The sequence below is a fragment of the uncultured Sneathiella sp. genome, assembly GCF_963976355.1.
GTDB lineage: Bacteria > Pseudomonadota > Alphaproteobacteria > Sneathiellales > Sneathiellaceae > Sneathiella.
In genome coordinates this window covers 1-114,944 of sequence record NZ_CAXBKA010000006.1, presented here as the reverse complement: position 1 = coordinate 114,944, position 114,944 = coordinate 1, and the positions used below count along the sequence as shown (strand labels likewise).

111 protein-coding genes, 1 tRNA gene, 1 other RNA gene, 1 pseudogene and 1 riboswitch (1 of these 115 running past the window's edge) are annotated in these 114,944 nt (G+C 51.6%); of the genes and pseudogenes, 47 read left to right on the top strand and 67 right to left on the bottom strand.

The genetic code is table 11. From position 1 onward, the window contains the following. From AAC599_RS14505 to AAC599_RS14490, 4 genes are all read left to right on the top strand, one after another. Positions 1–1,050, top strand: partial view of an MFS transporter gene (locus tag AAC599_RS14505; protein ID WP_340151117.1) — the 3' portion only. It extends 117 nt beyond the left edge of the window; only the last 1,050 of its 1,167 coding nucleotides appear in the window; its start codon lies beyond the left edge, outside the window; it ends in the stop codon at positions 1,048–1,050. A gap of 76 nt (positions 1,051–1,126) precedes the next feature. Beyond that, positions 1,127–2,269, top strand: coding sequence for a CaiB/BaiF CoA-transferase family protein (locus AAC599_RS14500; protein WP_340151116.1), 1,143 nt, complete (start codon positions 1,127–1,129; stop codon positions 2,267–2,269). Positions 2,270–2,379: 110 nt separating this feature from the next. Further along, positions 2,380–5,610 (top strand): hypothetical protein, encoded by a 3,231-nt coding sequence (locus AAC599_RS14495; protein WP_340151115.1) that lies wholly within the window; start codon positions 2,380–2,382, stop codon positions 5,608–5,610. A gap of 19 nt (positions 5,611–5,629) precedes the next feature. Further along, a complete protein-coding gene (locus tag AAC599_RS14490) occupies positions 5,630–6,001 on the top strand; it encodes a DUF4870 domain-containing protein (protein ID WP_340151114.1) in 372 nt (123 codons plus the stop codon). A 24-nt stretch (positions 6,002–6,025) separates the two neighbouring features. Here the strand turns inward: AAC599_RS14490 and AAC599_RS14485 are convergent, their stop codons facing one another. Then, a complete protein-coding gene (locus AAC599_RS14485; protein ID WP_340151113.1) occupies positions 6,026–6,247 on the bottom strand; it encodes a biotin/lipoyl-binding carrier protein in 222 nt (73 codons plus the stop codon). Between the two features lie 116 nt (positions 6,248–6,363). Next, on the bottom strand, positions 6,364–8,184 hold the full coding sequence (gene typA / locus AAC599_RS14480) for a translational GTPase TypA (RefSeq protein ID WP_340151112.1): 1,821 nt from the start codon (positions 8,182–8,184) through the stop codon (positions 6,364–6,366). Between the two features lie 244 nt (positions 8,185–8,428). On the opposite strand from typA, the gene AAC599_RS14475 reads away from it, so the two are divergent. Beyond that, complete coding sequence (locus tag AAC599_RS14475) at positions 8,429–9,601, top strand: M20 aminoacylase family protein (RefSeq protein WP_340151111.1); 1,173 nt, start codon at positions 8,429–8,431, stop codon at positions 9,599–9,601. Positions 9,602–9,644: 43 nt separating this feature from the next. Further along, positions 9,645–10,436, top strand: coding sequence for an enoyl-CoA hydratase (locus tag AAC599_RS14470; RefSeq protein ID WP_340151110.1), 792 nt, complete (start codon positions 9,645–9,647; stop codon positions 10,434–10,436). A gap of 24 nt (positions 10,437–10,460) precedes the next feature. Here AAC599_RS14470 and dgcA read toward each other — a convergent pair whose 3' ends face one another. From dgcA to AAC599_RS14450, 4 genes are all read right to left on the bottom strand, one after another. After that, positions 10,461–11,447 (bottom strand): N-acetyl-D-Glu racemase DgcA, encoded by a 987-nt coding sequence (dgcA, locus tag AAC599_RS14465; protein ID WP_340151109.1) that lies wholly within the window; start codon positions 11,445–11,447, stop codon positions 10,461–10,463. Beyond that, on the bottom strand, positions 11,444–12,445 hold the full coding sequence (gene dgcN / locus AAC599_RS14460) for an N-acetyltransferase DgcN (protein ID WP_340151108.1): 1,002 nt from the start codon (positions 12,443–12,445) through the stop codon (positions 11,444–11,446). Before dgcN ends, dgcA begins: the two co-directional genes overlap by 4 nt. A gap of 35 nt (positions 12,446–12,480) precedes the next feature. Continuing rightward, positions 12,481–13,071, bottom strand: a complete 591-nt coding sequence (locus AAC599_RS14455) for a gamma carbonic anhydrase family protein (RefSeq protein ID WP_340151107.1) — start codon at positions 13,069–13,071, stop codon at positions 12,481–12,483. Positions 13,072–13,145: 74 nt separating this feature from the next. Beyond that, positions 13,146–14,933, bottom strand: coding sequence for a bifunctional diguanylate cyclase/phosphodiesterase (locus AAC599_RS14450; RefSeq protein ID WP_340151106.1), 1,788 nt, complete (start codon positions 14,931–14,933; stop codon positions 13,146–13,148). 270 nt (positions 14,934–15,203) lie between these two features. Here AAC599_RS14450 and AAC599_RS14445 point away from each other — a divergent pair. Continuing rightward, positions 15,204–15,947 (top strand): annotated as a pseudogene (locus tag AAC599_RS14445) (3-keto-5-aminohexanoate cleavage protein); the annotation flags it as partial. A 6-nt stretch (positions 15,948–15,953) separates the two neighbouring features. Here the strand turns inward: AAC599_RS14445 and AAC599_RS14440 are convergent. Beyond that, a complete protein-coding gene (locus AAC599_RS14440; RefSeq protein ID WP_340151105.1) occupies positions 15,954–16,328 on the bottom strand; it encodes a cytochrome c family protein in 375 nt (124 codons plus the stop codon). A 202-nt stretch (positions 16,329–16,530) separates the two neighbouring features. Here AAC599_RS14440 and AAC599_RS14435 point away from each other — a divergent pair, with 202 nt between their 5' ends. Both AAC599_RS14435 and AAC599_RS14430 read left to right on the top strand, forming a co-directional pair. Further along, positions 16,531–17,304, top strand: coding sequence for a hypothetical protein (locus tag AAC599_RS14435; RefSeq protein WP_340151104.1), 774 nt, complete (start codon positions 16,531–16,533; stop codon positions 17,302–17,304). Between the two features lie 62 nt (positions 17,305–17,366). After that, positions 17,367–18,497, top strand: coding sequence for a DUF2336 domain-containing protein (locus tag AAC599_RS14430; RefSeq protein WP_340151103.1), 1,131 nt, complete (start codon positions 17,367–17,369; stop codon positions 18,495–18,497). A 60-nt stretch (positions 18,498–18,557) separates the two neighbouring features. Here the strand turns inward: AAC599_RS14430 and AAC599_RS14425 are convergent, their stop codons facing one another. After that, entirely contained in the window at positions 18,558–19,043 is a 486-nt protein-coding gene (locus tag AAC599_RS14425) for a thioesterase family protein (protein WP_340151102.1), read from the bottom strand. A 105-nt stretch (positions 19,044–19,148) separates the two neighbouring features. Between AAC599_RS14425 and AAC599_RS14420 the strand changes: the two genes are divergently transcribed. Further along, on the top strand, positions 19,149–20,546 hold the full coding sequence (locus tag AAC599_RS14420; RefSeq protein ID WP_340151101.1) for an FAD-linked oxidase C-terminal domain-containing protein: 1,398 nt from the start codon (positions 19,149–19,151) through the stop codon (positions 20,544–20,546). A gap of 39 nt (positions 20,547–20,585) precedes the next feature. Beyond that, positions 20,586–21,302, top strand: a complete 717-nt coding sequence (locus AAC599_RS14415; protein WP_340151100.1) for an HAD family hydrolase — start codon at positions 20,586–20,588, stop codon at positions 21,300–21,302. A gap of 10 nt (positions 21,303–21,312) precedes the next feature. Here the strand turns inward: AAC599_RS14415 and AAC599_RS14410 are convergent, their stop codons facing one another. Then, entirely contained in the window at positions 21,313–22,119 is an 807-nt protein-coding gene (locus AAC599_RS14410) for a pentapeptide repeat-containing protein (RefSeq protein ID WP_340151099.1), read from the bottom strand. Between the two features lie 186 nt (positions 22,120–22,305). On the opposite strand from AAC599_RS14410, the gene AAC599_RS14405 reads away from it, so the two are divergent. Further along, complete coding sequence (locus AAC599_RS14405) at positions 22,306–22,947, top strand: HAD-IA family hydrolase (protein WP_340151098.1); 642 nt, start codon at positions 22,306–22,308, stop codon at positions 22,945–22,947. Positions 22,948–22,962: 15 nt separating this feature from the next. Here AAC599_RS14405 and AAC599_RS14400 read toward each other — a convergent pair whose 3' ends face one another. Next, entirely contained in the window at positions 22,963–25,209 is a 2,247-nt protein-coding gene (locus AAC599_RS14400) for an adenylate/guanylate cyclase domain-containing protein (RefSeq protein WP_340151097.1), read from the bottom strand. Between the two features lie 275 nt (positions 25,210–25,484). Between AAC599_RS14400 and AAC599_RS14395 the strand changes: the two genes are divergently transcribed. Further along, positions 25,485–29,594 (top strand): Calx-beta domain-containing protein, encoded by a 4,110-nt coding sequence (locus AAC599_RS14395; RefSeq protein WP_340151096.1) that lies wholly within the window; start codon positions 25,485–25,487, stop codon positions 29,592–29,594. On the opposite strand, the gene AAC599_RS14390 is transcribed toward AAC599_RS14395, so the two are convergent. The 17 genes from AAC599_RS14390 to AAC599_RS14310 form a co-directional block, all read right to left on the bottom strand. Continuing rightward, positions 29,591–30,454: an adenylate/guanylate cyclase domain-containing protein gene (locus AAC599_RS14390; RefSeq protein ID WP_340151095.1), complete on the bottom strand. Its 864-nt coding sequence runs from the start codon at positions 30,452–30,454 to the stop codon at positions 29,591–29,593. The genes AAC599_RS14395 and AAC599_RS14390 overlap by 4 nt on opposite strands. Positions 30,455–30,487: 33 nt before the next feature. Further along, positions 30,488–30,781 carry a hypothetical protein gene (locus AAC599_RS14385; RefSeq protein ID WP_340151094.1) on the bottom strand — a complete coding sequence of 98 codons (294 nt, stop codon included), beginning with the start codon at positions 30,779–30,781 and terminating at the stop codon, positions 30,488–30,490. Positions 30,782–30,853: 72 nt separating this feature from the next. Beyond that, complete coding sequence (locus AAC599_RS14380; protein WP_340151093.1) at positions 30,854–31,732, bottom strand: haloalkane dehalogenase; 879 nt, start codon at positions 31,730–31,732, stop codon at positions 30,854–30,856. A gap of 140 nt (positions 31,733–31,872) precedes the next feature. Then, positions 31,873–32,031, bottom strand: coding sequence for a hypothetical protein (locus AAC599_RS14375; protein ID WP_340151092.1), 159 nt, complete (start codon positions 32,029–32,031; stop codon positions 31,873–31,875). 112 nt (positions 32,032–32,143) lie between these two features. Beyond that, positions 32,144–32,356: a DUF4169 family protein gene (locus AAC599_RS14370; protein WP_340151091.1), complete on the bottom strand. Its 213-nt coding sequence runs from the start codon at positions 32,354–32,356 to the stop codon at positions 32,144–32,146. 62 nt (positions 32,357–32,418) lie between these two features. After that, positions 32,419–32,697, bottom strand: coding sequence for a ribbon-helix-helix domain-containing protein (locus AAC599_RS14365; RefSeq protein WP_340151090.1), 279 nt, complete (start codon positions 32,695–32,697; stop codon positions 32,419–32,421). Continuing rightward, complete coding sequence (locus AAC599_RS14360) at positions 32,681–34,309, bottom strand: fumarate hydratase (RefSeq protein ID WP_340151089.1); 1,629 nt, start codon at positions 34,307–34,309, stop codon at positions 32,681–32,683. Before AAC599_RS14360 ends, AAC599_RS14365 begins: the two co-directional genes overlap by 17 nt. A 52-nt stretch (positions 34,310–34,361) precedes the next feature. Next, on the bottom strand, positions 34,362–34,847 hold the full coding sequence (locus tag AAC599_RS14355) for a ClpXP protease specificity-enhancing factor SspB (RefSeq protein ID WP_340151088.1): 486 nt from the start codon (positions 34,845–34,847) through the stop codon (positions 34,362–34,364). Between the two features lie 41 nt (positions 34,848–34,888). After that, positions 34,889–35,224, bottom strand: a transfer-messenger RNA (tmRNA) gene (gene ssrA, locus AAC599_RS14350). A gap of 15 nt (positions 35,225–35,239) precedes the next feature. Beyond that, positions 35,240–35,761: a dihydrofolate reductase gene (locus tag AAC599_RS14345; RefSeq protein WP_340151087.1), complete on the bottom strand. Its 522-nt coding sequence runs from the start codon at positions 35,759–35,761 to the stop codon at positions 35,240–35,242. A gap of 6 nt (positions 35,762–35,767) precedes the next feature. Next, entirely contained in the window at positions 35,768–36,562 is a 795-nt protein-coding gene (locus AAC599_RS14340; RefSeq protein ID WP_340151086.1) for a thymidylate synthase, read from the bottom strand. A gap of 86 nt (positions 36,563–36,648) precedes the next feature. Beyond that, entirely contained in the window at positions 36,649–36,975 is a 327-nt protein-coding gene (locus tag AAC599_RS14335) for a DUF1491 family protein (RefSeq protein WP_340151260.1), read from the bottom strand. 26 nt (positions 36,976–37,001) lie between these two features. Further along, positions 37,002–37,199, bottom strand: a complete 198-nt coding sequence (locus AAC599_RS14330; RefSeq protein WP_340151085.1) for a hypothetical protein — start codon at positions 37,197–37,199, stop codon at positions 37,002–37,004. Then, entirely contained in the window at positions 37,196–37,768 is a 573-nt protein-coding gene (locus tag AAC599_RS14325) for a DNA-3-methyladenine glycosylase I (protein ID WP_340151084.1), read from the bottom strand. Before AAC599_RS14325 ends, AAC599_RS14330 begins: the two co-directional genes overlap by 4 nt. 3 nt (positions 37,769–37,771) lie before the next feature. Continuing rightward, entirely contained in the window at positions 37,772–38,506 is a 735-nt protein-coding gene (locus AAC599_RS14320) for an MBL fold metallo-hydrolase (protein ID WP_340151083.1), read from the bottom strand. Positions 38,507–38,521: 15 nt separating this feature from the next. Beyond that, the gene (locus tag AAC599_RS14315) at positions 38,522–38,893 is read right to left on the bottom strand and encodes a VOC family protein (protein ID WP_340151082.1); all 372 of its coding nucleotides are present in this window, start codon (positions 38,891–38,893) and stop codon (positions 38,522–38,524) included. A 79-nt stretch (positions 38,894–38,972) separates the two neighbouring features. Next, complete coding sequence (locus tag AAC599_RS14310; protein WP_340151081.1) at positions 38,973–39,863, bottom strand: hypothetical protein; 891 nt, start codon at positions 39,861–39,863, stop codon at positions 38,973–38,975. 134 nt (positions 39,864–39,997) lie between these two features. Between AAC599_RS14310 and pyrC the strand changes: the two genes are divergently transcribed. Then, complete coding sequence (gene pyrC, locus AAC599_RS14305) at positions 39,998–41,095, top strand: dihydroorotase (protein WP_340151080.1); 1,098 nt, start codon at positions 39,998–40,000, stop codon at positions 41,093–41,095. 17 nt (positions 41,096–41,112) lie between these two features. Here the strand turns inward: pyrC and AAC599_RS14300 are convergent, their stop codons facing one another. Next, on the bottom strand, positions 41,113–43,014 hold the full coding sequence (locus tag AAC599_RS14300; RefSeq protein ID WP_340151079.1) for a PAS domain-containing methyl-accepting chemotaxis protein: 1,902 nt from the start codon (positions 43,012–43,014) through the stop codon (positions 41,113–41,115). A gap of 428 nt (positions 43,015–43,442) precedes the next feature. Then, positions 43,443–43,706, bottom strand: a complete 264-nt coding sequence (locus tag AAC599_RS14295) for an aspartate-semialdehyde dehydrogenase (RefSeq protein ID WP_340151078.1) — start codon at positions 43,704–43,706, stop codon at positions 43,443–43,445. A 169-nt stretch (positions 43,707–43,875) separates the two neighbouring features. On the opposite strand from AAC599_RS14295, the gene AAC599_RS14290 reads away from it, so the two are divergent. Then, positions 43,876–44,865: an MDR family oxidoreductase gene (locus tag AAC599_RS14290; protein ID WP_340151077.1), complete on the top strand. Its 990-nt coding sequence runs from the start codon at positions 43,876–43,878 to the stop codon at positions 44,863–44,865. A gap of 1 nt (position 44,866) precedes the next feature. Here AAC599_RS14290 and cysQ read toward each other — a convergent pair whose 3' ends face one another. Both cysQ and AAC599_RS14280 read right to left on the bottom strand, forming a co-directional pair. Further along, positions 44,867–45,646, bottom strand: coding sequence for a 3'(2'),5'-bisphosphate nucleotidase CysQ (gene cysQ, locus AAC599_RS14285; RefSeq protein ID WP_340151076.1), 780 nt, complete (start codon positions 45,644–45,646; stop codon positions 44,867–44,869). Positions 45,647–45,746: 100 nt separating this feature from the next. Continuing rightward, complete coding sequence (locus tag AAC599_RS14280) at positions 45,747–46,799, bottom strand: acyltransferase (protein ID WP_340151075.1); 1,053 nt, start codon at positions 46,797–46,799, stop codon at positions 45,747–45,749. A 126-nt stretch (positions 46,800–46,925) separates the two neighbouring features. Between AAC599_RS14280 and AAC599_RS14275 the strand changes: the two genes are divergently transcribed. Beyond that, on the top strand, positions 46,926–47,792 hold the full coding sequence (locus AAC599_RS14275; protein WP_340151074.1) for a formate dehydrogenase accessory sulfurtransferase FdhD: 867 nt from the start codon (positions 46,926–46,928) through the stop codon (positions 47,790–47,792). Then, positions 47,789–48,406, top strand: coding sequence for a molybdenum cofactor guanylyltransferase MobA (gene mobA / locus AAC599_RS14270; RefSeq protein WP_340151073.1), 618 nt, complete (start codon positions 47,789–47,791; stop codon positions 48,404–48,406). The genes AAC599_RS14275 and mobA overlap by 4 nt, the downstream gene beginning before the upstream one ends. Positions 48,407–48,410: 4 nt before the next feature. Here mobA and AAC599_RS14265 read toward each other — a convergent pair whose 3' ends face one another. Together AAC599_RS14265 and AAC599_RS14260 are read right to left on the bottom strand one after the other, a co-directional pair. Then, positions 48,411–49,274 carry an EamA family transporter gene (locus AAC599_RS14265; protein ID WP_340151072.1) on the bottom strand — a complete coding sequence of 288 codons (864 nt, stop codon included), beginning with the start codon at positions 49,272–49,274 and terminating at the stop codon, positions 48,411–48,413. Between the two features lie 170 nt (positions 49,275–49,444). Beyond that, positions 49,445–50,323 carry a LysR family transcriptional regulator gene (locus AAC599_RS14260; RefSeq protein ID WP_340151259.1) on the bottom strand — a complete coding sequence of 293 codons (879 nt, stop codon included), beginning with the start codon at positions 50,321–50,323 and terminating at the stop codon, positions 49,445–49,447. A gap of 132 nt (positions 50,324–50,455) precedes the next feature. On the opposite strand from AAC599_RS14260, the gene AAC599_RS14255 reads away from it, so the two are divergent. From AAC599_RS14255 to AAC599_RS14235, 5 genes are all read left to right on the top strand, one after another. Continuing rightward, a complete protein-coding gene (locus AAC599_RS14255) occupies positions 50,456–51,949 on the top strand; it encodes a CoA-acylating methylmalonate-semialdehyde dehydrogenase (RefSeq protein ID WP_340151071.1) in 1,494 nt (497 codons plus the stop codon). Positions 51,950–52,007: 58 nt separating this feature from the next. After that, positions 52,008–52,895, top strand: coding sequence for a 3-hydroxyisobutyrate dehydrogenase (mmsB, locus tag AAC599_RS14250; RefSeq protein WP_340151070.1), 888 nt, complete (start codon positions 52,008–52,010; stop codon positions 52,893–52,895). After that, the gene (locus AAC599_RS14245) at positions 52,892–53,689 is read left to right on the top strand and encodes an alpha/beta hydrolase (protein WP_340151069.1); all 798 of its coding nucleotides are present in this window, start codon (positions 52,892–52,894) and stop codon (positions 53,687–53,689) included. The genes mmsB and AAC599_RS14245 overlap by 4 nt, the downstream gene beginning before the upstream one ends. Before the next feature lie 66 nt (positions 53,690–53,755). After that, positions 53,756–54,673 (top strand): DMT family transporter, encoded by a 918-nt coding sequence (locus AAC599_RS14240; RefSeq protein WP_340151068.1) that lies wholly within the window; start codon positions 53,756–53,758, stop codon positions 54,671–54,673. A 2-nt stretch (positions 54,674–54,675) separates the two neighbouring features. Next, entirely contained in the window at positions 54,676–55,416 is a 741-nt protein-coding gene (locus AAC599_RS14235; protein ID WP_340151067.1) for an enoyl-CoA hydratase/isomerase family protein, read from the top strand. Positions 55,417–55,445: 29 nt separating this feature from the next. Here the strand turns inward: AAC599_RS14235 and AAC599_RS14230 are convergent, their stop codons facing one another. From AAC599_RS14230 to AAC599_RS14215, 4 genes are read right to left on the bottom strand one after another with little or no spacing between them, the layout of a single operon-like run. After that, entirely contained in the window at positions 55,446–56,159 is a 714-nt protein-coding gene (locus AAC599_RS14230) for a type 1 glutamine amidotransferase (RefSeq protein ID WP_340151066.1), read from the bottom strand. A 1-nt stretch (position 56,160) separates the two neighbouring features. After that, positions 56,161–58,899, bottom strand: coding sequence for a formate dehydrogenase subunit alpha (gene fdhF / locus AAC599_RS14225; RefSeq protein WP_340151065.1), 2,739 nt, complete (start codon positions 58,897–58,899; stop codon positions 56,161–56,163). Further along, positions 58,896–60,605, bottom strand: a complete 1,710-nt coding sequence (locus AAC599_RS14220; protein ID WP_340151064.1) for an NAD(P)H-dependent oxidoreductase subunit E — start codon at positions 60,603–60,605, stop codon at positions 58,896–58,898. The genes fdhF and AAC599_RS14220 overlap by 4 nt, the downstream gene beginning before the upstream one ends. Positions 60,606–60,637: 32 nt before the next feature. Beyond that, positions 60,638–60,826, bottom strand: a complete 189-nt coding sequence (locus AAC599_RS14215) for a DUF3553 domain-containing protein (RefSeq protein ID WP_340151063.1) — start codon at positions 60,824–60,826, stop codon at positions 60,638–60,640. A 120-nt stretch (positions 60,827–60,946) separates the two neighbouring features. Here AAC599_RS14215 and AAC599_RS14210 point away from each other — a divergent pair, with 120 nt between their 5' ends. The 6 genes from AAC599_RS14210 (at position 60,947) to AAC599_RS14185 (ending at position 67,374) form a co-directional block, all read left to right on the top strand. Then, positions 60,947–61,585 carry a histidine phosphotransferase family protein gene (locus tag AAC599_RS14210; RefSeq protein WP_340151062.1) on the top strand — a complete coding sequence of 213 codons (639 nt, stop codon included), beginning with the start codon at positions 60,947–60,949 and terminating at the stop codon, positions 61,583–61,585. Positions 61,586–61,798: 213 nt separating this feature from the next. Further along, positions 61,799–64,543 (top strand): chemotaxis protein CheW, encoded by a 2,745-nt coding sequence (locus AAC599_RS14205; RefSeq protein WP_340151061.1) that lies wholly within the window; start codon positions 61,799–61,801, stop codon positions 64,541–64,543. Beyond that, a complete protein-coding gene (locus tag AAC599_RS14200) occupies positions 64,540–64,995 on the top strand; it encodes a chemotaxis protein CheW (RefSeq protein WP_340151060.1) in 456 nt (151 codons plus the stop codon). Before AAC599_RS14205 ends, AAC599_RS14200 begins: the two co-directional genes overlap by 4 nt. A 16-nt stretch (positions 64,996–65,011) precedes the next feature. Then, positions 65,012–65,377: a response regulator gene (locus tag AAC599_RS14195; RefSeq protein ID WP_293960576.1), complete on the top strand. Its 366-nt coding sequence runs from the start codon at positions 65,012–65,014 to the stop codon at positions 65,375–65,377. Next, entirely contained in the window at positions 65,378–66,541 is a 1,164-nt protein-coding gene (locus AAC599_RS14190) for a chemotaxis response regulator protein-glutamate methylesterase (RefSeq protein ID WP_340151059.1), read from the top strand. Then, positions 66,538–67,374 carry a protein-glutamate O-methyltransferase gene (locus AAC599_RS14185; RefSeq protein ID WP_340151058.1) on the top strand — a complete coding sequence of 279 codons (837 nt, stop codon included), beginning with the start codon at positions 66,538–66,540 and terminating at the stop codon, positions 67,372–67,374. Before AAC599_RS14190 ends, AAC599_RS14185 begins: the two co-directional genes overlap by 4 nt. A gap of 105 nt (positions 67,375–67,479) precedes the next feature. Here AAC599_RS14185 and AAC599_RS14180 read toward each other — a convergent pair whose 3' ends face one another. Next, positions 67,480–68,181, bottom strand: a complete 702-nt coding sequence (locus AAC599_RS14180; protein WP_293960570.1) for a response regulator transcription factor — start codon at positions 68,179–68,181, stop codon at positions 67,480–67,482. Positions 68,182–68,367: 186 nt separating this feature from the next. On the opposite strand from AAC599_RS14180, the gene fliI reads away from it, so the two are divergent. The 3 genes from fliI (at position 68,368) to AAC599_RS14165 (ending at position 71,085) form a co-directional block, all read left to right on the top strand. After that, entirely contained in the window at positions 68,368–69,699 is a 1,332-nt protein-coding gene (gene fliI, locus AAC599_RS14175) for a flagellar protein export ATPase FliI (protein ID WP_340151057.1), read from the top strand. Between the two features lie 33 nt (positions 69,700–69,732). Further along, positions 69,733–70,155, top strand: coding sequence for a hypothetical protein (locus AAC599_RS14170; protein ID WP_340151056.1), 423 nt, complete (start codon positions 69,733–69,735; stop codon positions 70,153–70,155). 108 nt (positions 70,156–70,263) lie between these two features. Further along, a complete protein-coding gene (locus tag AAC599_RS14165; protein ID WP_340151055.1) occupies positions 70,264–71,085 on the top strand; it encodes an isocitrate lyase/phosphoenolpyruvate mutase family protein in 822 nt (273 codons plus the stop codon). A 16-nt stretch (positions 71,086–71,101) separates the two neighbouring features. On the opposite strand, the gene AAC599_RS14160 is transcribed toward AAC599_RS14165, so the two are convergent. After that, a complete protein-coding gene (locus AAC599_RS14160; RefSeq protein WP_340151054.1) occupies positions 71,102–72,007 on the bottom strand; it encodes a rhodanese-related sulfurtransferase in 906 nt (301 codons plus the stop codon). A gap of 136 nt (positions 72,008–72,143) precedes the next feature. Here AAC599_RS14160 and AAC599_RS14155 point away from each other — a divergent pair, with 136 nt between their 5' ends. Beyond that, positions 72,144–72,497: an MmcQ/YjbR family DNA-binding protein gene (locus AAC599_RS14155; RefSeq protein WP_340151053.1), complete on the top strand. Its 354-nt coding sequence runs from the start codon at positions 72,144–72,146 to the stop codon at positions 72,495–72,497. Here the strand turns inward: AAC599_RS14155 and AAC599_RS14150 are convergent. The 14 genes from AAC599_RS14150 to AAC599_RS14085 form a co-directional block, all read right to left on the bottom strand. After that, on the bottom strand, positions 72,481–74,295 hold the full coding sequence (locus AAC599_RS14150; protein ID WP_340151052.1) for a hypothetical protein: 1,815 nt from the start codon (positions 74,293–74,295) through the stop codon (positions 72,481–72,483). The two genes, AAC599_RS14155 and AAC599_RS14150, sit on opposite strands and share 17 nt — an antisense overlap. 17 nt (positions 74,296–74,312) lie before the next feature. After that, positions 74,313–75,122, bottom strand: a complete 810-nt coding sequence (locus AAC599_RS14145; protein WP_340151051.1) for a MinD/ParA family protein — start codon at positions 75,120–75,122, stop codon at positions 74,313–74,315. Next, complete coding sequence (locus AAC599_RS14140; RefSeq protein WP_340151050.1) at positions 75,119–76,234, bottom strand: hypothetical protein; 1,116 nt, start codon at positions 76,232–76,234, stop codon at positions 75,119–75,121. Before AAC599_RS14140 ends, AAC599_RS14145 begins: the two co-directional genes overlap by 4 nt. Before the next feature lie 11 nt (positions 76,235–76,245). Beyond that, entirely contained in the window at positions 76,246–78,360 is a 2,115-nt protein-coding gene (gene flhA, locus AAC599_RS14135; protein ID WP_340151049.1) for a flagellar biosynthesis protein FlhA, read from the bottom strand. A 44-nt stretch (positions 78,361–78,404) separates the two neighbouring features. Continuing rightward, the gene (locus AAC599_RS14130; protein WP_340151048.1) at positions 78,405–79,775 is read right to left on the bottom strand and encodes a sigma-54 dependent transcriptional regulator; all 1,371 of its coding nucleotides are present in this window, start codon (positions 79,773–79,775) and stop codon (positions 78,405–78,407) included. 20 nt (positions 79,776–79,795) lie between these two features. Continuing rightward, positions 79,796–80,572 (bottom strand): MotA/TolQ/ExbB proton channel family protein, encoded by a 777-nt coding sequence (locus tag AAC599_RS14125; RefSeq protein WP_340151047.1) that lies wholly within the window; start codon positions 80,570–80,572, stop codon positions 79,796–79,798. 15 nt (positions 80,573–80,587) lie between these two features. Continuing rightward, on the bottom strand, positions 80,588–80,977 hold the full coding sequence (fliN, locus tag AAC599_RS14120; protein WP_340151046.1) for a flagellar motor switch protein FliN: 390 nt from the start codon (positions 80,975–80,977) through the stop codon (positions 80,588–80,590). A gap of 11 nt (positions 80,978–80,988) precedes the next feature. Further along, on the bottom strand, positions 80,989–81,675 hold the full coding sequence (locus AAC599_RS14115; RefSeq protein WP_340151045.1) for a FliH/SctL family protein: 687 nt from the start codon (positions 81,673–81,675) through the stop codon (positions 80,989–80,991). Between the two features lie 13 nt (positions 81,676–81,688). Then, complete coding sequence (fliG, locus tag AAC599_RS14110) at positions 81,689–82,702, bottom strand: flagellar motor switch protein FliG (protein WP_340151044.1); 1,014 nt, start codon at positions 82,700–82,702, stop codon at positions 81,689–81,691. A 14-nt stretch (positions 82,703–82,716) separates the two neighbouring features. Then, positions 82,717–84,399, bottom strand: a complete 1,683-nt coding sequence (fliF, locus tag AAC599_RS14105) for a flagellar basal-body MS-ring/collar protein FliF (protein WP_340151043.1) — start codon at positions 84,397–84,399, stop codon at positions 82,717–82,719. 246 nt (positions 84,400–84,645) lie between these two features. Further along, entirely contained in the window at positions 84,646–84,945 is a 300-nt protein-coding gene (locus AAC599_RS14100; protein ID WP_340151042.1) for a DUF1153 domain-containing protein, read from the bottom strand. Positions 84,946–85,095: 150 nt separating this feature from the next. Then, positions 85,096–86,418, bottom strand: coding sequence for a flagellar hook protein FlgE (flgE, locus tag AAC599_RS14095; protein WP_340151041.1), 1,323 nt, complete (start codon positions 86,416–86,418; stop codon positions 85,096–85,098). A gap of 62 nt (positions 86,419–86,480) precedes the next feature. Further along, positions 86,481–87,173: a flagellar hook capping FlgD N-terminal domain-containing protein gene (locus AAC599_RS14090; RefSeq protein WP_340151040.1), complete on the bottom strand. Its 693-nt coding sequence runs from the start codon at positions 87,171–87,173 to the stop codon at positions 86,481–86,483. A gap of 38 nt (positions 87,174–87,211) precedes the next feature. After that, a complete protein-coding gene (locus tag AAC599_RS14085) occupies positions 87,212–88,741 on the bottom strand; it encodes a flagellar hook-length control protein FliK (RefSeq protein WP_340151039.1) in 1,530 nt (509 codons plus the stop codon). A gap of 552 nt (positions 88,742–89,293) precedes the next feature. Between AAC599_RS14085 and flgK the strand changes: the two genes are divergently transcribed. The 4 genes from flgK to AAC599_RS14065 all read left to right on the top strand — a co-directional run bounded on the left by flgK (position 89,294) and on the right by AAC599_RS14065 (position 93,745). Continuing rightward, positions 89,294–91,390 carry a flagellar hook-associated protein FlgK gene (gene flgK, locus AAC599_RS14080; RefSeq protein WP_340151038.1) on the top strand — a complete coding sequence of 699 codons (2,097 nt, stop codon included), beginning with the start codon at positions 89,294–89,296 and terminating at the stop codon, positions 91,388–91,390. A gap of 9 nt (positions 91,391–91,399) precedes the next feature. Further along, the gene (locus tag AAC599_RS14075; RefSeq protein ID WP_340151037.1) at positions 91,400–92,359 is read left to right on the top strand and encodes a flagellin; all 960 of its coding nucleotides are present in this window, start codon (positions 91,400–91,402) and stop codon (positions 92,357–92,359) included. A 60-nt stretch (positions 92,360–92,419) separates the two neighbouring features. Further along, positions 92,420–93,568, top strand: a complete 1,149-nt coding sequence (gene mnmA / locus AAC599_RS14070) for a tRNA 2-thiouridine(34) synthase MnmA (RefSeq protein WP_340151258.1) — start codon at positions 92,420–92,422, stop codon at positions 93,566–93,568. Between the two features lie 100 nt (positions 93,569–93,668). Beyond that, positions 93,669–93,745: transfer RNA gene (locus AAC599_RS14065), tRNA-Met, on the top strand. A 104-nt stretch (positions 93,746–93,849) separates the two neighbouring features. Here AAC599_RS14065 and AAC599_RS14060 read toward each other — a convergent pair. After that, complete coding sequence (locus AAC599_RS14060; RefSeq protein WP_340151036.1) at positions 93,850–94,164, bottom strand: putative quinol monooxygenase; 315 nt, start codon at positions 94,162–94,164, stop codon at positions 93,850–93,852. 118 nt (positions 94,165–94,282) lie between these two features. Here AAC599_RS14060 and AAC599_RS14055 point away from each other — a divergent pair, with 118 nt between their 5' ends. Beyond that, positions 94,283–94,639, top strand: a complete 357-nt coding sequence (locus AAC599_RS14055; protein ID WP_340151035.1) for a hypothetical protein — start codon at positions 94,283–94,285, stop codon at positions 94,637–94,639. On the opposite strand, the gene AAC599_RS14050 is transcribed toward AAC599_RS14055, so the two are convergent. The 4 genes from AAC599_RS14050 to AAC599_RS14035 all read right to left on the bottom strand — a co-directional run bounded on the left by AAC599_RS14050 (position 94,636) and on the right by AAC599_RS14035 (position 97,944). Next, on the bottom strand, positions 94,636–95,166 hold the full coding sequence (locus AAC599_RS14050; RefSeq protein ID WP_340151034.1) for a hypothetical protein: 531 nt from the start codon (positions 95,164–95,166) through the stop codon (positions 94,636–94,638). The genes AAC599_RS14055 and AAC599_RS14050 overlap by 4 nt on opposite strands. A 90-nt stretch (positions 95,167–95,256) precedes the next feature. Next, positions 95,257–95,742 carry a VOC family protein gene (locus AAC599_RS14045; RefSeq protein ID WP_340151033.1) on the bottom strand — a complete coding sequence of 162 codons (486 nt, stop codon included), beginning with the start codon at positions 95,740–95,742 and terminating at the stop codon, positions 95,257–95,259. Between the two features lie 89 nt (positions 95,743–95,831). Continuing rightward, positions 95,832–97,385 (bottom strand): benzoate-CoA ligase family protein, encoded by a 1,554-nt coding sequence (locus tag AAC599_RS14040; RefSeq protein ID WP_340151032.1) that lies wholly within the window; start codon positions 97,383–97,385, stop codon positions 95,832–95,834. Positions 97,386–97,482: 97 nt separating this feature from the next. Beyond that, positions 97,483–97,944 carry a flavodoxin domain-containing protein gene (locus AAC599_RS14035; protein WP_340151031.1) on the bottom strand — a complete coding sequence of 154 codons (462 nt, stop codon included), beginning with the start codon at positions 97,942–97,944 and terminating at the stop codon, positions 97,483–97,485. Positions 97,945–98,041: 97 nt separating this feature from the next. On the opposite strand from AAC599_RS14035, the gene AAC599_RS14030 reads away from it, so the two are divergent. The 3 genes from AAC599_RS14030 to boxB all read left to right on the top strand — a co-directional run bounded on the left by AAC599_RS14030 (position 98,042) and on the right by boxB (position 102,086). Continuing rightward, positions 98,042–98,947, top strand: coding sequence for a helix-turn-helix transcriptional regulator (locus tag AAC599_RS14030; protein ID WP_340151030.1), 906 nt, complete (start codon positions 98,042–98,044; stop codon positions 98,945–98,947). 69 nt (positions 98,948–99,016) lie between these two features. Next, complete coding sequence (boxC, locus tag AAC599_RS14025; RefSeq protein ID WP_340151029.1) at positions 99,017–100,660, top strand: 2,3-epoxybenzoyl-CoA dihydrolase; 1,644 nt, start codon at positions 99,017–99,019, stop codon at positions 100,658–100,660. 1 nt (position 100,661) lies between these two features. Then, positions 100,662–102,086 (top strand): benzoyl-CoA 2,3-epoxidase subunit BoxB, encoded by a 1,425-nt coding sequence (gene boxB, locus AAC599_RS14020; protein WP_340151028.1) that lies wholly within the window; start codon positions 100,662–100,664, stop codon positions 102,084–102,086. Positions 102,087–102,106: 20 nt separating this feature from the next. On the opposite strand, the gene AAC599_RS14015 is transcribed toward boxB, so the two are convergent. Next, on the bottom strand, positions 102,107–102,418 hold the full coding sequence (locus tag AAC599_RS14015; protein ID WP_340151027.1) for a cupin domain-containing protein: 312 nt from the start codon (positions 102,416–102,418) through the stop codon (positions 102,107–102,109). An 83-nt stretch (positions 102,419–102,501) separates the two neighbouring features. Continuing rightward, positions 102,502–103,143, bottom strand: a complete 642-nt coding sequence (locus AAC599_RS14010) for a glutathione S-transferase family protein (RefSeq protein WP_340151026.1) — start codon at positions 103,141–103,143, stop codon at positions 102,502–102,504. Between the two features lie 165 nt (positions 103,144–103,308). On the opposite strand from AAC599_RS14010, the gene speD reads away from it, so the two are divergent. Continuing rightward, positions 103,309–103,731, top strand: a complete 423-nt coding sequence (speD, locus tag AAC599_RS14005; protein WP_340151025.1) for an adenosylmethionine decarboxylase — start codon at positions 103,309–103,311, stop codon at positions 103,729–103,731. Beyond that, positions 103,731–104,582, top strand: a complete 852-nt coding sequence (speE, locus tag AAC599_RS14000) for a polyamine aminopropyltransferase (protein ID WP_340151257.1) — start codon at positions 103,731–103,733, stop codon at positions 104,580–104,582. Before speD ends, speE begins: the two co-directional genes overlap by 1 nt. Before the next feature lie 4 nt (positions 104,583–104,586). Here the strand turns inward: speE and AAC599_RS13995 are convergent, their stop codons facing one another. Further along, on the bottom strand, positions 104,587–106,059 hold the full coding sequence (locus AAC599_RS13995; protein WP_340151024.1) for an L-serine ammonia-lyase: 1,473 nt from the start codon (positions 106,057–106,059) through the stop codon (positions 104,587–104,589). Positions 106,060–106,208: 149 nt separating this feature from the next. Beyond that, positions 106,209–106,295: riboswitch (glycine riboswitch) on the bottom strand. An 87-nt stretch (positions 106,296–106,382) separates the two neighbouring features. Next, entirely contained in the window at positions 106,383–106,733 is a 351-nt protein-coding gene (locus AAC599_RS13990) for a hypothetical protein (RefSeq protein WP_340151023.1), read from the bottom strand. 509 nt (positions 106,734–107,242) lie between these two features. On the opposite strand from AAC599_RS13990, the gene AAC599_RS13985 reads away from it, so the two are divergent. Next, positions 107,243–108,214, top strand: coding sequence for a nitronate monooxygenase family protein (locus tag AAC599_RS13985; RefSeq protein ID WP_340151022.1), 972 nt, complete (start codon positions 107,243–107,245; stop codon positions 108,212–108,214). Positions 108,215–108,300: 86 nt separating this feature from the next. Here the strand turns inward: AAC599_RS13985 and AAC599_RS13980 are convergent, their stop codons facing one another. Next, positions 108,301–108,492 (bottom strand): (2Fe-2S)-binding protein, encoded by a 192-nt coding sequence (locus tag AAC599_RS13980; protein WP_293960500.1) that lies wholly within the window; start codon positions 108,490–108,492, stop codon positions 108,301–108,303. Positions 108,493–108,610: 118 nt separating this feature from the next. Continuing rightward, positions 108,611–109,078, bottom strand: a complete 468-nt coding sequence (bfr, locus tag AAC599_RS13975; RefSeq protein WP_340151021.1) for a bacterioferritin — start codon at positions 109,076–109,078, stop codon at positions 108,611–108,613. 103 nt (positions 109,079–109,181) lie between these two features. Between bfr and AAC599_RS13970 the strand changes: the two genes are divergently transcribed. Further along, the gene (locus tag AAC599_RS13970) at positions 109,182–109,661 is read left to right on the top strand and encodes a MaoC/PaaZ C-terminal domain-containing protein (RefSeq protein WP_340151020.1); all 480 of its coding nucleotides are present in this window, start codon (positions 109,182–109,184) and stop codon (positions 109,659–109,661) included. Between the two features lie 2 nt (positions 109,662–109,663). Here AAC599_RS13970 and AAC599_RS13965 read toward each other — a convergent pair whose 3' ends face one another. Beyond that, a complete protein-coding gene (locus tag AAC599_RS13965; protein WP_340151019.1) occupies positions 109,664–110,122 on the bottom strand; it encodes a PaaI family thioesterase in 459 nt (152 codons plus the stop codon). Then, positions 110,112–111,323: an acyl-CoA dehydrogenase family protein gene (locus AAC599_RS13960; protein WP_340151018.1), complete on the bottom strand. Its 1,212-nt coding sequence runs from the start codon at positions 111,321–111,323 to the stop codon at positions 110,112–110,114. Before AAC599_RS13960 ends, AAC599_RS13965 begins: the two co-directional genes overlap by 11 nt. Before the next feature lie 111 nt (positions 111,324–111,434). Here AAC599_RS13960 and AAC599_RS13955 point away from each other — a divergent pair, with 111 nt between their 5' ends. From AAC599_RS13955 to AAC599_RS13945, 3 genes are all read left to right on the top strand, one after another. Next, the gene (locus tag AAC599_RS13955; protein WP_340151017.1) at positions 111,435–112,322 is read left to right on the top strand and encodes a LysR family transcriptional regulator; all 888 of its coding nucleotides are present in this window, start codon (positions 111,435–111,437) and stop codon (positions 112,320–112,322) included. Between the two features lie 56 nt (positions 112,323–112,378). Then, positions 112,379–113,128: a 16S rRNA (cytidine(1402)-2'-O)-methyltransferase gene (rsmI, locus tag AAC599_RS13950; RefSeq protein WP_340151016.1), complete on the top strand. Its 750-nt coding sequence runs from the start codon at positions 112,379–112,381 to the stop codon at positions 113,126–113,128. 113 nt (positions 113,129–113,241) lie between these two features. Further along, entirely contained in the window at positions 113,242–113,673 is a 432-nt protein-coding gene (locus AAC599_RS13945) for a CBS domain-containing protein (protein ID WP_340151015.1), read from the top strand. 6 nt (positions 113,674–113,679) lie between these two features. Here the strand turns inward: AAC599_RS13945 and AAC599_RS13940 are convergent, their stop codons facing one another. Beyond that, positions 113,680–114,588 (bottom strand): patatin-like phospholipase family protein, encoded by a 909-nt coding sequence (locus tag AAC599_RS13940; RefSeq protein WP_340151014.1) that lies wholly within the window; start codon positions 114,586–114,588, stop codon positions 113,680–113,682. Positions 114,589–114,944 lie beyond the last annotated feature (356 nt).

Genomic DNA, 114,944 nt, shown 5'->3' with positions numbered 1-114,944 from the left:
AAGGGACTTACGTCGGAAGAAATTGGCATTGTCCTCTCATCACCGATCTGGGCAAAGATTGTTTTTACGCCGATGATTGCGGCGCTTGCGGATTATTCCGGTCGTCGGCGGGCACCGTTGGTTATCATGTCGGCAATCTGCCTTGGACTATTTCAGTTTTACTTTCTCGCAGATGGTTTCTGGCAGATACTGATCCTTTCTGTCTCGATCGGGATATTTTTCTCATCCTTCACGGCGCTGGGCGACAATCTCGTACTAACGCTCTCGCGGACACAAAAAATCGATTATCCGCGAATTCGCCTGTGGGGCTCGATATCCTTTATTGTCGCGGCTTTCTGGGGCGGGCAATTGCTGTCTGGGCGCAGTGCTGACTTTATCCCGCTGATGTTGTCAACGGCGTTTCTCCTCCTCTTCCTGTGCTGTCTTATGTTGCCTGAAGTCCGCATAACGCGAACTGAAAGAGGGCGGAAAGGCCTCCGCCGGCTTTTGAAGAGCTTTGATTTCATGGCCTTTCTGATCATGGCCGGGCTCATTCAAGGCAGCCATGCTATTCTTTATTCATCGGGAACCCTGCAGTGGCAAAAACAGGGTCTTGATGACACAGTGATCGGGCTCCTCTGGGCTGAAGGTGTCATTGTCGAGATCATCCTGTTTGCCGTTGCGCGGCATGTGTTCTCGTCTTTTACGCCATTGCGGCTTCTCGTTATTGGCGGTTTCGCGGGTTTGTTAAGATGGATCGTGATGGGGTTCGCTCCGGACTTGTCGGTTCTCATAGTCATACAAACCCTGCATGGTGTGACCTTTGCGGCAACACACCTCGGCGCCATGCGGTTTATTACGGAGAAACTACCTGTAGAAATTTCCGCCCGGGCACAGGGGCTCTATTCAGCTGTCTCCCTCGGGCTCATCATGGGCGGAGGATTATTTGCATCCGGCTATCTTTATGAAGCTCTCGCCAGTGGAGCGTATTTCTTTATGGCGGGCTTTTGCGTGGTGGCGTTACTGATAAGTCTCCATTTGCGGTTGTCGGCGGAAAAGTTGTTGTATTAGGGGATGACAGCTCAAGTCCGAACAGTTTAGATTGTGCAAAACATTCTGGGCCTGAAATAAAGAAAAGGAAAAGAAAATGGGACCGTTAGCCGGATATAAAATCGTTGAAATGGGTGGCATCGGACCGGGACCGATGTGTGCGATGCTGCTCGCCGACCTGGGTGCCGATATCGTGCGTATTGATCGCCTGGCCGATCCGGGGCTCGGCAGTATGCCAAGCTCCCGCAACAGCTTGCTGATGCGCAGCCGCCGGTCCATCTCTGTGGATACAAAGTCCGAAGCGGGGCGCGAAGTCGTTCTCAAGCTGATTGAACAGGCGGATGGTCTGATTGAGGGCTTTCGCCCGGGTGTGATGGAACGAATGGGCCTCGGGCCGGACGAAGCCCTCGCGCGCAATCCGAAGCTGGTGTATGGGCGGATGACGGGCTGGGGCCAGGAAGGTCCGATGGCACAGGCGGCAGGTCATGATATCAACTATATAGCGCTGTCCGGCGTCCTTCACGCCATTGGCCGGAAGGGCGAAGCGCCGGTTCCGCCGCTCAATCTTGTTGGCGATTTTGGCGGTGGCGCGCTTTATCTGGCACTTGGTATTGTCTGTGGCATCCTTGAGGCCCAGAAATCGGGCAAGGGACAGGTCGTCGATACGGCAATGGTTGATGGCGCCGCCTCCCTTATGACCATGTTCTACGGGCTGATGGCCGCCGGGAACTGGAAAGATGAACGCGGAGTCAATATTCTGGATACCGGCACGCATTATTACGATGTCTATGAAACGGCGGACGGCAAATATATATCCCTCGGTTCGATCGAGAAAAAGTTTTATCAGGAGCTTCTGGAGCGGACTGGTCTGGACAAGGAAGACCTGCCCCCGCAACTGGAGCCGAAAAGCTGGCCTGTTATCAAGGCGCGCCTGACGGAGGTTTTCAAGTCCAAAACCCGTGATGAATGGGACGAAGTCATGCTGGGCACGGATGTCTGTTATGCCCCGGTCCTGTCCATCATGGAAGCGACGCAGCATCCGCATAACACACACCGGCAAACCTTTGTCGAATATGATGGTATCATCCAGCCTGCACCGGCGCCCCGGTTCAGCCGCACGGAAGCATCAATCCAAAGCCCGCCCTGCCTGCCCGGTGAGCATACGACGAAGGCCATGCGTGACTGGGGTATTGATGAGGCATCCATAGAGGAATTGCGCTCCGCTGGGGTGATCAAGTAACCGTTCTTACAAGGATTTCTGTCGTTCAGAGGCCGTCTGTATGATCAGAAACCTTGACGTAGCAGAGGATTTGCGGAACCCTTCTGTCAGAATTTAGTAGGAGAGGGGTGATGTTGCAAAAACATCAGAATGTGCAAACACGCAGCGATGAAAATCTGTCGGCGCCAAATTCTGTGTCTGAACCGCAGAAAACGGTGAAAAATAAAGGGTTTTCGGGCTCTGCATGGCTTTTTGCGATCGGGGTTCTGTTAACCATTGGCTGGCTGATTGCCGTTGGCGGCTATGTTTATACAAGAATCGGCTGGCCTGATATTTTGCAGGTCGCGCCGTTCGGGCTTGGTGTTCTGCTTATTGGTGCTTTTGCACCCCTCACATTCCTGTGGCTGCTGCTGGGTTATTTTCATCGTGGACATGAAGCACGATTGAAAGGGAATGCGCTCGACCAGCTCATGATGAATCTCGGTTATCCCGGGCCGCAGGCCGAGGCCCGGGTTGCCAGCCTGACCGCCGCGCTTGAGCGTCAGTCGCGAGAACTGCAGGACGCAACAGACAAGGCTGCAAGCCGTATTGAGGATGCGTCTGGCCGTCTGGAAAAGCAAGGTGATGATGCCAAGACAGCGACAGATGGCTTGTTGCAGACGTCAGACAGGCTGAAAAGCGATCTCGAAGCGCGTGAGCAGCAGATTGGCGCGTTAATTGAGAAAATTAATGAGCAGGGAACGCGGCTTAACGATGCTGTCGCCCTGCAAACGAACAGCTTGAACAATGCAGCGAGCGAGACAGAGACGCGCAGTGAAGCGGTTCAAAACGCCCTCTCAGCTCAGATTTCCGCCTTGGAGAATGCTGTTCGCACGGCGGATGAGAAATCCCAGGTTATCGCGAAAATCCTCGCGGAAACGAGTGAGAAGATATTCTCCAACGCCTCAGAGACACTTAATAAAACAAATGAGGCGCGGGATGCTCTTAGTGCTCAGATTATAAGCCTTGAAGATGCCGCAGACCAGTTGCGTCAGAAACTTGATGATGGTGCGGCGAAGCTCGGCGAACGCGGTCAGGAGATTGCCGACATATCCCGCAACTCTTCAAGCGAGCTCTCCAAAACAGCCGATGTTCTGCTGCAAAGCACCACAGATCTGAGTATTGCAAGTGATGAGGGGGTGACCCGGCTGAATGCCCTGCGCAACACATTGATGACCAGTATCTCTGAAGTTGACACGGCGCTTGAACAGCTTGAAAGCCGTGAAGATGGCCTGCTGCAGGTGGCGAAAGATGCTGAAACCGGTGCGCGCAGTTCAGCGGAGCAGTTGCGCCAAAACACAGAAGATCTTGCCGTCAAGACCAGTGAGATGACGGAGAAGATGCTTCTGGGCAGTCTGAAGCTGAAAGACGAGACTGTCGCGCTAGATGAAGTCCTCAAAACAACCGGCAACAGCTTGCTGGCAATAGACCAGAGCCTGCGTCAGGGGCGCGAACTGCTGGATGCCGCCGGCGAGAAATCACTGCGCAATGCAGACCAGTTGGGTGAAAAACTGGCGAGCCATGCGGCATCTCTCAATAAGGCTTCTGAAACAACGGGTGCACGGACGACTTTGATACAGGAGCAGCTTCGGAACCAGATTTCCGTGCTGGAGCAGGCATCCGAGCAAATACTGGAGATGTCGCGGGAGATCGGTTCTCGCCTCGAAAAAGATGTCCTCCTGTTGACCGATGCCAGCACGGATACGAACAGCCGGATTACGGAAGTCGGAACAAACCTTCAGCGTCAGGCGGAGGATCTCAAGCTTACTTCCGATGCGGTCACAAACCGGATGCGGGAAGCTGGTGAAGAATTGCGGCGTGAAGGGTCGGATATCGAAGTCAGTGCCGACAAAGCTTCCCGAACACTTGCTTCCGCAAGCGAAGCTTTGGCGAAACAGCAAAAGGAAATCGGGACTTCAGCCGATCATTCAAAAAGCAAGCTAGCGGCGGCGATCGAGGAAACCATCCGATATCATCAGGATTTTATGGCGACAGCGGAGCGAGCCACGCTGCAGGCACGGCAATCCGGTGAAGCGGCGCATTCTCAAACGGCGGAACTCGCCAAAACCGCAGAACGGGCCTCTGCCGAACTTCGCGCTATGGGCGATCAGGCCACTGATCATATCCAGCAACTGAATATGGCTGCCTCGAAGGCGGAAAGTCAGGGAACCAGACTTGCGGACGTGACAAGATCAACGCTCTCCAACATTAGCGAGGCAAGCGGTTCCGCCAAGGTGCATATGAAGGAACTAGCTGATATTTCGGTTCGGGCTAAAGATCATGCGGAAGCAATGGAGGAAATCCTCCAACAGGAAACCCAGGCACTGGCCGAGATTGCCCGCCAGTTAACGGAGCAGGTGGAGACGGTTGAGAAAACTCTCTCCGAAAGGTCTTACATGTTGGACGAGTCCGTCGACCATGCATCAGAGGCGACCGACCGGTTCCACAAGCGGTCCGTTGAGTTGGCACGGGCCAGCGAGTTGATGATAAAGGGCATTCAGTATGCCGACCGGGCTCTGGCAAAGCATAAACTGGAAATAGACGACGCGCGTCGCCACATCCATGAGGATCTTGATCGCGTGACGGTGAAAATTTCCGAAGCCAGCAAACAGGTCAAGGAGACGGGATCGGACGCCGCAGAATTATTCCAGGGTCAGGCGGAGGATCTGATCCGGTTTACCGCTAAAGCCCATGATAGTGCCCGCTTGCTTGGTGAGCAGTTTGAAAGCCAGCATCAGCGGCTGACGCTGTCTGTAAAGCAGGTTGAGGAAACGCTGAGTCATTCGGCCGGTATCCTTAAGGATGAGAGTGAAGCGTTCATGCGCGCTGCCGAGAAAGCTGCGGAAGATGCTCTTATGTCCGGCAACAAGATCGAGAAGCAGACAGCAAATCTCTCAGCGGCAGCAACACGGGCGAAGCAGGAAGCCGAGACGCTATCGCAGAGAAAAGACAAGATTCGGAATGAGCAATTCATGAAGTCGACGACGTTCATCATGGAAAACCTCAATTCTCTGACAATCGATTTAAGCAGGATTATGGACAGCAGCCTTTCCGAAGAGCTGTGGCGGCGATATCGCAAAGGGGAAAAGGGGATTTTTACGCGGAAGCTGCTTAAATCACGGGATGCGGAAAAAATCCGCTCGCGGTATCGCGATGATGGTGATTTCCGTCGTTTTGCGGACCAGTATGTATCTGAATTCCGTGAGATCATGACCGAGGCAGCTTCTGTTGACCATTCCGAATTATTGTCAGATGCCTTTATCACTGCGGATGTCGGCAAGGTTTATCTATTGCTGCAAGAAGCGCTGGACGGCATAGAGTAAGGCTCCTCAGGAGAGAAAAATGAATGATGTAACCACAAACAATGCAGAAGAAAATGCCCGGATGAACGGCGCCGGAAAAATGGCGCAGATCATCTATTTCATTTATCTGGCGGGACTTATCATTCCAGTTGCGCATTTGGTCGGGGTCGTGATGGCCTATATCAACAAGGGAGATGGTGCCCCCTGGGTAGAGACCCATTTTAGATATCAGATCCGCAGTTTTTGGATGTTGCTGCTTTATTTCGTGGTTGGGTCACTGCTGACTTTCGTCGGTATCGGCTTTCTGATTATCCTGGCGGCCTATATCTGGTTCATCGTTCGCTGTGCGAAGGGTTTGAAGCTCCATGCGCGCGAGGAAGGCATCCCTGACCCCGCGACATGGCTCTGGTAAAATTTTTATGAAGTAAAAGAGGTTTCAGGTTTCAATCTTCGCGATGACCTGACCCTCCGACACTGAGTCACCTTCGCCCACAAGAATTTCCGTCACCTTACCGTCTTCCGGTGCGCCAACGGGGATTTCCATTTTCATGCTTTCGAGAATGACGACATCGTCATCCTCTTCCAGTTCCTGCCCGACTGTGGCCGGAATTTTCCAGACTGTCCCCGTTACCTCGGCTATTACATCGATCAGCGCCATTTTATCCTCTCTTGCTTATTATTGTTCTCAGGGTGAGGCTATGTTTCCACAAGACGTCCACGATCACCACCCTTATTTTTAAAGGGTGATCACAACAGTCGAATGTTGACGGACTGTCAGCTCGCGATTTTCTCGCGAGACGCTTTTTTCCGCTCATGCGGGTCAAGGTGCCGCTTGCGAAGGCGGATATGGTTTGGCGTTACTTCGACCAACTCGTCATCGTCAATGTAGGCGATGGCCTGTTCAAGGCTCAACTTTCGCGGGGTTGTGAGACGAACTGCCTCGTCGGTGCCCGATGCCCGTATGTTGGTTAGCTGCTTGGCTTTTAGTGCGTTTACTTCAAGGTCGTTTGGCCGGTTATGCTCACCGAGAATCATGCCTTCATAGACATCGATGCCGCTGCCAATGAAGAAGAAGCCGCGTGCCTCCAGATTCCAAAGCGCAAATGCAACCGACTTGCCCGTGGAGTTGGAAATCAGAACGCCATTGCGGCGACCCGGGATATCGCCTTTATGTGGGACATATGAATGAAAAATCCGGTTCATGATACCGGTTCCGCGGGTATCTGTAAGGAACTCGCCATGATATCCGATCAGCCCACGGGTCGGGCAGAGGAAGGTAATTCTTGTTTTCCCGCCACCGGAGGGGCGCATATCGGTCATTGAGCCTTTGCGAAGGGCAATTTTTTCAACAACGACGCCGGAGAACTCATCATCCACATCCACGACGACCTCTTCAAGAGGTTCAAGCGTTTCGCCATTTTCGCCCTCGCGGAACAATACCTTGGGGCGACTTATCGAAAGTTCAAAACCTTCGCGGCGCATGGTTTCAATCAGAACACCAAGTTGCAACTCACCACGACCGGAGACGATATAGGCGTCTGCATCGGCACTGTCCTCAACCCGAATGGAGACATTCCCCTCGATTTCTTTCATCAGGCGTGCGCGGATGACCCGGCTTTGTACCTTGTCCCCATCGCGACCCGCCAAGGGCGACGAATTAATGGCAAAGGTCATCGAGATTGTCGGTGGATCAATCGGTTGCGCATCGAGCGGTTCTGTCTCTTCCGGTGTGCCGAGTGTATCGGCAACGGTCGTCTTAACGAGGCCAGCCACAGAGACGATGTCACCAGCACGGGCTTCTGAGATGGTTTCTCTTTCAAGCCCGCGGAACGCCATGATCTTGCTGGCGCGCGCATCTTCGATCTTGCCACCCTTGCGGCTCAGCCCCTTGATCGGATCATTCGTTTTGAGGACACCGCTTTCCACGCGCCCGGTGAGCAGGCGGCCGAGGTAGGGGTTGCTTTCAATCGTCGTGACCAGCATTCGGAACGGGGCTTCATCATCCACCTTCGGTGCGCTGACATGGCTGACGATGAGATCGAACAGCGGATGAAGGTTTTCTTTTGGCTCGGACAGATCCGTAACGGCCCAGCCTTCCTTTGCTGATGCATAGAGCACAGGAAAGTCCAGCTGCTCCTCGTTGGCATCGAGCGCGACCAGAAGATCGAAACATTCATCAAGAACCTGATCCGGGCGGCCATCGGGCCGGTCCGCCTTGTTGATCACAATGATCGGTTTGAGGCCAAGGCCAAGCGCCTTCTGTGTCACGAATTTGGTCTGTGGCATCGGACCTTCAGCAGCATCAACCAGAACAACCACGCCATCAACCATACTGAGGATACGTTCCACCTCACCGCCGAAGTCGGCATGGCCCGGTGTATCAACGATGTTAAGGCGATACCCTTCCCATTCGACGGAAGTGCATTTCGCCAAAATCGTGATGCCGCGCTCGCGTTCTAGGTCGTTACTGTCCATGGCCCGTTCAGCCACTTTCTGATTGTCCCGGAACGTGCCGCTCTGCTTCAAGAGGCCATCCACAAGTGTAGTCTTCCCATGATCAACATGGGCGATGATCGCAACGTTCCGAATTTCCATGGTATATATACTTTGTCTTTTTAAAAAGCGGGCGCAGTATAGCGCCGATCCCACGAATGGCAAGTTATGCTTTCGCACTTGCACACAAGCCCTCTCATATAATGGGTAAATATTAAAATAAAAGAACAAATTTGATTAAGATGCGGGGAGTTTTGGATATTCTGATCATCGTGCTTGATATTGCCATTCTCGATAAAGAATGGCACGATATGGCCAACTAAAATCCAAGAATGAAGAGTCGGGAATGCCTGTTTATAACCGGATCGCAGAAACCCATAATGATATGCAGGCTTGGCGACATGACCTCCACCGCCATCCTGAACTTTGCTACGAAGAACGGCGTACCGCCGCGATCGTCGCAGAGAAATTGCGAAGCTGGGGGATCGAGGTGCATGAAGGTATTGGTGTCACTGGAGTGGTGGGCGTTTTGAGAGGCCGGGGGGCAAGCACGAAGTCAATCGGGATTCGGGCGGATATGGATGCCTTGCCGTTGCAGGAAATGAATAATTTCGCCCATAAATCGACCATTGACGGCAAAATGCATGCCTGTGGACATGACGGCCATACGGCAATTCTGTTGGGGGCGGCACAGTATTTGTCGGAAACCCGGAATTTTGATGGCACCGTACATTTTATTTTCCAGCCTGCAGAAGAAGGCGGCGGCGGTGGAGACGCAATGGTGAAAGACGGCCTGTTTGATCGCTTTCCCTGTGATGGCGTATACGGTCTTCATAATCAGCCCGGAATGCCGCGCGGCACATTCAATGTCCGGACCGGCCCGATTATGGCCTCCGCCGATACAGCGGTGATGAAGATACGGGGGAAAGGCGGACATGCTGCCTATCCACATTTGACGAACGATCCGATCGCGGCCGGCGTGCAGCTCTATACGGCGCTTCAAACCATTGTCGCGCGCAATATCGGCCCGGTCGACAATGCCGTTGTCAGCGTCACCATTTTTGAAGCAGGCAGCGGCATTAACATAATTCCGCAAGAGGCGCAGTTGAGCGCGTCCATCCGGGCAATGACAGCAGAAACCCGGGATTACATAGAAAACCGTATTCGGGAGATATGCGCCGGTGTTGCAGCAACTCACGGGGTTGAAATTGATCTCGACTATCAGCGCCGGTATCCGAGCGTCGTGAATCACGAGAAGGAAACTGCGATTGTCGCCCGCGCCGCCTCTGATATTGTCGGACCGGAAAATATGGATATGGAAACACCTATTCGCATGGGGAGCGAAGATTTTGCCTTCATGCTGGAGGCCTGTCCCGGATGTTATTTCTTCCTTGGTACAAAAGATGAGACGCATTTTCAGGCGGTTCATCATCCCGAGTTTGATTTTAACGATGAGGTCTTGTCAATCGGCGCCAGTATTTGGGCGCGGCTGGTTGAACAACAGCTGCCGCGCAGCTAACGTATAACTATCTCTCAGATAAACTTAAAAAAGGAAAATAATGATGTCTGATGTCCTTCTTGAAACAATTGAAGACGGTGTTGCCACCCTTACCATGAACCGGCCGGAGGCGCGGAATGCCTTTACGCGGGAGATGATCTCCGGGATGAGTGAGAAGTTGACCCGTCTTGCGAAAGATAACGCCGTGCGTGTTGTTGTGCTGACCGGTGCCGGCGGGGCATTTTGCTCAGGCGGAGACGTCAAGAGCTTCGCGGCGAATGCGGGTGCGAAAGTCAATCTCAATGAAAAAATCCAGGATTTGCGGGAAAGGTCAGAGGTAAGTCGCCTGCTTCATGAAATGCCAAAGCCGACACTTGCTGTTATTCCGGGACCGGCGGCCGGGGCCGGATTTTCTCTAGCAATGGCTTGCGATATGCGGATTGCGGCTGATGATGCAAAGATAACAACAGCATTTTCGAAAGTCGGACTATCCGGCGATTTCGGTGGCTCCTACTTCCTGACGAAGCTGCTCGGCGAGGCAAAAGCGAAGGAGTTGTATTTCACAGCCGATGTCGTTTTGGGTAAGGAGGCTGAAAAGATCGGCATGGTCAACAAATCGGTTCCGGCTGACGAGCTTCCTGCCGCCGCTGCGGAAATGGCTAAACGGTTGGCGAGCCTGCCTACTATTGCCGTCGGCTATATGAAAAAGAATATCAATACGGCATCGGAAGGCACGTTGAGCGATGTTCTGGACTGGGAAGCGAACCAGATGATCCGGTCATTCGAAACCGAAGACCATAAGGGTGCCGCCGTGGCCTTCGTTGAAAAGCGAGCGCCGGAATTCAAAGGCCGGTAAACCGGTGCGGGGATAGCGATGCTGCTATCCCCATAGTTCCTGGCTTGGTGGATGCATTACGCTGCCGTCAAAACGGATGCCATGTTCTCTGTCTTTTTCAAGCAGAAGAGGTCCATCCAGATCAACAAAGCGCGCGAATGATCCAAGCAGCATGGCCGGGGCCATGGCAAGGCTAGTGCCCAGCATGCAGCCAACCATGACGCCAAGACCGAATTCACGCGCAGCTTCGGCCAGCAAGAGTGCTTCCGTCAAACCACCCGTTTTGTCGAGCTTGATGTTGATATAGTCATATAGCTCCGCCACATCGTCGAGCGTTGCGGTATCATGCGCACTTTCATCGGCACAGATTGGAACAGGTCTGTCCATATCACCAAGAACGGAATCCTCTCCGGCAGGGAGGGGCTGTTCAATGAGTTCGATACCCAGATCCGCCATTTTAGGGCAATATTCACGCATCATGTCCGCGGTCCAGGCCTCATTGGCATCGACAATCAGGCGTGTTTTTGGCGCGGCCTTTCTGACGGCAGCTACACGCTCAACATCACCGGCTCCGGCGAGTTTGAGCTTCATCAGGGGGCGATGGCTTTGCGCTTTCGCGGCTTCGCCCATTTTCTCAGGCGTATCCAGTGAGAGGGTATAGGCGGTAATTGTCGGCCCAGGTGCGGGTATCCCCGCGAGTTTCGCAATTGTTTTGCCGCTTTTTTTTGCTTCCAGGTCCCAAAGGGCGCAATCGATTGCATTGCGGGCGGCGCCGGAAGGCATAACGGTGAGCAACCCTTCCCGGGTAAGCCCGTCGTTAATATAGTCGCGGATTGAGGTTACCTGTCCAAGAACGGAGCGGATACTCTCATCATAATGTGCATAAGGGACACATTCGCCGCGTCCCGTAATGCCGTTCTCGGTGATTTCGACAACAACCACTTCCGCTGCTGTTTTTGCTCCGCGGCTGATCCTGAAGCTACCCCGGATCGGCCAGCTTTCAAAGCGGGCCGAAATTTTCCGTCTGCTCATGACAGGTTATCAATGATCGCCGCTGTACCGTCCTTGAAAGGATCGACAGTCGGCAAGCCGTATTCCTTTTCAATGCTGGCTAGATATTCCAGTCTTTCTGCTTCTTTCAGGCCGGATGTGTTAATCGCAATGCCGACAAATTTTGCATCCTGGTTTGTCAGCTTTGCATGGACAAGGTTGAGCTCCATACAGGCCTTCAGATCGGGCAGGGGGTGATGGGGCAGGCCGCGCATATGGGTGCGGGTCGGTTCATGACACAGGACAAGCGCATCGGCCTGTGCACCATGAAGCAAACCAAGGCTGACACCGGCATAAGAAGCATGAAACAGGGATCCCTGTCCCTCGATAATATCCCAGTGATCAGGGTCATTTTCCGGGGAAAGTTCCTCGACCGCGCCGGAGATGAAATCGGCCACCACGGCGTCAATCGATGTGCCGGTCCCGGCAATGAAAATACCGGTCTGGCCCGTTGCGCGGAAATCCGCCTTCATACCCCGCTTGAGCATTTCTTTCTCAATGGCAAGCGCCGTATACATCTTGCCAACCGAGCAGTCTGTTCCAACGGCAAGCAGGCGCTTGCCGCTACGCGGTGTTCCCTTGCCGGTCGGGGTACTATGGGTCGGATGGCGCACATCGAACAGGCTGCGATTATTCCGTTCAGCAGCCGCCTTAATTTCCGGAATGCTCCCCAACCGGATATGCAGACCACTCGCGACATCCATACCAGCGTCCAGCGCTTCGACGATGACGGAGATCCAGTGATCGGGGAGGAAGCCACCGGAATTCACGATGCCTACGATCAGCGTTTTTGCGCCGTTCGCAACGCCTTCTGCGATCGTCATATCCTTGATGCCGAGATCGGCCACACAGCCAGGCAGTTTTATTTGCCCGATACACCAGTCCGGACGCCAGTCAACAATTCCCTTTGCGGTCTTTGCGGCCAGTTGATCACTCACGTCACCAAGGAACATGAGATAGGGGTTTTGCATTTCCGTCATAGCATCTCTCAATTCAATAAATACCAACTCGCCCTTCAAGTTTGATTCTCAAGGGCTGCCTGTTCTTTTTGGAGTTTGTCGATTTCCGCCTGCACTTCCTTCAGGCTCTGTTCGGACGCCCATTCCCGATGTTGATCCTTTGAATAGGCGAGCGCATTCCGATAATACAGGAAAGCGTTTAACCGGCAACGGGCATAATTATTCTGTGTCCTGACGACTCTGCCGGGTGTTCCCATGACGATGGAATTATCCGGAATAACCGTTCCTTCCTTCAGGAAACTGTGACCTGCAACGATGCAGTTATTGCCAATGATGCAGTCATCCATAATTGTCGTATTGATGCCGATCAGGCAGTTATCACCGATTGTACAGCCATGTATTGTACAGTGGTGCGTGATGGAACAGTGGGATCCGATATACGTCCCCGTTGAGGAGCCGATATGGATCATGACGAAATCCTGAATATTGGTATATTCGCCGATAACCACCTCTTCCAGTTCCGACCGAATGACGGTGTATGGCCAGAGGGACGCACCTTTATGGATATTCACCTTGCCATAGATGAGGGCTGTGGGATGAAGATAGGCGGCATTACTGATGGTGACATCCGGACCAAATTCTGACATTCGTAGCTCCCTTGATTTTCAGGCATTTTCAAGGATATAAGCCGTCGCGTCAAACGGATGTTGTCGTGAAACTGTTAAATCAGGTCTTGCTTCCAAGGTTGCGACTCGACCCAGTCTCCGAAGGTCGTGATGTCGATCGGACGGCTCATGAAATAGCCTTGCGCTACATCACAACCGAGACTGTTGAGCATTTCCCATGTTTCCGCGTCTTCCACGCCTTCGGCGACTACCGAAAGACCAAGGTTGCCAGCCAGATCCAACAATGTCCGGACGATCACTTCATCGTCCGCGACCCTCGTCATATTGAATACGAAGCTCTTGTCGATCTTAATTTCATCGACGGGAAGTTTGCGCAAATAGCCAAGGGACGTATAGCCGGTTCCAAAATCGTCAATCGAGAGGCGGGTCCCCAACTCATGTAGACGGGTGACAATTTCCTTTGCACGATAGACGTCTGAGATAATGGCGCTTTCCGTAATCTCCAGCTTAAGCAAGGCTGCCGGGAAATCAGTTTCTTCGAGCAATTGCGCGACCATGTCCGGAAAGGTTGGATCATGCAGAATGAGAGCGGAAATATTGACGGAAACACATATTTTACGGCCTTCCGCCAACCACAGGCTACCCTGTTTGACAGCGGCTTTCATCACCCATTCAGTAAGCGCCTGAATTGAGCCAGACCCCTCGGCAAGAGGAATAAAGCTGTCCGGAAAAAGTAGGCCTTGCTTCGGATGCTGCCAGCGAACCAGGGCTTCCACACCAATCAGTTCCTGATCCTTCATCCGGAGCATAGGCTGAAAATGCAGGAGCAGTTGATTATCCGCGATCGCTTCGGGAAGATCCTGTGCGAGACGAAGCTGCTGCCGCCTCTCGATATCATCCTCATGCGTATAGACGACAAAGGGAACCTTGTCCCGCTTCGCCGCGTAAAGTGCGGATATGGATTTGTGTAATAAGCCGTCTGCGGTGTCGTGATCGTCGAGTTGTGCAAGCCCCATCGTCGCATTCACATCCGTTTTTTGCCCGTCGATTAATATGGGTTCGCGAATTTCTCGCATCAGCTCTGTTGCGAACTTCTCATGCGTTATCGTCGTAAGATCCCGGTCAACTGCTAGAAGTGCAAATTCATCATCCCCCAGCCGGCCAACAATCGAGTTATGTGGGGCGAATTTGAAAAGGCGTCCTGCAATGGTTTTCAGAACCTTGTCACCAAAGTCATGGCCCCGACTCTCGTTCAACTCCTTGAAGCTGTTCAGGTCGAGAATGATCAACGATATAGGCTTTTTGGCCTCATGTGCCTTCGCAATAATCTTGGCCATCCGAACCCGGAACTTGCTGCGGCCTGGCAAGGCCGTCAGCGGATCTTCCTCGACCAGTGACGAGAGTTCCATCTCCAGTATTGTCGAGCGATTGTTCAACTTGCAGAGCCGGTCGGCATTAAAAAGAGCGGTTTCCATCCGTTCCGCCGTGAGTTCACTGCTCGCAATGTTTTCCGATGCGCCCTGACGAAGAAAATTCAGGGAACCATCAATGACGATGACGGGCAGAAAGGGCGGCTTGCTTGAGACATTTTGCAGAATTTCCTGATACGCAGCATTGCCACGTGTTCCGTCAAGAATAATGCAATTATATACGCCCGCTGCGATATCTTTTGAGACGGAGTCACTGTAATCCGCTTCGCGCGCGAGAACAGGTATACTGATGTCGCGGCAGAAGTTATGAATGCGATCCCCTGTCTCTATGACCAAGAGGCGCAGTTTGCTGTAGTTCAGGCGCAGGACATGCGGTTGCGTTAACGCAGAACGATCGACACCGACCTGATTCGGGCTTGAAGGTTGATGGGAAGCCAAACCTCTTGTATTCACTGGACTATTCTCTGCCGAATTGTGTTTTTTACAACGGTGCCTGCCGTGTAAACTATTGCCACGTAAATAATGTATAAAGACAGGATGTAAAGAAGGTCTTAATTTTTATAAAATGTTATCGTCCTTTGCATTTGTACAACGCAGGAGGCCCGGTGCTCAATAACCAGAATTAAAAGAAAAGGCATATAAAAGATGGAACAACAGTCTGAATTGACTCCCGTTATCATTGCGGTCGTACCCAACGGCGCGTAAAAAACCTGGCACGATCATCCCGCCTTGCCGATTTCTCCATCAGAGCTGGCGGCGGAGGCTAAGACTCGCGTGGCGGAAAGGGCCTCCATGATCCATTTGCATGTTCGCGATAAAGAGGGCGCGCATACTTTGGATGTTGGGCGTTATCGGGACGCTATTTCTGCAATCAGGGATGAGGTGGGAGACGATATCGTTATCCAGGTTACCAGTGAGGCAGTTGGGATTTATAACGCAGATCAGCAGATAGAGATGGTTGTTGAATTACAGCCGGAAGCAGTGTCTCTTGCTATTCGGGAAATTGTTCCGGAAGGCGGGGAAGAGAAGGCGGCTGCGTTTTTCTCCGAAATGCAGGCGCGTCATATTGTGCCGCAATTCATCCTATACTCGCTAGGAGATTTGCACCGTTGTGACGCTTTAATACGAGATGAGATTATTCCTTTTCCGAATCCTTTTCTACAGCTTGTTCTTGGTCGATACACCGCCGGCCAGCAGTCTCATCCGCGCGACCTTATTCCGTTTGTGGAAGCGCTCGATCCGATGAGGCATTGGTCGGTTTGCGCTTTTGGCCCGCTCGAACACGCCTCTGCAAGTTGCGCACTTGCTATGGGCGGTCACGTAAGAGTTGGATTTGAGAATAATATGATGCTGAAGTCCGGCAAGGGCGCCGCGAATAATGCTGAATTGGTACGGCAGGCCCGGGAGGTTGCAGAGGCCATAGGCCGCCCATTGGCAACCGCCAACGATCTCAGGCGGATGTTCTAATCCAGTCTATTTGAAAGTTTTCAGATAGGCGATCAAATTCTCTCGATCGCTTTCTTTTTTAAGACCGACGAAAGACATTTTTGTGCCTTTGACATATGCTTTCGGCTTCTTCAGATAATCGTCGAGAGTCGCTTCATCCCAGGTAATGCCGGAATCCATCATGGCTTTTGAATATTTATAATCTTCAACGTGCCCTGCCTTGGCGCCGACAATGCCGAACAGATTTGGGCCAACTTTATTTTTCGCACCTTGCTCGATGGTGTGGCAGGCCTTGCATTTCTTAAAAACTTTTTCACCTTTTGCCGCATCTCCGTCCGCAAGTGCAGACGTGGCTATGAATGACAATGCTAGCGATAATCCAAGAGTTGTCAGATTCTTCATTTTCTTAACTTTCTATTTCGCTCGTGTGCAAGTTCTCGTTCATTGTCAGCCGGGATACCACAGCCGACCCTGCAAAAACAGGGACATAGTGTCGCGCCTTATATGGCTTGCAAACACATTCCATCACCTTCCCGTGAGAGACTATATCTCTGCCTGGTATGTTATTTATATAATTCAAGGTAGCGGGAATCGAGAGAATTGAATGAAAACAACGGCTAAGTTTATGCAGGATGACAGCATACCGATGATAGAAACACTGGCGCAGTTACGGCAGGTGTTGAGAAGTCTCCCTCCCGATCAGTTGGAACGGATGAGTGCGGCCGCGGATGAAATACTGGAATGTTATCGCGTCCTCAAAAAAGGGGGCGCGAATATTGTTGGTGAAATTCTTCGCGGTGAGGGCACCTTTTATGAGTGGGATCATTATCCCGAAGGCGATATCTATGACAATGAAACCCATGCTCAATACTATTATCATGCGCATCGGGAGGGGGAGCATGGCCATTTCCACACCTTTCTCCGCAAGAAGGGAATGAAAGCGGACGTCACGCCTGTTCCATATGATGGGGATGCAGATTGGCCGACAGCGGAGGATGAGGTTATCTGCCACCTGATTGCCATTTCGATGGATGGCTCAGGCTTTCCAATAGGCCTGTTTACAACCAATCGCTGGGTTACCGGAGAGAATTGGTATGACAAGGCGGATGTTATTGAAATGCTGGACGGCTTCGTGATTGACCATAGCACGCCATCTTGGCCTGTTAATCGCTGGTTGAGCGCAATGCTGGTACTGTTTCGCCCACAGATTGAACAATTAATCATCGCACGGGATGCAAAAGTGGCGGAATGGCAGGCTGCCAATCCGGATAAGGATGTTTTTGAAGAGCAGGAACTGGAGGTTACAAGCACGCTTGATATCCAGGTTGAGGATCAGATCAGGGCAATAAAAGAAGTGATGCAAGGGCGCCCAGATTAAAGAAATATTAATATAATTTGGCGACATTGGAGCTTCCAAACAACTTAAATACTGGAGCCATCGTGTCTAATAACGGTTCTTTAAGCCCAGCGGACGTAGAGCGATTGCTGACGGACAGGTCGGCTTCGGCGCGTGCAGAAACAGTCGAGAAAATTGCCGGGGGCATAACGGGTGCGGGTTTTAGCGAAACCGAACGTCGTGAAGCTGAAGAAATTTTCCGCATCCTGGTGAACGATGCCGAGGTTCTTGTCCGGCAGACACTTGCAGAAACCCTGAAGTCAGTTCCCGATCTTCCCCACGATATCGCCAAGTCCCTTGCCAGCGATATCGCGGATGTGGCAACACCGATGCTAAGCTTTTCGGCGGCTCTGACTGACGATGACTTGTTTGAAATCATCAGCTCGAAATCGGATATTCATCAAATGGCGGTGGCCAGCCGGAGTGTGGTTTCCGAAGCGGTTTCGGACAAGCTTGCCGAGAGTGGATCTGAGGACGTGGTCGCAACCCTGATGCAGAATCAGGGCGCGGAAATTTCCGAAACGACCTATGAAAAAGTCCTGGATCAGTATGGCGACAGCGAGAAAATCAAGGAACCCATGGCGCACAGGGCGACATTACCGATTACGGTTACGGAACGGCTGGTCACGATGGTTTCGGACAAACTTCGGGATCATTTGGTTCGGCATCATGATATGTCACCGGGCTTGGCCACTGATCTGATTCTGGAGAGCCGCGAAAAAACGATGATCGGTTTTATAAAGGATGGCGCCAGTCACGCCGATCTTGTACGACTTATTGATCAGCTTCATGCCAATGGCCGCTTGACGCCGACAATTATTTTGCGTGCGCTCTGCATGGGTGACGTTGATTTCTTTGAAACGGCGATGGCGAAATATTCCAATATCGCCGTGGCGAACGTTCATATTCTGGTGAATGATGCCGGAGGGAACGGCCTGAAGCAGCTCTGTGAAAAGTCGAATATTCCGGGCGGACTTCAGGAAATAATGAAAGTCGGGCTTGAAGTGGCGAATGAGCTTGATTTCGATGGTACGCCGGGCGATCGAGAACGTTACCGCAATCAGGTTATTGAACGAGTGCTTACTCATTTTCAGGACAGTTTCGACGGCGAGAATGTCGATTATCTCATCGGCAAGCTTGGCCATAGCGCGTCAGCGGACAGCAAGGCTGCCTGAACCGACAAATTCACAACCATTCATTTAATGAAAACGCCGCCTCAACCGGGCGGCATTTTTTCACTTCTTTCTGCGGATGCCGATAACAGCGCCGGCCTGTTTGGGAATTGGCGCATCTGCAAACTCCTCTTTGTGTTGCTGGAGTCTCGATTGCAGGAAGTCAGGCATGGGTGTGGCACTTGGCCCCGCTTTATTCAGATGCATGATCATCTGTTCCGATGTTGCCGCGAGGAAGCGTCTCTCTTGATGTCGCATCTCGAGGAAGAGATGCATTCGCTTTTCATCACAATCCAGAACCCGCACATATATATCTAGCAAGTCTCCCTCATGCACTTCCTGAACATAGGTAACATGGGTTTCCAGCACATATACGGTGCAATTGGAGGAATCACGATATTCGCGGGTCAGTCCGATATCATCGAGAAAAACATCCAGAGACTGATCGAATATCAGCACATAGTAGGCGACATTCATATGCTTGTTGTAATCAATCCATTCCGACAATACCGGTTGTTGATGCAATAACGTAAGAGTGCGTTCGTTCATCACTATTCCTGTGTTTTTCTTCTTTTCGCCAGATGATAGACTATATACTACTGGTAAAGGGAGGGGCTGACTACCCCGGTCAGCTATGCGGGTGAGGGAGATGAGATGACGGAACAACATCCTGGAATGGATCAGGCTATTCACGAGTTGAAAGAGCTTTTGGGAACGCGTTGCTCGACCGCCGCGGCTGTACGGGAGCAGCATGGCAAGGATGAGAGTTGGCACTTTCCCAAAGCGCCTGATGCCGTCTGTTTCGCGGGGAGTACGGAAGAAGTCTCCGAGATTGTCAAAATCTGTGCAGCCCATAAGGTGCCGATTATTCCATTTGCCGCGGGGACGTCGCTTGAAGGACATGTGAACGCAGTCTCGGGCGGAATCTCCATCGACCTTAATGAAATGAACGAAATCCTGCGGGTGAGCACGGAGGATTTGGATTGCTCGGTTCAACCAGGCGTGCGGCGTAAACAACTCAATGAGTATTTACGTGATACAGGCCTGTTTTTCCCCATCGATCCCGGAGCGGATGCTTCTATCGGCGGTATGGCGTCAACACGTGCATCCGGCACGAATGCCGTGCGATATGGGACCATTCGGGAGAATATCCTTAGTCTCAAGGTTGTTTTACCGGACGGACGGATTATCTCGACGGGCCATCGGGCGAAGAAAAGCGCCGCTGGATATGACTTGACCAAGTTGTATATCGGATCGGAAGGAACGCTTGGCATCATCACCGAGATTACGCTTCGTCTTTACGGCATTCCCGAGGCGATATCGGCTGCCACTGTATCTTTCCCGGATATTGAAGGGGCGATACAAAGTGTCATCCTGACCATACAGAGCGGTATTCCGGTTGCCCGAATAGAATTGCTGGACGACGTGCAGGTTGATGCCGTGAATCGCTACTCCAATCTTGACCTGCCGGTACAGCCGACACTTTTCCTCGAGTTTCATGGCAGTGATGCTTACGTCAAGGAACAGGCGGAGAAGGTGAGCGAGATATGTTCGGAGTTCGGGGCTGAAGGCTTTAAATGGACCACGCAGGTGGAAGAGCGCACAAAGCTCTGGCAGGCCCGCCACGATGCGGCCTATGCCGCCATGGCGCTCCGAAACGGGGCGCAAATATGGGCAACCGATGTCTGTGTTCCCATTTCACGCCTTGCGGATTGCATTCTGGAAACCAAGAAGGACCTTGCAGATAGTTTCCTGATTGCGCCTTTGGTCGGGCATGTCGGCGATGGCAATTTTCATTTGTCCTTCGTGATCAAGAAGGAGAACCCGGAAGAGCTTGAGGAGGCAGAGCGTCTAAATGGACGATTAATTGAGCGGGCGCTTTCCATGGATGGTACCTGTACCGGCGAGCATGGTGTTGGGATTGGGAAGATCAAATATATGTACCGTGAGCACGGCGATGCGATTGACGTGATGGCGGCTCTCAAACAGGCGCTCGATCCGGATAATATTATGAACCCCGGCAAGATTATTCCCGCAAAGGCGGCGGAATGAAGTGGATGGCAAGTATTGGTTAGTTGAAGGTGTTTGGATGTGTCGTTAGCAGGGCATGGTGCTGTATTGTCTGCGATCGGTTTTGATGCCGATGATACACTTTGGCAGAACGAGTATTTTTTCCGAATGACAGAGGAAAAATTTGCAGCGTTGCTGAGTGATTATGCCGAGAGTGGTCATATTACGGAGAGATTGCTGGAAGCGGAACGACGAAATCTTCAGTTTTATGGTTATGGAATTAAAGGCTTTACCCTTTCCATGATTGAGACCGCCATCGAGGTCACGGATGATAATGTTCCCGCCACTATCCTGCATGATATCCTGCGGGCTGGCCGCGAGATGCTACGCCATCCCGTCGAAACATTGCCACATGTGCGTAAGACGCTGATGGAGCTCTGCGGGCGGTATCGGCTCATCCTCATCACGAAGGGCGACCTGTTCGATCAGGAGCGCAAGCTTGCGCAATCGGGATTGGGTGAGTTGTTCGATGACGTTCAGATTGTCAGCGAGAAAACGACAGAGACCTATCAGCGGATTTTCAATACCGCAGGCAGGGATGCTTCAACCAGTATGATGGTGGGCAATTCGCTAAAAAGTGATGTCATTCCGGCGATAGAGGCGGGTAGTTTCGGTGTTCATGTCCCGCATGATCTGACATGGGTTCATGAGCATGCGGATGTCCCGATTCATGCGCCGCGCTATCACAGTATTGAGCATCTTGGCGAATTGCCGGATTTGATCGCGAGGCTTAGATAACTTTCGTCAACTACTCGCGGCATGGCTTGAGCTTTAGATTGTCGGGAAGAACTGTCTCCGCGCTTCCACAGGCCCCTTCCAGTTGTTCTTGCTCCAATCCCTTAGCGCTTTCAAGATTTGCACCGGATAAGTTTGCTCCCCAGAACGTTGCGTTGGAGAGCCGCGCCCCTGTCATGTCCGCCTTCACAAGGATAGCCCGATAGAAATTTGCATGGCTCAAATTGGCCTTCTGCAGATGGGCATCCGTCAGATCGGCGCGCGTGAAGTTGGTTTCATCCAGCTCAGTATTGGTCATGATAGCGCCGGACATATTCGCCCGCTTAAAGTTCGTTTCTGATACCTTCGCACCACTGAAATCAGCATTTTTCAAGTTGGCGCGTTTGAAATAGGCTTTACGGATATCCGCATTCCGGAAGTTGCCGCCTTCGACATTGGCGCTGTCAAAATCGGCCCCCCGCAAATTGGCACGACGGAAATTTGCCCCTGACATCACGGCCTTTTCCATATCCGCATCCTGCAAAATGGCATTTTCAAGATCAGCCGATACAAGTGTCGATTTTTCAAGATCGGAGCGACGCATGTCGGCGCCTGAGAGGTCCGCACTGCTGAGGTCAATCTGTTTCAGCATGGAATCGCGCAGATTTGCTTTTTTCATCGCTGCGCCCTTCATGTCTTTATATTGCAATTCAACACCGCGTAAATCGCAATCAGGGCAGTTCCCGCTTTTATTCAGTTTATTCAAATCATTGGATTCATAGGCGTTTGCGGCGGTGATGGCCGTAAACATGAACAAGGCGGTGGCAATTGACAATCTCATACGGAGGCTCCGAAAAACTGCAAAAAATATTTATCTTTGTCTATAAACTAACTCTCATAGCAACGAATTCAATCGCTGTTGATGTTTGACAGGATATAGTCCGCCTGTCACTATTTAGTAAAAGTAAGAAAAATATACTGTGTGGCGACGCATATCCAGTCATCTTGCAAATAAAGGTAATATCAAATGATAAAAGCCGTTCTATGGGATTTCGGCGGTGTTCTCACGACGAGTCCGTTCGAGGCCTTTACCCGGTTTGAAATGGAACACGGCCTGCCTGCGAATTTTATCCGGAAGATCAATTCTACCGATCCCGATACCAATGCCTGGGCGCAGTTCGAGCGAAGTGCGGTTACCCTTGATGAGTTTGATAAACTTTTTGAAGGCGAGAGCGGGAACCTCGGCCATCCAATTCCCGGCACTGAGATAATCAAACTTCTGGCCGGAGACATTCGTCCCAACATGGTCAATGCATTGAAGCTGTGCGGTGAGAAATATATTTGTACCTGCCTGACAAATAATGTTGCGGCCGGAAATGGTCCCGGTATGACCAGGGATGCCGCCGCTCAGGCAGAAGTTGAGGCAGTGATGAGACTGTTTAAGCAGGTTATCGAGTCTAGCAAGATTGGCCTTCGCAAGCCGGATCCGCGTATTTATGAATATGCCTGTGAGCAGATGGGCGTTAACCCGGAGGAGGTCGTGTATCTAGATGATCTTGGTATCAATCTCAAGCCGGCAGCCGCAATGGGCATGAGAACGATCAAGGTTGTTAGTGAGGAACAGGCCCTGCGCGACCTCTCGGCGGCGGCGAACATTTCTTTTTCCTGAACGAGCCAGAAGTCACTATTTCTTCTCGGCCCGGAAGACACCGTCCCAGTTCTCAGGGGGCGGGGACGTTCTGAAGCGGCGAATACGATCCTGATATAGTTTGACAAATTTTTCGAGTCGGGGATTCAACCCGGCGATATGGACAAGTTTTTTCTCTGCGCTATCCCATTCGCGCTCAAGGTACAGCTTGAGAAATGCCTCTATAGCGTCTTTGGCATCAATAAACTCAGCCTTTTGTGCATGCTTCTCATCCCCCAGAAGCCCGAAAATTTTGACGGCTTCTTCTTTTCCCTTCACGGCGATCAGGTCGAGTTCGATCATCGCATAGTCCGGAATTGACTGTGCGGTACTCTCGCCCATGATGATACTGAAGCCATATTCCTTGGTTTGCCCTTCAAGTCGAGAGGCGAGATTAACCGGATCACCGAGAACGGAATAGTCGAAGCGCTGTTCTGACCCTAGATTTCCAACGATACAAACGCCGGTATTCAGGCCAATGCCTACCCGTAGCGCCTTAAAAGGACGACCTTCCGTGGCGGCTTCCGCTTCCAGCTCCTTGTTCAATGCCGCAAGGCGGGTGATCATTTTTAAGGCCGCGTCGGCGCTATCCTTTGGGTGCAGCGGATTATCAAGCGGGGCGTTCCAGAAGGCCATAATGGAATCACCCATATATTTGTCGATGGTGCCCTGATGCGCAAGAATCTCTCCCGTCATCGGCGTCAGGAAACGGTTGATAAGATGGGTCAGTCCTTGCGGGTTATGCTTGTACCCTTCCGAAATAACCGTGAATTCCCGCACGTCGCAGAACATGAACGTCATTTCCCGCTCTTCACCGCCTAAAACCAGGCTATCGGGCGAGGCCGATAATCGCTTGACGAGTTCCGGTGAGAGATAGTGGGCAAAAGCCGTTCGAATGCGTGTACGTTCCTGCTCGGTGCCCCGATAATTTGAATACACCATTGTAATGTAGACGAGTATCGATACCGCCAGTGTATAGCTGACATCAATAAGGACGGAATTATAGACAAAGAAATATATGGAGGAACCGATAGCTGTTACTGAGATAAAAACCAGCAATCCAAGAGTGGTTCGCGCGCCTGCGAGCGGCACCAGTATAATTAGCGCCAGTCCCGTAAACAATGTGCCTATCCATTCAAAAATAGCAATGAACTCAGGCCGGAAAAGATAGGACTGCGTCCATACATTCTCCAGCAACTGCAGATGCATTTCGACTCCCGGAAGATTGGACGTAAGCGGGGATGCCCGTAAATCCTTGAGGCCGGCGGCGGACGTACCGACTAGGACCAGTTTGCCTTCAAAGGCCTTGTCGTCGATCGCGCCATTGATGACATCAAGTGCCGAAACATAGAGTGACGGTTCATACTCCGCATATTTAACCCAGACGCGCCCGCGCGTATCTGTCGGAATGAGTGTTCCGGCAACCTTAAATCCGACAATACCGTTTTCGTTGGTCTGGATAATAACGTTACGGCCTGTTGCTACTCGCAGCATATCCAACGCCAGCGAGGGTATGATCTTTCCATTGATCTGATTGGCCAGAGGAATGCGCCGGACAATACCATCGAAATCCTGATCCAGACTGATCATGCCGCGCCCGGCGGCAGCTTCATCCAGCTTGTCGATATTGCCGATCAGGGCGGGATAGTTTTTCAAAAATTTTTTAGGGTCCTGCCCAAGCATGGCAAAGGACGGTATTCGGTCGAGCCCCAGATTGTTTGCGCCATCACTCTCTGGGCTTACGGATATCCCGAGGACCACTCTGCTGTCGCCAATTTCGCTCGCAAATTCATCATCGAAGGACGGCAGGCTCGCAAGTTGCTCTTTTACCTCTGGCGGAAGCCTGGATATATTTTGGGCGATTTCCGTGGGCGACAATCGATCCGATTCGGCAAAAAGCATATCAAACCCGATGACGGCGGCGCCGCTTTTAGTCGCATTTTTCACAAGTTTTGCGAGATATGTGCGGGGCCAGGGCCATTGGCCAAGGTTCAAAAGGCTGTTTTCGTCTATGTCGATAACGGCGACGGGCCGCGGGTATTGTACCTCCCGTGGTTGGGACTGCTGGTATACGTCAAATATCCGGTCTCGGAAATTTGACAGGAAAGGCGGGTCAGAAATCTGCAGAAACAGGGCCGCCATAAGCAACATGAAGGCGGGAATCCGTCCCCCACGGGCAAAGGAGAGCCATCTTATGATACCGTTCTTTTTTTCCGTTTTTTGTGCTGCTGTGGTTTCTGCCATGCAGGGATTGACCTTTTTCTCAGATCGTTAAACAAGTATATCGCACATTCATTCAAATAGTTGGATTAACTATGTTTATGAAAAATTTTATGAAATTTGTCCAAAATGTGGCATACTTTAATTACAAAAAATACATTACTTTCTTGCTCGCCCGATAAGTACTTTTAAGCAATAGTTTGGGCAACTTTTTTTATGAAGATTATTTGATCGCCGAGTGTAGCGGAAGAATAAATTCTGACTATGCGGGGGTCTTTTTTGCTGTTGGGGTATGAGAGATGAAACAGGGTTTTTCAGTAAACCTCGACGCCAAGCCGCTTGCCGAATATCAGGCGCCTGATCACGGGGCAGTGCAAATTGGTGACGAGATCAAACCGCTTGTTGCGGACTTTGGTCGGGATGGCGTCGATCTGACCCTGACGGACGATACTGGCGGCCATATCATAATTCACGATTATTTTGCATCCGGGCCGGGTGCCGATCTTCTAACTGTGGGCGGTGCGCGGATACCGGCGGATCTGGTGAGCAAGCTGGCAGGCCCTGGCCCGATGGCACAGTCTTCTGGAACGCAAAGCGACGCGGTAGGGCCTATCGGGGAAGTAACGGCATTGGCTGGCACCGTTACCACGCGTCATGCAGACGGAACTAGTGAAGAACTGGTCGAAGGGGCGACGGTTTTCCGGGGAGATGTTATTGAGACTGCAACCGGCTCATCCTTTACCATCGTATTTGTGGATGAGACACAGTTTACGATGGGAGAAAACGGGCGGGCGGTTCTCGATGAAATGATATATAATCCGTCAGCGGGAAGCGGGACATTTGGCATTTCCCTTCTCCAGGGTGTGTTCTCCCTCGTTAGCGGACAGATTGCCAAGGATGACCCGGAGAATGTCGACGTGCGGACTCCTGTCGGGACGATTGGCATCCGCGGTACAAGCTGGTCGGGTAATGTAAAGAGTATTGGCGAAGAATCAATTTTCACGCTTTTTACCGGTGCGATTGTGATTACGAACGAGGCGGGCTCTCAGGTTCTGGATGTTGCCAATCAATCCGTTGTCGTAACGAGCTTTTCCACCTTGCCAAGTGTGCCTTTTATCCTGACAGGGGAACAGCTTTTCAATATTTATGGCGAAGCGCTGCGACTGGTTAATCCCGACTGGTTTAATGAAGAGGATGATTTCAATCCTGATGAGATCAATCCGGAGGCAGGTGGTCGCCGGTCGCAATCAGGTGGCGGGGCAGGCTTCCAGCAGTTCAGTGAAGGTACCATCGACGGCGGGTTATCGATTGGTGACCTGCTGAAAGCTGGTGGGTTACTGGATGGAACCGATCTCAGGTTGCGTGATTTAAGCGAAGATGACGAGATTGTCGGGCTTGGGCCGCAGACAAGTTTAAGCGTTGTTTCTGTCGTGGATCCGGAATCCGGAAATCTCAGCAGTTTTGAAATTGTCATAACGTTGAACGAACCAACCGACCTTCCTGTAACGATTACATATGAGATCAGGGGTGGGTCCGCTACTCAAGCGGATTCGGGTCTTCCGGGCGACGTGGATTTCGTCAGTAACGGGGACGGGACCATTGTGATACCGCCCGGTTCGACCCAAGCCGTCTTCACCGTTGAAGTGATTGATGATGATGTCATTGAAAACCTGGAGTTTTTCATTGTTGCGCTGACAGGGGCGGAAAATGCGGACATTGATGTCTCATCCGGACAGGCGCTTGTCGTGATTGCGGATGACGATATCGGCATTATCACGCTCTCTGACGTAACCGTTGGCGGCACGCCTGTCGGGGGAGGAGAAATTACTGTCGGGGAGGATGCTGGCGTTCTTTCCTTCGTTCTGACACTTGATAAAGCGGTGGCGCCGGGTGTCAGGGTTAGCGTCGATTACGCAATCACCGGCAGCACGACAGCAGGCAGCGACTATGTCGTGGATGGCCTGCAAAGAGTAACGTTCGATGGCGGAGAAACCGGGCTTGCGCCGGGTTCAACTGTAACTGTTAATATCCCGATTGTTGATGACAATCAGTTTGAAGGGACGGAAACCCTGACGCTTACACTGGTCGGGGCGTCAAGCAATGCGGTTATCGATGGAGCAGATAATTCTGTCACACTGACGATCGAAGACAATGACGATCCGGTGATCGTTGATGAGGGCACTCCGGCGAACCTGATTGAAGCTGCCGATGGGGACAGCATCGAGGGCGCTGCCATCGGTATCGGCGGGGGCAGCGGGGAGATCGCGTCTGTTACTTTTGACGCTACGCAACCGGACTTTGATGCTGCGAACCTGGCGTCCCAGGGCAATCCAATTGCCTTAAGCGGGCTTGGCACTAATGTTGTTGTCGGGATGGCTGGCGGAGAGGCAGTATTTACTGTCTCGCTGAATACGGACGGCACATATGATGTCATACTGGATGGTCCGATTGATCATTTGGACGGCGCAGGCGGCAATCTCTCAACCCTTGCCTTTACTCTCGCGATATCTGTGCTCGATGTGAACAGTTCATCGGCCTCCGGCGCGCTGACAATTGAAATTGAAGATAGCACACCGACATTGGGGGCTGCTCAGGCGATAAGTGTAGACGAAGATGATTTGCCGGACGGGAGTGATCTGACGCCCGAAGCAACCAGCGCCGGCGGCGTGGCGGACATAGATTTCGGACTTGATGGAGCGGGTACAGTCGCGCTTGATATTAGTGAATTGCCGGAAATTACCTCTGGTGGCGATCCTGTTTTCTATGAGGTTACCACGCTTGCAAACGGCGTCACCCAGCAGGTTGCAGCAACAGCCTTTCCTGAGGGTGGGGCGCCGCGTTCGGTTTTCGTCCTCCAATTCGGACCGACAGGATCGGGCGATGATTATGGATATACACTCACTCTGAACGATATTGTTGATCACACAGGTGATGGGCAAGATGCGATCGATCTTACCTTTGGCTATGATGTCGTGGATCAGGACGGCTCGAGCGTCAGCGGGTCCTTCGTCGCCTCGATAGTGGATGATGTTCCGATCGCGAGCCCGGATGCGGTAGACTTACCCGCACCGACATTGCCAAGCTATAATCTTGTTTTTGTCCTTGATACGTCGGGGTCGATGAATCTTGCCGTTCCGGGAAGTCTGCAAACTCGCATTCAGGTTTTGCGGGAAGCAGTCAGTAATGTGCTTTCGGAATATAATCAGGTCTCTAGCAATCTGAATATTTCTATTATCGCCTTTGCCGCCGCGTCGTCGTTAGTGTTTCAGGGAGACTCCGTGGCGGCCGCTCAGGATTTTATCAATAATCCGGTCAACCTGATTCCGAACGGATCAACAAACTACGCCGCAGCCATCGAAGAATCGCGAAGTGCTCTCGAGTCACATCTTTCCAATCCGTTGCTTTCAGGGCACACATCAAACGTTTACTTTATCTCGGATGGTGAGCCGAGTGTAACTCTTGAAGTGCCGACGGCGGGGGGCAATGAGTGGCAACAGTTTGTCGACAGTAATGATATCGAAGTTGTCGCTGTCGGTCTGGGTAACGGTATCAGCACAATTGAGCTTGCCAAGGTTGAAAATGCCGGTGATGCGCCGACGGTGGTTGTCGATCCTGGTGATCTGGAGACAGTCCTCGTTGATACGGTTCCGGTTGTCGAGACGGACAACGTGGTCAGTTCGGGATCAGTTGATAGTCTTGGCGCGGATGGCGGGACACTAACCTCACTGATCTATAATGGCTTTGAGTATGATATTCCACAGAATGGAGATCCGCTTATCGTCGAAACGATACTCGGCGGGATGCTCTCCATTGATGCAGAAGGCAATTATACGTATACGGCCCCCTCTCAGGCGGACCCCGGCGAGATGGAGAGTTTCGAGTATGTTCTGACCGATGGGGATAATGATACAAGCAGCGCAATTCTGTCCTTTACTTTTGTCGAAGTCGGCAATGGCGCGTTCACTGCATTTTCGGCCTTTGCTCCGGCGGGGAGTTCCTTTGCGGGCAATGACGAAAATCTCGTACTCTTTGGAACGAGCGCTGGCGAGACTATTGTCGGCCAAGGCGGTGACGATATTCTGCAAGGTAACGGCGGGGATGATACGCTGACCGGCGGGCAGGGCGCCGATATATATGTTTTTACGGGTGCGGATAGCGGGGACGTCACCATTACTGACTTTGTCCCGTCGGAAGATGTGATCAATCTCGACCAGATATTTGATGATTTAGGTATTCTCGCGGAAGATCGCGGGGACGGGGATGCGTGGCAGTTGATGGAAGCTGGTGGTCGACCAACTCTGACATTGCTTGTTGCCAATGGGCCCACCATTACGATCGATAATTATGTAAATCCGGATGTGCAAGCGATGGAGGATATCGCGGCACGGATCGTCGTCGATGAATCCTAGGGACGGGGTTTGTACCCGCGTGCTTTAAGCTCGTTTATCTTCCGTTCTTCCCATTCTTTTCCGTGATGCGGTCCTCTAAAAATCATGATTCCTTGTATTATCAAGGAAACAGCAAAACCTGCCGCGGGCCAGAGAAACCACCAATAATCAGGCGAAGTCGCCATATTTATGATGAAAAGTAAGAGTGTAATCGCCCCGAAAGCAGTGGCCCGCCTGTTGAAGGCCGCTTGTCGTTTGACATAGCCACGAATTTTCCTGTCGTCTTCGGTCTCTTCCTGTGAAGCGTCTTCGGAACTTAGGTCGGAATCGGTTGCGTTTTTATAGACATCCGGCATTTCGGTCAGCATGAGCGAATAAACAGGAACTGGATCAGCGATATTCTTGACAGTTTTATTTCCAAGGAATTCAAAATGCTTTGGCAGTTTGTTCTTTACCTGATCAAAAACAGAGCCGGATATGCAGATACCACCAACAGGCGCCAGGGCTTCCAGCCTTGCGGCGACATTAACTCCTTCACCGAAAATATCGTCGCCCTCAATCAGGACATCTCCCAGATTGATGCCGATGCGGTAGAGCATCTGGTCTGCGGGAGATAAGGATAGGTTATCCTCGTTTATCCTGTTCTGAACCTCAACAGCGCATTGCACGGCATTTACTACGCTCGAAAATTCACAAACAAGTCCATCGCCGGTCATATTAACAATTCGCCCATTGTACCGGGTGATAAAGTCGCTAAAAATCTCCCGCGCGGCTTTCAACCTGCTGAGCGTTTCCCCCTCATCCTTGTTCATGAGACGGCTGTAGCCTGCGACGTCCGCGCAAAGTATCGTTGTGAGTTTCCTGTCGGTTCCGGAGTTCATAGGGTTATCTCCAGCTCAATTCAGGCGGGGTACTTAGTGGTCAGACGCAGAGGCAAATTTATTCTCAAGGCCTGTCGAAAATGAGAGACCTTCCGGGGTTAGAACAATCTTGTCTTCCCAGTTCTCTTTTACAAGGCCTTTACGACAGAGCGCCACCCATACGGATTTGTTGTTCAGTCCGCTGGCATCGCGGCTTGCGACGACATACTCTCCGACATGCGTGTGATTCCCATGTGCGTGGGGGAGGCGGGTAATACGAACGTCACCAGCATTGCCCTCCGGAGTTGAGCTGTCCGGATCGCGCGCCAATATCTGCAAAAGGGTCAATGTTTTGCTTTGCAAAGCGTTCAGTTTAATCCGTTTTCCGACCACGATATTGTCTGCCCTGTACTGACTAAATTATATTTTTGCGAGAAATTCCGCGATTGCCTGACCAATCTCATCTGGACTGTCTTCCTGTATGAAATGCAGCCCATTGACGGTTACTTCGGTCTGATTGGGCCATGTTCGACAGAATTCGCGCTGAGGGCCGACCAGAATTGATCCGGGGTCGGCGTTCACAAATAGTTTGGGCAAATCCGATTTGCTGAGCCAGTTGGAATAATCATCCACTATCTTGACAACGTCATCGGGCTCCCCGGCGATGGGAATCTGCCTCGGCCAGGTCAGGGTCGGTCTCCTGTCTTCCCCGGCATTTCGAAATGGGCGGGTATATTCGCGCTGCTCTTCTTCTTCCAATGTCCGAATGATGGAAGTTGGCAGCACTCTTTCAACGAAGATATTTTTCTCAAGGACGAGCTCTTCGCCGGCCGGGCTACGAAAGGCCTGAAAAATGTTCCGCGCGGCCTCTGGCCAATTGTCCCAGCTCGGGATTGGCTGAACGATCGCCTCCATATAAGCGATGCTTTTTATTGCCGATTGGTTCTGGTACGCCCAGTCAAAGCCCAGAGCCGATCCCCAGTCATGAACGATCAGTGTCACGTTCCTGTCGACCATCAGATAGGCAAGCAGATCATGGAGGAATGAACGGTGTTCTTTAAACGTATAGCTGTCCGGGCCGCTTTCCGGTAGTTTTTCGGAATCTCCCATACCAATCAGGTCCGGGGCAATCAGGCGTCCGCGCCCTTCCAGATGTGGCATAATATTACGCCACAAATAGGATGAGGTCGGATTCCCGTGCAGGAACACGATTGGGTCTCCCTCGCCCTCTTCGATATAAGACATTTTAAGACCCCGGATTGTCGCCGATTTCTTCTTATATCTGGCTGCTATCGTCATGTTATGCCGGTCTCCCTGATTGCTTCCTGAATGAGATGGAGCAATAAAGCATGGCCGGATAATAACGCGAGAGAGCAAATCTGCGCAACAAAAGAAGTCGCGTTTTGAATGGGGTGGGTTGAGCGAAGCGTTACAAAGAATCAGGAGAGGGGGAGGCGGATTTTTTCCTGATAGGATGTTACAACCTTTTTAATGTCTTCTACCGTCAGTCCATCACGTTTAAGGACCGCGAGCATAATCGGATCGGACAAGAGGTCCTTCAACGCAGGCTCGGGATATTTCTGCACAACGGTTTCCATTTTTACCTCCTTTTGCCCTGCCTTTGCCGAGCGCGACCTTTAAGTAGAAGAAGGTTGAGTCATTTCTATGACATTAATTTGTTTTTCTTAAACTGAATGTGTGAAGAAAGTGCTAATTTTTGGGCGAAGGGGTTTCTTCGTCATCTCGGGCAGGCGACAGCTTTTTCTGATCAAGTTCAGATTTTCCGCGCTGTAACTGGCTTTTATCCTGCTTTTTCTGCAGAGAGGTTCTGCCAAAGCGCACGCGATTGTTGCGCGCCAGCTCTTCAGCTTTTTTGCGGCCCTGCTTTTTTCGAAACTGATTCAGGTTGACAACATCACCCATATCGCCGTTGCCCTAAGTTGATTGGTTGCTTGTCTTCTATATAGGGTCGCAATGAGCAGTTCTCAAAGGGATATTTTGGGATTCGGTGCCGGTTCAGTCTCTTTTTCAAGAAGTTCTTCCAGCACATAAAGACGGATTGCGCTGGACAGGTTACCGCTTCGCATCGCGTCTATTTCCGTCAGTAACTCATTGATGCTCAAACACTGACGCCTGGCACTCGCCCGGATCAGATCCCAGAACTTCTGCTCTAGTGAAACGCTGGTGCGGTGGCCTGCGATGCTGACCGAATGCTTAACAAGCCGTGCGGGCGGTTCCGCTGAAAGATCAGGCGGTGGCACCATCTTTTTTCCGGGCAAAGAAATCATTTCCTTTATCATCCATAACGATAAAGGCAGGGAAGTCCTCCACCTCGATCCGCCAGATTGCCTCCATGCCAAATTCTTCAAAAGCCTGAACTTCAACCTTCTTTATATTGTTTTGTGCAAGAATAGCAGCTGGGCCGCCGATGGAGCCAAGGTAAAACCCGCCGTGCTTATTACAGGCATCGACAACGACCTTGCTGCGGTTGCCTTTTGCGAGCATGACCATACTACCTCCTTCCGCCATAAACTGGTCGACATAACCGTCCATTCGACCTGCTGTGGTGGGGCCGAATGAACCGGATGCATATCCTTCCGGTGTTTTGGCGGGGCCGGCATAGTAGATGATATGATCCTTGAAATACTGAGGAAGCCCTTCGCCGTTCTCCAGTAGTTCCCGTAATTTTCTGTGGGCTAGATCGCGCGCGACAATGATCGTTCCGCTCAGGCTCAGCCGTGTTTTGATCGGATATTGAGAAAGTTTGGCCAATATGTCTTTCATCGGTGCGTTGAGGTCGATTCTGACAACATTGCTGTTCAGGTCCGCATCCGTCACCTCGGGAAGGTATTTTGCCGGATTCGTCTCTAACTGCTCGATAAAGACGCCGTCTTTGGTGATCTTTCCCTTCACCTGCCGGTCGGCAGAACAGGATACACCAATTCCGATAGGAACGCTGGCGCCATGGCGCGGCATCCGGATCACCCTTACATCGTGGCAGAAATACTTTCCGCCGAATTGAGCGCCTATGCCAATTTTTTGCGATATTTTGAGAATTTTCTGTTCCATCTCAAGGTCGCGGAATGCGCGGCCATGTTCGTTACCGCTTGTCGGCAGTTCGTCATAATATTTCGTTGAGGCAAGCTTGACCGTTTTCATCGTATCCTCAGCAGAGGTGCCGCCGATCACAACCGCGAGATGGTAAGGCGGGCAGGCTGCTGTGCCCAACGACATCATCATCTCCTCGATAGAGGGGACGAGGCGGTCTGGTGTCAGGACACTCGGCACAGCCTGATGCAAGAAGGTCTTGTTGGCAGAACCGCCTCCCTTGGCGACAAAAAGAAATTCGTATTCGTTGCCATTTGTCGCATAAAGATCAATCTGGGCCGGGAGGTTCGTGCCGGTATTTTTCTCCTCAAACATACTGATGGGCGCCAGCTGTGAGTAGCGCAAGTTTGTTTCGGTGTATGTCTCGAAAACTCCGCGGGAGAGTTGCTCCTTGTCTGTTCCGTCCGTCCAGACATATTGCCCTTTCTTGCCCATGATGATCGCGGTTCCGGTATCCTGGCATCCGGGCAGAACCATCCCGGCCGCTATATTGGCGTTTTTCAGGAGCTCGGTGGCCACGAACTTGTCGTTTTCGGACGCCTCTTCATCTTTCAGAATATTCGCGAGCTGCTCCAGATGCTTTGGGCGCAGAAGATGCGCCACATCATGCATTGCGGTTGCCGCCAGCAAGCTCAGGGCCTCTGGCTCGACTTTCAGAACCTCTTTACCATCAACATTTATTGTCGATACATGATCAGACGTCAGTTTACGGTAGGGCGTGTTGTCTTTTCCAAGGGAGAAGACTTCCTGATAATGAAATTCGGGCATGGACAGGCTTTCATTCTTTGAACGAAACAGGGAAATTTGACAGGTAACTTAGCTATTTTTTGCGAAAGGCATCAAGGGTAATTATTTCACCCTGCTTTTCCTGCGGCTGCCCCGTTTCCTCCGAAGCCTCTTCCATGGCTTTTTCGTCGCTGTCATCGGTCGCTGGTGCGGCCTCCGCCTCTGCCAGAGTTGTTGAAAATTGCAGGCCAAACTGGACTGACGGGTCGGCAAATGCGGTCAGGGCATCAAATGGAATTCTGAGCGTTTCCCGTTTATGATTGAAGCTGAGATCAACAGTGAAATAGTCCGGCTCCACCACGATGTCCCAGAACTGATGCTGGAGGACAATCGTCATTTCGTCCTTATAGCGTTCCGCGAGGTGACTGGGTACAGAGACGCCGGGGAAGCGCGTTTTGAAGGTGATATAGAAGTGCTGGTCACCGGGCAGGCCATATTCGGAAGCATGACGTAGCGCGTTACGGACAACATCCATAAGTGCCGTTTCAACCATTTTTTTATAATTGATTTCGTCATCCATATGCTGAATAGTCCCCGCCTCCAACTCGCTAAGCAAAAATAAGTGAAGGGGCTTCTGTTGCCAGGTGCCCCTCCGAACCCCGTGTAGTGCTATTAAGCAGCTACGGCAAATGCTTCGTCATTATCGTTAGCATTTATAGATTTGACCCCGTTATACGGTGGTATCATGCCGGGCAAAAATTACATCTTTACTGCGCGCGTCGAACCTATTTCGCCCCCATCAGAAAGACAGCCAGTCAGATGTCTATTGCTATCTTTATGGTGGAGGCGCCGGGTACCGCCCCCGGGTCCGCAACGGTTATTCCATGCAACGTTTATCGCCATAGTTGGTTTCCCAACATCCGTAATATAATTCTTTTGGTTTGAATTTGAAAGGGGGCAGTGCGCCTAAATTTAAAATCTCTGCTCCCGTTCGAGTACAATAAAGCTGTGATCAAACATGTCTTTTTCCGATTTTGAATGGAATTCATTCGAAATTTCCCGCCATTTTTCGGGATCGAATTCAGGAAAAAAAGTATCCCCGTCAATGGTTGCATGGACCCTTGTCAGGTAAATTCTATCAAGTTGATCAAGGCAGAGGCGGAAGATCTCCGCGCCACCGATGACGACGACTTCACGGGCATTCATTTGTTTGGCCGCTTCATTACCGATCTCAAAGGCTGATTCAAGGGTATGGGTGACAATTACACCTTCCGCCTTGAAATCCGGATCACGGGTTATGACAATGCTGGTCCGGCCGGGCAATGGTCCCGGAAGCGACTCAAATGTCTTTCTACCCATGATAATCGGTTTCCCCATGGTTGTTTTCTTGAACCATTTCAGGTCATTCGAAAGGCGCCAAGGAAGATCGTTGTCAATGCCGATAACCTGATTCTCGGATACCGCGACAATGGCCGAGAGGATAGCCTTCGTCATTCTGGCCTAGACCGCGACTTTTGCCGGAATATGTGCCGCGGCTTCATAATCGCTAAGCTCAAAATCGTCGAAGGTGAAGTCAAAAATATCCTTAATGTCCGGGTTTATTCTCATAGATGGAAGCTTGCCGGGTATGCGGGCCAGTTGAGTATCGGCCTGCTCCAGATGATTGGCGTACAGATGCGTGTCCCCGAAACTGTGGATAAATTCGCCGGGCTCCAGATCGCATACTTGCGCAATCATCATTGTCAGCAGGGCGTAGGAAGCAATATTGAAAGGAACGCCCAGGAAGACATCTGCGCTCCTCTGGTATAGCTGGCAGGAGAGTTTGCCTTCAGCAACATAAAACTGGAACAGGCAGTGGCAAGGAGGGAGAGCCATATTATCAACCTCCGCAGGGTTCCATGCGCTGACAATAAGCCGTCTGGAATTTGGGTTTGTCTTGATCTGTGTGATAAGATTGGAAATCTGATCAATGGTCTGGCCATTTCCGGCTGGCCATGATCGCCACTGGGAGCCATATACTGGCCCAAGCTCGCCATTTTCATCCGCCCATTCGTCCCAGATCCGAACGCCGTTTTCCTGCAGATAACGGACATTCGTGTCCCCGGCCAGAAACCACAAAAGCTCATGAATGATGGATTTCAGATGCAGTTTCTTTGTGGTCAACATCGGAAAGCCCTTCGCCAGACCGAACCGCATCTGATGGCCGAAAATGCTGTAGGTTCCGACCCCGGTTCGGTCCGCCTTGAAAGTGCCCGTCTGACGCACGGTACGAAGAAGATCGAGATATTGCTGCATCCGGTGAAACCCTGGAAACGATAAAAAAGACATAGATAAGATAAAGCAAACTGGCCCTGATTGTCAGTAGTCAATCCAGGTAATTTTCATTCTATCTTTTCGTCAAGGAATGTACGCCCCTCCCGATCCTCAATTTCCAGGACCCAGAGATCCGGATCATTCTTGATCTGGCGAGTGATATAGGAATCGGCGCTTTCTTCATCCACCCAGTCCGGGCCGGTTCCCTTTAGCCACATACGCGCGCCATCTTCAAAATTCATGGCGGGCGATAACACCATGCAGCCTGATCCCAACCGGTTGATCTTAATGAGGACAGAACCCGCTGTAGCATCACCGCGCCGGGCAACCATCACCGGGACATTCCAGGCGGCGCATTTTCGAATATGAGCTTTGACCCAGAGTTCTGCTTTCAGACGAGGTTCCAGCGGCTTGTCCTTTCTTAGTCAGCGTTCTGCATTTCGGAAATTAGTATTTCATCGCGAAGGCGCAGCAGGCGGTTTCTGCCCGTCAAATCCCATTTCTCCTCGCATTGGCGGGCGGCCTCTTCAAGGATGTCACATGCTTTCGCGCCGTACTTTTCCATGTAATGCGCCGCAACGCGACCAGTCAGATCATGTATTTCGCGAATTTCTCTCATTTCGCCAATAATTTGACTTCCCGATGGCGGGGACAGCCGACAATGTGATCATTGACCATACCGACCGCCTGCATAAAGGCGTATACGATGGTCGGTCCGACAAATTTGAAACCACGCTTCTTCAAATCCTTCGAGATTGCCTGGCTGAGTTCTGTCTCTGCTGGAACATGAGCCATGGACGCCCGGTCATTTTGCAAGGGCTTTCCATCAAGATAGTCCCAGAGGAGGCGCGAAAACCCGTTTTCCTTTTCCTCAATCTCCAGAAAAAGCTGTGCGCCTTTAATGGTGCCGAGGATCTTGGCCCGGTTGCGGATTATTCCACTGTCTTGCATTAGGGATTCCACTTTTTTGTCGTCATATCGCGCAATGAGTTCCGGGTTGAAATTGTCGAATGCGGCATGGAAATTGTCACGTTTGCGCAAGATAGTGATCCATGACAGGCCGGCCTGAAAGCCGTCTAGAATCAGCTTTTCATAAAGGGCGCGGCCGTCATATTCCGGCACGCCCCATTCTTCATCATGATAAGCTTTATAGAAGGAGTCGTCTCCATACCAAGTACAGCCACTCATTCCTTATCCTTTCCTATCATGTGCCTTCAGCCATTCTTCTATCAGTACGGTAAAGCGGGTGCCATCGAAACTGCCAAAATGTCCGCCATGAACTATGTGCGGAGATAAACCATGGAGCCGGAGCATGGAGGCGTAATAGTCATCAAGATTGGAATGATACACATCCTCGACGAGCGGTCCGTCATATATCGTGTCACCTGAGAAAAGGATCCCGGTTGCTTCTTCATAAAGCGCAATCCCGCCTGGTGAGTGGCCAGGCAGATGAAAGACCTCGAACCACCGGTCGCCGAGATCGACAATATCTCCATCCGCAAGAAAATGCATCACTGGCGCGGCGCGAACGGCGTAAAGATCTGATCGATACGGCTCGGGTGGGAGGCTGTCGAATATATCATCCGTCGCATAATCCTCGGCAAGGGTATTTGCTCGCGTTGGATGCGCAATGATATCTGCTTCCAGGCGGTGAGCTGCCCGATCGTCAAACTCGTGATGGCAGCCGATATGATCGAAATGGCTGTGGCTGGCGATTGCGGTCAAGGGTCTCTCGGTCACCAAAGAGACATGCTCACGCAAGCTGACAACCCCCATGCCGCTATCAATGAGCGCATCCTGGTCGCGCCCGCGGATATGCCATATATTGCAGCGATAAAAAGGTTTGATATGGGGTTCGTCAATCAGGGTTATGTCATCCCCGACTTTTTGAACCCGATACCAGTTATGTGCAGCGATGCGAATCATTACCCCCCTATAAGCCTACTCCGGATTAAAACAGACAGCTTCAATCCTATTGCCGTCCGGATCAAGCACAAATGCAGCGTAATAATTCTCTTCATACTCGCGCTTGCCTGGCCCACCGTTATCTGTACCGCCGCTGGTAATTGCCGCTGCGTGAAACGCATGAATGGAATTCCGATCAGGCGCGCGAAAGGCGCAATGAAATCCCTTCGCATGACCGATATCCTTATGCTCGATCAACCAGAAAAAAGGATCTTCCCGCGACGGACCATAGGCAATGGTCTCACCATAATCAGCAACCATCTTGAACCCGATGGCTGACAAGACCGCATCATAAAAATTCTTGGATTTCTCCCGGTCCGTAATTCCGATAGATACATGATCAAGCATTTCTCTCCCCCTGTCGCAAATGTTCATGTTTTGTTCTATTTTTATAGTCCGGAATGTCTGGTAATGCAAGGGGCACTCTCTAGTGTTTTTCCACTATCGGCAGATTGATATACTCAGGCTGGATCAGCTTGACACCTTCCGGTTTCAGCATCGCAGGATCTTCCGGTAAATTCTCGAGACGAACCAACGCGATGCCTTGGCCGTTGGCAAAAGACCGGACTACCGCAATCTCGCGGCCATCCAGCGTGATCGCTTCCCCTGGCTCAAGAGACCCGTCAAAGAGAACGCGGAGCAACCGCTTTTTTATTTTTGCGCGATGCTTTGTCCGGGCGGTCAGTTCCTGGCCCACATAGCAGCCTTTATTGAAGCTGACGCCGTTGAGTTCCTCGAAATTTGCTTCAAGCAAGAAGTTCTTCTCCGGAATAATATCCTGTCCACCTTCTGGTATTCCCAGATGGAGTCGATGGGCTTCATAGCTAGCCTCGTCTTTTTCAGTCGCTGCGGGGATGGCCTCCGAGGCATTAAAATCCGATGCTGTGATTATACGAACACCAAGGTTCGCATTTCGAGGGTCAACGAGATATAGATCATCCCCGCTTTGGATAACGGCCCCTGCTTTCGCCGGCAAATTTGCCGTTTTATGCGCGCCGTCTCCGTAAAGGGCGAATACCTGATTCGCCGTTTCAGTCAAGGTGACGTCGGAGCGGAGCTTGTAAAGAGTCAGACGACGGATCAGGTCACCCTTGCGCTCTGTCGTGCAATCGATCAGAAAAGTTTCCCCCTGTTTTATAATGATGAAATCATGCAGGAACTTTCCCTGTGCCGTCAGTAATGCCGCATAAAGGCATTGCGACTCATTCACTAATTTCATGTCGTTGGTTATCAGATTTTGCAGGAAATCCCACACATCTTTGCCGGTCAGGGCAAGGATTGTCCGGTTTTTCAAGGCTGTGATATTCAAATTCGACATGAAATCAAGTCCCGTCCATGGGGTGCGATTATTACCTATGCCAGAGTTAAGCTACGACTGTGCCCTTGGCAAGAGCCAGACGGCGTATTAAGAAGAATTGCGTGAAACAACTTTCAGATTAAATGGAAAACCCGATGGGTCAGCAAAACGGTGACGAGGCAGTATCATCAAACAGGGCAGGGCGATCTCCGCTGACCTTGCGGCGTCCTGATGACTGGCACACGCATTTACGCAGCGGCGATATGCTCAAAGCTGTAGCGCCTTACACAGCGCGGCAGTTCGCCCGCGCGATTGTCATGCCTAATCTGGTGCCGCCTGTTACAACAATTGCCGCAGCAGAGGAATACAGGTTACAGATTCTTAAAGCCTTGCCACCGGATGCCGATTTTACACCTTTAATGACATGTTACCTGACTGACAGTATCGTGGCAGAAGAAGTAGAAAAAGGCCATCAGGAAGGTGTTTTCACGGCAGCTAAATTATACCCTCAGAATGCAACAACAAATTCCAGCCATGGCGTCACCGATATTCGCCATATTTATCCCGTTCTGGAGAGAATGCAGCGCGCGGGCATGCCGCTTCTGATCCATGGAGAGGTGACAGACCACGACGTCGACATTTTCGATCGGGAGGCAGTCTTCATCGAGCGGATACTTGTTGGTCTGCTGAAGGATTTTCCGGGGTTGAAGCTGGTGTTTGAGCATATTACAACCGCCGAGGCAGCCGCCTTCGTTGTCGAGAGCGGACCCAATGTCGCAGGGACAATAACGCCACATCATCTGACGTTTAATCGCAACGCCATTTTCAAAGGCGGTATTCGGCCGCATTTTTATTGTCTGCCCGTTGCCAAGCGGGAAAAGCATCGGCTGGCGTTGCGGAAGGCGGCAACCTCCGGATCGGCGAAGTTTTTTCTTGGTACGGATACGGCACCGCATGAAGCGCGTGACAAGGAAACAGCATGTGGCTGCGCGGGGTTGTTTAATGCACCTTATGCCATGGAAAGCTATGCGACGGTCTTCGAGGAGGAAGGCGCCCTTGATCAATTAGAGATGTTTGCCTCAGTGGCCGGCCCAAATTTCTATGGGTTACCGTTGAATGAAGAACGGATAACACTGGAGCCGGTTGAGACCGTGGTTCCGGACCATATTGCTATTCCGTCTGGAAAACTTGTTTCCTTCCATGCCGGAGAAACGCTGAAATGGCGGTTTAAAGCGGGCAGCAATGCGGCTTAGCACTGCTGCCCGAAAACTCAGGCTTGTGCGATAGACCGATAGAGGTCCACGCCTTCCTGTGCGTAGGTATTTGCGTCTTCAACGGCATGAGAAATGGAGCTGAGGTTCTCATTGATATCCTCAACTGCCATCGCCGCAGATTGCATGCTCACGGTAATTTCTTTTGTCGTGGCCGTCTGTTCTTCAACCGCGCCGGCAACCGCGGCGACGCTTGCTTCCACAGCGACGATCGCCGTTTTGATGCTGTTCAGGTTGTTTACGACGTTTTCACTGATTGACTGCATGCCATTGATTTCGGAAGAAATCTGATCAGTGGCACTTCCCACCTGATTGGCGAGCGACTTGACCTCGGCAGCGACGACGGCAAAACCCTTACCTGCCTCTCCCGCGCGGGCCGATTCAATGGTGGCATTCAGGGCCAGCAGGTTAATCTGACCTGCGATGTCCTGAATGACCTCAATGATGTTGGTCATTGCCTGTGCGGCCTTGCTCAATTCTTTGGTGGAAAGATCGGCATTGCCGACTTCGCCGTTTGCCTTGTCCACCTCATCCTTAGATGAGTTCATGCTGCGGGCAATTTCATAGGCGGAGGATTGAAACTCCTCTGCTGCGGCTGCCACAGACTGCACTGTTTGCAGGGCCTGTCCGGATGCGGATGCGGCAGACGTGGCCTTTTGGTTTGCATCGCGAACGGAAACCAGGATTTTCTCAAGGTTTTCATCCACAACCTTCCCAACCCGGGCGGCTTCATTACGGGCCAAGACCTGTTCAGTGATGTCAGTTGCTATTTTTACGACTTTAATTGGTTTGCCGCTTGGATCGAATATGGGGTTATAGGACGCCTGTATCCAGATTTCCCTGCCGCCTTTTGCGATGCGCTTGTATTCGGCCGCCTGAAATTCGCCACGTCCAAGTGCATTCCAGAAGTCCTGGTATTCCTTGCTGCTGGCAAATGCGGGATCTACAAACTTGCGATGATGTTCCCCGCGGATTTCCTCAATCCGGTATCCCAAGGCGTCCAGAAAGTTCTGGTTGGCGTCAATGATGGTACCGTCAAGATTGAAGGAAATGACGGCCTGCGATTTACTGATAGCATCAATCTGTCCTTGATAGCTGGCATTCTGTAAAATGCGCGCGGTAATGTCCGTTGCTATTTTTACGACTTTAATTGGTTTGCCGTTCGGATCGAAGATGGGATTATAGGAGGCCTGTATCCAGACTTCTTTGCCGCCTTTTGCGATGCGCTTGTATTCGGCCGCTTGAAACTCGCCGCGTCCAAGTGCATTCCAGAAGTCCTGATACTCCTTGCTGCTGGCAAATGCGGGGTCCACGAATTTGCGGTGATGTTCCCCCTGAATTTCCTCAATCTGGTATCCCATGACATCCAGAAAGTTCTGGTTGGCGTCAATGATGGTGCCGTCGAGATTGAAGGAAATAACGGCTTGCGATTTATTCATCGCATCAATCTGCCCTTGATAGCTCACAGTCTGTATGGTGCGCGCCGTGATATCAGTTGCAAATTTGACGATCTTTGTCACTTCTCCCGTTTTACCAAAAATGGGATTGTAGGATGCCTGTATCCAGACCTCTTTACCGCCTTTGCCGAGACGCTTGTATTCGGCTGACTGGAATTCCCCGCGTCCGAGCGCATTCCAGAACTCCTGATACTCGTTACTGCTGGCGAAAACGGAATCCACGAACATACGGTGATGTGCTCCGCGTATTTCGTCGATCTGATATCCCATGGCATCCAAGAATGACTGGTTGGCATCAAGGATGGTTCCGTCAGTCTTGAATTGAATAATAGCTTGCGATTTGTTCAGAGCGGCAAACATCGCGTCCATCTCACGAACGTTGTAGCCGCTTTTGTTGCTGCCGATCGTATCTTTGGAACTACGACCGTTCATAAAATCAAACATGGCTGGGCCTCCATATTACATACGAAAGAACAGATAGGCTTCTATCTGTTCCCTAAACCCAAAAATTACTTCTTGGTGGAGGTATTAAGCTTAATATTCTCTAAAAAATGGTTAATTTTATGTACTTTGACTTAATTTGTACTTTAAATTTTGTCTTTTTTTCTATTTCAATGAAATTTCATAGGGTGAATTATGATTTTTAATATAACTATAGTGTAGTATTAAATGAGTAATTATAAACATTAGTAGAATTTATTGTTTTATTGGTTTAGTATATATAATGGCCGGCCATTATTATGAAATGTGGAAATGAAGGTAAATATGTCCGTGCGACATATATTGTCGGCAGTTTATGGGGATAAGCTCGATCTCAAATGTTCAAGGCCGACGAAAGACGATGCTCAGAGTCGGAAAGCGTCAGATAAATGTTAGTGCAGTTTAAACTGACTATCGGTAAAGTGAACTTCGTTAGGATAGATAAGCTTATTGGATGCATAGCGAACCGAGTGTAATCGGCCATCCAATTCCTTCTCCCAAAAATCAAGGAATTTCTGAAGGGCCGGGTATTTGGGATCCAGATCATAGTCCTGCCAGATATATGTCTGCAGAAATTCCGGGTAGTCGGGAAGGTGGTAAAGTATTTCGGCAGTTGTCAGGACATAACCGTTCAGCTTTTTCTCCATTTCAAACATATGCAACTCCAGTTCCAGTAACGCGACATGGGAAGCCTCGAATGCTTACGTAATTAATTGTAAAATATATACATTAAAAAACAATTGCTTATATAAGTTTGTGGTTCATTTGTGCCGTTGAACAGGCTATAACACGAGGAACAGCGATCAATAAAAAAAGGAAAAGGTGATGGGCGATACCTTCAGGGCATTGGTGATTGAAGATCAGGACGGGAAGCAAAAGGCGGTATTCAAAGATCTCACCGTCGCCGACCTGCCGGACGAAGACGTGCTCGTGGAAATATCATACTCGACTCTCAATTATAAGGACGGGCTTGCCGTTTCCGGCAAAGGCATTGCGCGCCGGTTACCGATGGTTGGCGGAGTTGATCTTGCGGGAACCGTGCTGGAGAGTGCCTCGAGTGAATTCAAGCCGGGCGATAAGGTCATCGTCAATGGTTACGGGCTGTCGGAGTTGTATTGGGGTGGCTATAGCCAGAAGCAAAAGCTCAAATCCGAATGGCTGATTAAACTGCCGGATGCCTTTACCATGCAGGAAGCAATGGCAATCGGCACAGCAGGGTATACGTCGATGCTTTGCGTACTCGCCCTTGAAAAGGCGGGAGTGACGCCCGATAAGGGTGATATTCTGGTGACGGGCGCGGCCGGTGGAGTTGGCTCCGTTGCAATCGCGCTTCTTTCCAAGCTCGGCTATCGGGTCATCGCATCAAGTGGGCGCGAGGAAACCCATGATTATCTGAAAAAGCTTGGCGCGGCTGAAGTTATCAGCCGGGAAGAAACGATCGGGAAAGGTCGCCCGTTTGACAAGGAGCGCTGGGCTGGCGCCGTTGACTGTGTTGGCAGCAGTATCCTTGCCGCGGTGATTGCACAGATCAAATATGGCGGCGCGGTTGCGGCCTGCGGGCTTGCAGGCGGTAACGATCTGCCGACGTCGGTCCTGCCATTTATTCTCCGCGGTGTATCCCTTCTTGGTGTCGACAGCGTCATGGCGCCACGGGAAAAGCGGGAGGAAGCCTGGGCCAGACTCGCCAAGGATCTCGATAAATCATTGTTTGAGGATATGATCCGTGTTGAGCCGATGAGCAACCTGCCCACTCTTGCCGGGGACATTCTCAAAGGTCAGGTAAAGGGACGCGTGGTTATCGACGTCAACGCGTGATCTAAGTTATTGAGAGACGGCCCTTGGCAATAAAGTAGGGATTGTCATGGCCGTCTTTGCCATAGGTCAATGGCGTACCGTCGATTGTTTCGACACTGCCGCCTGCGGCTTCCAGAATTGCCTGACCTGCGCCGATGTCCCATTCCATTGTACGCCCGAAGCGTGGATAAAGATCGGCCTTTCCCTCCGCGACAAGACAGAGCTTAAGGGAAGAGCCGGCGGAAATAAGCTCTTTCACGTCGAACTTTGAAATATACTCATCTGTTTCCGGTGTCCGGTGAGAGCGACTGGCGACCACCGTAATGCCGTCAACCGGCGCTTCGCGTGTGTGTATGGCGATTGCAGGCTGATCCGCAATTTGCCGCCAGACTTTTCCGGGACCTTCTGCAAAATAAGTCTCATTCTTTGCCGGGATATGAATGACCCCCATGGTCGGGCGACCCTGTTCCACGAGGGCGATATTCACAGTGAATTCCCCGCGCTTGTGAACAAACTCCTTGGTCCCGTCCAGTGGATCGACGAGCCAGAAAATACCGCCCGACAAATCAGGAACCTTGCCGGCGGCTTCACTTTCTTCGGCCAAGATGGGAATGTCTGGCGTTAACGCCTTGAGCCCGTCGATAATGATTTTTTCCGCCTCCACATCCGCTTCGGTCACAGGAGAGGCATCCGATTTGGTCTTTACGTCAAAATCCTGATGATAAATCGTCAGGATTTTATCGCCTGCCTCTCGTGCTATTTTTGTGATTGCTTGTGTGAGAGTTGGGCGATCGAGAGGCATCTGGCATTCCTGGACTGTCGTCTGTTACTCCGACGTAACATATCGATAACCGCCGGATTGTCACCCTTGAAAGAGTACAGACGGCAATTTTTTACAGGCGTTAGAATTCTTTATTTCTGAGGCGGCGGGTTCGGCGTGTAAGGTCAATCGCAGGTTTTTCGATAAATGTCCATGAGAGGTATGCGCAAATAAGGACGAGCGGAAGAGTGTACAGTATATTGAGAAACGGATTGGTGATACCAAACGAGGCGATGAGCTGCTGCAGGGGAAAAGCATAGATGTAGACACCGTAGGAATAATCCCCCACCTTGTTATATTCCCTGATTAATCCCCGCGGTAAATAGGCAACGAGAAAAACGGCATATGCAAGCGCTACCATAAAGAACTCGCGGAAAAAAGGGGTTCCGTGAAACGCGATGGCTAGCAAAATAAGTGCCCCTCCGATCATCCAGTTAAGCCGAAGGGTCTGGCGCCAAACATAGAAAATGATGCCGATCATAAATGGAAAAGCGAGCTTTGCGAGGGCGACAAGCCGCTGTTGTGGTTCGTAATAAATAACCAGACCATAGACGGCAACGAAAACGAGACAGACAAGAAACATCAGCCGCGGGTTCTTCAGCGCCCCGACAATACCGAACACGACAACCGACATGTAGCAAACAAGTTCATGGCTGAGAGTCCAGAGCGGGATGTTGACGACGCCTCCGGCGGGATTGCTTTTAAACACACCTGGCAGAGACTGATCGAGCGAAAACAGTGTAAAATTACGCAAAATATATTCCGGTGCCGCGCGCCAAAGGGCTTCGTATGGTGCGGTGGTAACAAGCGGGGCAAGTATGAAGACCGTTAGTAACAGAGCAATGAGCAGACCAGGAAAGATACGCAAAACTCTCGCTAGCCAAAATCTCTTGATATTGGGGTTTCGGTCAAAACTCCGGGCGATCAGATAGCCGGAGATCGCGAAGAAAATCGAAACACAGACAATTCCGAGATCTATTCCATTCAGGACGTTGACGAACGGCTGCTGCTTGATATCGCCGGTGGAGACCGGCCAGGCATGAGAGACGAGAACACCGAATGCCGCCAGTATCCGGATGAGGTTCAGGTTGTTGTCACGCCCCTGTTCTATGTCGGCAAGAGTGCCTGATCTCATGCATTCTTCTCCAACTACCGTAGAAAAGACTTTATTGCCACAAATGACAGATTGATCCATGGCTGTTAAACTGCAAATTTAGCATGATTTGGACTACAAGGGAATGCGAGGGGTTTGCGGTCTCTGATGAAAGAATTTTCTATTACACCCGACCCAAAGGCGGCTGCCTTAAGTGAAGTGCTCGACGGTTTAGATCAGAACGGTCAGCCGATTAGTTTGCCAGTCGTGGTCGAGAAGCCCCTGACCCTTTTCCTGAATGGTCAGGAAATCGTGACCATGATGACAATCGGGGATTATCCGGATTATCTCGCGCTCGGATATTTGCTGAATCAGAATATGCTGCGGCCGGATGTTCAGGTGACGGGGATCGATTTTGACGATGATCTTGGCGTTGTCGTCGTGCGGACGGATCGGGAAACGGATTTCGAAGACAAGCTGAAGAAGAAAACCCAGACATCAGGCTGTGCGCAAGGGACCGTGTTTGGTGATGTCATGGAAAAATTCGAGGGTATCCGCCTTGACCCGGACGCGACTTTAAAAACCTCCTGGATTTATGGGCTGTCCCGCAAGATTAACCAGCAGCCGTCGCTGTATCTGGAGGCGGGTGCGATACATGGCTGTGTTTTATGCGAGGAAGACCGCCCCCTTATTTATATGGAAGATGTGGGGCGGCATAATGCTATCGATAAAATCGCCGGCTATATGTGGCGTCATGGCCTGTCGTCCGTCGGCAAGATTTTTTATACGACGGGGAGGTTGACGTCGGAGATGGTGATCAAGACAGCACAGATGCAGATACCCATTGTCATCTCCCGTTCGGGTTTTACGGCATGGGGCGTCGAGCTGGCGCGTCAGGTAAACATGACCCTGGTCGGACGGGCCAAGGGCAAGCGATTTGTTTGCCTTTCCGGTGCTGAAAGGCTGGTCTTCGATATTGATCCGGCATCGGTGCCCGAAGAGTCCTCAAAGCATCAGCGCAAGGCTGCACAATGAATGAAGCGGTAACAAAATTTCCCTGCCTTCTGCTTGCGGGAGGGCAATCGCGCCGCATGGGCGGGGGTACCAAATTTCTGCAGGAACTCAGCGGGCAAACTCTTCTTGAACGCATCGTCAAGACGCTTCGCCCGCAAGTCGGTGAAATGGTACTGAACATGAACGCGGATACCCCGAGGGATGCACTGCCTGACCTTCCTGTGTTGAAGGACAGTGTCAGCGGCTTTGCCGGCCCGCTCGCGGGCATATTGACGGGACTGGAGTATTTCGGCGCAAAAGGCGGGACTGCCAGTCATATGCTCAGCGTGCCGACTGATGCGCCTTTCATTCCGGGCAATTTGGTTGAACGCCTGTCGGAAGGACTAGAGGGCGATAAAATAACCATCGTCATGGCTCACTCTGTCGGACGGGTGCATCCTGTTATCGCATTATGGCCAATTTCCCTCGCAGCGGATTTACGCAAGGCATTGACGGAGGAAAACCTGCGAAAAATTCTGGTGTTCGCGGATCGATACAATCGCGTTGAAGTTGAATGGACGGAAGATGAAGGCGATCCCTTCTTCAATGTCAACCGCCCCGAAGATCTGGAGGCCGCCCGTCAAAGGTTGCTCTGATGGTTTAGTCAGTCCCGCGTGCTCTTGTTGGCATATTGATCAAGGCGACCCCCAGAATGGCAACGACGACCCCAAGCGCGACGACGAAAGACAACTGCTCACCAAAAATGATCATGCCGAGGATAACACCGATACCCATCCTCAAATAGCTCTGGCTGGCGGCGTTCATCGACCCCAAAGTGTTGATCAGGCGAAAATAGAGCAGCAAGGCGACCGCAGTTCCGAAAATGCCCAATATGATAACGGCCGCAAGGGACGTCAGCGATGGCGATAATGTCCAAGGCTGATCGACGATAAGACTTGCGGGCACCAGCACGCAGGTGGCGGCAATCATTACACCGGCGGCTGTCACGGTAGAGGGTAGGGCGGCGAACCTTTTCCCGATAATGGCGGCGTAGCCATAAAACATGGCACTCAGAAGCAAGGCTAGCTGCGCAATAACTTGCTGGCCGAGACTCTGCAAGGCGTCGATGCCGATGATCAAAATGACCCCGGCGAGGCCCGTGAACGCCCCAATGATTTTCCGGCGACTGACGGCTTCATGTTTGGTCACCAGCCAGGTCAGCAGGAAGACAAAAATGGGCGATGTGGAGTTCAGCACCGCCGCAAGGCCACTTTCGACATATTGCTGCCCCCAGGCAACCAGCATCCACGCACCAAAGCTGTTGAAGAAGGACTGGATCACAAAGTTCTTCCAGTTTTCCTTGTCCATTGGCAACCTGTAACCTTGCCGCCAGATAACGATCAGTAATACGCATGCCGCAACTGCAACCCGGATTGCAACCAACGTCGTCGGTGGAAGGGTCTCAAGCCCAATACGAATAAACAGGTAGGACGATCCCCAGAGGCTCGCCAGCAAAAGGAGCAAGAGATATTCTTTGGGCCGATTGATGTGCTGTACGGAAATGGTTGTTGCCTTTGCTCGGGAAACCCTAGAAATGATGCAGCATAACCGCAGGGTCTTTTTTATTGCTTCGTTGGTGGTCGAACTGTCACAGGATGCAGCAACAGGCTGTTGCAGGAAAGTGAATACTTTCTTCAGGGCTCGCCAAGAAGCTTTTTACGCTGTCGCTGAACAACATCGATTAAAAACTGACTGACCGCCTTGATGCGGGCCAAGTCATGGATATCTTCGGGTGTATTGAGCCAGTATGTTCTTTTAATCTCTACCTCTTCCGGCAGAAGACAGACGAGATCGGGATAGTCGTCCGCGACGAAGCAATGCAGGATGCTGAGACCGGCGCCAGCCAGGGCCGCCTGAAACTGAAGAACGATACTGGAGCTTTTCAGCGTGACATTCGGATTGGCAATAATATCGGAAAGATACAATAGCTGTGGGTCGGGCACTAACTCGTCGATATAGGAGATGAAATTGTGATCTTTCAGATCATTTATTGACAAAATCGGGGTATGTGCTGCGAGATACTCCCGGCTGGCATAAAGGCGCAAATGATAATCTGTCAGCTTACGGGAAATGAGACGGCCAGATTTTGGGCGCGCCAGAGTAATTGAGAGATCCGCTTCCCGTTTTGACAGGCTGACAAATCGATCATTGGCGACAAATTCCAGCTCGATCTCCGGATGGAGCTGTCGAAATGCGGCGAGCTCCATGGCAAGAAACTGACTACCGAACCCCTCCGGGACCCCAAGACGGACCGTCCCGGTCAGGGTCTGGTTCTCGCCGCCGACAGAATCCTGTATTGCGGCCGACGCGCTTTCCATTGCCTCTGCCTGCGGGAGCAACCGTTCCCCTGCCTGAGTGAGAACAAATCCCCGAGGGGTGGCTTCAAACAACTTCGCATCGAGTTTCTCCTCGAGCGCAAGAACGCGGCGGCTGACTGTGGTATGATCAACCTTTAACGCTTTAGCCACTTCCGTCAGACGTCCTTTCCGGCTAAGCTCCAGAAAGAAACGGATATCGTTCCAATCAAAAATAACAATTACCGTATGTGCAAATATACACAGGGAATGTGCATTCTTATATAATTACTTTGCATTTTTACCTATGTACAGTTCAGCCAGCAAGAATCTTTTTTGGGAGTAGGCCAAATGACAGAGCAATTAAAACATTATATCGGCGGACAGTATGTTTCCGGTAAATCCGGGCGTTTCAGCCCTGTGTATAATCCGAGCACGGGGGAGAGAAAAGCGGATGTTCCGCTGGCGACCGAAGCTGAAGTAGGCGAGGCAATTGCCAACAGCCTCGCAGCATTCCCGGAATGGGCAGACACATCCCCGATTACGCGTGCACGGGTGATGTTCAAGTTCAAGCAGCTGGTTGAAGATAATATCGAAGATCTGGCCGCACTGCTTTCGAGTGAGCATGGCAAGGTTCATTCCGATGCGAAGGGCTCGATTATTCGCGGCCTTGAGGTTGTCGAGTTTGCCTGTGGCATTCCGCATTTATTGAAAGGTGAGTTTTCGGACAACGTCTCTTCCGGTATTGACATGTATTCCATGCGCAAACCGCTCGGTGTTGTCGCCGGTATTACACCTTTTAATTTTCCGGCCATGGTCCCCATGTGGATGTTCGCCGTCGCAATTGCCTGCGGCAACACATTTATTCTGAAACCGTCGGAGAAGGACCCCTCTCTTCCTATGCGGCTTGCAGAATTGATGCTCGAAGCAGGTGCACCAAAAGGTGTTCTTAATGTCGTAAATGGTGACAAACTTGCTGTGGATACCATTCTCGACGATCCGCGTATCAAGGCGGTAAGCTTCGTTGGCTCCACGCCAATCGCGAAATATGTATACTCCCGCGCGGCTGCGGCGGGAAAACGGGTTCAGGCTATGGGCGGCGCCAAAAATCATATGCTTGTCATGCCGGATGCAGATATGGATAAGGCCGTAGATGCGCTGATTGGTGCGGGATATGGCTCAGCGGGTGAACGCTGCATGGCCATCTCTGTTGCGGTTGCCGTCGGCGATGCCGGTGATGAACTTGTTGAGCGGTTGGCACCTCAGGTGCGCGGCCTGAAAGTCGGTCCAAGTGCTGCCGATGGTGATATGGGACCGCTGGTGACCAAAGAGCATCTGGAAAAAGTAAAAGGCTATGTGGACCTCGGCATCAAGGAAGGGGCTGATCTGGTTGTTGACGGCCGCGACCTGACACTGCAGGGATATGAAAACGGCTTCTATATGGGCGGCTGTTTGTTTGACAATGTTGAAACAGACATGCGGATATATAAAGAGGAAATCTTTGGTCCGGTTCTTTCTGTTGTCCGCGCACCGACATTCAATGATGCCATTGAAATGGTTGACAAACATGAATTCGGTAATGGTACATCAATTTTCACTCGTAATGGTGATGTTGCCCGGGCTTTCTCCAATAATGTCGAGATTGGTATGGTTGGTGTAAATGTCCCGATACCGGTTCCGCTGGCCTTCCATAGTTTCGGCGGGTGGAAAAATTCCGCCTTTGGAGATCACAATCAGCATGGGCCTGAAGGTGTGCGCTTTTATACCAAGGTAAAGACGGTTACTTCCCGCTGGCCCGACAGCATCAAGGCGGGCGCTGAGTTCATTATGCCAACACATAAATAAAATTCAATATTAGCTCCGACACATCGGTGTCGGAGTATTAAATTTCGGGGAGTTTACTATGGCCAGAATTGGTTTTGTGGGTGTCGGAAACATGGGCGGGCCGATGGCCCTTAACCTCTTGAATGCCGGGCATTCAGTGAAGGTTTTTGATCTGTCGGCGGATGCCGTGGCAACCTGTGTGGCAAAAGGCGCGGAAGCGGCAGAATCCGCTACTGATGCCGCTAAGAATGTAGGCATTGTTGTCAGTATGCTGCCGAAGGGAGATCACGTCCGATCGGTTTATCTGGGTGACGATGGATTGTTGTCTGCTGCTGATCCGGGAACGCTTTTCATCGATTGCTCAACAATTGATGTGGCGACGGCCCGGGATGTCGAAAAGGCTGCTGCGGCAGCTGGTATGAGTATGGTCGATGCACCTGTGAGCGGCGGTGTCGGTGGTGCTGCCGCAGGAACATTGACGTTTATGGTCGGTGGCGGCAAAGGCGCTTTTGAAGCGGCCAAACCAATCCTGGAGGCAATGGGTGCAAATATTGTTCATACAGGTGGCCCTGGTAATGGACAAGCGGCCAAGATCTGTAACAACATGATCCTTGGTATTTCCATGATTGGCGTGTGCGAGGCTTTCGTGCTGGCTGAAAAGCTCGGATTGGAACATCAGACGATGTTCGATATTGTGTCTACTGCTTCCGGCCAATGCTGGTCTTTGACGAGCTATTGCCCTGTCCCCGGGCCGGTTCCGGCGAGCCCGGCGAACAACGGATACAAGCCCGGATTCTCTGCGCAGAACATGCTGAAGGATTTGCATCTCAGCCAGGATGCAGCGAACGGCTTCGGCGCTTCTACTGAGCTTGGAAAGGCGGCGATGGAAATGTATGAATCCTATGTCGGTGGCGAGGGAGAAAAGGCGGATTTCTCTGGCATCGTGAATATGATCCGGAAAAAGTGACTCTGACAGCCGTCGACGAGATTGTTACGATTTCGGGCGTGCGGATTGAAACTCGTATTATAGGAGATTTCGATCCGCAAAAGCCCGTTCTCATATTTTTGCATGAAGGTCTCGGCTGTGTAGCGCTCTGGCGAGATTTTCCTGAGCGGCTATGTGAGAGACTTGGCCTCTCAGGGCTGGTTTATAGCCGGGCCGGGTACGGGGGATCGGACCCTTGTGAACTGCCCCGACCGTTGGACTATATGGAGTGCGAAGCTAAGCGCACTCTCCCGCATCTGATTGAACATTTCGGCATCTCGCGATTTTGCCTTGTCGGCCATTCTGACGGTGCGTCTATTGCTTTGATATATTCAGGGCTGACCAGTTTGCCTGCGCCGGAAGCTATGATCGTAATGGCGCCGCATGTGTTTTGTGAAGACATTTCAATTAGAGGAATAGAGACGGCCCAGCGTCTTTATGAGGCAGGCGATTTACGGGTAAAGCTGGAAAAATTCCATGGAAGTAATACAGAATGCGCTTTTTATGGTTGGCATGATGCCTGGCTCAATCCACGGTTCAGGGATTGGAACATTGAAAAGTTTCTTCCCGGGATAGCTGCTCCGGCACTCGCGATACAAGGTCTGAGCGATAACTTCGGAACAGTTGCACAGATCGAATCCATCGAGAATGCGGTCGCGGGACCATTCGAGAAGTTTTTTCTCAGCGATTGCGGTCATAATCCGTGGCAGGAAAAACCGCAGGATGTGCTGCTTCGAATAGAAACATTCATTGCTCGTCATCTACAGTCAAAATGATCTGAAATATATAGTGTCAGCGGAATATTGCTTGCGATCCTGGGCTAATTGATCGACTAATATTCTATGGGTATTCAAATCTCCGACAATATGCGCGGAGCGGCATTCATGACGATAAGTGTGGCCGCTTTTGTCGTTAACGATACAACAATGAAACTGCTTGCTGATCACCTCAGCATTTTCCAGGCTATCTTTCTACGCGGTATCTTCACGAGCCTGCTGCTGGCTGTATTTTGCCTTTACAAGGGGAATCTTCTCTATCGTATTCCCAAGGGAGATCGGGGTCTCGTCTGTCTTCGATTGATCGGAGAAGTCGGCGGCGCGGTCTTTTATCTCTCCGCTCTGTTCCATATGCCCATTGCCAACGCGACGGCTATCTTACAGGCGCTCCCGCTTGCGGTAACATTGGCGGCGGCAATTTTCCTCTCCGAAGCTGTTGGGTGGCGACGTTATCTGGCCATTACGGCGGGGTTTATTGGCGTTTTGATGATTGTGCGTCCCGGGTCGGACGGGTTCAATGAGTTCTCAATCTACGCCATCATCGCAGTGTTTTTCGTAGTACTGCGGGATTTGTCGACCCGGCGGTTGTCAGTGGGCGTGCCGTCGCTCTTCGTCTCCTTACTGACATCGATTTCAGTCATGGTTGTCGGGGCGGTGCTGTCAATGACAATGGAATGGCGACCGGTTACGGTCGAAGCTGGTGGACTGCTCGCCATGGCGGCCTTCTTTGTTATTTTCGGTTATCTGTTCAGTATCATGGCCATGCGCGTCGGAGATATCAGCTTCACCTCTCCGTTTAGGTATACAATCCTGATCTGGGCCATCCTGCTGGGTTTTATCGTCTTTGGCGATATTCCGGATCAATGGACAATCTTTGGCAGTATTATTATTGTCGGAAGTGGAGTTTATACATTCTACCGGGAGAGGAACCTGTTTCGTCAGGCAAACAGGAAGCCGGACATTGATGCCATGGAAGAGGGGTAGCGATGGAAGAACTTGTCAAGCGCCGGGATGTTGACGGCATTTCGATCTTGAGCTTTAATCGTCCAAAAGCGCTGAATGCCCTCAGCCCATCTCTTTTTGTAGAATTACATGAACATGTTAAAGCTCTTGCCAGTCAAACCGATGAAATAGGGTGCGTTATCCTGAAGGGAGAGGGGCGTTCCTTTTCCGCAGGAAATGACCTGAAGGCAATGCAGGCTGGAGAAGAGGCGCCGCATCCCCGATTTCAGGCTGAAACCATCGAAATGATCGAGAATCTGCCGCAGCCGGTCATTGCGGAGGTTGCCGGCCATTGTTACACCGGTGCGCTAGAGTTGGTTCTCGCGTGCGATTTAATGATTTGCGGCGAAAGTGCAAAGTTTGCAGACACGCATGGAAAATGGGCGTTAACGCCGCTCTGGGGGATGAGCCAGCGGCTTCCGCGCCGGATAGGGGTGCTGAACGCCAAGGAAATGATGTTTACTGGACGGGTCGTGTCCGGGGCTGAAGCGTTTGAAATCGGGCTTGTGAATAAATGCGTACCGGATAGCCTGCTGTCGGAAGAGGCCTTAAAGATGGCCCGCGATATTACAGCAAACTCCTGGTATACATTGCGGGCAGACAAGATGCTGGTGAACAAGGGGCAGGACTACGGTCTGAAAGATGGATTGCAGTTTGAATGCGAGAACAGTCCTGGCCGTGCAAAAGGCGATGACGAACGTCTTTCAGCTTTCAAAAAAGGGTAACATCGGACGAACAGTCTTCGGTGCGCGTTTTAGAGTCGACGGTCTCCTTTAAGAATTTCCGCAATCCAGAGCCCGTATTGCTGCTGGTCATTTGACGCTGCAAGAGAGGCAAGTCCGTCATCCGCCGCCTCCACGGAGAGCTGAACCCCGCGGCGTTGATTGATCAGATCGACGAGAAAGGGCAGGGTATGTTCCGGGTGTGGCTGGAGCGAAAAGCAGGTCGGAGAATATTTCAGACCCGCATGCAGACAAAAATCAGATGTCAGCCACACGTCCGTATTTTTTGGCGGGGTGATGACCTGATCCTGATGAAAAGCCAGCAGATTTGCCTCCGAATTATTTGCAATATCCGCATATGTAACGCGTCCGACGCACCAGCCGCCGGAGAATTTTTCAACCTTTCCGCCCATGGCTTGCGCCATGATCTGATGGCCGAAACATACCCCTACAGTTGGCTGGCCACTTGCGACTAATTTACGGATAAAAACTTCCAGCGGCTTTATCCAGTCGAAATCTTCATAGACACCATGTTTGGAGCCGGTGATAACCCATGCGTCACATTCCAGCGGGTGCTTTGGTAGCTTTCCTTTAATAGCGGGATAAACAACATAGTCAAACGGCTCTTGCTTAAAGAGGTCCATGAACATTTCCGGATACTCACCATATTTTACGCCGAGCGACCCACCAAGACGCCCTGTCTGGATTATCCCGACAGTGGTTTTCCTCTCCAGATCAGCGGACATTTCAGGCGGATTTCCTTTCGACACTGACAGCGCAGAATTTAACTTCCGCGATTTTGCCGAAAGGGTCAAGCGCATCATTCGTTAGGAGGTTAACGGCCGCTTCCGCATAGCAGAAAGGGATAAAAATCATGCCATTCTGCACGCCGCCATCCGCGCGGACACGAATATCTATTTCGCCGCGGCGCGAGCGTACAGTCACAATATCACCAGGTTTCGCATCCAACTGCTCCATCATGCTTGGGGCCATGTGAACGATCGGTTCGGGTTCCACCGCATCGAGTACTTCTGAACGACGCGTCATTGAACCTGTATGCCAATGTTCCAGCAGGCGGCCCGTGGTCAGAACGATCGGATAGTCTCTGTCCGGAACCTCGTCCGGGGAGATCAGGCTTGCCGGTACGAATTTACCTAGGCCATTCGCGGTCGGGAATCTCTCGGTGAAGATCAGCGGTTGACCGGGGTCTTCAGGACTTTCACATGGATAGATTACTGAGTTTTGTGCTTCCAGCCTGTCCCAACTTAAACCCCGGATACTGTCCATGACCTGAGTCATTTCCGTAAAGACATCTTTTGGGTGGCTATAATGCCAGTCAAGCCCTAGGCGCCGTGCAATTTCCTGTATGATCCAGAGGTCCTGCCGCGCATCTCCCGGCATGGGAACAGCAACTCTGCCCATCTGCACCTGGCGATTGGTGTTTGTCACGGTGCCATCCTTCTCCGGCCATGCGGAGGCCGGCAGGACTACATCCGCATAAGCTGCTGTCTCCGTCAGGAACAGGTCCTGCACGACGAGATGGTCAAGCATCGAGAGGGCTTCGCGTGCATGTGTGACGTTGGGGTCCGACATTGCCGGATTCTCACCCATGATATACATTGCATTGATGCTCCCCCGGTGTATCGCCTCGGTGATCTCGACGACGGTCAGGCCTTTCTCGGGCTGTATCTCGGCACCCCAGAATTTCTCAAACTTCGTCCGGATGACAGGATCTTCAACAGACTGATAATCGGGCAGAAACATGGGAATCAATGCCACATCCGAGGCGCCCTGAACATTATTCTGTCCACGCAAGGGATGCAGGCCCGTACCGGGACGTCCGACCTGGCCGGTCATTAGGGAGAGGCTGATCAGACAGCGCGAATTATCTGTGCCATGTACATGTTGGCTTATTCCCATTCCCCAGAATATAATTGCTGCTTTCGCCTTGGCGAAAACATGAGCCACCTCGCGGATCATCGCGGGATCAATGCCCGTTGTCTCGGCCATGGCTTCGGGGCTGAAGCCGACCAGATGTGCTTTCAGTTCTTCAAAATTTTCGGTGTGGTCGCGAATATAGCTTTCATCGGTCAGCCCGTCTTCGATTATAACATGCATGATGGAGTTGAGAAGGGCGACATCCGTTCCCGGCTTTTCCTGCAGCATATAAGTGGCATGTCGTGACAGGGACTGTCCGCGTGGGTCGATGACAATCAGCTTACTGCCTTTTTTAATCGCATTCTTGAAGAACGTTGCGGCGACAGGATGGTTGACCGTGGGGTTGGATCCGATGACCATGATGACGTCCGCATTCTCCGCCTCGTTAAACGGGGCCGAGACAGCGCCGGAGCCGACAGTTTCCAGCAAGGCGGCGACTGAGGACGCATGACAGAGCCGGGTGCAATGATCGACATTGTTCGTTCCGAAGCCAGTGCGGACTAGTTTCTGGAAGAGGTAAGCTTCCTCGTTTGACCCCTTGGCGGAACCGAAGCCGGCCAAAGCGTTACCGCCTTTGGTATCTCTGACTTTTATCAATCCGCTTGCCGCAACCTCTAACGCCTCATCCCAGCTTGCTTCACGAAAATGAGTGAAGGGATTTGCCGGGTCAAGATCGGCGACATCCGCCTTGGCGATACCCTCCTTGCGGATAAGCGGTACTGTCAGGCGCTCCGGGTTATGAATATAATCAAAGCCAAAGCGGCCCTTGATGCAAAGCCGTTCCTCATTGGCGGGGCCATCACGCCCATCGGCAAAGAGGATTTTGTTGTCACGCACCTTGAATGTCAGTTGACAGCCGACACCGCAGAACGGGCATATGCTGTCAACTTCACGATCGATACGGTGATCCCCGACAACAGATTTTTCGAGCAAGGCACCTGTGGGGCAGGCCTGCACGCATTCACCGCAGCCAACGCATGTGCTGTCCCCCATAGGATCATCGAAATCGAAGACGATCTTGGAATGGACGCCACGACCGGCCATACCGATCACATCGTTTACCTGGACATCGCGACAGGCACGGACACAAAGATTGCAGTTGATGCAGGCATCGAGATTGACGGCCATGGCCGGATGGGAGAGATCATTCGTCGGCATCTCACGCGGAATAAACCGGCTATCCGATATATCTTGCTGATCCGCCATTTTCCAGAAATGACTCTCCGAATCATAGGATGTTTCGCGGTCAGGCTGATCCGCGATCAGGAGCTCCATGACCATCTTGCGTGACTTCTCGGCGCGCTTCGTCGCGGTGTGCACCTTCATGCCTTCGGTCGGCTTACGAATGCAACTGGCGGCCAGAACGCGCTCGCCCTCGATTTCGACCATGCAGGCCCGGCAGTTCCCGTCTGCCGCAAAACCGATACGGTCCGCGTGACAAAGATGAGGGATCAACGTACCTTCGCGTTTGGCGATATCCCAGATGGATTGTCCGGCCTCTGCCGTGACCATCTTGCCGTCCAGCTCGAAAGCGACGTGATCGCTCATTGCACCTCCTCCGGAAAATGTTTGAGGATTGACATCAGTCCGTTTGGAGCGGCCTGTCCAAGTCCGCAGATAGAGGCATCGCGCATGACGGCGCTCAACTCTTCCAGCAGGCCTGAATCCCATTCATCATTCTGCATTATTTTCAGCGCCTTTTCCGTGCCGGCACGGCAGGGCGTGCATTGTCCGCAGCTTTCATCCTCGAAAAAGCGCATCAAATTCCGGGCGACCATTTTGAGGTCGTCCTGATCTGAAATCACAATGACAGCCGCGGAGCCGATAAAACAGCCGTGCTTCTCCAAAGTACCAAAATCAAGCGGAATATCCGCCATGGATGCAGGCAGTAAACCACCTGATGCGCCGCCGGGAAGATACGCCCGGAATTTATGCCCCGGCTTCATGCCGCCGCCATATTCTTCAATCAGTTCCGCGGCCGTAATTCCGGCGGGTGTAATATAAACTCCCGGTTTGTTGACATGACCGGAGAGGGAAAAACTTCGAAACCCTTTACTGCCATTGCGCCCGCCTTCCTTGAACCAGTTAGCGCCTTTGCGAATAATATACGGTAACCAGTAAAGGGTTTCCACGTTATTTATGAGAGTCGGGCGTCCGAACAAGCCGACATGAGCCGGGAAAGGGGGCTTGTGTCGGGGCAGCGCGCGTTTGCCTTCGATGCTTTCCAGCATTGCGCTTTCCTCGCCGCAGATATAGGCGCCAGCGCCGCGCCGCAAATATATCGCTTTCCCACCATTGAGGTTTTCTTCAGACAGGACTCCGATACAATCTGTCAGAATCTTTGCGGTTTCAGGATATTCGTCCCGCAGGAAAATATAAATCGCCTCGGCCTCGACTATTTCTGCGGCGATAAGCATTCCTTCCAGAAACTGAAAGGGATTGCTGTTCATAAAATACCGGTCCTTGAACGTACCGGGTTCACTCTCGTCCGCATTTACGGCCATATAACGCGGCCCCGGAACGGACAGAACGGAATTGAGCTTCATGGCATGCGGGAAACCAGCGCCCCCAAGACCTCGATGGCCGCTATCACCTAATATCTCGATTATGTTAGAGGCCGTCAGTTTTCCGCTGCGAAGACTTTCGATGGTTGTGAAGCCTTCCGCACCTTTATAATTTTCAAATGTATTGAATGAAGGAATATCAAGCGGTGCATTCCGCTTCTCGTCTTCCAATGCGGTATCGACAGTCTCCTGCGTTGCATTGCCGACATAGCGGTCTTTTATGCGCACTACGGGGGCTTTTTCACAGCGACCCATGCAGGCGCCATGGGTAACGCGGACATTGGCGCCGTATTTAACCGCAAGCGTACTTTTCAGGGCCATCGATCCCACCATTTCGCAAGTTAGGCTGTCGCAGACCTTGATTGTCAGAGCCGCAGGCGTTGTGTCACTTTCCTTGACAACAGTGAAGTTGTGATAAAAGGTTGCGACCTCATATACTTCAGTCAAGGCAAGACGCATTTCATCCGCTAGTGCCGTCAGATGAGCCTCAGACAGATATCCATAGGTATCCTGGATTAAATGCAGATGTTCAATCAATAAGTCGGGCTGCCGAGAACGACGCCCGAGAAGCGCCGCAACTTCGCGGGCGGCAACCGGGTCAACCTGACGGCCCTTTTTTTGATAGCGCGCTTTCCGCCCACCTTTACCGGGCGCCTTTGGAACGGCAAATGTCGACTTTCCTGTTGTCAATTCTGGGTTCCTCCGGAGTTAAATATTTCTGCTTAATTGCCGTATATGTCGTCATCATTTACGACGATTAATTCAACGACACTTGCAATGATTAATTGCTTGCCAGCATGTTCAAAATTTACCGTGACACGATCCGCAACAGAAGACTGAACCTGACCGATACCCCAGCACGGTTGCTGTGGATGACGAACATATTGACCTGGTGAAAACTGGGCTAGCATGATTTTTCTCTTAACATGTCAGACTGGATTGTTGCATATTCACTTTAGCAAATTGTCGTGCAGGCGACAAAGGTTGTTCCTTTTTGTAATGTTCTGAATGTATTGGATTCCGGTGATAATATGATTGATCTGAAACTCGCGTCTTTAATGAGTTCCAAACTCTGCCATGATGTCATCGGCCCAATTGGCGCCATTTGCAATGGCACCGAGCTCGTTGCAGATGATGGCAATGAGGATATGCGGGCAGAAGCCCTCAAGCTGATAAGTGAAAGCGCGGGTGAGGCCTCGGCCCGGCTTCAATTCTACAGGCTTGCATTTGGTCTCGCCGGCAGTATGGGGCAGGATATTTCATTGCGAGACGCCCGCAATCTCAGCCGTGACCTCATGTCTTTCGGAAAAGTCAAGCTTGACTGGCCGGATGAGGCTGGCAGCATAGAAATGCTACCAAAAGATGTAGTGAAGATTCTCTGTAATTTGCTGGTTGTTGCTGCCGGAGCTTTACCGCGGGGAGGCGAACTGAAGGTCACAGGCGATGTCTCTAAGGGGGGCTGGTCCTTTAACTTTCGCGCAGAAGGAATGCGAGCGCTCCTTCGAGAAGACGTAACCCATATTCTGCAAAACGGTTATAACGAGGCAGAACTGACGGCCCAGAATGTCGGGGTACAGTATCTTATGGCTCTTTGCGAGAATAATAAGGCGAACCTCGTTATTCAGGAAATGGATGACGATCACGTGAGCCTCTCCGTCCGTTCCGGTTAAATGGATCGGTGGTCCATATTGTCGGCCATAAAAATTGCTAGATGCTCGGCAAAAGAAAAATGAATATACTGAAATCCTCATCAGGATAAAAATGGCGTAAAACTGCTCTCTCTGTAACCGCTTGTTAACCTATATCCGGCATTCTGTATCTGAAAATATCAGGGTAATTACGTTCCCGGATATCATGCAACGTTACGGAAAGTATGCGGTTAAATGGATGATCTTCTGAGCGAGTTTCTCACGGAAACCAACGAAAGCATAGGCATTGTTGACACGTCACTCATTGTTTTGGAACAGGACCCGAGCGATGAAAGTCATATCGGAAATATTTTTCGCCTCGTCCATACAATCAAAGGGACATGTGGCTTTCTAGGGCTTCCAAGACTTGAGGCAGTGGCCCATGCCGGGGAAAATGTTCTTGGTAAAATCCGTGACAAGGAACTGACCGTCACTGCTGACGTTGTTACGATTATTCTGGAAGCCATGGATGTCATTAAGGACATTCTTGCCACGATTGAAGAAACCGAGGAAGAGCCCGCAGGAGATGATGCTGACCTAATTGCCCGGTTGAACGCAGTCGCCTTCGGCACGGCATCTGCTCCCGTTGAAGAGGCGCCGGTCAAGGAAGAAGAAAGTATTCCAGAGGGCAGTGTCTCCGAAGAGGAGCTGGAAGCGGCGTTTCAGGCCGCAGAAGGTCCGGATGATGAACCAAGCTCAGGCGAGGTATCCCTCGAAGAGCTTGAGGCTGCTTTCCAGGCCGCAGAAGGCCCGGACGATATGCCTGAGCCTGTTGCTGAAGCAAAACCGCTGGTTAAGGACGGAGAGACGAAACCGGTAGCAGAGAAATCATCTAAAGAAAAAGCATCGAAGGAGTCGAGCATTGCAAATCAGAGCATTCGGGTGAATGTCCAGATGCTCGAAAACCTGATGACGATGGTAAGTGAACTCGTACTCACAAGAAATCAGCTTCTGCAGATGGTCCGTGGTATGGATGACAACGAATTCACGGTACCGCTTCAGCGTCTAAGCCATGTGACAACAGAGTTGCAGGAAGGGCTGATGAAAACCCGTATGCAGCCAATCGGGAACGCCTGGTCTAAACTGCCGCGCATTGTTCGCGATTTGAGCCAAGATCTTGACAAGAAAATTGATCTGGTTATGCGTGGAGCCGAAACGGAACTCGATCGCCAGGTGTTGGAGTTGATCAAGGACCCGTTGACACACATGGTGCGTAACTCCGCTGATCATGGATTGGAAATGCCTGCGGATCGTGTTGCAAACGGCAAGAATGAGACCGGCAAGATTGTTCTTGAGGCTTTCCATGAAGGCGGTCATATCATCATCAAGATTACCGATGACGGTCGCGGTCTGAACGGAGAAAAGATCAAGAAAAAAGTCATTGAAAACGGACTGGCAAGCGAAGCCGAACTTGAGGGCATGAGCAAGCAGCAGATCCAGAATTTCATCATGCGGGCGGGGTTCTCGACGGCCGAGAAGGTGACAAACGTCTCCGGCCGAGGTGTCGGGATGGATGTCGTCCGTTCGAACATCGAGAAAATCGGAGGAACGATTGCGCTGACATCGGAAGAAGGGGAAGGATCGACCTTTACCATCAAGATTCCGTTGACACTCGCCATCGTTTCCGCATTGATTGTTGAGTGTTGTGGCGAGCGCTTTGCGATCCCGCAAACAAGCGTTTTGGAGCTTGTCCGGGCATCGACCAACAGCAGCAGTGACCACACCATCGAAATGATCAATGAGTCACCTGTCCTGCGGTTGCGTGATCAACTACTTCCATTGTTGCATCTCAATGACATCATGCGACTGGAAACCGCCGCAGATGAAGTTGCAGATCAAAGCACGGTCAAAGGGGCAGAAGAATTTATCGTCGTCATTCAGGTCGCAAGTTTTGTTTTTGGCATCGTTGTTGACCGGGTTTTCGATACTGAAGAGATCGTCGTCAAACCGATAGCGCCAATTCTCAAGAACCTATCTATTTTCTCGGGGAATACGATCCTTGGGGATGGCAGCGTTATCATGATCCTGGATCCAAATGGCGTTGCTGCAATGGCTGGTGATGCCGCCGTAAGCGCTGACAATTCCGAGAAGGATGAAGCCAAGCTAAGCCAGCTGCAAGACGAGAAAACGGCTCTACTTGTTTTTCGGGCAGGTGGGAAGGATCCGAAGGCTGTGCCTCTGTCGCTGGTTGCCCGACTCGAAGAAATTGATGTTGATACGATTGAAGACACCAATGGCAAGAAGGTTGTTCAATACCGCGGCCAGTTGATGCCGCTGACAACAATTGACGACAGCGTAAGCATTGTCGAAGAAGGCCGCCAACCGGTCCTGGTTTTCAGCGATCAGGATCGCACCATGGGTCTCGTTGTCGATGAAATCGTTGATATTGTTGAAGACACCCTTGATGTCGAAATGATGTCTGACCGTGAAGGTTTCGTGGGAAGCGCGGTTATCCGCGATAAAGCAACGGATATCGTCGATGTCGGGTATTGCCTGCAAAAATGCTTCGGAAGCTGGTTTGGCGCGCAGGAAACACGTCCATTCGGTCAAGGAAACGAAAAGCAGAAAGTTTTGCTGGTCGATGATAGCCCATTCTTCCGCAACATGCTTGTGCCCCTGCTCAAAACGGCCGGTTACGCTGTCACGACCGCCGAAAATGGTATCGACGCTCTCGAAAAACGCGATCACGGCGAGCATTTCGATATCATTATTAGCGATATTGAAATGCCGGAAATGGATGGTTTCACCTTTGCTGAAAAGGTGAAGGGTGACGAGAGGTGGCATGAAACGCCGATTGTGGCGCTGTCATCCCATACGACACCTGGCGATTTTGATCGTGGCCGTGCGGTCGGTTTCTCCGATTACATTGCAAAATTCGACAGGGATTCATTGATGTCGGCGCTCACGCAGACTCTCAAAGCAAGTGGAAGTGCAAAATGACGATCAGTAACATGCAGGAATATGTGACGATTTTAATCGCGGACCAGCTCTTCGGTATCCCGGTTCTTGAAGTGCACGACGTCCTTCGGGATCTTAAGCTGACCAAAATTCCTCTTGCCCCGGCGGAAGTTGCCGGTGCCCTTAACCTTCGCGGACGGATCGTGACCGCGATTGATGTGCGCAAAAGGCTCGGTCTATCCCAGCTAGAGCAGGAAGACGGCGGCATGAGTATTGTCGTTGAGCATCATGGTGAACCCTACAGCCTGATGATTGACAGTGTGGGAGAGGTGCTCACCCTGGACGTAAATGATTTACAGCCGACACCGGTAACCTTGAATGCCCGCTGGAAGGAGATTTCCGGCGGTGTCTATCGCCTTGAAGATAAATTGCTTGTTGTTCTGCAGATCGAGCGGCTGCTCGATTTTGGCGGCAATTCGACAATCGCAGCATAAGAAACGGAGAAAGTTGATGCCATCCTGTTTGATTGTAGATGATTCCAAAGTCGTTCGCATGGTTGCCAGAAGGATATTGGAAGACATGAGCTTTGGAATCCTGGAAGCGGAGGATGGCAAAGGCGCACTCACGACCTGTCAGGAGAAAATGCCTGATGTTATTTTGCTCGACTGGAACATGCCAGTTATGAACGGTATCGATTTTCTACGGACTTTGCGGGGTACGGAAAATGGTGAACAGCCCATCGTGATCTTTTGCACCACCGAGAATGACATGGCCCATATTCGCGAGGCCATCTCTGCCGGTGCAAACGAATATATTATGAAGCCCTTTGACCGGGCGATTATCGAAGCAAAATTCTCGCAGGTGGGAGTTATCTAGGTGATCCAGGCCGAAACTATTGCGCAAAGTCCGAAGAGCGCATCCGGTGACCCCTACCGGGTGATGATCGTCGATGACTCAGCCGTTATTCGAGGGTTCTTGTCACGGTGGCTGGACGCGGAAGCGGATATACATGTCGTCGCTCTTGCCAGCAATGGCGCCATGGCACTACGAGAATTTGAGCGGGCAAAGCCGGAACTTGTTATTTTGGACATTGAAATGCCAGAGATGGACGGGTTGACGGCCCTGCCCAAGCTAGTATCTCTCGATCCGGATGTGCAGGTCATCATGGCGTCGACCCTGACTCGCCGTAATGCTGATGTCAGCCTGAAGGCACTGTCTATGGGCGCCGCCGATTATATAGCAAAGCCTGAATCGACCCGTGTAGCCGATGATAAGGAAAATTTTCAGCGTGGCCTTTTAGAAAAAGTCAGGGCGCTGGGATCAACGAGGCGATCCCGGGATAAAGCTGCCGGTAAGGTTGTTTCCCGTCCGGCCATCGTGCCGCAACAGCGGGAACACAAGGCATCGCTTGTTGCCGCAAAAACGCCGGCAACTGTGCGGCAGATTTCAAGAATTCCCCAGATAAAGGCAATTGCAATCGGGGCGTCGACAGGCGGGCCGCAAGCGCTTTTCAAGTTGTTGGCCGGGCTAAAGGACAAAATAAACCTTCCCATTTTTATTACTCAGCATATGCCGGCGACCTTTACGACTATCCTGGCCGAACATCTGACTAAGATTTATGGCAAAGATTGCCTTGAGGCGATAGATGGCGAGAAGGTTCAGGATAATCGGGTTTATGTTGCGCCTGGAAACTGGCATTTGACTGTCAGTGGTCAGGTTGGAAATACTATTATTAAATTAAATCAGGAAGCGCCGGAAAATTATTGTCGCCCGTCTGTTGATCCAATGCTGCGGAGCCTGCAGTCCGTGTATGGCACGCATGTATTGACAACCATTCTAACGGGGATGGGGCATGATGGTTTGGAAGGCTGCAGAAAACTTGCGGAGTCAGGAGCAGTGGTGATCGGTCAGGATGAAGAAACAAGTGTTGTATGGGGAATGCCGGGGGCGGTTGCGTCCGCTGGTCTATGCACAAATATTCTGCCTTTACAGAGAATCTCTGGCGCAATCGAGAATTTCGTCAATGGGAGGCCCGCATGAATAGCCAGGATTTCCAGCTTTTCGGTGATATAGTCCGGAAACGTTCCGGCTTGGTGCTGACGGAAGAAAAAGTCTACCTGCTTGAAAGCAGGCTTGTTCCGCTTGCGCGCAGACGCGGCCTTGAAAGCCTTGAAGCTTTGGCCGAAGAAGTGCGCCGGACGAATGATGAGCGTTTGTTAAATGAGATCACGGAGGCGATGACCACCAACGAAACGTTCTTTTTCCGTGATACCAAGCCGTTCGATATCTTTCGGTCGGTTATTCTGCCGCAACTCATTCAGTCGCGGGCCGCAAAAAAGAGTTTGCGGATCTGGACGGCGGCATGCTCGACAGGGCAGGAGCCCTATTCCATTGCGATGCTGCTCAAAGAAGAAGCAGCAAAAATGGCGGGATGGCGTGTCGAGATTTTGGCGACGGATATTTCAAACGAGGTGCTTGAGAAAGCGAAAGCGGGTCTGTATTCGCAATTTGAGGTCCAGCGCGGTTTGCCAATCCAGCTTTTGATGAAGCATTTCCAGCAGGTCGGCGAGATGTGGCAGATCGACAGCTCCATTCGCGCCATGGTGAAATTCCAGCCTAAAAACCTCCTCGAGGATTTGGGCGGTATGGGGCAGTTCGATGTTGTGTTCTGCCGCAATGTGCTGATCTACTTCGATCAGGCGACGAAAGGGAAAGTTCTGAACCAGGTTCACAACATTCTGGCAGATGACGGTGCTCTCTTTCTGGGCGGTGCAGAGACTGTCCTTGGCATCTGTGATAGCTTTAAGCCGATTGAAGGCCAGCGCGGCGTCTATACGTCAGCTAAAGGCGGGATAATGGCGGCGGCGAGCTGATAAGCGCGTCGTCTTTAAATTTCTCTATAACTTCTCAACAAAATAAACCCCGCAGTATTTTAAGTACCGCGGGGTTTATTTTGGCTTCTTGTCTTGATAGCTGGGTTAGCTTGCCTTGGCTTGTACGTTCTCGTCAGGGTCCCGTAGGACATAGCCGCGGCCCCAGACAGTTTCAATGTAATTATCTCCGTTGGTGGCTGCCGCCAGTTTTTTGCGCAGCTTGCAAACGAAGACGTCGATGATTTTGAGTTCCGGCTCGTCCATGCCACCATAAAGATGGTTGAGGAACATTTCTTTTGTCAGCGTTGTGCCCTTCCGCAGGCTCAACAATTCCAGCATGCCATATTCCTTGCCGGTGAGATGCAGCCGCTGGCCGCTGACTTCCACAGACTTGGAATCCAGATTGACGGTCAGCTTGCCTGTCTGGATTGTCGATTGTGCATGCCCCTTGGAGCGGCGGACAATCGCATGGATACGTGCGACAAGTTCATCTTTATTAAAAGGTTTGGTCAGATAATCATCCGCACCGAACCCCAAACCCTTAACTTTATCATCGGGTTCGGACATGCCGGACAATATCAGAATGGGGGTTGAGACCTTGGCTGTCCGAAGCTTTTTAAGAACTTCATAGCCAGACATATCAGGCAGGCCCAAATCCAGGATAATAATGTCATAATCGTAGAGTTTACCGAGATCGACCCCTTCTTCTCCAAGGTCGGTTGTGTAAACATTAAGGCCCTCTGCGCTGAGCATCAATTCGATGCCACGTGCCATTGAGCTGTCGTCTTCAATCAATAATACCCGCATAAATCACCTCCTGTACGCAACTATTATTAATAACTTAACTTAACAAATAGTTAAAATAAAAGATAAAAATTAACTATCTTTGTTAACCCGGGTAAACAGCATTTACGAAACTTTAAAAGGTATAAGTCAAAATGGGTTTTACAGGTCGAGGCAAGTTGCAAAAACTGAAAACCCGGAGCGTCATTCGTGCAAGATATAATTTCCGAAATCAGCAGAGTTCCCACATCGCAATTCTATGGTCGCGTTGCTGCAATCCAAGGGCTGTTGGTTGAAATCGGGGGCATTCAAAGACGCCTGAGTATTGGCAGCCGGGTTAATCTGCGGTCCCGGGATGGCGGGAACGTAAAATGCGAGGTTGTTGGCTTTCGAAATGATCGCGCATTGCTTATGCCCTTTGCGGCGCTGGAAGGCGTTGGCATTGGCTGCAAAGCGGAAATCGCGGAACGTGATCCCGTTATTTTTCCGAATGAAAGCTGGCTTGGCCGTGTCGTGAATGCGATGGGAGAACCCATTGATGGTGGCCCTCCTTTAAGTGCGGGAAGCGCCGCCATTCCTTTCAGGAATACGCCGCCGCCTGCCCATGCACGTCAGCGCGTTGGCGAGAAAATTGATCTGGGCGTAAGGGCTCTGAACACATTTGTTACCTGTTGCCGCGGACAGCGGATGGGTATTTTCTCCGGTTCCGGTGTCGGTAAATCCGTCCTGTTCTCCATGCTGGCCCGCAATACGGCGGCGGACGTCAATGTGATCGGACTTATCGGGGAGCGGGGGCGCGAAGTTCAGGAATTTATTAAAGACGACCTTGGTGAAGAAGGTCTGAAAAGAAGCGTCGTTGTCGTGGCTACCTCTGATGAATCCGCGCTTATGCGTCGGCAGGCGGCCTATCTGACCTTATCCCTTGCGGAATATTTTCGGGATAAGGAGCGCGAGGTGCTCTGTCTCATGGACAGTGTTACACGCTTTGCCATGGCACAGCGGGACATTGGGCTCTCTGGCGGAGAACCCCCGACCAGCAAGGGTTATACACCAACAGTTTTCAGCGAACTTCCGAAACTGTTGGAACGGGCGGGACCGGGTTCAGGAAAAGGGAGCATTACGGGGCTCTTCACTGTCCTCGTCGAGGGAGATGACCATAATGAGCCCGTGGCCGATGCCGTTCGCGGTATTCTGGATGGTCATATTGTCATGGAGCGGCAGATTGCTGAACGCGGCCGGTATCCGGCTATTAATGTTCTCAAGTCCATTTCGCGCACTATGCCCGGATGTAATAGCGAAGATGAGAATATTCTTATCTCGAAAGCCAGGCAGTATCTCTCTACCTATGATGATATGGCGGAAATGATCCGGCTCGGCGCGTATCGACCGGGCACCGATCCGCAGGTGGATGAGGCAATTCACTTCTTCCCGCTACTTGAAGAGTTTATGAGCCAGAACAAAAAAGAACGAACAAGTTTGCCGGAATGCTATGCGACCCTTTCCGAAATTCTTGAACAGCAGATAGAATTTGAATCCGCTTAACTTCCGGTTTGAGATCCTGATGGCAATGATAACATGAAGAGTTTGCAAAACCTGATCCGGGTTCACAAATGGAAGCTGGATGAAAAACGCCGTGAACTTGCAGATTTTGAAGAATTGCGAGAGGGGTTTTTGGCGCGGCTTCATAAGCTGGATGAAGAACTGCAGCAGGAGATCGATATTGCCGACAAGGACCCGGAACTTGGGTTCGCCTTCGCGAGTTACGCCGCGGCAGCAAAAATACAGAGGGAGAATATCCACGTCAGCATAAAAGATTTGGACGAGAAAATCGCTGCGCTCAATGAAGAGGTGGCGGACTGCTTCCAGGAACTCAAAAAATACGAGATTGCGCTTGAGGCCCGAATGACCAGGGAAAAATACTCACGTGATCGCGCCGAGCAGATGGCGATTGATGACATGGCAATCGAATTGCATCGGCGCAAATCCGCTCCTCTGTAATCGAACGGGCGCTTGCCCACTTAGACTTCCGACTTGCTTTTTCCTTGATTAGATCAGTGAATTAGTGATAAGGAACATATCATGAACATATAGTCGGAGGCTGTTAAATTGTCGGAAAAAGCTGAAAAATTCAAGGCTCTGCATCAACGTGATAAAGCCTTTGTTCTTCCAAATCCATGGGATGTCGGGTCTGCAAAAATGCTGGCCGCTCTGGGATTTGAGGCGTTGGCAACCACAAGTGCAGGTTTTGCGTTTTCGTCGGGCAAAGGGGACGCTATTGGAGAGATCAGCCGGCAGCAAGCGCTGGATCATGCAGCTGAAATTATTGCGGCGACCCCGCTGCCGGTAAGTGCGGATCTTGAAAACGGGTATGGCGATGCGCCTGAAACGGTTGCTGAAACGGTTCGCCTGGCTGCGGAAATCGGACTGGCGGGCTGCACGATTGAGGATACGACGGGTGATCGGGATAATCCGATTTACGATCGCGCACATGCCATTGAGCGGATTGCAGCAGCAGCGGAAGCGGTTGCGAAGCTTGACCGGCCTTTTATGCTGACAGCCCGCGCCGAAAATTATCTTTTTGGACGATCCGATTTTGACGATACCCTAGCACGGCTCGAAGGGTATGAGGCTGTCGGGGCGGATGTTTTATATGCACCGGGATTGCCTGACCTTGAAACCATTTCGGAAGTTTGCCGTTCTGTGTCGCGGCCTGTGAATGTCGTTGCCGGAATTGGCTTGCCGGGGGTGACGCTGGCGGAGCTGGAAAAGGCAGGGGTGCGCCGGATCAACGCCGGGTCTGCTTTTGCCCGTATTGCCTACGGGGCCATGGTTGATGCAGCGACGGAAATTCAAAAGACAGGATCTTTTGCCCCCTTCAAATCAGCCGCTTCGTTTGCCTCGCTTGGAAGGCTGATCAAATCGGTATAGCGAACTGGAGTGACGGTTATTTACTGCCGAGATGGCTTTCGTTTCGTGCTTTTGCGAGTGCGATCTGCTTCTGACGATCAGCAAAACGCTTTTTCTGATCCTCGCTCAGGCTGTCGTGACAACGGGCACAGGAAACACCCTCAAGATAGAGTGGGGATGTCTTGTCTTCCTCTGTGATCGGATAGCGGCAGGCATAACATTGATCATAGGATCCTTTTTCAAGATCGTGATTAACGGTTACCCGCTGGTCAAAAACGAAACATTCCCCCTCCCAGGTGCTTTCCGTTTTCGGAACATCTTCCAGATACTGGAGAATACCGCCCTCAAGATGAAACACATTCTCAAACCCTTTTGACAAGAGATACGATGTGGATTTTTCACAGCGAATTCCTCCCGTGCAGAACATTGCGACCTTTTTGTCGCGGACGGGATCAAGCCTTTCCTCAACGAATTTCTTGAATTCCCGGAATGTTTTTGTTTCCGGGTTAAGTGCGCCCTTGAATGTTCCAACCTCGACTTCATAGTCATTGCGTGTATCGATCAGCAGAACATCGGGGTCACTGATCAGATTGTTCCAGTCTTTCGGTTTCACATAGGTTCCAACAGCCTCTCGCGGATCAAGGCCGGGCGCGCCCAGGGTTACAATCTCTTTCTTGAGGCGAACCTTCATTCGATAGAAAGGCTGGTTTTCGTTGATCGATTCCTTATGCTGCAGGTCATTGAATCGCGGGTCGGCTTTCAGGAAGGCAAGAAGGATGTCTATGGCTTCGCGCGTGCCGGATACCGTTCCGTTAATACCTTCCTCTGCCAACAGGAGAGTGCCCTGAATTTTGTTTTCACGGCAAAGCTTTAGCAGCTCTTGCTGCAATTCCTCATAGTCGGGCAGTGCCACAAACTTATAAAGCGCTGCAACAACATACATAATTTCATATTCCCATCCGGTCTGGTCTTGGGCGGGAATATGACGTAGTGCGGCTGTTCTATCAAGGTTGAAATTTCATGCTATAAAGTTCTTTATTCTGAAGTTGCTGCGAGTTGCCATTGGGGAGAAAAGACCCGTGAACAGATCAGATTTTGATGGATTTTGTGCCTCTTTGCCGGCGGTCGAAAATGTTGTGCAATGGGGCAACGCCTCGGTTTGGAAAATTGGCGGGAAGATTTTTGCCATTTGCTCGCATTGGGGGCCGGGAGAGACAGAGAAAATCAGCTTCAAGTGCAGTGATCTTACATACGCAATTCTTATCGAGCAGGAGGGGATTGTCCCCGCTCCCTATCTGGCCCGGGCAAAATGGGTTCAACTGGTTTCACAGAATGCCATGGGGGACGATGATATCAAGGCCTATATTGAAGAGGCCTATTCGATCATCAAGGCCAAGCTCACCAAGGCAATACGCACTAAGCTGGGAATTTAGCCCCTGTCTCCCTGTCATTACTTGTCTCCCATTCCTTGAGCGGATCTATAGGGAATGGCGTAATGGTTTTGAAGGTTAGCTGTCCATTCAACCCTGAAATTTCCATATGCTCGCTGAACAGTTTAGTAATATGTTGCCGCATTTCCGTCGTTACATCCCTGTGACTGCGGACGGCAAGGTCAAATATCTGCTTCTTGAACAGGCCATCCAATTGCAAAGGCCCGGATTTCGTGAGGTTAAGCTCTATCAAAAAGCGAGTTGTTTCCGCTTCTCCCTCGTCGGCTTCCGGATTTTTATGACGCCGATGGAACATGCGTATCTGACGCAGATTGGCGCCGTCGAAAAACGGAAAATTCAGACTTTTCCAATCCTGGCCGCCGCTATCGGCTTGCAAACGGGAAAAAGTGGCGAAATCTTCTTCCAGCGCCTGAAGCAGAGGAATTCGCCCGGACGCCTTCATGGCCTGGGCAAAATCCTGACCAAGCCATTTCTCAATGGAACCAAGATTTAACGCCGCCATGAAAAACAGCAGGCTGTTTGAAAGCTGCGGGTTTGCCTGTGGGATAGTCTGGCTGATAACCGTTTGGGCAACAATCGGGTCGTGACGTGCAACCTGATTTATTGCCTCGCGGAGATTGCTCCAGTCACCCATGATAGTTAGCTTCGGTGCCCGCTCGCCGGATTGCCGGATATTTGCTTCGGGTAATGGGAAAATACTAATCTCATCAGCGACCGCAAACTGAACATTGGTTCCTGCCGCAGGGGGAGTTGTCGTGCTGTAGGAGAGTGTCCCGAGGGGAGTCTGCATGGTAACTCTGGAGAGGCCTCCCGCGTTTGGAGCATTGGTCAGCGCAACAACGGTTCCTTGTAGAATCCCGGCGCGGGGCACCAACGGAGCTGCTCCTTTTTGCGGCCGGATAATCAGGTTGATCTTGTCGCCCACCTCAAAGACTTGCGTCCCCTTTGACGTTTCAATTTTAACCGGAGCAGGTTGTCGGATAAGATCAGCTTCAATGATCGGTGATCGATTGGCATTCGGTATGTTTTGCGTGGCTTTTGTTTCCACTGCCGCTGTGGGCGGAGCAGCTAAGGACGGGCTGTGATACCGCTGATAGACCGCGATACCCTGTGGATTGGTGCGGGGGGCAATATCGTTCTGGATCGTGGCGGCATTATTCGTCGGTGCCGACACAATATTCCTGCTCGCTAACGGCACTGGCGTTGTCTGCTGAGTTGCGGGAGGCGCTGGCGATTGTGCTGGTGCTGGCGGGGGCAAAGCGATCTCTCCCTTCGTGACAGCTATTGGCGTTGCCAGAGTTTGCAAACCCGCCTTCAATTCAAGCGGATGAAGCTGACCAGCCTTAATATACCCTTCCGCGCCAGAAAGCGATTTTGCAATTGTCGGCAGCAATCGCACATCAAGTGGAGGTGAAAGTGCCTTGCCGTTGACGTTCAGCAATCGCGCCAATATCACTTCTTCGGCGTTCATAACTTCAAAAGTGATATGACTGCCGACGGAGAGAGAGGTCGGGGTCGTAATGCGAAAATTACCCAGCTCTGTATGCAGGACAATATTCTCATTTGATGATTTTGCCGTAACGACGGCATTGATCAATTTGATCTCTGTGGGTGCAGGTGTGGACGGCGTTTGTTGCGGATTGTTCGCGGGCAACCCGCGTTCACCTCCCGCCGGGGTAATCGAGGTCGTCGCGTTGACAGGTCCCTGACCGGACGCCGGGGACTTGGAACTTCCCGTTACACTCGACGAAACGCCGGAAGGTGAGCGAATACCACTCATAATCTAAAACTGCCTAATTATGCAGCTCCCTTGAGAACATAACGCGCCAGGTTGTCGATAGCGTTGGCGGCGCGGCTTGTCGGATAGCGCGTCATGAGGCCAGCCTGTGCGCGGATCGCACTCGACACCTTTTCGTCCTGTTCGATAATACCCGCAAGAGGCGGTGCGATATTCAGGAAATTCCGGCAGGCCGTCAGGAGTTTCTCATACACCTTCTTCCCTTCGGCTTCGGACTTGACCATATTGACGAGGATGCGCAGATCTGCGTCCGGTGTTATCTGGGATGTCACCTTGATATAGGCATAGGCATCCGTGAGAGAGGTCGGGTCGCCGGTCGTGACGACCAGTTTGGGACCAGCGCCTCCGGATAGCGTCCGAACGGCATCATCAATACCCGCACCAAGATCAAGGATGATAAAGTCATAGCTGCTGCTCAGGTTGGCAAGATCCTGCCGGATTTTTTGTAATTGGCCGACAGAAAGAGTGCCTAGAGAACCGGAGCCGGATCTTCCGGCAATGAGGTCGAAGCCGCCCTCCGCGCAGTTAAAAACCGCATCTTTCAGATCCATTTCGCCCGTAACTACCGATGCTAGGTCCTTCTCCGGCATGATTCCGAGTTGGATATCCACATTGGCCAGGCCAACATCTCCGTCAAACAGAAGAACATTCTTTCCGGACTTGGCAAGCGCCTGTGTGAGGCTGATCGCCAGCACAGTCTTACCGACACCACCCTTGCCGGAGGCAACGGTGATGAGGTTACTGCCGATGACCTGCGTGGCCGGATGTATGGATGGCCGGTTACGGCGTGGGCTTTCAGTCTGGATCATGGTTTTACCTTGTCAAATTCTTTGCCAACTTCTGCATGAGTAGGGTCTCTGAGCAGAAGCCGGGCCAGATTTACCGGATTTATTATATGCAGGCCGTTTGCAACGGAGGAGGATACGCTTGCATATGAAAAGCTTAGGTTTGCGGTATGGGCGGCTGTGAATATGCCGCCATATCGCCGTGTGGTATCAAGTCGGGTAACAATCATCCGTCGTGCCCCAAGAGCGGAGAAGGTTTCTGCTGTGTCGCTCATCTCCGCGGTATCGGTGCCAGCGGCTAGGACAACAACAGGTTCCGCCTTTGCCGCGATGATATGTTTCGTAAGGCCCGCAACTTCATCTTCGTCATAGGCATTGATCCCGCCTGTATCGATCAGGATATCCGAGCCTGTATCCCGCGCTTTTTGTTCCACGATGGTTTTGAGTCCATCCGCGGTTTCCGCAACGCTGAGATCGAATTCGAGTATGTCTGTATAGGCTTGAAGCTGCTCTATGGCGCCAGCGCGGTTGGTGTCAGTGGTGATAAGCTGAACCGTCCGACCCTCCATTTTTGCAGCGGCCGCGAACTTGGCGATCGTTGCGGTTTTCCCGACGCCTGGTGGGCCGACGAGCATCAGCGGTGCTTTTCGTCCTGTGATCCGAGAGGAATAATTGAAATGTGTATCCAAGGCGGCGGCAAGGGCCATTGCGGTGTTCTCGGTCTTGAGAGACAATGCCATCCGGCAAAGCCTCTCTGCCAGCTGGGTTGGAATGCCGTGAAACGCCATGGATTGAACGAGCAGTTCCATCTTGGGCGTAATCTTGGAGGTGCTTTCCGTAGCCCGTGAACTTCCCGCAGATTGAGGCGCGGAAGATGTCCCTTCTTTAGCTGTGACCTTCTGTTCCTCGGCGACGGGTTTATTTGCCTCGACTTTCCAGTCCTTGTCCCACTCCGATGCCCAGCTATTGGCGTTTGACGGGACGGGGGCTTCCAGCTGCTCGACGGCTGCCGTCAACTGAACCTCTCCGGTTTTCAGGTTCTGGCTGGACAAGATGATTGCCTCTGGTCCCATTTCCAGACGAAGCTGATTGATCGCCTTTTCCATGGTGGGGGCTGTGTAGGTCTTAATACGCATTTATCCGGCCCTTATACCTGTGAAAGTGTTTTCAGGCGTGCTTTGGGGTGGATCTCGTTTTGCGACATGACCACGGTTGTCGGGCGGAAGCGCTCTACAATAGACCGCACGTAAGGGCGGATCGCCGGACTTGTCAGCATGACTGGGTTGTGCCCTTGACTTGCCAGTGTGTCATATACTTCACGAACCCGTGCAATGAACTCCTGCAGTTGACTTGGGGCCATCGAAAGCTGACGGTCATCCCCCTGGCCGATAATGGCGTTAGCAAAGTTCTGCTCCCATTGCGGCGTCAGGGTGATTAGTGGAATATATCCGTCGTCCGCCGAATTGGCCGCTGAAATCTGCCGGGCGAGACGTGCGCGGACATGTTCGGTGATGATATTGATATTCTGGGAATATCCTGTTGCTTCCGAAATCCCCTCCAGAATGGTCGGTAAGTCGCGAATGGAAATACGTTCCGCAAGAAGATTTTGCAATATGCGCTGGACACCGCTCACAGAAATATGGCTCGGGATCAGATCCGCGATCAGTTTTTGATTGGCTGTAGGCAAATCATCGAGCAGTTTCTGTGTTTCGGCATAGGACAGCAGGTCCGGCATATGATCTTTCAGGATTTCTGTTAGGTGAGTGGTAATCACCGTTGCCGGATCGACAATCGTGTAACCGCGGAAGGAAGCTTCCTCGCGCTGGCCACTATCTACCCAGACTGCGGGCAGGCCAAATGTTGGCTCTACCGTTTCCTCGCCTGGCAGATCAATTGCCTGACCTTGCGGATCCATAACCAGAAGGTTGTTCGGACGGACATCACCCGTGCCTGCTTCAACTTCCTTGACACGTACGAGGTAGTTATTGGCGGGCAGTTGCATATTATCGAGAATGCGCACGCTCGGCATCACGAAACCCATCTCGCTGGCTATCTGACGGCGCAGCGCCTTGATCTGATCCGTCAGGCGATAGCCTTCCTTATCATTGATCAGGGATAACAAACCGTAGCCGAGTTCAAGGCGAAGGTCATCGATTGCTAGAGTAGCGGCAATGGGTTCTTCTGCCGGAACGGCCGCCTTTTTGTTTTCAAGCATTAACTGCTCTTCCTCGACGGCCTTGATGACTTGTCGGCGGTTGAGGACAAAGGCTGAGTATCCAATGCCGCCTGCGAGAATCAGAAACGGAACCATGGGGACGCCGGGCAGTAAAGACAGGCCGACAAGAAGGAAGGCGCTGACCCCGAGAGCGCGGGGATAGCCGCCAAGCTGACCGAGCAGAGCCTTGTCAGTTGTGCCAACAACACCGCCACGCGAGACGAGCAGACCAGCCGCGATGGATACGATCAGAGCCGGAACCTGGCTGACCAGACCATCGCCGACGGTGAGCAAGGTGTAGCTGTCTGCCGCCGCTGCAAAGGACATGCCTTCCTGAGCGACGCCGATAATGATGCCGCCGATGATGTTGATGAACGTGATCAGAAGACCAGCGATTGCATCCCCGCGCACGAATTTCGACGCACCGTCCATGGCACCGAAGAAGCCGCTTTCGTCCTCCAGATCCTTTCGGCGCTGGCGTGCCGTATCTTCATTGATCATGCCTGCAGACAAGTCAGCGTCAATCGCCATCTGCTTGCCTGGCATAGCATCAAGGGAGAAGCGAGCCGCGACCTCGGCAATACGCCCTGAGCCCTTCGTGATCACGACAAAGTTCACTAAAACGAGAATCGAAAATACGATGATACCGATAACAAAATTGCCGCCCATGACAAAACTGCCAAAGGCTGCAATGACATGCCCGGCCGCTTCCGGCCCGGTATGACCTTCCGACAGGATAAGCCGGGTGGATGCGAGGTTAAGTGCAAGCCGCAGCATCGTTGCGATCAGCAGCACCGTCGGGAAAGAGCTGAAATCAAGAGGCTTGGAGATAAACAGGCAAGTCATCAGGATTACCACGGAAAAGGTGATCGAGATCGCCAGACTGAAATCCAGGAGCCAGCTCGGCATGGGCAGGATCAGAACGATCAGGATGCAGACGACACCGAGCGCAAGCCCGATATCACTGCGACCGACAACCTGCATGATACGCTGCATAAAATCGCCGCTACCCGTTTGGGACGCTACCGTTGTTTGGGGTTCACTCATTTACTACGCACTTTCCAGAGCTTTGATTTTACAGGTGACGGCGATCAGGCCCGAACCGGGTAACGCTGCTCGCTTCCGGCAGAAGGCACTTGTATGCCGTCATCGGAGTAGAGCTTTAGTTTGTTGCGCAAGGTGCGAATTGAAATTCCAAGGATATTTGCAGCATGTGTACGGTTACCAAAGCAATGATCCAGAGTGTTCAGGATCAGGTCTTTCTCGACATCCGCAACCTTCCGTCCGACAAGGCTGCTGTCATTCGTCATTGTGTTGCTTGCGTTCGCTGCTGCGACCCCCGCAGAGTTTGCCGGAGTGGCGCTGCCATCGGGCATCAGAATCGCATCTCCTGTAATCGTATCTGCCTGACAGAGGAGTACGGCTCGATGGATTGTATTTTCCAGTTCACGCACATTGCCCTTCCAGGGATTAACTTTGAGCCTTGCCAGTGCGCTCTCATCAATATGGCGTTCGGTAAGGCCGTTGGATTCGGAGTATTTTTTAGCGAAATGACGTGACAGGACTTCGATATCAACCGGACGCTGACGTAGCGGCGGAATTTTCAATGTCACAACATTCAGCCGGAACAACAAGTCTTCACGAAACGTTTTCTCGGCAACTGCCTCGGCCAGGTCACGGTTAGACGTGGCAATAATCCGGATATCAACAGGAACAGGCTTTGTTCCGCCAACACGGTCAATCGTTTTTTCCTGAATGGCGCGTAGCAGCTTGGCCTGGAGCTGGATATCCATCTCGCTTATTTCATCGAGTAGAAGGGTGCCGCCATTCGCTTCTTCGAACTTGCCGATACGGCGGGCAATTGCGCCTGTAAAGGCTCCTTTTTCATGGCCAAAGAGCTCTGACTCCAGGAGGTTTTCCGGAATAGCCGCACAATTGACACAAACGAAGGGCTTGTCCGAACGGTTGCTGTGCGAATGCAGATAACTCGCCATCACTTCCTTGCCGGTTCCCGTTTCACCATTGATCAGGACGGATGCGGAGGACGGGGCAATCTGCTCGGCAAGGGCGACCACGTCCTTCATCATGGGATCCGCAAAGACGAGCTTGTTGTTTTCCTGAGAGACGGCCTCAAGAACGGCGGCAATGAGCTCAGGATCCGGCGGAAGGGGAAGAAACTCTTTTGCACCGGAGCGGATCGCATTGGCGGCAGCCGTAGCATCTGCATTGACACCACAGGCAATGACCGGAAGATTGATCCGCTCGCCGGACAGCATCGAGATCAGGTTCTTTATCGGAAGATTGACATCGATCATGGCCATATCGGCACCCTTGCCCGCGCGAAGGGAGGCCATCGCCATTTCGATGTCATCCACCTGGCTCACCTTGGCGCCACGCGATATCGCGATCTGGCTGGCAGCACCAATTTGACCGTTCAGTGAACCAATAATTAGCAACCTCATCGAACTACTCTCCTAAGAACTTAACTGTAGTACTGCACGCGGTTTGCGGGCGGCAGTAGGGTGTTTAACAACATTTCAAGGCGGCGGGGGTTTTCCTGTCGCCCGATTGACGCGGCGCCGAGCATGAACACGCGGTTCAGCAGTACTTCCTCGGCGGAGCTTCTTTCCAGTTTTGATGCAAGCGGATTGAAAAACATGTTGGCGAGCACGGCGCCATAAAAAGTGGTCAGCAGCGCAACGGCCATTGCCGGTCCGATACTGGAAGGATCATCGAGATTGCCGAGCATCTGGACCAGCCCGACCAATGTGCCGATCAGGCCCATGGCAGGCGCGACCTCTGCCGCTTTTCGCAGAACGCTTGAACCCGAATTATGACGCTGGATCATGCCGTTGAGATCGTTCTGTAGGATGCGATTGACCTCTTTCACCGGCAGTCCGTCCACGACGAGCTGTAGCGCCTTACGTTGAAAGCTGTCATCATGGAGGGATTGCAGGTGGTTCTGCAGATGCAGTACGCCTTTCCCCCGGCATTTATCGGCAAGGTCCAGCATGGAGTAGGCCGCATAGTTCGGCGTTACCGTACGCGTGAATAGGGCATTGAAAACCAGTTTCTGGGCGCGGATGATATCCGGCAGAGAAAAGCTGATCGTCGTGACAAGGAAGGTTCCGCCGAGCACGAGCAGGACCGACGGCAAATTGAAGAACGAGCCAATCGAACCGCCCAGCAGGACGGCGCCTGTCACTAGCGTAAAGCTGCCGAATAACCCGATAACTGTTGCAAAATCAATTTTATTCACAGCACTATCCGTTTACTAGCGGCGATCCGCCTTAATGATTTCCGTCATGGTGACGCCGAGGCGATCTTCCACGACGACAACTTCTCCGCGGGCGACCAGCCGGTTATTGACATAGATATCGATGGCCTCGCCGACTTTGCGGTCGAGTTCAATGACAGCGCCGCGTCCCAGTTTCAGAAGCTGACTGACGCGCATGCGCGATTTGCCAAGAACCGCGGTGACATGCACGGGAATGTCGAAGACAGCCTCAAGATCGGATGCTGTTCGGGCAATTTCCGTATCGTCCTCGGCCTCAAAGCTATCCGCCATGGCATTCGCTTCGGTATCATCCGGAATGGTCATTTTCTGATCCGGTGCCGGAGTTTTACTCAAGTCCTCAAGATCGAGCTCTTCATCATTTGCCACGTTCTTACTCCTTAATACTGATCAGCTGCAGGCTGATCTGAATAGTTATTTTCTTCGTCGTTTGTTGTTCCGGTTGACCGGATAAAGCGATTGATTGCGCTCTCCAGCCGGTGCTGAATATCTTCAAGCCGCCGTTCCGTTCCACCATCGGCCCATTCGATCCGACAGTCGCCTCCGTGCTTGGTGTCATCGGGAAGCAGGATTAGTTTCCCCTGAAATCCTGTTGCGAGAGTAATTTCCTCAATCTTGCAGGAAATACTCTGGCAAGTCGCTTCACTTGCACGAATGACAATCCTGGGCTCGTCCTGAAGATCCACCAGGCTTTCCTCAATCAGTTTGCGGACCTCCGCCTCAGGGGCGAGATCTATGAGGGCCGGGGCAAGCTTGGATGCAATCGCCAATGCTAAATTTGCGGCATCCTGCTTCACGCCGGCTACTTTGGACTCATAATTGCCAAGAAGCTGACCGAGCTGATTATTGATTGCGGCCATCGTATCACTAATTGCAGATTCGACGCCTTGCAGGGACTGTCCTCGGCCTTGCTGAACACCATTCTCGAAAGCTTCCACCTTCAGTGCGGCAACATCGCTTTCCGTGTAGACCGGCTTTTCACTCTCAACAGGCTGAGATTCCGCCTTTTTCGGCGTCGTACTTGCGCCAAATTCGGTATCGAACAGAAATCTGGTAGTAGAGCTCATAGTCGCTTGCATCCTAGTAAATCAACTCGTCGTCGCCGCCGCTGTCAGCGAGCATGATTTCCCCGCTATCCGCGAGTTCCTTGGCGATATTGACAATTTCCATTTGCGCTTCGTCAACATCTTTAAGGCGCACCGGGCCCATCGCCTCCATATCCTCACGAAGAATTTTTGCCGCCCTTTCAGACATATTCGTAAAGAACAGATCGCGCAGGCTTTCAGAAGCCCCCTTCAGGCATATGCCGAGACGTTCCTTGTCGACGTTGCGAAGCAGGGTCTGAACTCCGGCCGGATCAAGCTTGAGCAGATCTTCAAAAGTAAACATCAAGGCCTTGATCTTCTCCGCTGAGTCGCGATTGCGCTCTTCCAGGGCTGAAATAAAACGGCCTTCCGTGTTGCGGTCGAAGTTGTTGAAAATTTCGGCCATCATTTCATGGCTGTCACGCTTGTTGGTTTTTGCCAGGTTGCTCATGAACTCGCTGCGGAGAGTATCTTCGATTTTATCGAGGACTTCCTTTTGCACGGATTCCATTTGCAACATCCGATTGACTACCTCCAGAGAAAAATCCTCGGGCAGGGTGGAAAGGACCTTGGCTGCGTGACCGGGATTAATCTTGCTCATGACCACGGCGACGGTTTGCGGATACTCGTTCTTCAGATAGTTCGCCAGCACCTGCTCATTCACATTGGCAAGCTTGTCCCACATGGTTCGGCCGGCGGGCCCACGGATTTCTTCCATGATGCCTTCAACCTTGTCGCCTGTCAGCGCCTTCATGAGAAGGCGCTCTGTTGCCTCATAGCTGCCGACAATATTTCCAGTTGAGGAAATCTTGCTCGCGAATTCAACGAACAGGGCCTCCATCACATCCGAGGACACAGAGCCGAGATTGGACATTGCCTGGGAAATTTCCTTGATTTCCTCTTCATCAAGACGTGTCCACAGTTCTTTTGTATGATCATCCCCAAGAGCCAGCATCATTACGGCTGCCTTGTCTGGACCGTTCAAATGTTTTGCATCACTAATTATCATGAAATGACGTTCCCTTACGCGTCGTGATAGAGCCAGCTACGAAGAATAGAAATTGCTTCGTCTGGATGTTTGTCAACGATTTCGCTGACCTTATTGAGCGCTGAGGTTTTGACCTGGCCGTCAACCTTGTCGATATCGATCATGCTGTCGACTTCATTGAGGGTTTCTGCCTGCGCCGCGCCACCAGCGCTGCTTTGTCCATGGGTGATGGCAGGCACGGAACCACCGCCCGCCAAGGCTCCGGCCGCCGCGGCTCCAACGGGCCTGGCAAGAGCTGGTGTCGCTCCGCCGACTGCCAGTGCGCGGTTCAGCAACGGTCGAACAACAAGCAGGAGTGCAAGCATGGCGACGATGACAAGTACGCCCATTTCCCCCATTTTGAATAGGTCAGCCTTCGTCAGTCCCAAGAAAATCTCGTCCGTCACAATTTCTTCATCAGAGAAAGGCACGATTACCTCTGCAAAAGGCATGTTCACAACTTCGACCACATCGCCGCGTTCTTCATTAAACCCGATTGCAGATTTGACAAGACGGCTGACTTGGTTCAGGGCTTCTTCATTGAGGGACTCGTATGTCCGGGTCCCGTCTTCAGCAATTTCAGAGCGGCCATTGACCAGCACAGCGACCGTCAGACGGCGCACCGGACCGGATTCCCGTACCTCTGTGGTAACGGTTTTGGATATTTCGTAGTTGACTGTTTCCTCCGACCGGGATGAAGCATTCTTGGAACTTGATCCAGCGCCGGTATCGGCTCCGGCTTCCGGCAGATTGTTTGCGACGGAAACCGCCTGATCTCCGGCAATGCCTTCATTCGCAGTGCTGTTTTCTTCTACCAGCTGGGAGGAGCGTACAACCTGGCTGTCCGGGTCATATGTTTCCGACTGGATTGTGCGCTGATCGAAATCCATGACGGCGCTGACTTCAGCACGAACATTGCCCGTCCCAAGGGATTTTTCCAGGAGCTGTTCGATTTGTTCTTTAAGGCGGCTTTCATAGGCAACTCGCTTGAAGTCTGTTTGGCTTATACCAGTACCGGGCGTTTCCTTGCCATCACCCCGCGCAAGCAAATTGCCGTTCTCGTCAACGATCGAGATGTGCGAGGGAGACAGGGAGGGGACGGCAGATGCCGTTATATGCTGTACTGCGGAAATCTGATCATCGGTAAGACGGCCGCGACCGTTCAGTTTCAGGACAATTGAGGCGCTTGCCTCGCGCTTGTCGCGACTGAAAACCTCCCGTTTGGGAAGAACGAGGTGGACCCGCGCCGCCGAGACATTGTTAAGGGCACGGATGGTGCGGGCAAGCTCGCCTTCCAGTGCACGAACGAAGTTGACATTCTGAACAAAGCTCGTGGTTCCAAAAGTGTCGGAGTTGTCGAATATTTCATAGCCGACGGAACCACCGTTGGGCAGCCCGACTTCCGCCATCTTCAAGCGAACCAAAGCCACCTGATCTTCGGGAATAAGGAGGTCACGCCCGTTGCCCGAGATCTTGAAAGGGATGTTTTCCGTTTCGAGCCGTGAGACAATCGCCGCGGAGTCTGCCGCTTCAAGGCTACCATATAACAAGGCGTAATCCGGGCTGCTGATCCGGGTTGCCATCAGCATGATCAATCCAATCAATCCAACGGCGACGCCGCCCAGTATGACGACCCTGACCGTTCCCAAACTTTGCAGAAGCTGGCTTATTCCGTTCACGTCGGTGCCTCACTCAATTAAAATAAACGTAAAAGTTATTCGACTTCGTGAACGATACGATGAGTAAATAAACAACTGGTTAACGGCGGGCAAAATTTGCCGGGTAAGCGGAAAAATTTGCCTAGTTGTTTAGTCGCCCGTTTGCAGTTTATAAAAACGGCATTTGGCGAGCGAGGATAATAAGCAAAATAAAAGCCCGGTGTTTCGACCGGGCTTTTCAGGAAAATATACTAACAAGTGACTTAACTAGTCATTTTTATAAATTTGATCATTCGGACGGTATTCCTGTATCCGGGTTGTCCGAAGACCCGGCAGGCCATGCTTATCGATCGCCTTCTGCCAGGATAAAAATTCCTCGACGGAAAGCGTGTAGCGCCGACACGCATCGTCTAGGCTGATCAATCCGCCGCGAACGGCGGCAACGACTTCTGCCTTCCGTCGGATCACCCATCTTTTGGTGTCCTTAGGCGGCAAATCGTGAATCGTCATTGGCTGACCATCCAAGCCAATAATCCGATTTATTTTGCGGTCCATTTGCGACTGCATCTGCACACTACCTCATACTTACATTGTGTCTTGAATTGAGATCATATGCCTATCGATTTAACAAACAGCTAATGAGGTTGGTTAATTTTATCTTCATGGCGGAAATGGCTTTTTTCCGCCATGAAGATATCGATTTAAGGCGTCTGTCAGTTACCGTTTCAGACGGATCAACTCCTCCAGCATTTCGTCTGCTGTGGTAATGATCTTACCTGCCGCCGAGTAGGAGCGCTGGGTAACGATCATGCGGGTAAATTCCTCGGCAATATCCACTGTGGAAGCTTCGGTAGCAGAGGAGATAATTTTTCCCGCCCCGCCCAATGTCGCCTCGCGAAGAGTGAATGTGCCAGACTCAGGCGTTTCATCAAACGCATTCCCATCTCGATTTTGCAATCCGTTCGGATTTGCGAAGGTTGCAATCGGAATCTTGTAGATTTCCTTCGACGTTCCGTTATCAAACTTGGCGATCACCGTGCCTTCCTCATCAATAAAAACGGATTCAAAGGCGCCAAAAAGGGCTCCGTTCACGTCAGAGGAAACCAGTTGTGAGATAGCCCCGGACTGCGTGAAACCATCGGAGAGGCCATCGTTGCCGAAGTTAAGATCGATTGCCTGCGGGCTGGAGATACCCATGCTCGCGTCCCAGGGAATATTGATGGTATTGCTCAGCGTTGTCGCACCCATATCCAGAGTACCGTCAGAATTAAAACCAACGATGGCGGATGTTAGCATGTCTTCCGCGCCGTCGTTATTGGTGTCAGCGGTTACTTCGACGGTCCATTCGTTGGGTGTGAGGCCCGAACCTGTCCGCAGAAAATTGAACGTCATGGTATGGGCCGACCCGAGGCTGTCATATATCTGGAAGGACCGGACGAAATGCGGATCGACTGTGCCTGCCGCCATGTCCCCTGCAACATATCCGGGACCGTAGGTTGCTTGATTGGATGAAAGGTTTGCCTGCAGGCCGACAGTTGACGTTGCTTCGGCATTACCGGTGAGGCCCGTAACGTTTGCCGGTGTCAATGCGGCAAGGTCCGAGCGGTTGGCGGGGATATTGCCATTTGAGTCAATCTCCCAGCCTTGCAGGTAATACCCCTGTGCATTTCGAAGCAGGCCCGTTGCATCCGGCTCAAATGTACCAGCGCGGGTGAAAACATAGTTGCCACCTGTCAATGTCGGGTTTGGCGTACCTGTCACAACGAAGAACCCATCGCCGGCAATCGCCATGTGGGTATCGATGGATGATCCTGTCACCAGTCCCTGGCGGTCTACCTGTGAACGCGGATGGACTTGAACGCCGCCAGCTGAGTATGTGGTGTCGGTTGCGCTTTCAGTCACCAAAGTTGAGAAAATCGCATTGGTGCCCTTATAGCCAATCGTGTTCGTATTAGAAATATTGTCCGAGATCGTCGCCATAGCGGTCGACTGTGCGGCCAATCCCGAAACACCGGAAAACATTGCTGCTGTTAAACTCATTTTATCTCTCCTATTTTACCGCCCGCCGGTTGTCTGGCGAGAGCGTTCTGGGTTAGCCGCGTTCAAGCGGACGGATCAGTTGTTTGTGGTTGTGTTACGGATGTGATGTAGCCAAGTCCTATCGGGACATCGCCCACTTTCAGGACGGTTTCACCATTCATCGTATCAATACTGGTGGTGATACCTTCGAAACTGTAACCGACGTTGATATCGTTGCCGCCTTCGGTTTCTGCGGTCACAACGAGATAGTATGCGCCGTCTGCCGCATCGGCTCCGCTGTTGGTTGTGCCATCCCAGCTATATTGCTGGGCGCCAGCCGTGACGGTTTCCTTGGTTTCGGAATAAACAATGGAGCCATTTTGGTTGTAAATGTCATACTTTACATTTGCCGCGCTGCTGCCAAGATCGATATTCCACGTCGCCTCACCAGCGTTTAACGCTGAGACGTTGAGGTTTGTCCTGACGGACTTGCCGAGATAATTGATCATGGAAGCTGAGAGCGCATTCTGCTGAGACATTTGCGTCAGCTCGACTAGCGACTCCAGGTTCTGGTTTGTTGCAATTGCCTGCTCCACAGAAGTGAAGTTTACAAGCTGGTTGGTAAACTCTGTCGAGTCCGTCGGATTGAGCGGATCCTGATTAGTCAGCTGCGTCGTCAGCAACGTCAGGAAGTCGTCAAAATTACTGGCCAGATTAGTTTGCGCCTTACTGGCGGCACTGTTCTGGGCCTGATAGGTTGAGGTTATTTCCGGCATATTGAATTCTCTCTTTATTGAAAATCAATTCACTAAAATCAGACTTGTATATCCAGGCTACCGTCGCCATTAACTCCGCTGGACAGCGGTTGTTGTGGCAGCATAGAAAAATCACTTTCATCGATTGTCTCGCCAAGCAGCAGATCAAGATCGACAAAGTTTCTTCCTTCGCCTTGAGTATCCTGACGGAGCCCGAAGTTAAGGCTGTTCGATCCGGTATCAAAACCGGCGTCCTGAAGGGCCTTTTCGAGAGTGCGGGCATCGCGTTGCAACATATCGAGAGTTTCCTGCTTGTCGACAGAGACAACAGCGAGGACACGTCCGTCATGACCAATGTCGAGTTTTACTTCCACCCGCCCAAGTTCAGAGGGGTGGAGGCTGATCTTGATACGGTCATGGCCTTCTTTTATTGCAGTGCTGATCTGGGTTGAGACTTGTTCTGCCACAGGCAGATGAGCAGACGCCCGGGCCGCATTCGCCGCCTGGCTGGCAGTATTTGTTGATGTCGCCTCAACCCCCTGAACAGAGCCGGTCGGTGCTGTTGGTATAGTTGGGTTTGTCGTGTCCGCCGGAAGACCACCGGCATTCGCCGTGACGGTTGGCGTTACCTGCGGGATGAGACCCTCCACGTCACTGACAGTTCCAGGCATCAAGTTCATGGCTGGTGCGTTAGCATTGCCGGTCATAGAAGCGGTGACCAGGTTCGTGCTGCTGGCAAGGGTCGATTGAAAGCTTTGTGCTTGCGGCGGGCCGTTCAGGGTGATTTTACCTTTTCCATCCTGCAGCATCTCTGCAATTTTGGCAGAAAGGATATCTTTCTCGCTCATCTTTGCCTCAGACTGCGCCCGCACGGCAGCTATTACATCGGAGGCGGCGGGAGCCGGTTTTAGCTCCGGCGCGCCGGTTGTGATAACCTTTTCCGCGCTAGGAGGCGGGGCGGTATTGTTCTTTGCAGGCTTCTCTGTAATTGCCGGTGCAGGGAGCGGCGCATGCGCTGACGCTGCGGCCTGACCCTTTCCCAGATTTACCGGATTGTTGTTTACTGTCGCAGCGTTGGCTTCAGCTTTGGGTGTCTCTGGCTTGGCATCTATCTTTGGCGTCATTGCAGTTGCTGTATCTGCTGAGATATCGTTCTTGCCTGGGACCGGCGGTTGGGCAGGCTGGGCTTTGACAACTTCAGGAGCAACCTTTGGTGCCGCAGTATTGGACGCAGGTATTGCAGGTACCGCAGGCGTGGCAGTTGCAACGACCAAAGGTTTGGTTTCTTTCGCTTCTGAGGTTTGCGAATTAGCATCAGACGCCTGCGCCTTCTGCTCGGTGCCCGTTGTCGCGGGTTCACCAGCTTGATCGTTAGAAGGCTTGTCAACAGGCGCCTTCGCAGACGCGTCTTGCGCTACCTGTTCTTTAACAGGCGGCTCGATGTCGCCGACTTCCTTTTTTGCAGGAACTTCCTGTTTTGGAGCAGGTTCGTTCAAGAAGGTTGCGAAATCATCACTCTCTTCTTTGCGCGGTTCACTTTCCCGGCGCGGCTGCTCTTTTGTCGTCCCGATAATCTGCCCAATATCCATGGCGTATCTCACATTCAATTCGCTGTTACCGCAAAGCGCGGTCTGTTCGTTCCCATATGAAGCAAGCTTCGGGCCAGTTTTTTAAAAATAAAAATTATCAATAAAAACAGTATCTTGATAGGAATTTGATTTCACGGGAAAGGCAAATTTGTCCTGCATATCAGGTGCCTTTTGGTCCGATGGAGACGATTTTGCCGACCTGGATACTTGGCTGTTGGGGCCCGAAGAGGATGGCGTGTCCATAGTTTTAAAGGATTGGAAGATCTGAGGGTTTAAGACTCGCGCGCGAGCAGAGCTGTCCTCACTTTAAGGCAAATTGAATACTGGCATCAAAATTGCTTCTTGTTGACACGAAAGACCGCCTTTTGGGTCAACCCCGTTTAACGGATAACGTGACAGTATGAATAAATATGTTGAAAAACAAATAGTTGCGATGGTTTTGACTTCGACCCCTTTGCTCCGCGTGGGTGCTGAAACAGGCATGTTTTACCGTGCCAGGGTCAATTCTTCCGTAGGCGAAGCAAAAATGCCATCCGTGTTGGAGTTAGTATCATGAGCCTGAATGCAATTTTAAACTCTGGTGTAAGTGGCATGCTGGCTCACCAGACAGCCCTGAATGTGACATCGACAAATATCGCGAACGTCCAAACCGAAGGCTATGCGCGTAAAACGGTGCAGTATAGCTCCATATTCGTCAATGATATTGGTACTGGAGTTGAAGTCAGTGAAGTTCGCCGTATTACGGATGAGTTCATCTCCAAGGAACTGCGTCTGGCGACGGCCGGTTCCGAACAATATAAGGCGATGTCCGAAATCTATGGGCAGTTGCAGTCACTTCTGGGCGATCCGGCGGCAAATAATTCCCTTACCGGAAAGCTGGACAGCCTGAATTCTGCTTTTGCCGCCTTGACGGTTGATCCGACCATGTCCGTCTCCCGCACAGCGGCGCTTAATGAAATTACGAATTTCGGTATTGAGACGAACCGGTTGCTTTCGCAGATACAGGATTTACGCAAAGAGGCGGATACGCATGTTGCAGAGGAAATCGCGGTTGTAAATGCCGCCATCCTTCGACTTCACGATTTGAACCTTGAGATCAAATCCGCCTCTCAAAGCAATAAACCAATCGGTGATCTGCTGGACCAGCGCGATCAGGCTTTGACCGAAATCTCGAAAGTCGTGGACATAAAAACATATCCGATGAGTGATGGCGCGATTGCGGTCATTACAGACGCCGGGCAGCAGCTTCTCGATTTTCAGCCGCGCCAGCTCGTCTATTCGCCGGCCGCGTCCGTAACCAGCGAAACGATTTTCAGTCAGATCACATTGAATGTCTATGACACCGTGAACAAGACTGTCGCGCCTACCGGCCTGGCCCTTGATCCGGAATTACAAAGCGGGTCGCTCCGCGGCTGGCTGGATATGCGCAATATGGAACTCCCCAACCTTGCGGCTCAGATCGGCTCTCTTTCCGCCGAGGTTGCTGCCCAGTTCAATGCCGTTCACAATGACAATATCACTGTCCCGCCTCCTGCTGCGATGACAGGCCGGAACACGGGCGTGGTTGCGGCGGATGCGCACGGATTTAGCGGGCAGGCCAGCTTCTACAGTTTCGATGCAAACAACAATGTGGTCGCGTCCTACACCGTTGATTTTGACAATCCGGGAACGGTCACGATGGCCGATGTGATGGCAGAGGTAAACGGGGCGCTTGGCGCCGGGACCTTGAGCCTTACCAACGGGGTATTAACAATGTCGGCCCAAGGAGGGGCGACTGGCGTTGGTATTGCCCAGGAAGCGGGTAGCCCGTCCGATCGCGGTGGGCGTGGGTTCTCACATTTCTTTGGCATGAATGACCTGATCACTAGCAGGATTAATACGACATATGATACCGGATTGATGACCACCGATGCGCATGGCTTCACGGGAACAACTACGCTGGAATTCCGGGGACCCAACGGCGAAGAACCGGTCTCCATGACCCTCGACTTTGGTGCGATCGGCGGTACGATGGCGGATGTTGTGAACGAGATTAACAGTAATCTCGGGGGCTATACGACCGCGTCGCTGGATGCGAATGGTGCCTTGATATTCAGCAACGGTCCGGGATTTTCTGACTACAGCGTGAATGTATTGGCCGATGCAACAGATCGCGGGGCCACTGGAATGAATTTCTCGGATATGTTCGGGATTGGACTTAAGTATCCAGGGGATGCCGGTTTTGACTTTTCCGTAGATCCCGCGATTGCGGCAAATCCCCAGCTCCTCGCAATGGCCAAAATCAATCCGACCGGGGCACCGGCCGTTACAAATGCGGATAATCGTGGCGCGCTTGCCTTCCAGGACCTGGCGACGGCGCGATTTGCCTTTGGCTCCATTGGCGGGTTGACCGGTTCAACAGTTTCTCTCGGGGATTATGCCGCCCAGATATTGGCGAAATCCGGCTTGGATGCTGCGAGAGCGGAGAGCTTGCAAAGTGATCGGGCGGCCCTGAGCGGTGAGTTTCAAAACCGGCTTCAGGAAGTATCCGGCGTCAATATGGACGAAGAACTTGCGAACCTGATTGTTTACCAGAACGCCTATAATGCCTCGGCGCGGATTATTACTACCGCGCGTGAGATGTATGACGTTCTTATTAATCTCGTCTAGGAGAAAACCATGACACGCATCTCTACATTTCAGCAAAGCCAGACGCTTATCAACGAAATGATGAAGAGTCAGAACAGGCTTGCAGATTCTCAGCGGCAGGTTTCGACCGGTCATGTGGCGGAGTACTACAAGGATATCCATATGGATACCACCAGCCTTGCCGGTGCGAAATCGCTATTGTCCCGACTTGAGCAATATGAAGCGAACAACGGTAAAATCATGAGCCGGCTTGCACATTATGATCAGGCTCTCGCCGGCATGGAAAGTGCGGCAGGAGATGTCCTTTCCGCCGTTATGTCAACGATCAACACGGCATCGCCGCAAGGACTGTATGGTTCGATTGAAGGGGCATTTGAAACCGCTCTTAACTTTCTTAACAGCCGGAATACGGAAGGCTATCTGTTCAGCGGTTCCAATGGTGATACGCCGCCCGTGAATATCACATCCATCAATGAATTAATGGCCGCGGCGCAACCACCGACCGATATTTTTGACAATAATGATCTGAAGGCATCGGTTCGGATTGATGAGAACCGGACGCTGGAAGTGGGCGTTGTTGCCGATGAAATCGGGCTTGAAATTATGACGGCGTTGCAGCGCCTCGCGCTTTGGGCAAATGGAACGGTGCCGACGACAGTGCCGGTGCCTGCTGGTCCGTCCGGCAGTTTTGCTGTTCCTCTCAGTCAGGAGGACCAGAGCTTCCTGTCCGGCGAGATTGCCAATCTGGAGACTCTGATGGATAACATGGCGGGCTTCCGCGGCGCCAATGGTTTCAATCAAAAGACAGTCGAGGACACAACTGAGGCACTTGGGCTGCAGGTTGATCAGGCCAAGGTGTTTATCAGCAACATCGAAGATGTCGATGCTGCTGAAGCGATTGCCAATCTGACTCAGCGTGAAATCGCCCTCGAAACCTCGTATAGCGTATTAAGTCAACTTAACCGGTTAAGTCTTTTGAATTTTCTGTAGCTTGAGCTTTGCCTGACTCTCAGGCTTGCATATTGAGGCGAGGCCTCTATATTGCCCGCCATGAATTCACTTGGTTTTGAAACAGCACCGGAGGATACCCGTATCGTCGTCGCCATGTCCGGCGGCGTCGACAGCTCGGTCACGGCTGCACTGTTGAAGGATCAGGGCTATGACGTTGTGGGTATTACGCTGCAGCTATATGATCATGGCGCCGCCGTTCAGAAGAAGGGCGCCTGCTGCGCGGGGCAGGATATCCACGACGCCCGCCGTGTCGCCGAGGCCATCGGGATTCCTCATTACGTCCTTGATTATGAGAGCCGCTTTCAGGATAGCGTAATGGATGAGTTTGCCGACAGCTATTTGCGCGGTGAAACGCCAGTCCCTTGTGTACGATGTAATCAGACTGTGAAATTCCGGGATTTGCTGGAAACATCGCGGGATCTCGGGGCCGTCGCCCTGGCAACAGGCCATTATTTGCGCCGTGAGGATGTCGACGGGAAGGCCCGGCTCTTCCGTGGGCGAAACACGATCAAGGATCAGAGCTATTTCCTGTTCGCAACGACGCAAGAACAGGCTGACTATTTGCGCTTTCCTCTTGGTGATTTAACGAAGGAACAGACGCGCGCTCTTGCGGATAAGTATGACCTTGCTGTGGCGGCAAAACCTGAAAGTCAGGATATCTGCTTTGTGCCTAACGGCAATTACGCGAAGGTGATTGAACGCATGCGCCCTGGATCTGCGGTGGCCGGCGATATTGTGGACATGGAAAATAATGTCCTTGGCCAGCATACAGGTATTATCAACTATACTATCGGACAGCGCCGGGGCCTCGGAATTGCGACGGGAAGCCCGCTCTATGTCACGCGCATCGATCCGGAACGCAACCGGGTTGTTGTCGGACCGTCGGATGCCCTGCTCGTATCCAAGCTCACGCTGCGGGAAATGAACTGGATAGGGGACGAGCCGCTTGATGCCTCCGGAGTCACGGTCACCGTAAAAGTCAGATCAACGCAGGAGCCTATGCTTGCGACTGTCTATGGCGCGCCGGGTGACTGGGCGGAAGTACATCTTGCCGATCCTGAAGCCGGCGTTTCTGCCGGTCAGGCCTGCGTGATGTATGACGGAGACAGGCTGCTCGGCGGGGGCTGGATTGCCGGAACGGAAGCGCCTGTTAAAATCGCCGGCGTCCGTCAGCAGATGAGCGTATAACTGTCATTTCCTCGCTTGACAGGTCTTTGTAAAAAACCTAAAAACCGGGCTTCGACGCGCCTGCTGGCAGTGAGATAAAGTGTCATCGGCGGTCGCATTTGGCTCCTTAGCTCAGTTGGTTAGAGCGGTGGAATCATAATCCATGTGTCCCCAGTTCGAGTCTGGGAGGAGCCACCAATATAAAAACCGGGGTTGAGGCCTAGCCTCCCCCGGCTTTTTAATGCGTTGTGGCTCTCATCGGGTTCAAACACCGTGATCGATGATCGTTGCCACAGGGTGGGTCAGGCGGATTCCAGGACGTGAATCACCCGGCTTTCGAGCAAGTCTTTGGTTTTTGCGCCATAGGCTTTCATATGGTCCGAAGTAGCGTGAGCTATCAAGGCATCCATGCTTTCCCACTTCTCGATGACGGCGAAGCTGTCTTCGCCGAGCTTGGCCTGAAATCCGCCGACGCCTTCCATGTCGACAACGGCGTTATACTCAATGCAGCCTTTTTCGGCATGAACTGCTGGCGTGTTTGCTTTGAAGGCGGTCAGTACTTCGGCGCGTTTTCCGGCTTTTGCGGTGATAATGGCAACGACGTTAACGACAGACATGGTATTCCCCTTTTTTATTATGGTTGTTGCAATCGGCTGAATTCTACAGCATAGCTTGGGGCAAAGGCCATGATTAATCACGCAATAAATTTGAAACGATGACCGGAAGGTATCTGACATGCTCGACGGAACTTTGAGATTGCTTTGCACATATATCCTGACATCAGTGCTGGCGATTGCTGCCGTTTTCCTGCCATTGAGTGCATCAGCCGAATCCTGGCGTGAATCCGGATGCGCCGGCGTCGTCGAGGCGGAGCTTGAAAAACTGGACATTTCCAAATTGGGCAAGCCGGATGTAAATTATATCGTGTCCAGCCGGAGTTCCGCTGCGTCGGACGGTTCGGAAGAACTCAACGGGTGGGTCGGATTTGAAAACTGCAAGGGAAACCTGATAGTTCAACTGTCCCGAAACTGTCATGTCACGGCAATATATACAAGCGGTGCCTGCCGAATTCCCGGTGTTCCGCACTTCTAGTCTGTCAGCGCCTGCTCCTTACATTTTTTATTGTCATTCGGCCACATTTCAATCTTGTGAGTAAAGCGATCGCCATCACTGAGTGTAATATTTTCGAAGCCTAGAAGTGTAATCAGGTCAAGGAACGTCAGATTCTCAGGTGAGCCGCTTTCCTCGAATATCGGGGTTGTCCGTGCGCTATTGGTTAGATCCGCAAGCAGTGCACGCACCCGGTAAATCGTTTTCAGGTGGCCATCCGTTTTGGCAACGATAATCAACTTGCGGGACTCGCCGCCTTTCACGAATACTGAATAAGAGGATTCATAAGGCTGGTTGGCCATTCCTTCCTTGATGCCAATCACAAATCCGACCCGGCGTCTTTTGTCCATGTCGGGCAAAGGCGAGACTCTGGCGCAGTAAATTTCTATCTGAACCGGTGCCGGGTAATAATAGCCGACATATCGATCCTGCTCTGCAGAGGCGGCGGGAGGCAGCATCAGAAGCGTCCAGCTTACGGCCAGGAGTCCACCCAGGGTACGTCTCAACATTAAATCACTCCCGATGTCAGATTGTCCAAAGCGCACAGATTATTGGAAAACCCGGCTTTGGACACCCTAAAAATTCAGGGTAGGCCTAATTCAACTGACCGCGTGAGCGTCATTCCATTCGCGTAGCATCTTATGAGCTTCTGCCGCAGCGGTCGCTTGATCGGGCGTTTTTTCCGGTATCTTCGCTGTAAGCTCTATGACGTAGCCATTTGGATCGCGAAAGTAGATCGAATGGATAGTGTGGTGGTCGGAAATGCCGCGTGTCTCCATGCCCAGTTTTTTCCCTTTTTCAAACATCGTCCGAAGGTCATCTATCCCCACTTCAAGGGCGATGTGAAGGTCAAAGTCGTGCTGATCCTTGAACTCGAAATCCCGGTCGGGCGCTTCAAAGAAGGCGAGGAAAGACCCATCATCCATCTCGTAGAAAGTATGAAGAACTTCGGTCTTCCGACCAGTTTTGGTTTCATTGATCGAAAGCGCATGGGCGAGTGGAAGGCCAAGAAAATCTTCATAGAATTTCCGTGTTTCTTCGGAATTCCGGCATCTATAGGCGTTGTGGTGAAGTCCTTTTATCATTATGACCCTCTAAAGCAAGTTAATGCGCCCGTCACTAACTAATTGGCGCTCATTCCGATAATTTCAACTACCTACACTTTAAACCAACCCTAACCCATTTTACGTAATTTGAAGCGCTGGATTTTTCCTGTAGCCGTTTTTGGAAGCTCGTCAACAAATTCGATCCATCTCGGATATTTGAAGCTGGCGAGACGTTCTTTAACAAAATTTTTCAATTCATCAGCCAGGCTATCGAGGTCCATATCAAAATTTTTCGGAACGATAATGGCTTTTGGCTTGATCAGATTGTCTGCATCCGCCATGCCAACGACGGCAACTTCCAGAACTGCTTCATGCTCAATCAGGGCAGCTTCAACCTCGAAAGGCGATACATAGATGCCGCCGACCTTCAGCATATCGTCCGTCCGTCCGCAATAAATGTAGTAGCCATTTTTATCCTGACGGTATTTATCCCCAGCGCGTGTCCAGGGGCCCTGAAATGTTTCAATACTTTTCTCGCGCCGGTTCCAGTACATAATCCCGCTGGTAGGGCCTGAAATTTCAAGCGCTCCCATCTCACCTTGTGCAACTGGAAGGCCGTCATCTCCGGTCAGACGGATATCATATCCTTTCACCGGCTTTCCGGTTGAGCCCGGACGGACATCGTCTGGCCGATTGGAAAGGAATATATGCAGCATTTCCGTGCTGCCGATGCCATCCAGAATGTCGACACCCACATGATTTTTCCAACGAGCGAGAATATCCCCAGGCAAGGCTTCCCCAGCGGAAGCACAGAAACGCAACTCGTGTTGCTCCTTGGTTGGTAGTTGATCACTGGCCAGTAACATGCCGAATAATGTGGGGACTCCAAAGAATATTGTTGGCGAGTGGTTTGTTAAGATATCGCAGACTGCTTCCGGCGTAGGAGGGCCCTCTAACAGAATAGCGGTGGCACCTACCGCAAACGGAAAGGTCAGGCCGTTGCCCAGTCCATAGGCGAAGAACAGTTTGGCTGCAGAAAACATAACATCGGTTTCATTGATCTTCAGAGTTCCCACGGCATACAAATCAGCTGTTGCGCGCAGGTTCTTGTGAAGATGAACTGTCCCTTTGGGCGTTCCAGTTGTTCCGGAAGTATAGAGCCAAAAGCACATATCGTCGGCTTTTGTCTCGGCCGCACTGAATTCCGGACTTTGAGAAGAGAGAAGACCGGTAAGTTCTTCATATTTGCGGGTCGCGCCGTCGGAAATGACAACTGACCTTAGGGCAGAATGTGAGGCAACATGGTTCTCAAACAACGGGAAGAGGTTGCCTGACACTACAATCGCCGCCGCCCTGCTATCCTCCAATATAAAGGAATAATCGTTTTCGGTAAGGCGTGTATTTATCGGCACAGGAATAACACCCGCCTTAATTGCACCCAGAAAGCAAACGGGAAAATCAATGCTGTCATTCAGGCAAAGAATAATGCGCTGTTCTTGAAGTATGCCGATATGTCGAAGGGCATTGGCGAAGCGGTTGATGTTGTCGCTCAGTTCCTGATAACTGTGCGCGCCAGTTTTATCTATGACTGCTGTCTTGTGTCCCCGCCCGGCAGTCAGATTATGATCAATAAGATCTACCGCAGCATTATAATATGCGGCTTGATCGGTGTCGATGGACATCGCATTCCTCCCCTTCGCGAAAAGTGCCGCCTCGCTTCCTCACCATTAAGTTTTATATTTTTTGGCGTCTGCGGCAAGATCATCTTAGTCCTATCCTTTAGGTATTCTCCAGTTTTTCAAGCCATTGTTCCGTCCAACCAGCGGCCTGGTCCTCGGGCAGTTCCCCGGACGACGCGTCGTGACGCATAATCTCGCCCACGCGTGTTGCACCAAGTCTTTGGAGCGCAGTATCGAACAAGGTGCCCGCATTGCAGAAGGTCTGATTGTAGGTGATGTCCCCCAACGCAAACACCCCGAACCTGATGCCGGAAAGATTTGGCTCCACTGTTGTCAGGTTGTCAATAAAGGCTTGGCCATTGTCCGGCACATCGCCTTGGCCGTAAGTTGATGTGCAGATAATATAGGAGGCATCGGGCGTCAGAATGCCGGAGTCAAGATTATCCATCAGATGTATTTCTGCCGACTTGCCTTTTGTCGATAGGGTATCCGCAATTTCCTCGGCGACGAGTTCGGCTGTTCCGGTCATTGTGCTGACAAGAATTTTTATATGATCAACCAAAATTCTGTTTCTCCAAAAAATACTACGCAAAAACCGAAATAGGAAATATAATGCATTTTGTCCAGCGTATTGTGAATAAATATCAGTGAGCAGCGGAATGAGCAAAAAAGTCAGTGAACTTTCACAAGAGGGCGATAGCCGTGCTGACGAGTTCTTGGTTGACCTTGGTGCGCATGTGCGGGCGGTGCGGGCGCAACGTGGCATGACACGCAAGATTCTGGCGCGCGACTCGGATGTCTCTGAGCGATATCTTGCCAAACTGGAAACCGGGCAGGGGAATGTTTCCATACTGATACTGAGACAGATTGCCGATGCGATGGACATGAATCTCATCGACATTCTTGCGGTTGGAGATCAGCTTAGCCCGCAGATGCAGGAGCTCTATCAGCTTGCTCGGCATTTACCCGCAGATCAGTTGGCAAATGTGACATCAGAGATCAGGAACCAACTTGCGTGTTCTGAACATGTGGCCAAGGCTCGCCGAATTTCCTTGATTGGCCTTCGCGGCGCCGGAAAATCAACATTAGGGCCGCTCCTTGCAAAGACGCTTGGGTGTGAGTTTGTCGAACTTAATAAATGCATAGAAAAAGAATTCGGAGCGGGGTTGGATGAAATTTTCTCCCTGGCGGGCCAGCCTTCCTTTCGCCGACTGGAACGTCGATGCCTTGCCGATATCATTGCTAATCATGAAGACATTGTCATCGCGACCGGAGGCAGTATCGTTGCGGATGAGCAGACATTTTCAATGTTGTTAAATCATACGCATGTCATCTGGGTACAGGCTGAGCCTGAGGAGCATATGTCTCGGGTGGTTGCTCAAGGAGATATGCGACCAATGAGAGGCAGTCAGGAGGCGATGGAGGATTTAAGGCAGATTCTCGCTGCGAGGGCGCCCTTGTATCGCCGTGCTGATGCGAAATGTAATACCTCCGGCAAGCCGGTTGAGGAAAGTTTGCATGATTTGGAAAGTATAGCGAAAGTATTGATTACGCCGAAGCTATAGTTAAGTGCTTGACATGAATTAAAGTGCATTTTAAAAAGGCATTATAATTCACAACCAAGAGCGCTACCTATGATTACTTTCGACAGGCACCCTGATAACTACTGTCATTGGACATTGTCTGTTGATGGAGCAATTGCGACGCTTACATTAGCGGTGGATGAAGATGCCGGGATCGTCCCTGGTTATCAACTTAAACTCAATTCCTACGATCTTGGCGTCGATATTGAACTTAACGATGCTTTGCAGCGAATCCGGTTTGAGTATCCCACGGTCAGAACCGTTGTCATCACCAGCGGTATAGAGAAAATGTTTTGCGCCGGTGCGAACATATATATGCTGGGAACTTCTTCTCATGGCTGGAAAGTGAATTTTTGCAAATTCACGAATGAAACGCGGAACGGGATGGAGGATAGCAGCCGCCATTCCGATATAAAGTTTATTGCGGCATGCAACGGAACGACGGCAGGCGGCGGTTATGAACTCGCGCTTGCCTGTGATGAAATTTTCCTGATTGACGATCGCTCCAGTGCGGTGAGTCTCCCGGAAGTGCCGCTTCTCGGCGTACTGCCGGGAACGGGTGGATTGACCCGTCTTACAGACAAGCGAAAAGTCCGACATGACCTTGCCGATGTCTTCTGCACCAATCCCGATGGCGTACGTGGACTGCGCGCGAAAGAATGGCGTCTGGTTGATGAGGTCGTTTCGCGCAATAATTTCGATGATCAGGTAAGAGTGCGGGCCAAAGAACTTGCGGCAGATAGTTCAAGGCCGGAGCAGGCAACGGGAATAGAGCTGATGCCGCTTCATCGGCAGATCGATGACATCGGTTATCACTATCAATATGTCGATGTGGTGCTGGATGAGGCGGCGGGCGTAGCGACAATGACGATTTCGGCTCCTGATATGGTGTTGCCGGAGGCACTTGAGGATATCCATGCGGCGGGGGCGGGCTGGTGGCCGCTCGCCATGGCGCGGGAACTTGATGACGCCATTTTGATGCTGCGGACCAATAATGAGGAAATCGGTACATTTGTTCTTAAAACACACGGGCAAATCGATGCTGTATTGAAGGCCGATTCTCTTCTCGTCAAGTATCAGGATGACTGGTTCGTGCGCGAAGTAGTCGGAATGATCCGCCGAACCTTGGCGCGGCTGGACGTTTCTTCCCGGAGCCTGTTCGCATTGGTGGAAGAGGGTTCCTGTTTTGCGGGCACCCTATATGAATTGGCCCTCGCTGCCGACCGGATTTACATGCTGGATATTGCGGAGGAAGATGGCAATCCACCTCATATCGCATTAAGCACTATGAATTTTGGATCTTACGAGGCGGTGAATGGACTGGCCCGTCTCTCCCGGCGCTTCTACGAAGATGAGGCCGTCCTTAATGTCCTGAAACAACAAACCGGCGAAGAGATCGATGCAATAGAGGCGGAGGAAAAGGGTCTGGTAACTTTCATCCCTGATGACATCGATTGGGAGGATGAAATCCGCCTGCTGATAGAGGAGCGTGCCAGCTTGTCACCGGATGCCCTTACCGGGCTTGAGGCGAACTTGCGCTTCGGTGGAGCGGAGACGGCGGCGACCAAGATATTTGGCCGTCTCTCCGCCTGGCAGAACTGGATTTTCAATCGCCCCAACGCTGTTGGCGAAAAGGGCGCCCTTAAACTGTTCGGCAGCGGGACCAAGGCTGAATTTGACAAGAGGAGAGTGTAGGGTGGCAATAAACTATCAGGAAAGAATCCCCAACAATGTCGATCTCAGTAATGACCGCCGCCTCCAGCGGGCACTTGAGCACTGGCAACCGCGCTTCCTTGACTGGTGGCAGGAGCTGGGACCGGAGGGTTTCCAGACGAGCGATGTCTATCTTCGCACGGCGACCTCGGTTGATGCCAAGGGATGGGCGACGTTCGGCGCGGTAAAGATGCCGGAATATCGCTGGGGCATCTTTCTCGCAGATCAGGAGCAAGACCGCACCATCGGTTTTGGCGATGATTTTGGTAAGCCGGTGTGGCAGCAGGTCCCCGGCGAATATCGCTCTATCCTCCGTCGTTTGATCGTAACACAAGGCGATACGGAGCCAGCTTCGGTAGAACAGCAGCGCCTTCTTGGGCAGACATGCCCTTCTCTTTTTGATCTGCGGAACCTGTTCCAGGTCAATGTGGAGGAAGGGCGGCATCTCTGGGCGATGGTGTATCTGTTGCATGCCTATTTTGGGCGGGATGGCCGTGAGGAAGCGGAAGATCTTTTGATGCGTCATTCCGGTAGTGAGGATAACCCGCGCATTCTTGGCACGTTTAACGAGCCGATCAGCGAATGGCTTTCCTTCTTCATGTTTACTTATTTTACCGACCGTGACGGGAAATATCAGCTCAAGTGCCTGGCTGAATCATCCTTCGATCCGCTGGCGCGGACCTGTCAGTTCATGCTGACAGAGGAAGCGCATCACATGTATGTCGGGGAAACTGGCATAACCCGAATTATCAAGCGCACATTGGAGGTCATGACCGAACTGAAGACGGATGATCCGGCAATATTGCGTAAAGCTGGTGTTGTCGATCTGCTAACCCTTCAGCGGTATGTGAACTTCTGGTTCTCCTCCTGCATGGATCTGTTCGGAGCAGAGATCTCGTCGAACGCAGCGATTACCTTTGCGAACGGCATCAAGGGGCGTCCGGACGAGAGATCTTTTGGGGATCATGTCGAGCGGGACACAAGTCTGCAGATTGAAAAGCCGGATGGTAGTGGCGGTATTCTGTCAGAAGAGATTTCGGTGCGAAGCGCTATCAATGATCAGGTTCGTGCTGCCTATATCAAGGATTGCATGGTCGGCGTGACGCGCTGGAACCGGTTGATAAAGAAAGCTGGCTTCGATTTTACCATAGAGCTGCCGTCAAGCCGGTTCCGGCGGCAAATCGGGTTCTGGTCAGACGTCGTCACTGATCCGAAGGGTGATTTTATATCGGCTGCGGAATTTCAGCGCCGCCAGGATGAGTTTCTTCCTTCCGAAAGTGATCGCGCTTATGTTCATAGCCTGATGCAGCAAGTGATAGAGCCGGGTAAGATGGCAGGCTGGATCGCCGCTCCGGATCGCGGTATCAATAACATGCCGGTTGATTATGAGTATGTAAATCTGCAGTAAGTGAGATTTTGAGACGGGGGTCAGATGCTGCCTTCCGTTTCGATCACCAGAATTCGGGCAGGCGTTATCGGAACAGCTTTATGCTCATCGCCTGCTTCCGCATGGAAAATATCACCGGGAGAGAGCGGTAGAATCTTTTCTTGACCGTCCTCTCTTACATGCATATCGACCTTGCCATCCAACAAGACGAAGATCTCTGGTCCATCATTCACATGCCAGATATAGGGTTGATCTGTCCAGTGAAGGCGAACGGTGGCGTTTGGTATCTTCTCGATATCAAACGCATCCCATGCATCTTCACCTTCAAATTCAGTTGGCCTGATTAGACGCATTTTGATTTCCTGTTTGTCAATTTTTCTGGATCAAAACCCTGCCTATCCCTAGCTCATGCATGATTAGGCTATTCTGACTTCTTCTATGATTTTTCTGATGATAGAATCGGTCGTGTTGAAATAGTGCTCGGTCGCTCTTTTATATGATCCCACCAATGGGTCAATTTTGGATAGCGAATGAACATAGCGGCGCCTTCAGGCACCATCAGGAAATAATCAATCATCGGGATGACATGCGCATCTGCTAGTGAGTAGCTCGGGGCGGCGATATATCCTGCATCACATACTAACTTTTCAAGGGCAGCGAGGACAGGCGCGCTCTCTTGCAAACCTTCGTTCAGCATAGCTTCATCTATTTCTTCCTTGAAGGTGGAACTGAAGACTTTCCGGACAAGCGGCCAGTAGCCGTAGCTGTCGATGATCGCGATGATCTGCCGCATTCTGGCCCGCTCAGGGGCGGCATTGGGTTGCAGCGACGGCCCGTTGAAGGCTTCGTCCAGATACTGCGTTACCGGACCGGTCTCATAAAGTGTAAAATTCCCATGGCGTATGGTTGGCACTCTTTTGAAGGGATGGATATTGAGATAGCGTGCCGGGACATCGCTTGCGAAAGGGTTGATTTCATGGGTTTCGAAATCGATTCCCTTTTCGGCAAGAACGATCCTGACAATCCGGGAATAGACGCTGAATTTATAGCTGAACAGTTCGATCTTTCTATCGGACATTTGGATAGCCTGCCGGTGATGGGACTTTACTGTTTTTCATCTTGCGCTGATTGGTGGTGGAAACACAAGTAAAGTTGCCACTTTTCTCTTGCACTTATGGATCATCTCGGCGATAACGCGACACCTTGTTTTGGTGATGGCAGAACGGCTTTTTCACGGGTAGAAATGCTGAAAAATATCAGGAAAAATGACGGAATTGACGACGCAGACGAGGTGCGGGTTGACTATTTCGTCCATAAGGACGGACTGACATTTGCGGGTACCCATTTGATTGTCGATCTCTGGCAGGGAGAGGGCTTTAATGATCCCGATCTCATCGAGAGCACATTGCGACGCTCAATTGATGCGGCCGGGGCTACCTTGCTGCATTTCCATATTCACGCATTTGAACCGGACGGCCTCTCTGGCGTTGCGGTATTGGCGGAAAGCCATATCAGTTTTCACAGCTGGCCCGAACGAGACTTTATGGCTCTGGATATTTTTATGTGCGGCAAGGCTGACCCTTATAGAGCCATTCCGGTACTGAAAGAGGCGTTCAAGCCGGGCACGGTTCAGGTCAATGAGATAAAGCGGGGAATTGTCAGTTGATGGAGCTCTTCGATGAGGGGTTGCATTCTGGTGTTAATCTCGCGCTCAATGTCGAGAGGGTGATCTACCGCGAGAAGACCGATCTTCAGGATCTGGTTATATTCGAGAATAGTCAGTTCGGACGGGTCATGTCCCTTGATGGCGCGATCCAGACGACGGAAAATGACGAATTCATCTATCATGAAATGTTTGTGCATGTCCCGCTTCTTGCCCATGGCAAGGCGCGCCGCGTCCTTGTGATTGGCGGCGGAGATGGCGGCGCGGCGCGGCAGTTGATGAAACATAAGAATATTGCGGTTACACTGGTTGATATTGATCGTACAGTTATTGAACTCAGCAAAAAATATATGCCATCCGTCTCTGGCGGGGCCTTTGATGATCCTCGGCTTGAGCTTGTGATTGCGGATGGCTGTCAATTCGTCAAAGAAACAGACGCGCGCTGGGATGTGATAGTTATCGACAGCACGGATCCGCACGGCCCGGGTGAAGTCCTTTATACAGAGGAATTCTATGGCGACTGTAAGTCATGCCTGAGCGAAGGGGGCATCATCATCACCCAGAACGGCGTCCCGTTTGTTCAGGAGAACGAGCTCAGGGAAAGTTACGATCGGCTGGGCCGTTTATTCAAGGATGTGACCTTTTACCTTGCCGCCATCCCGAGTTACGTTGGCGGTGTTATGGCCTATGGGTGGGCGACGGATGAGACAGGCCATCGCCGGGCCGACCTTGCCAAATTGGCGCAGCGATATATCGACGCAGAAATAGAAACGGAATATTATACACCGGAAGTCCATCAGGCCGCTTTCGCGCTGCCGCTTCATATTCAGAAGATGCTGACGCGGGAACGTTAAGCCGTTAGCATTCCACCACATTCACGGCAAGCCCGCCTTGTGAGGTTTCCTTATACTTGCTGAGCATGTCGACGCCGGTTTGTCGCATGGTCTCGATTACTTCATCAAGGGAGACAACGTGAACGCCATCCCCGGACAGCGCCAGGCGGCAGGCGTTGATTGCCTTCATGGCACCCATGGTGTTTCTTTCGATACAGGGAATCTGAACAAGCCCGCCGATGGGATCGCAGGTCAGACCGAGATTATGTTCCATCCCGATCTCCGCCGCGTTTTCTACCTGCTCATTCGTCCCTCCGAGAACGGCGGTCAGCGCCCCTGCAGCCATGGAGCAGGCAACCCCGACTTCTCCCTGACACCCCATCTCTGCCGCTGAGATCGAAGCGCGCTTCTTATAGATTGCGCCAATTGCAGCAGCCGTCAGCAGGAAGTCACGGCTTCCCTCTTTGGTGACACCCGGACAGAACCGCTGGTAATATTTAAGGACAGCCGGGATCACACCGGCGGCCCCGTTTGTGGGGGCGGTGACAACGCGGCCGCCTGCGGCATTTTCCTCATTGACAGCCAAAGCATAAAGATTGACCCAATCGAGGACAGTCAGCGGGTCGCGCGATGCCCGTTCCGGGTTTTCCATCAGGTCTTTATAGAGTTTGTTGGCGCGCCGCTTCACATTCAGGCCACCGGGTAATACGCCTTCCCCCTCGCATCCGCGCTTTATGCAGCTGATCATGGCGTCATTCACATCATCCAGAAAGGCGAAAGTCTCCTCTTCTGACCGCCAGCTGCCTTCATTTGCAAGCATCATCTCTGCGATGCTCAGCCCGCTTTCCTTCCCCAAGGCGAGCAATTCATCGGCCGATGTAAAAGGGTAGGGCAGGCGGATGTTATGGCCACGGGTTTCTGCACGGTCCCCTTCGTTATGCGAGACGACATAGCCACCGCCGACGGAAAAATAGTCCTGGCAGAATAATTCCTCCCCGTCCTTGCTGTATGCATAAAAACGCATGCCGTTTGAGTGTTCAGGCAGGAGCTTATCTTTTAGGAACAGGAGGCTTTGATCTTCATAAAAAGGAATGGCGTGCGTACCATTGAGTGAGAGCGTCCCGGCTTTCCGAATTTCGGCGATCAGGGGCTGAACTTCCTCCGGATCCACAGTGGAAGGGCGTTTGCCGCTTAGTCCGAGAAGGATGGCAATGTCGGTCGCATGCCCATGCCCGGTGAGCGCGAGGGATCCGTATAGCTCCACAAGAAGCCGGTCCGTTATTAGGAGCAGACCTTCACTGTTCAGCCGGTCGGCAAACCGTTTCGCGGCGCGCATGGGTCCCACTGTATGGGAACTCGACGGGCCAATGCCAATCGTATAAAGATCGGTGACGCTTATATTGACGTCCATTTGCGACGTCGGGTTTACGGAACTTGTTGGCTTTGATGGCACAACGGGTGTGACATTACCAAGGCTGGTTTTGGGAGTTGTCGTCATCTCGGGCACCCTTCCTCACTCCGGTGAAAATCACCAACGCGCTAAATGATGCCCCCTCTGTCCGGGTACCTGAAAGATTGCGCCGGAAAATTCCAGCTTACCTCTTCGGTGATGCGCCTTATATGGCAGACGCATTCTCTCCAGAGCCTTTTGTCCTGACGGTACAGGTGCCTGAGAGTTTCCGGGGCGGTTGCTCCTTCGGCGCCGGAAAGCCCGGTCTCTCCCATCAGGAAATTCAAGGTATGCCGATCATCGAGCGGCAAGTACAGCAACCTTAGGTATGGTATCTGATTAATGTCAAGCGTTGGATGTAGGGTTGAAGCTCAACGGGTACCGTATTTCAGGACCCACAGAGGTAACAATGCCGCAACGTCAGGGCTCTTCTCGTCCAGTTCAATTGCTGTTGTCATATTATGTGTATCGACACGGACAATCCGTCCCCCGAAGCGGCACATTTCCGGAGAGCCAACAGGGCCGATAATCCCTTGCACAGGTTCGTCCAGCTCTATCCGATCCGGAACGCCGTTTATCATCATGCCGTCAAGGGACCAGTTTTCTGTTGAAAACTGCGTTCCATCTATCTCGACACTCAGCACAGGATTGGAGACCCGGAAGGCTCCACGTTTTTCAAATCTGTTCTCAACCGACAAGTCATTCACTTCAGCATGCAGCACGATTCTCTCCATAAAAATTAGTTCGGCGATCAATATGCAGTGTTCGTGCCAGAACGAGACCGGCATAAAACATAATGGTTTCCATACCCTGCGGCGAAAATGATGCGAAGACACTAGTGCCGGGATTTAAAGGTGGGCAAGAATGTCCCGATAGGAGGAAAATATTTGCCTTACATTTATGTTACCGGGCCTTTTACGCGTTACTTTGACAAGCAAAAGAGAATCAAAATCATCATAAAACGTGGTTGAGATTCAATTTCAGGGCGATTTCTCGCTAACCCTGACTCAGGTGTAGATTTTTTTCATATTCGACCGAAAGTAATAATATTCTGTTTTGAAACGATTTTTCGTAATAATGCTGCAAGTGCGAACATAAAAAATGAAATTTTGTCAATAATGACAATTTGTCATCTTTGAAAAATCCTGCTAATAATCGCCGCAAGCCGGGTAACTGGGCGGAAGATCCAAGCTTGGCTAAACTTTCCAATGAACTAGGAGTCATCCTTTACATGTCAATGCCAGCTGTTCTGGAGGGGCGACTTTCTCTTCCGGTCATTGCATCACCAATGTTTATTGTTTCGAATCCGGAACTGGTGATTGCGCAGTGTAAGCAAGGCATTGTTGGCTCCTTTCCGGCACTGAACGCGCGACCGGCCTCTCAGCTTGACGAATGGCTGCACCAGATAAAGACGGAACTCGCGGAATATGCGGAAGCCAATCCGGATAAGAAGGTGGCCCCTTTCGCGGTTAATCAGATTGTTCACGCATCTAATTCCCGGCTAGATGAGGATGTTGCTCTTTGCGTGAAGCATGAGGTGCCCATCATTATCACCAGTCTCAGGGCGCCGAACGAAGTCGTGGAGGCGATACATTCCTATGGCGGTATTGTGCTCCATGATGTGACAACCATTCGTCATGCGCAAAAAGCGTTGGAGGCTGGCGTTGACGGGTTGATCCTCGTTTGTGCGGGTGCCGGCGGGCATGCCGGGAGGTTAAGCCCCTTCGCGCTGGTATCTGAGGTTCGGCAGTTTTTTGACGGCCCTATTGCCCTCTCTGGCGCGATTGCGAACGGACGTTCCATTCTCTCGGCGCAGGCGATGGGGGCGGACCTTGCCTATATGGGCAGCGCCTTCATTGCGACGAAGGAAGCAAACGCGGTTGACGATTACAAGGCCATGATTGTAGAAAGCACGGGCGAAGACATCGTGTATACCAATACATTCACCGGCGTTCATGGAAACTATCTCCGTCCGAGCGTTGTTCGCGCAGGGTTGGATCCGGAAAATCTGCCGGGGGCCGACAAAAGCCGCATGAATTTCGGGAGTGGCGGTACCGGTAAGTCCAAGGCGTGGAAGGATATTTGGGGTTCCGGACAGGGAATTGGCAGTGTCGGTGATGTGCCGAGCGTTGAAGAATATGTGAACAGGTTAAAAGAACAGTATGCCCAGGCCAAGGCTGAAATCAATAATAAGGCCATGTAGACTGAATTTATCCCTCACCCCTTTGGGGTGGGGGTAATTTCTTCATAATTTCCAACAAAATTGAACGAGTATAAATGCCGCGCACATTAGCTGCGGGCAGTTGTCACCATACCGCCGTTCGAGGTTTCGCGGATGATTTCCCGGATATGAACAGAGCATTTTGCGCATTGCGGAGCAGCGCCAAGTAGTTCATATACGTTGGCAATACGTTGTGCGCCGGAAGCAACCGCCGTTTTTACGTCGCGATCCGTCAATCCATTACAGAGGCAAATGTACATTGCGCGTATCTTCTTTATTAAAAGTGCCAATCATTCTTAAAAGCTAGTAACTTTGCGAATAGTTGTCAATAGCAATGAACTTTCGGCGCGCGCTTTTTACCTCATATCATATATTTTCCTATGATGTCTGCGACTGAATATAGTTTTCCAGCCCCATTTTACCGATCAAGCCACGCTGTGTTTCCAGCCAGTCAATATGCTCCTCCTCAGATTCCAGGATATCGACCAGTAAATCACGTGAAACATAGTCCTGCTTGCTCTCGCAGTCTTTAATCGCGCTTTTGAGATCAACATGAGCTCCATGCTCCATTTTGAGATCGCACTCAATGATTTCCTGTACATCCTCACCGATCATGAGCTTGCCGAGATCCTGCAAATTCGGCAGACCTTCCAGGAAGAGTATGCGTTTGATGAGCTTGTCCGCATGTTTCATCTCATCAATGGATTCGTGATACTCTTTTTCCCCCAGTTCGCCGAGACCCCAGTCTTCGAGCATGCGGGCATGGAGAAAATACTGATTGATTGCCGTCAATTCGTTTTTCAAGATGACATTCAGATGCTTGATAATTGACGTGTCGCCTTTCATAAAACCCTCCTTGTGTATTTACGCTCAGTCCAGTAACTATATCGAAGGGCGACAGTTTAATAAATGCTGTAAAAAAAGACTTGTTGAACAAGCGAGGCGAGAAATGTCGGAAAAGCCGTTTAATCCAGAAAACCATAAATATGCCGAGGCAAGCTATTTTGAGGACCTCTCGGTTGGTCAACGGTTCCATATTCCGTCCCGGACATTGCGGGACGCTAATTTTTCGGCGTTTCAGGCGGCTTCGGGCGACAATCACCCCATCCATTATGATCTTGAATATTGCAAGTCTCAGGGCCATCCGGAATTGCTTGCCCATGGTTTTCAGGTGCTGATACAAACTGCTTCCGGTGCAGGTGTATTTCCACATGTTATCGGCGAGGCGCTTGTTGCCTTTATCGATCAGTCATCAAAATTTCTGGGGCCCGTCTATTACGGGGATACGGTCTATCCGGAGTTGGTGATTACCGACTTGAAAGAACAGAAATCGACGGGTGTCGTGACCGTACGCTCCACGATCTATAATCAGCGCCGTGAGCTTGTCCTGGAGGGAGAGCAGCGGTATCTGGTTCGGCGGAGGAAGTAGCGTTACATTACCTGCTGAAGTTTGAAATTTCGGGTTGAGGCCAGAACCGAACCGCAGAGCTGTTCCGCACCATCTTTAACGACAAAAACATCCGCAGCGCCGACGGAAATGTTGCGGCCGTTCTGTAGCACACGCCCGCGGGCAATAACTTTTTCGCCCCGCGCCTGCGCTGTCATTTTCACTGTGAAATCAAGCGTGGCACAGGCCCAGCCGGCAGGCAGGAGCGAGTTGCAGGAGCTTACCGCAGCGATATCGCCGACTGTGCCGATAAAGGACGCGGGAAAGAGATCCGGTGGTGTCGACAAGGCTGTCTGAAAGGGAGCTTCAATGACAATCTGCCCGGGTGTTTCATCCAGCACTGCAACACCATAACTCTGCACGAATGGCATCATGGGAAGGAAAGCGGAGGGTTTTGCCAACCCCTCCGATTCGGCTGATATCTCTGCTTCCTTATGCGGCATAGCGACGGACCATCTGTTTGCCGAGGGAGGACATATGGACCTGATCCGGTCCGTCTGCGAGCCGGACTGTCCGGGCATAAGCGAAAGCTTCCGCAAGGAACGTGTCCTGACTCAGCCCCATCGCGCCGTGAACCTGAATTGCTCGGTCAATGACAGTCTGGGCCATTGTCGGCGCTGTAATTTTGATCATGGCGATCAGGTCTCTTGCCTCCTTGTAAGAGACGTCATCCATCCGCGCCGCGGCTTTGAGCGTGAGAAGGCGGGCCTGCTCTATCTCGCAGGCGGACTTGGCGATATCTTCTCGAATGGATCCTTGCTCGCTCAGCTTCTTGCCGAATGCGACACGGTTCTCCGCGCGGATGCACATCAGCTCCAACGCCCGCTGGGCACAACCGATCAGGCGCATGCAATGATGGATGCGACCGGGACCAAGACGCCCCTGCGCGATAGCGAACCCTTCGCCTTCCGCGCCGATAATATTGGACACCGGAACGCGGACATTTTCCAGGAGAACTTCCGCATGGCCATGCGGGGCATCATCGGAGCCGAGCACTTTCAATGGCCGAATGAGCGTGACGCCCTTGGTGTCAACAGGCACAAGTATCTGGGACTGCTGCGTATGGCGCGGGGCGTTGACGTCGGTCTTGCCCATTACGATCATGATTTTGCAGCGGGGATCCAGAACGCCGGACGTCCACCATTTGCGCCCGTTTATGACATACTCGTTTCCCTGGCGATCTATGGTGCATTGGACGTTTGTCGCATCGGAGGAGGCAACAGCAGGTTCCGTCATGGCAAATGCAGACCGAATCTCGCCATTCAGGAGCGGGACAAGCCATTCATCCCGCTGTGCCTGCGTTCCATAGCGGGCGAGCACCTCCATATTGCCGGTGTCCGGGGCGCTGCAGTTGAAGGCTTCCGAGCCGATGAGAGAACGCCCCATAATTTCGGCGAGCGGAGCATATTCCAGGTTGCTCAGGCCCGCGCCGTAATCCTCAAACTCCGCGAGAAATAGGTTCCAGAGACCTTGCGTCTTCGCCTTCTTCTTCAACTCTTCCATAACAGGCGGTATGGTCCATCGGTTGTCAGACTTCTCTATAAAGTCATGGAATTCGGCCTCTGCCGGATAAACATTTTCTTTCATAAAGCCTTCGACACGACTCACCAGATCATCGACTTTTTCGGTAAAGTTAAATTTCATTTCCTTGCCCTCATAAATATCGCTTTTCAGGGCATAAAATAGCGCCAGATATAAAATCATTAAAATTTATTTTTCTAATGATTTAGTATTCATATTAGTTATAGTTATAAAATGCAGCTTAATCATATTGATATGAACCTTTTCCTCACTTTTGAGGCGATCTATACCCATGGCAACCTGACGCTCGCGGCGCGGACTCTGAATGTAACGCAGCCGGCGGTCAGCAACGCTCTTAACCGGCTGCGGGAGCGACTGGATGATCCCCTTTTTATCCATGCGGGAAAAAAGATGAATCCGACCCCGATGGCACAAAAGATGATTGGCCCGGTGCGTCAGGCGCTCCGCCTTCTTCAGTCAGGTATCAGTGCGGAAGAACAGTTTGACCCTGCGGAAAGCGACAAAATTCTCAGGATTGCAATTGGCGATATTGGCGAGACAGTCCTGCTGCCGCGGCTCGTCCAAATATTAAGGCAGTCAGCACCGCATATGAAGGTGCAGGCGTTTCATGTTCCCCGGCGGTCAATTCCGCGCCGCCTTTCGCTGGGAGAGATTGATTTTGCCGTCGATATTCCGATTCTTGATAACGCTCAACTGGTGCATGAAAAACTGATGGCGGAGGAGCAGGTGTGCGCTGTTGGCCGCCATCATCCGTTTGCCGATAAAGCCGCCATCACACTCACCGATTATCTTGATATGACGCATATACTTGTCTCGTCCCGGCCTCGTGGCGGAGGGCTCGTTGATCTTGAGTTGGATAAATCGGCACATTCACGCCGCATCGCTATCCGGTTGCAGCATTACCAAGCTGCCTTTCACATGATAGAGCGAACAGATCTCGCGGTAACTGCACCGCGACAGCTGGCTCAACTATATGGTTGCAAGACGTTCCGCGTTCCCTTTGATGTGCCTAATCTGGACCTTCATCTCTACTGGCATATCTCGGCGGATCAAATGCAGTCTAGTAAATGGCTGCGTAAGCAGATTTTCTCGGCGGTTTGAACATAGGGGAAAGTGGATCGTTGCGCGTATCCTCATAATATGGTTAGTCCTATTCCATGACAGATAATGCCGACGAGAGCGAACCGACATTGTACCTTATCCCGACGCCAATCGGGAATCTGGAGGATATTACTCTGAGGAGCATGCGGATATTGCAATCGGTGGACGCGCTGGCCTGCGAGGATACACGACACACCCGCAAGATATTTGAGCGGCACGCCCTTACCAGTCCCTCTATTATTTTCCCTTGTCACGCACATAATGAAGATAGGGCGGTAGGGCGTATTCTGTCGCTTCTCCGTGATGGAAAATCCGTTGGCCTGACTTCCGACGCCGGGGCGCCCGGGGTAAGTGATCCGGGGCAGCGGACTGCTGCGGCAGTGATTGAGGCGGGATATCAGGTCGTTTCTCTTCCCGGGGCAAGTGCCGTGATTACGGCCCTGACTGTCTCGGGACTGGCAATTCCTGCTTTCACCTTTCTCGGATTTTTGCCAAGGCGGCCTGGACGGCAGCGTAAATTATTCGCAGCCTTTGCCCAAGCGCCTTCCGCGTTGGTGTTTTTTGAATCCCCCTTTCGTGTCGGCAAGATCCTGACTGTCGCGCATGAGGTTCTGGGCGATCGTCCCGCGGCTGTCTGTATCGAGCTCACCAAGAAATTCGAGAATATTCATCGAGGACCACTCTCCGGCTTGGCCGAGCAATTCTCTCATCAGAAAATCAAAGGCGAGGTCACCATTGTGATCGGCTTGCCGGCCCGCGATGATTCGGCCGGGGATGAGGCAGATGACCTAAAAGGCTTTCCCTAAATATTGCCGCGTTTCAGTTGCAATTGAGTTTGATAAATCAATCTGGTAAATTAGACTTATTGAAAGTATGGATTTTGCAGCTGCTGTTCTGGCAGTCCACAAGGAGGAACGCAATGAATGTGGCAGGTATTCTGAAAGTGAAGGGCAGTGATATCATCACGGCCAAGCCTTCTGATCGCATAGAAACGGTGGCGAATATTCTCGGTGAAAAGAGAATTGGCGCTGTTTTGGTTGTCGATGAAGCGGGAAAGCTCTGCGGCGTGCTGTCTGAGCGGGATATCGTCCGCGGATTGTCTGAAAGCGGAAATGGCTGCCTCCAACTGGCGGCGTCAGACCTGATGACGTCGGACCTGGTAACAACAACACCGTCTGATACGATCGATAACGTCATGGCGCTGATGACGGAGCGTCGCATCCGCCATTTGCCGGTCCTAGAGGAAGGACGGCTTGCGGGATTTATCTCAATCGGTGATATCGTGAAAAGCCGCATGGATGAAGTGGAGCGTGAAGCTGCGGCCCTACGGGATTATATCGCGACAGGGTAATAAAAGTCAGGCCAGAACATTCATCGCATGTCTTAGAAAAGACAGGGAGCGATCGGTTGCGGCCTCTCCTTCCGCAATCATTTCTGCGGCCTTATCAAATTCTAGCAATCCATGGCTTGCCAATCTAGGCGCGATGGTTATGTCCGGCGGATCTCCTGCCAGACGGGATCGGCTCAGGCGATCCTGCACAATATTGAGAGATGACATCATGACGCCGAAGATACTGGGCTCTGCGCCTGATTTATCGAAGAAGCGGTGTTTCATGAGATTGAGCGGGGAACGGGAATGGAAAAGCCGTGTTTTTTTGCCGTTACCATCGACAACGAAATCCGCTTCGCTCTCTCCAATATTGGTCATGCCGAAAACATCCGCATTCAGATTCACCGCAATGACAAGGCGCGCACCGAGCGCTCGACAGACGGATACCGGAACAGGGTTGGTCAGGGCGCCGTCAATAAGCCAGCGGCCATCGATTTTTTGTGGTGAGAACAGGCCTGGAAGTGCGTAGGAAGCTGTGATGGCCTTGGCCAGATTACCTTTTCGTATCCAGATTTCATGGCCGGTCCCGAGCTCGGTTGTTACTGCGGCAAAAGGAACCGAGAGGTCTTCAATCTTGGTATCGCCCAGAGTATCTTCCAGCAGTGTAAATAATTTTGCGCCGGAGATTAGCCCGCCGCCTGTAAGACGGATGTCCAGCAGGCGAAACAGACCAGTCTTGCCAAGATCTCGCGCCCAGGCCTCCAATTCATCAAGCTTGTCCGCAAGATACATGCCCCCGATAAGCGCGCCTATGGACGTGCCGCAGACATAATCTGGCTTGAAACCTTCCTTTTCAAGTCGACGAAGAACACCGATATGGGCCATGCCGCGCGCAACACCGCTACCCAATGCCAATCCGATTTCCGGCCGTGACATAATCATACCACCTTGTGAGTCAGAACCTTCTTTTGTTTTATGCCTTAACAGATATATCTCATTAACTCCATACTCTCGGTAATCGCCATGCTGCTAGGTTTCGGCATATGCCAAATTCCGACGATTATTGGCTGCCTGTGTGTATTAGATAAGAGTTGTGTTAAGGTCGTGTTAAAGATATAATACGATCTTCATATTTTTGTAAAATTACCTGTTGACGCCGTTGCGCGCTTATCTATATAAGATGGGCAACGACGCAGTCGGACACGCCTGATGAAGGTCAGGATAAATTCGGCGGCGTTTTTTTTGTCTGCGGTTTTTGCGGGTGATTTGTTAATTGACATTGTTGAATTGAT

What these genes read in the sequence shown, in the direction of transcription:
- AAC599_RS14500 (WP_340151116.1), top strand. Translation starts at nt 1,127, where the DNA reads ATGGGACCGTTAGCCGGATATAAAATCGTTGAAATGGGTGGCATCGGA.
- AAC599_RS14495 (WP_340151115.1), top strand. Translation starts at nt 2,380, where the DNA reads ATGTTGCAAAAACATCAGAATGTGCAAACACGCAGCGATGAAAATCTG.
- AAC599_RS14490 (WP_340151114.1), top strand. Translation starts at nt 5,630, where the DNA reads ATGAATGATGTAACCACAAACAATGCAGAAGAAAATGCCCGGATGAAC.
- AAC599_RS14485 (WP_340151113.1), bottom strand. Translation starts at nt 6,247, where the DNA reads ATGGCGCTGATCGATGTAATAGCCGAGGTAACGGGGACAGTCTGGAAA.
- typA (WP_340151112.1), bottom strand. Translation starts at nt 8,184, where the DNA reads ATGGAAATTCGGAACGTTGCGATCATCGCCCATGTTGATCATGGGAAG.
- AAC599_RS14475 (WP_340151111.1), top strand. Translation starts at nt 8,429, where the DNA reads ATGCCTGTTTATAACCGGATCGCAGAAACCCATAATGATATGCAGGCT.
- AAC599_RS14470 (WP_340151110.1), top strand. Translation starts at nt 9,645, where the DNA reads ATGTCTGATGTCCTTCTTGAAACAATTGAAGACGGTGTTGCCACCCTT.
- dgcA (WP_340151109.1), bottom strand. Translation starts at nt 11,447, where the DNA reads ATGAGCAGACGGAAAATTTCGGCCCGCTTTGAAAGCTGGCCGATCCGG.
- dgcN (WP_340151108.1), bottom strand. Translation starts at nt 12,445, where the DNA reads ATGACGGAAATGCAAAACCCCTATCTCATGTTCCTTGGTGACGTGAGT.
- AAC599_RS14455 (WP_340151107.1), bottom strand. Translation starts at nt 13,071, where the DNA reads ATGTCAGAATTTGGTCCGGATGTCACCATCAGTAATGCCGCCTATCTT.
- AAC599_RS14440 (WP_340151105.1), bottom strand. Translation starts at nt 16,328, where the DNA reads ATGAAGAATCTGACAACTCTTGGATTATCGCTAGCATTGTCATTCATA.
- AAC599_RS14435 (WP_340151104.1), top strand. Translation starts at nt 16,531, where the DNA reads ATGAAAACAACGGCTAAGTTTATGCAGGATGACAGCATACCGATGATA.
- AAC599_RS14425 (WP_340151102.1), bottom strand. Translation starts at nt 19,043, where the DNA reads ATGAACGAACGCACTCTTACGTTATTGCATCAACAACCGGTATTGTCG.
- AAC599_RS14420 (WP_340151101.1), top strand. Translation starts at nt 19,149, where the DNA reads ATGACGGAACAACATCCTGGAATGGATCAGGCTATTCACGAGTTGAAA.
- AAC599_RS14410 (WP_340151099.1), bottom strand. Translation starts at nt 22,119, where the DNA reads ATGAGATTGTCAATTGCCACCGCCTTGTTCATGTTTACGGCCATCACC.
- AAC599_RS14405 (WP_340151098.1), top strand. Translation starts at nt 22,306, where the DNA reads ATGATAAAAGCCGTTCTATGGGATTTCGGCGGTGTTCTCACGACGAGT.
- AAC599_RS14400 (WP_340151097.1), bottom strand. Translation starts at nt 25,209, where the DNA reads ATGGCAGAAACCACAGCAGCACAAAAAACGGAAAAAAAGAACGGTATC.
- AAC599_RS14395 (WP_340151096.1), top strand. Translation starts at nt 25,485, where the DNA reads ATGAAACAGGGTTTTTCAGTAAACCTCGACGCCAAGCCGCTTGCCGAA.
- AAC599_RS14390 (WP_340151095.1), bottom strand. Translation starts at nt 30,454, where the DNA reads ATGAACTCCGGAACCGACAGGAAACTCACAACGATACTTTGCGCGGAC.
- AAC599_RS14380 (WP_340151093.1), bottom strand. Translation starts at nt 31,732, where the DNA reads ATGACGATAGCAGCCAGATATAAGAAGAAATCGGCGACAATCCGGGGT.
- AAC599_RS14375 (WP_340151092.1), bottom strand. Translation starts at nt 32,031, where the DNA reads ATGGAAACCGTTGTGCAGAAATATCCCGAGCCTGCGTTGAAGGACCTC.
- AAC599_RS14370 (WP_340151091.1), bottom strand. Translation starts at nt 32,356, where the DNA reads ATGGGTGATGTTGTCAACCTGAATCAGTTTCGAAAAAAGCAGGGCCGC.
- AAC599_RS14365 (WP_340151090.1), bottom strand. Translation starts at nt 32,697, where the DNA reads ATGGTGCCACCGCCTGATCTTTCAGCGGAACCGCCCGCACGGCTTGTT.
- AAC599_RS14360 (WP_340151089.1), bottom strand. Translation starts at nt 34,309, where the DNA reads ATGCCCGAATTTCATTATCAGGAAGTCTTCTCCCTTGGAAAAGACAAC.
- AAC599_RS14355 (WP_340151088.1), bottom strand. Translation starts at nt 34,847, where the DNA reads ATGGATGACGAAATCAATTATAAAAAAATGGTTGAAACGGCACTTATG.
- AAC599_RS14345 (WP_340151087.1), bottom strand. Translation starts at nt 35,761, where the DNA reads ATGACGAAGGCTATCCTCTCGGCCATTGTCGCGGTATCCGAGAATCAG.
- AAC599_RS14340 (WP_340151086.1), bottom strand. Translation starts at nt 36,562, where the DNA reads ATGCAGCAATATCTCGATCTTCTTCGTACCGTGCGTCAGACGGGCACT.
- AAC599_RS14330 (WP_340151085.1), bottom strand. Translation starts at nt 37,199, where the DNA reads ATGAGAGAAATTCGCGAAATACATGATCTGACTGGTCGCGTTGCGGCG.
- AAC599_RS14325 (WP_340151084.1), bottom strand. Translation starts at nt 37,768, where the DNA reads ATGAGTGGCTGTACTTGGTATGGAGACGACTCCTTCTATAAAGCTTAT.
- AAC599_RS14320 (WP_340151083.1), bottom strand. Translation starts at nt 38,506, where the DNA reads ATGATTCGCATCGCTGCACATAACTGGTATCGGGTTCAAAAAGTCGGG.
- AAC599_RS14315 (WP_340151082.1), bottom strand. Translation starts at nt 38,893, where the DNA reads ATGCTTGATCATGTATCTATCGGAATTACGGACCGGGAGAAATCCAAG.
- AAC599_RS14310 (WP_340151081.1), bottom strand. Translation starts at nt 39,863, where the DNA reads ATGTCGAATTTGAATATCACAGCCTTGAAAAACCGGACAATCCTTGCC.
- pyrC (WP_340151080.1), top strand. Translation starts at nt 39,998, where the DNA reads ATGGGTCAGCAAAACGGTGACGAGGCAGTATCATCAAACAGGGCAGGG.
- AAC599_RS14300 (WP_340151079.1), bottom strand. Translation starts at nt 43,014, where the DNA reads ATGTTTGATTTTATGAACGGTCGTAGTTCCAAAGATACGATCGGCAGC.
- AAC599_RS14295 (WP_340151078.1), bottom strand. Translation starts at nt 43,706, where the DNA reads ATGTTTGAAATGGAGAAAAAGCTGAACGGTTATGTCCTGACAACTGCC.
- AAC599_RS14290 (WP_340151077.1), top strand. Translation starts at nt 43,876, where the DNA reads ATGGGCGATACCTTCAGGGCATTGGTGATTGAAGATCAGGACGGGAAG.
- cysQ (WP_340151076.1), bottom strand. Translation starts at nt 45,646, where the DNA reads ATGCCTCTCGATCGCCCAACTCTCACACAAGCAATCACAAAAATAGCA.
- AAC599_RS14280 (WP_340151075.1), bottom strand. Translation starts at nt 46,799, where the DNA reads ATGAGATCAGGCACTCTTGCCGACATAGAACAGGGGCGTGACAACAAC.
- AAC599_RS14275 (WP_340151074.1), top strand. Translation starts at nt 46,926, where the DNA reads ATGAAAGAATTTTCTATTACACCCGACCCAAAGGCGGCTGCCTTAAGT.
- mobA (WP_340151073.1), top strand. Translation starts at nt 47,789, where the DNA reads ATGAATGAAGCGGTAACAAAATTTCCCTGCCTTCTGCTTGCGGGAGGG.
- AAC599_RS14255 (WP_340151071.1), top strand. Translation starts at nt 50,456, where the DNA reads ATGACAGAGCAATTAAAACATTATATCGGCGGACAGTATGTTTCCGGT.
- mmsB (WP_340151070.1), top strand. Translation starts at nt 52,008, where the DNA reads ATGGCCAGAATTGGTTTTGTGGGTGTCGGAAACATGGGCGGGCCGATG.
- AAC599_RS14240 (WP_340151068.1), top strand. Translation starts at nt 53,756, where the DNA reads ATGGGTATTCAAATCTCCGACAATATGCGCGGAGCGGCATTCATGACG.
- AAC599_RS14235 (WP_340151067.1), top strand. Translation starts at nt 54,676, where the DNA reads ATGGAAGAACTTGTCAAGCGCCGGGATGTTGACGGCATTTCGATCTTG.
- AAC599_RS14230 (WP_340151066.1), bottom strand. Translation starts at nt 56,159, where the DNA reads ATGTCCGCTGATCTGGAGAGGAAAACCACTGTCGGGATAATCCAGACA.
- fdhF (WP_340151065.1), bottom strand. Translation starts at nt 58,899, where the DNA reads ATGAGCGATCACGTCGCTTTCGAGCTGGACGGCAAGATGGTCACGGCA.
- AAC599_RS14215 (WP_340151063.1), bottom strand. Translation starts at nt 60,826, where the DNA reads ATGCTAGCCCAGTTTTCACCAGGTCAATATGTTCGTCATCCACAGCAA.
- AAC599_RS14210 (WP_340151062.1), top strand. Translation starts at nt 60,947, where the DNA reads ATGATTGATCTGAAACTCGCGTCTTTAATGAGTTCCAAACTCTGCCAT.
- AAC599_RS14205 (WP_340151061.1), top strand. Translation starts at nt 61,799, where the DNA reads ATGGATGATCTTCTGAGCGAGTTTCTCACGGAAACCAACGAAAGCATA.
- AAC599_RS14200 (WP_340151060.1), top strand. Translation starts at nt 64,540, where the DNA reads ATGACGATCAGTAACATGCAGGAATATGTGACGATTTTAATCGCGGAC.
- AAC599_RS14195 (WP_293960576.1), top strand. Translation starts at nt 65,012, where the DNA reads ATGCCATCCTGTTTGATTGTAGATGATTCCAAAGTCGTTCGCATGGTT.
- AAC599_RS14185 (WP_340151058.1), top strand. Translation starts at nt 66,538, where the DNA reads ATGAATAGCCAGGATTTCCAGCTTTTCGGTGATATAGTCCGGAAACGT.
- AAC599_RS14180 (WP_293960570.1), bottom strand. Translation starts at nt 68,181, where the DNA reads ATGCGGGTATTATTGATTGAAGACGACAGCTCAATGGCACGTGGCATC.
- AAC599_RS14170 (WP_340151056.1), top strand. Translation starts at nt 69,733, where the DNA reads ATGAAGAGTTTGCAAAACCTGATCCGGGTTCACAAATGGAAGCTGGAT.
- AAC599_RS14160 (WP_340151054.1), bottom strand. Translation starts at nt 72,007, where the DNA reads ATGTATGTTGTTGCAGCGCTTTATAAGTTTGTGGCACTGCCCGACTAT.
- AAC599_RS14150 (WP_340151052.1), bottom strand. Translation starts at nt 74,295, where the DNA reads ATGAGTGGTATTCGCTCACCTTCCGGCGTTTCGTCGAGTGTAACGGGA.
- AAC599_RS14145 (WP_340151051.1), bottom strand. Translation starts at nt 75,122, where the DNA reads ATGATCCAGACTGAAAGCCCACGCCGTAACCGGCCATCCATACATCCG.
- AAC599_RS14140 (WP_340151050.1), bottom strand. Translation starts at nt 76,234, where the DNA reads ATGCGTATTAAGACCTACACAGCCCCCACCATGGAAAAGGCGATCAAT.
- flhA (WP_340151049.1), bottom strand. Translation starts at nt 78,360, where the DNA reads ATGAGTGAACCCCAAACAACGGTAGCGTCCCAAACGGGTAGCGGCGAT.
- AAC599_RS14130 (WP_340151048.1), bottom strand. Translation starts at nt 79,775, where the DNA reads ATGAGGTTGCTAATTATTGGTTCACTGAACGGTCAAATTGGTGCTGCC.
- AAC599_RS14115 (WP_340151045.1), bottom strand. Translation starts at nt 81,675, where the DNA reads ATGAGCTCTACTACCAGATTTCTGTTCGATACCGAATTTGGCGCAAGT.
- fliG (WP_340151044.1), bottom strand. Translation starts at nt 82,702, where the DNA reads ATGATAATTAGTGATGCAAAACATTTGAACGGTCCAGACAAGGCAGCC.
- AAC599_RS14100 (WP_340151042.1), bottom strand. Translation starts at nt 84,945, where the DNA reads ATGCAGTCGCAAATGGACCGCAAAATAAATCGGATTATTGGCTTGGAT.
- flgE (WP_340151041.1), bottom strand. Translation starts at nt 86,418, where the DNA reads ATGAGTTTAACAGCAGCAATGTTTTCCGGTGTTTCGGGATTGGCCGCA.
- AAC599_RS14090 (WP_340151040.1), bottom strand. Translation starts at nt 87,173, where the DNA reads ATGCCGGAAATAACCTCAACCTATCAGGCCCAGAACAGTGCCGCCAGT.
- AAC599_RS14085 (WP_340151039.1), bottom strand. Translation starts at nt 88,741, where the DNA reads ATGGATATTGGGCAGATTATCGGGACGACAAAAGAGCAGCCGCGCCGG.
- flgK (WP_340151038.1), top strand. Translation starts at nt 89,294, where the DNA reads ATGAGCCTGAATGCAATTTTAAACTCTGGTGTAAGTGGCATGCTGGCT.
- AAC599_RS14075 (WP_340151037.1), top strand. Translation starts at nt 91,400, where the DNA reads ATGACACGCATCTCTACATTTCAGCAAAGCCAGACGCTTATCAACGAA.
- mnmA (WP_340151258.1), top strand. Translation starts at nt 92,420, where the DNA reads ATGAATTCACTTGGTTTTGAAACAGCACCGGAGGATACCCGTATCGTC.
- AAC599_RS14060 (WP_340151036.1), bottom strand. Translation starts at nt 94,164, where the DNA reads ATGTCTGTCGTTAACGTCGTTGCCATTATCACCGCAAAAGCCGGAAAA.
- AAC599_RS14055 (WP_340151035.1), top strand. Translation starts at nt 94,283, where the DNA reads ATGCTCGACGGAACTTTGAGATTGCTTTGCACATATATCCTGACATCA.
- AAC599_RS14050 (WP_340151034.1), bottom strand. Translation starts at nt 95,166, where the DNA reads ATGTTGAGACGTACCCTGGGTGGACTCCTGGCCGTAAGCTGGACGCTT.
- AAC599_RS14045 (WP_340151033.1), bottom strand. Translation starts at nt 95,742, where the DNA reads ATGATAAAAGGACTTCACCACAACGCCTATAGATGCCGGAATTCCGAA.
- AAC599_RS14040 (WP_340151032.1), bottom strand. Translation starts at nt 97,385, where the DNA reads ATGTCCATCGACACCGATCAAGCCGCATATTATAATGCTGCGGTAGAT.
- AAC599_RS14030 (WP_340151030.1), top strand. Translation starts at nt 98,042, where the DNA reads ATGAGCAAAAAAGTCAGTGAACTTTCACAAGAGGGCGATAGCCGTGCT.
- boxC (WP_340151029.1), top strand. Translation starts at nt 99,017, where the DNA reads ATGATTACTTTCGACAGGCACCCTGATAACTACTGTCATTGGACATTG.
- AAC599_RS14015 (WP_340151027.1), bottom strand. Translation starts at nt 102,418, where the DNA reads ATGCGTCTAATCAGGCCAACTGAATTTGAAGGTGAAGATGCATGGGAT.
- AAC599_RS14010 (WP_340151026.1), bottom strand. Translation starts at nt 103,143, where the DNA reads ATGTCCGATAGAAAGATCGAACTGTTCAGCTATAAATTCAGCGTCTAT.
- speD (WP_340151025.1), top strand. Translation starts at nt 103,309, where the DNA reads ATGCTGAAAAATATCAGGAAAAATGACGGAATTGACGACGCAGACGAG.
- speE (WP_340151257.1), top strand. Translation starts at nt 103,731, where the DNA reads ATGGAGCTCTTCGATGAGGGGTTGCATTCTGGTGTTAATCTCGCGCTC.
- AAC599_RS13995 (WP_340151024.1), bottom strand. Translation starts at nt 106,059, where the DNA reads ATGACGACAACTCCCAAAACCAGCCTTGGTAATGTCACACCCGTTGTG.
- AAC599_RS13985 (WP_340151022.1), top strand. Translation starts at nt 107,243, where the DNA reads ATGTCAATGCCAGCTGTTCTGGAGGGGCGACTTTCTCTTCCGGTCATT.
- AAC599_RS13980 (WP_293960500.1), bottom strand. Translation starts at nt 108,492, where the DNA reads ATGTACATTTGCCTCTGTAATGGATTGACGGATCGCGACGTAAAAACG.
- bfr (WP_340151021.1), bottom strand. Translation starts at nt 109,078, where the DNA reads ATGAAAGGCGACACGTCAATTATCAAGCATCTGAATGTCATCTTGAAA.
- AAC599_RS13970 (WP_340151020.1), top strand. Translation starts at nt 109,182, where the DNA reads ATGTCGGAAAAGCCGTTTAATCCAGAAAACCATAAATATGCCGAGGCA.
- AAC599_RS13965 (WP_340151019.1), bottom strand. Translation starts at nt 110,122, where the DNA reads ATGCCGCATAAGGAAGCAGAGATATCAGCCGAATCGGAGGGGTTGGCA.
- AAC599_RS13960 (WP_340151018.1), bottom strand. Translation starts at nt 111,323, where the DNA reads ATGAAATTTAACTTTACCGAAAAAGTCGATGATCTGGTGAGTCGTGTC.
- AAC599_RS13955 (WP_340151017.1), top strand. Translation starts at nt 111,435, where the DNA reads ATGCAGCTTAATCATATTGATATGAACCTTTTCCTCACTTTTGAGGCG.
- rsmI (WP_340151016.1), top strand. Translation starts at nt 112,379, where the DNA reads ATGACAGATAATGCCGACGAGAGCGAACCGACATTGTACCTTATCCCG.
- AAC599_RS13945 (WP_340151015.1), top strand. Translation starts at nt 113,242, where the DNA reads ATGAATGTGGCAGGTATTCTGAAAGTGAAGGGCAGTGATATCATCACG.
- AAC599_RS13940 (WP_340151014.1), bottom strand. Translation starts at nt 114,588, where the DNA reads ATGTCACGGCCGGAAATCGGATTGGCATTGGGTAGCGGTGTTGCGCGC.